This window comes from Streptomyces sp. JLYT201, from assembly GCF_059448825.1.
Map to the genome: position 1 here is coordinate 9,325,168 of NZ_CM182551.1, position 111,556 is coordinate 9,436,723.

At 73.4% G+C, this 111,556-nt stretch carries 105 protein-coding genes (2 of these 105 running past the window's edge); 50 read left to right on the plus strand and 55 right to left on the minus strand.

Translation table 11 applies throughout. The features are described 5' to 3' along the window. The 6 genes from AC5WAM_RS39050 to fabD all read left to right on the plus strand — a co-directional run. Positions 1-287 carry the end of an amino acid adenylation domain-containing protein gene (locus AC5WAM_RS39050; protein WP_495520537.1) on the plus strand. It extends 8,986 nt beyond the left edge of the window, so only the last 287 of its 9,273 coding nucleotides appear in the window; its start codon lies beyond the left edge, outside the window; the stop codon is at positions 285-287. A gap of 79 nt (positions 288-366) precedes the next feature. Then, positions 367-621, plus strand: coding sequence for an acyl carrier protein (locus AC5WAM_RS39055; RefSeq protein ID WP_366793912.1), 255 nt, complete (start codon positions 367-369; stop codon positions 619-621). A gap of 1 nt (position 622) precedes the next feature. Then, positions 623-1,846, plus strand: a complete 1,224-nt coding sequence (locus tag AC5WAM_RS39060) for a beta-ketoacyl synthase N-terminal-like domain-containing protein (protein WP_495520538.1) — start codon at positions 623-625, stop codon at positions 1,844-1,846. Between the two features lie 20 nt (positions 1,847-1,866). Further along, complete coding sequence (locus AC5WAM_RS39065; RefSeq protein WP_366793915.1) at positions 1,867-3,132, plus strand: hydroxymethylglutaryl-CoA synthase family protein; 1,266 nt, start codon at positions 1,867-1,869, stop codon at positions 3,130-3,132. Continuing rightward, the gene (locus AC5WAM_RS39070) at positions 3,120-5,489 is read left to right on the plus strand and encodes an enoyl-CoA hydratase/isomerase (protein ID WP_495520539.1); all 2,370 of its coding nucleotides are present in this window, start codon (positions 3,120-3,122) and stop codon (positions 5,487-5,489) included. The genes AC5WAM_RS39065 and AC5WAM_RS39070 overlap by 13 nt, the downstream gene beginning before the upstream one ends. Before the next feature lie 4 nt (positions 5,490-5,493). Beyond that, a complete protein-coding gene (gene fabD, locus AC5WAM_RS39075; protein WP_495520540.1) occupies positions 5,494-7,404 on the plus strand; it encodes an ACP S-malonyltransferase in 1,911 nt (636 codons plus the stop codon). Between the two features lie 82 nt (positions 7,405-7,486). Here fabD and AC5WAM_RS39080 read toward each other — a convergent pair whose 3' ends face one another. The 3 genes from AC5WAM_RS39080 to AC5WAM_RS39090 all read right to left on the minus strand — a co-directional run bounded on the left by AC5WAM_RS39080 (position 7,487) and on the right by AC5WAM_RS39090 (position 10,294). After that, positions 7,487-8,719 (minus strand): cytochrome P450, encoded by a 1,233-nt coding sequence (locus AC5WAM_RS39080; protein WP_366793918.1) that lies wholly within the window; start codon positions 8,717-8,719, stop codon positions 7,487-7,489. 183 nt (positions 8,720-8,902) lie between these two features. Beyond that, the gene (locus AC5WAM_RS39085; RefSeq protein ID WP_366793919.1) at positions 8,903-9,730 is read right to left on the minus strand and encodes a pentapeptide repeat-containing protein; all 828 of its coding nucleotides are present in this window, start codon (positions 9,728-9,730) and stop codon (positions 8,903-8,905) included. Between the two features lie 165 nt (positions 9,731-9,895). Continuing rightward, positions 9,896-10,294: a DUF5997 family protein gene (locus AC5WAM_RS39090; protein WP_366793921.1), complete on the minus strand. Its 399-nt coding sequence runs from the start codon at positions 10,292-10,294 to the stop codon at positions 9,896-9,898. Positions 10,295-10,399: 105 nt separating this feature from the next. Here AC5WAM_RS39090 and AC5WAM_RS39095 point away from each other — a divergent pair, with 105 nt between their 5' ends. After that, positions 10,400-11,212, plus strand: coding sequence for a LysR family transcriptional regulator substrate-binding protein (locus AC5WAM_RS39095; RefSeq protein ID WP_495520541.1), 813 nt, complete (start codon positions 10,400-10,402; stop codon positions 11,210-11,212). A 21-nt stretch (positions 11,213-11,233) separates the two neighbouring features. Here AC5WAM_RS39095 and AC5WAM_RS39100 read toward each other — a convergent pair whose 3' ends face one another. The 9 genes from AC5WAM_RS39100 to AC5WAM_RS39140 form a co-directional block, all read right to left on the minus strand. Then, a complete protein-coding gene (locus tag AC5WAM_RS39100) occupies positions 11,234-13,084 on the minus strand; it encodes a serine/threonine-protein kinase (protein ID WP_495520542.1) in 1,851 nt (616 codons plus the stop codon). A gap of 178 nt (positions 13,085-13,262) precedes the next feature. Next, positions 13,263-14,108: an aminoglycoside 6-adenylyltransferase gene (locus AC5WAM_RS39105; RefSeq protein WP_495520543.1), complete on the minus strand. Its 846-nt coding sequence runs from the start codon at positions 14,106-14,108 to the stop codon at positions 13,263-13,265. A 4-nt stretch (positions 14,109-14,112) separates the two neighbouring features. Further along, positions 14,113-14,379: a hypothetical protein gene (locus tag AC5WAM_RS39110; RefSeq protein WP_495520544.1), complete on the minus strand. Its 267-nt coding sequence runs from the start codon at positions 14,377-14,379 to the stop codon at positions 14,113-14,115. A gap of 28 nt (positions 14,380-14,407) precedes the next feature. Then, positions 14,408-15,757: a TRAP transporter large permease subunit gene (locus AC5WAM_RS39115; RefSeq protein WP_495520545.1), complete on the minus strand. Its 1,350-nt coding sequence runs from the start codon at positions 15,755-15,757 to the stop codon at positions 14,408-14,410. Next, the gene (locus AC5WAM_RS39120) at positions 15,754-17,103 is read right to left on the minus strand and encodes a class II aldolase/adducin family protein (RefSeq protein ID WP_495520546.1); all 1,350 of its coding nucleotides are present in this window, start codon (positions 17,101-17,103) and stop codon (positions 15,754-15,756) included. Before AC5WAM_RS39120 ends, AC5WAM_RS39115 begins: the two co-directional genes overlap by 4 nt. Further along, complete coding sequence (gene otnK, locus AC5WAM_RS39125; protein ID WP_495520547.1) at positions 17,100-18,419, minus strand: 3-oxo-tetronate kinase; 1,320 nt, start codon at positions 18,417-18,419, stop codon at positions 17,100-17,102. Before otnK ends, AC5WAM_RS39120 begins: the two co-directional genes overlap by 4 nt. Further along, positions 18,407-19,144 (minus strand): hypothetical protein, encoded by a 738-nt coding sequence (locus AC5WAM_RS39130; protein ID WP_495520548.1) that lies wholly within the window; start codon positions 19,142-19,144, stop codon positions 18,407-18,409. The genes otnK and AC5WAM_RS39130 overlap by 13 nt, the downstream gene beginning before the upstream one ends. After that, entirely contained in the window at positions 19,141-20,178 is a 1,038-nt protein-coding gene (locus tag AC5WAM_RS39135) for a hydroxypyruvate isomerase family protein (RefSeq protein WP_495520549.1), read from the minus strand. The genes AC5WAM_RS39130 and AC5WAM_RS39135 overlap by 4 nt, the downstream gene beginning before the upstream one ends. Then, on the minus strand, positions 20,178-21,182 hold the full coding sequence (locus AC5WAM_RS39140; protein WP_495520550.1) for a phosphoglycerate dehydrogenase: 1,005 nt from the start codon (positions 21,180-21,182) through the stop codon (positions 20,178-20,180). Before AC5WAM_RS39140 ends, AC5WAM_RS39135 begins: the two co-directional genes overlap by 1 nt. A 115-nt stretch (positions 21,183-21,297) precedes the next feature. Here AC5WAM_RS39140 and AC5WAM_RS39145 point away from each other — a divergent pair, with 115 nt between their 5' ends. Beyond that, complete coding sequence (locus tag AC5WAM_RS39145; protein ID WP_366793931.1) at positions 21,298-21,981, plus strand: GntR family transcriptional regulator; 684 nt, start codon at positions 21,298-21,300, stop codon at positions 21,979-21,981. Between the two features lie 37 nt (positions 21,982-22,018). On the opposite strand, the gene AC5WAM_RS39150 is transcribed toward AC5WAM_RS39145, so the two are convergent. Continuing rightward, on the minus strand, positions 22,019-22,645 hold the full coding sequence (locus tag AC5WAM_RS39150; protein ID WP_495520551.1) for a hypothetical protein: 627 nt from the start codon (positions 22,643-22,645) through the stop codon (positions 22,019-22,021). A gap of 191 nt (positions 22,646-22,836) precedes the next feature. Here AC5WAM_RS39150 and AC5WAM_RS39155 point away from each other — a divergent pair, with 191 nt between their 5' ends. The 4 genes from AC5WAM_RS39155 to AC5WAM_RS39170 all read left to right on the plus strand — a co-directional run bounded on the left by AC5WAM_RS39155 (position 22,837) and on the right by AC5WAM_RS39170 (position 27,499). Next, entirely contained in the window at positions 22,837-23,052 is a 216-nt protein-coding gene (locus AC5WAM_RS39155; protein WP_495520552.1) for a hypothetical protein, read from the plus strand. Positions 23,053-23,264: 212 nt separating this feature from the next. After that, on the plus strand, positions 23,265-23,936 hold the full coding sequence (locus AC5WAM_RS39160) for a molybdopterin-dependent oxidoreductase (RefSeq protein ID WP_495520553.1): 672 nt from the start codon (positions 23,265-23,267) through the stop codon (positions 23,934-23,936). A 99-nt stretch (positions 23,937-24,035) separates the two neighbouring features. Beyond that, positions 24,036-24,581 (plus strand): YceI family protein, encoded by a 546-nt coding sequence (locus AC5WAM_RS39165; protein WP_495520554.1) that lies wholly within the window; start codon positions 24,036-24,038, stop codon positions 24,579-24,581. A gap of 161 nt (positions 24,582-24,742) precedes the next feature. Continuing rightward, positions 24,743-27,499, plus strand: coding sequence for an ABC transporter substrate-binding protein (locus AC5WAM_RS39170; RefSeq protein WP_495520555.1), 2,757 nt, complete (start codon positions 24,743-24,745; stop codon positions 27,497-27,499). A 276-nt stretch (positions 27,500-27,775) separates the two neighbouring features. Here the strand turns inward: AC5WAM_RS39170 and AC5WAM_RS39175 are convergent, their stop codons facing one another. Further along, complete coding sequence (locus AC5WAM_RS39175) at positions 27,776-28,342, minus strand: universal stress protein (RefSeq protein ID WP_495520556.1); 567 nt, start codon at positions 28,340-28,342, stop codon at positions 27,776-27,778. Positions 28,343-28,692: 350 nt separating this feature from the next. On the opposite strand from AC5WAM_RS39175, the gene AC5WAM_RS39180 reads away from it, so the two are divergent. The 3 genes from AC5WAM_RS39180 (at position 28,693) to AC5WAM_RS39190 (ending at position 31,576) form a co-directional block, all read left to right on the plus strand. Then, on the plus strand, positions 28,693-29,109 hold the full coding sequence (locus AC5WAM_RS39180; protein ID WP_495520557.1) for an SAV_915 family protein: 417 nt from the start codon (positions 28,693-28,695) through the stop codon (positions 29,107-29,109). Positions 29,110-29,122: 13 nt separating this feature from the next. Further along, on the plus strand, positions 29,123-30,457 hold the full coding sequence (lysA, locus tag AC5WAM_RS39185; RefSeq protein ID WP_495520558.1) for a diaminopimelate decarboxylase: 1,335 nt from the start codon (positions 29,123-29,125) through the stop codon (positions 30,455-30,457). 366 nt (positions 30,458-30,823) lie between these two features. After that, entirely contained in the window at positions 30,824-31,576 is a 753-nt protein-coding gene (locus tag AC5WAM_RS39190) for a GNAT family N-acetyltransferase (RefSeq protein ID WP_495520559.1), read from the plus strand. Positions 31,577-31,865: 289 nt separating this feature from the next. Here AC5WAM_RS39190 and AC5WAM_RS39195 read toward each other — a convergent pair whose 3' ends face one another. The 3 genes from AC5WAM_RS39195 to AC5WAM_RS39205 form a co-directional block, all read right to left on the minus strand. Beyond that, positions 31,866-32,099: a helix-turn-helix domain-containing protein gene (locus AC5WAM_RS39195; protein WP_366793941.1), complete on the minus strand. Its 234-nt coding sequence runs from the start codon at positions 32,097-32,099 to the stop codon at positions 31,866-31,868. Next, positions 32,099-32,686 carry a DUF2975 domain-containing protein gene (locus tag AC5WAM_RS39200; protein ID WP_366793942.1) on the minus strand — a complete coding sequence of 196 codons (588 nt, stop codon included), beginning with the start codon at positions 32,684-32,686 and terminating at the stop codon, positions 32,099-32,101. Before AC5WAM_RS39200 ends, AC5WAM_RS39195 begins: the two co-directional genes overlap by 1 nt. A 100-nt stretch (positions 32,687-32,786) precedes the next feature. After that, a complete protein-coding gene (locus AC5WAM_RS39205) occupies positions 32,787-33,335 on the minus strand; it encodes an HD domain-containing protein (RefSeq protein ID WP_495520560.1) in 549 nt (182 codons plus the stop codon). A gap of 422 nt (positions 33,336-33,757) precedes the next feature. Between AC5WAM_RS39205 and AC5WAM_RS39210 the strand changes: the two genes are divergently transcribed. From AC5WAM_RS39210 to AC5WAM_RS39225, 4 genes are all read left to right on the plus strand, one after another. Further along, on the plus strand, positions 33,758-34,594 hold the full coding sequence (locus AC5WAM_RS39210; protein ID WP_495520561.1) for a cytochrome P450: 837 nt from the start codon (positions 33,758-33,760) through the stop codon (positions 34,592-34,594). A 107-nt stretch (positions 34,595-34,701) separates the two neighbouring features. Next, positions 34,702-35,799, plus strand: a complete 1,098-nt coding sequence (locus AC5WAM_RS39215; RefSeq protein WP_495520562.1) for an acyl-CoA dehydrogenase family protein — start codon at positions 34,702-34,704, stop codon at positions 35,797-35,799. A 100-nt stretch (positions 35,800-35,899) separates the two neighbouring features. Further along, positions 35,900-36,367: an NUDIX hydrolase gene (locus AC5WAM_RS39220; protein WP_495520563.1), complete on the plus strand. Its 468-nt coding sequence runs from the start codon at positions 35,900-35,902 to the stop codon at positions 36,365-36,367. 256 nt (positions 36,368-36,623) lie between these two features. Then, positions 36,624-36,905: a hypothetical protein gene (locus tag AC5WAM_RS39225; RefSeq protein ID WP_495520564.1), complete on the plus strand. Its 282-nt coding sequence runs from the start codon at positions 36,624-36,626 to the stop codon at positions 36,903-36,905. A gap of 86 nt (positions 36,906-36,991) precedes the next feature. Here AC5WAM_RS39225 and AC5WAM_RS39230 read toward each other — a convergent pair whose 3' ends face one another. Beyond that, complete coding sequence (locus tag AC5WAM_RS39230; protein ID WP_495520565.1) at positions 36,992-37,390, minus strand: hypothetical protein; 399 nt, start codon at positions 37,388-37,390, stop codon at positions 36,992-36,994. 133 nt (positions 37,391-37,523) lie between these two features. Here AC5WAM_RS39230 and rsgA point away from each other — a divergent pair, with 133 nt between their 5' ends. Beyond that, positions 37,524-38,393, plus strand: coding sequence for a ribosome small subunit-dependent GTPase A (rsgA, locus tag AC5WAM_RS39235; protein ID WP_495520566.1), 870 nt, complete (start codon positions 37,524-37,526; stop codon positions 38,391-38,393). A gap of 143 nt (positions 38,394-38,536) precedes the next feature. After that, on the plus strand, positions 38,537-39,052 hold the full coding sequence (locus tag AC5WAM_RS39240; RefSeq protein ID WP_495520567.1) for a GNAT family N-acetyltransferase: 516 nt from the start codon (positions 38,537-38,539) through the stop codon (positions 39,050-39,052). 186 nt (positions 39,053-39,238) lie between these two features. Here the strand turns inward: AC5WAM_RS39240 and AC5WAM_RS39245 are convergent, their stop codons facing one another. The 4 genes from AC5WAM_RS39245 to AC5WAM_RS39260 all read right to left on the minus strand — a co-directional run bounded on the left by AC5WAM_RS39245 (position 39,239) and on the right by AC5WAM_RS39260 (position 41,758). After that, entirely contained in the window at positions 39,239-39,541 is a 303-nt protein-coding gene (locus AC5WAM_RS39245) for a hypothetical protein (RefSeq protein WP_495520568.1), read from the minus strand. 143 nt (positions 39,542-39,684) lie between these two features. Next, positions 39,685-39,906 carry a hypothetical protein gene (locus AC5WAM_RS39250; protein ID WP_495520569.1) on the minus strand — a complete coding sequence of 74 codons (222 nt, stop codon included), beginning with the start codon at positions 39,904-39,906 and terminating at the stop codon, positions 39,685-39,687. Next, positions 39,903-40,397: a hypothetical protein gene (locus tag AC5WAM_RS39255; protein ID WP_495520570.1), complete on the minus strand. Its 495-nt coding sequence runs from the start codon at positions 40,395-40,397 to the stop codon at positions 39,903-39,905. Before AC5WAM_RS39255 ends, AC5WAM_RS39250 begins: the two co-directional genes overlap by 4 nt. A 146-nt stretch (positions 40,398-40,543) precedes the next feature. Continuing rightward, the gene (locus tag AC5WAM_RS39260) at positions 40,544-41,758 is read right to left on the minus strand and encodes a helix-turn-helix domain-containing protein (RefSeq protein ID WP_495520571.1); all 1,215 of its coding nucleotides are present in this window, start codon (positions 41,756-41,758) and stop codon (positions 40,544-40,546) included. A 90-nt stretch (positions 41,759-41,848) separates the two neighbouring features. Here AC5WAM_RS39260 and AC5WAM_RS39265 point away from each other — a divergent pair, with 90 nt between their 5' ends. Together AC5WAM_RS39265 and AC5WAM_RS39270 are read left to right on the plus strand one after the other, a co-directional pair. Then, a complete protein-coding gene (locus AC5WAM_RS39265; RefSeq protein WP_495520572.1) occupies positions 41,849-41,983 on the plus strand; it encodes a hypothetical protein in 135 nt (44 codons plus the stop codon). Positions 41,984-42,240: 257 nt separating this feature from the next. Continuing rightward, positions 42,241-43,263, plus strand: coding sequence for a YncE family protein (locus tag AC5WAM_RS39270; protein WP_366792846.1), 1,023 nt, complete (start codon positions 42,241-42,243; stop codon positions 43,261-43,263). Positions 43,264-43,365: 102 nt separating this feature from the next. Here AC5WAM_RS39270 and AC5WAM_RS39275 read toward each other — a convergent pair whose 3' ends face one another. Continuing rightward, positions 43,366-44,730 (minus strand): FAD-dependent oxidoreductase, encoded by a 1,365-nt coding sequence (locus AC5WAM_RS39275; RefSeq protein WP_495520573.1) that lies wholly within the window; start codon positions 44,728-44,730, stop codon positions 43,366-43,368. A 221-nt stretch (positions 44,731-44,951) separates the two neighbouring features. Next, on the minus strand, positions 44,952-45,752 hold the full coding sequence (locus AC5WAM_RS39280; RefSeq protein WP_495520574.1) for a helix-turn-helix domain-containing protein: 801 nt from the start codon (positions 45,750-45,752) through the stop codon (positions 44,952-44,954). A 348-nt stretch (positions 45,753-46,100) separates the two neighbouring features. Here AC5WAM_RS39280 and AC5WAM_RS39285 point away from each other — a divergent pair, with 348 nt between their 5' ends. The 3 genes from AC5WAM_RS39285 to AC5WAM_RS39295 all read left to right on the plus strand — a co-directional run bounded on the left by AC5WAM_RS39285 (position 46,101) and on the right by AC5WAM_RS39295 (position 49,776). Beyond that, positions 46,101-47,837: a dihydroxyacetone kinase family protein gene (locus tag AC5WAM_RS39285; protein WP_495520575.1), complete on the plus strand. Its 1,737-nt coding sequence runs from the start codon at positions 46,101-46,103 to the stop codon at positions 47,835-47,837. Positions 47,838-47,999: 162 nt separating this feature from the next. Then, the gene (locus tag AC5WAM_RS39290) at positions 48,000-49,472 is read left to right on the plus strand and encodes an alpha/beta hydrolase (protein ID WP_495520576.1); all 1,473 of its coding nucleotides are present in this window, start codon (positions 48,000-48,002) and stop codon (positions 49,470-49,472) included. A gap of 79 nt (positions 49,473-49,551) precedes the next feature. Continuing rightward, positions 49,552-49,776 (plus strand): hypothetical protein, encoded by a 225-nt coding sequence (locus AC5WAM_RS39295; protein WP_495520577.1) that lies wholly within the window; start codon positions 49,552-49,554, stop codon positions 49,774-49,776. A 610-nt stretch (positions 49,777-50,386) separates the two neighbouring features. Here AC5WAM_RS39295 and AC5WAM_RS39300 read toward each other — a convergent pair. The 5 genes from AC5WAM_RS39300 to AC5WAM_RS39320 form a co-directional block, all read right to left on the minus strand. Continuing rightward, positions 50,387-50,899, minus strand: a complete 513-nt coding sequence (locus AC5WAM_RS39300) for a cupin domain-containing protein (protein WP_495520578.1) — start codon at positions 50,897-50,899, stop codon at positions 50,387-50,389. 122 nt (positions 50,900-51,021) lie between these two features. After that, on the minus strand, positions 51,022-52,344 hold the full coding sequence (locus AC5WAM_RS39305) for an alpha-glucosidase/alpha-galactosidase (protein ID WP_495520579.1): 1,323 nt from the start codon (positions 52,342-52,344) through the stop codon (positions 51,022-51,024). Positions 52,345-52,390: 46 nt separating this feature from the next. Continuing rightward, positions 52,391-53,278: a carbohydrate ABC transporter permease gene (locus AC5WAM_RS39310; protein WP_366792853.1), complete on the minus strand. Its 888-nt coding sequence runs from the start codon at positions 53,276-53,278 to the stop codon at positions 52,391-52,393. Beyond that, the gene (locus tag AC5WAM_RS39315) at positions 53,275-54,237 is read right to left on the minus strand and encodes a carbohydrate ABC transporter permease (RefSeq protein ID WP_366792854.1); all 963 of its coding nucleotides are present in this window, start codon (positions 54,235-54,237) and stop codon (positions 53,275-53,277) included. The genes AC5WAM_RS39310 and AC5WAM_RS39315 overlap by 4 nt, the downstream gene beginning before the upstream one ends. Positions 54,238-54,246: 9 nt before the next feature. After that, positions 54,247-55,575, minus strand: coding sequence for an ABC transporter substrate-binding protein (locus AC5WAM_RS39320; protein WP_495523750.1), 1,329 nt, complete (start codon positions 55,573-55,575; stop codon positions 54,247-54,249). Between the two features lie 488 nt (positions 55,576-56,063). Between AC5WAM_RS39320 and AC5WAM_RS39325 the strand changes: the two genes are divergently transcribed. Then, on the plus strand, positions 56,064-57,275 hold the full coding sequence (locus AC5WAM_RS39325) for a S8 family peptidase (RefSeq protein WP_495520580.1): 1,212 nt from the start codon (positions 56,064-56,066) through the stop codon (positions 57,273-57,275). 60 nt (positions 57,276-57,335) lie between these two features. Here AC5WAM_RS39325 and AC5WAM_RS39330 read toward each other — a convergent pair whose 3' ends face one another. The 6 genes from AC5WAM_RS39330 to AC5WAM_RS39355 form a co-directional block, all read right to left on the minus strand. After that, positions 57,336-58,511 carry an ATP-binding protein gene (locus AC5WAM_RS39330; RefSeq protein ID WP_495520581.1) on the minus strand — a complete coding sequence of 392 codons (1,176 nt, stop codon included), beginning with the start codon at positions 58,509-58,511 and terminating at the stop codon, positions 57,336-57,338. Next, positions 58,498-58,794 (minus strand): hypothetical protein, encoded by a 297-nt coding sequence (locus AC5WAM_RS39335; protein ID WP_495520582.1) that lies wholly within the window; start codon positions 58,792-58,794, stop codon positions 58,498-58,500. The genes AC5WAM_RS39330 and AC5WAM_RS39335 overlap by 14 nt, the downstream gene beginning before the upstream one ends. A 9-nt stretch (positions 58,795-58,803) precedes the next feature. Further along, positions 58,804-59,163 (minus strand): hypothetical protein, encoded by a 360-nt coding sequence (locus AC5WAM_RS39340; RefSeq protein WP_366792858.1) that lies wholly within the window; start codon positions 59,161-59,163, stop codon positions 58,804-58,806. 271 nt (positions 59,164-59,434) lie between these two features. After that, the gene (locus AC5WAM_RS39345) at positions 59,435-59,713 is read right to left on the minus strand and encodes a hypothetical protein (protein WP_366792859.1); all 279 of its coding nucleotides are present in this window, start codon (positions 59,711-59,713) and stop codon (positions 59,435-59,437) included. A gap of 326 nt (positions 59,714-60,039) precedes the next feature. Further along, the gene (locus AC5WAM_RS39350; protein WP_495520583.1) at positions 60,040-60,546 is read right to left on the minus strand and encodes an STAS domain-containing protein; all 507 of its coding nucleotides are present in this window, start codon (positions 60,544-60,546) and stop codon (positions 60,040-60,042) included. A gap of 201 nt (positions 60,547-60,747) precedes the next feature. Then, the gene (locus tag AC5WAM_RS39355) at positions 60,748-62,853 is read right to left on the minus strand and encodes an ATP-binding protein (protein ID WP_495520584.1); all 2,106 of its coding nucleotides are present in this window, start codon (positions 62,851-62,853) and stop codon (positions 60,748-60,750) included. Positions 62,854-62,978: 125 nt separating this feature from the next. On the opposite strand from AC5WAM_RS39355, the gene AC5WAM_RS39360 reads away from it, so the two are divergent. Both AC5WAM_RS39360 and AC5WAM_RS39365 read left to right on the plus strand, forming a co-directional pair. Further along, on the plus strand, positions 62,979-63,866 hold the full coding sequence (locus AC5WAM_RS39360; RefSeq protein WP_495520585.1) for an MEDS domain-containing protein: 888 nt from the start codon (positions 62,979-62,981) through the stop codon (positions 63,864-63,866). Then, positions 63,863-64,819, plus strand: coding sequence for an anti-sigma factor RsbA family regulatory protein (locus tag AC5WAM_RS39365; protein WP_495520586.1), 957 nt, complete (start codon positions 63,863-63,865; stop codon positions 64,817-64,819). The genes AC5WAM_RS39360 and AC5WAM_RS39365 overlap by 4 nt, the downstream gene beginning before the upstream one ends. A 51-nt stretch (positions 64,820-64,870) precedes the next feature. On the opposite strand, the gene AC5WAM_RS39370 is transcribed toward AC5WAM_RS39365, so the two are convergent. Further along, a complete protein-coding gene (locus AC5WAM_RS39370; protein ID WP_495520587.1) occupies positions 64,871-65,608 on the minus strand; it encodes a S1 family peptidase in 738 nt (245 codons plus the stop codon). Between the two features lie 368 nt (positions 65,609-65,976). On the opposite strand from AC5WAM_RS39370, the gene AC5WAM_RS39375 reads away from it, so the two are divergent. Beyond that, positions 65,977-66,819, plus strand: a complete 843-nt coding sequence (locus AC5WAM_RS39375) for a DUF1206 domain-containing protein (protein ID WP_495520588.1) — start codon at positions 65,977-65,979, stop codon at positions 66,817-66,819. Positions 66,820-66,916: 97 nt separating this feature from the next. Here AC5WAM_RS39375 and AC5WAM_RS39380 read toward each other — a convergent pair whose 3' ends face one another. Further along, positions 66,917-67,324 carry a DUF3224 domain-containing protein gene (locus AC5WAM_RS39380; protein ID WP_366792866.1) on the minus strand — a complete coding sequence of 136 codons (408 nt, stop codon included), beginning with the start codon at positions 67,322-67,324 and terminating at the stop codon, positions 66,917-66,919. Between the two features lie 141 nt (positions 67,325-67,465). Between AC5WAM_RS39380 and AC5WAM_RS39385 the strand changes: the two genes are divergently transcribed. Further along, positions 67,466-68,782: a cytochrome P450 gene (locus AC5WAM_RS39385; RefSeq protein WP_495520589.1), complete on the plus strand. Its 1,317-nt coding sequence runs from the start codon at positions 67,466-67,468 to the stop codon at positions 68,780-68,782. Between the two features lie 175 nt (positions 68,783-68,957). Then, entirely contained in the window at positions 68,958-71,147 is a 2,190-nt protein-coding gene (locus tag AC5WAM_RS39390; protein WP_495520590.1) for an MGH1-like glycoside hydrolase domain-containing protein, read from the plus strand. An 18-nt stretch (positions 71,148-71,165) separates the two neighbouring features. Here AC5WAM_RS39390 and AC5WAM_RS39395 read toward each other — a convergent pair whose 3' ends face one another. Continuing rightward, positions 71,166-71,582: a hypothetical protein gene (locus AC5WAM_RS39395; RefSeq protein ID WP_495520591.1), complete on the minus strand. Its 417-nt coding sequence runs from the start codon at positions 71,580-71,582 to the stop codon at positions 71,166-71,168. Positions 71,583-72,060: 478 nt separating this feature from the next. Between AC5WAM_RS39395 and AC5WAM_RS39400 the strand changes: the two genes are divergently transcribed. Continuing rightward, complete coding sequence (locus AC5WAM_RS39400) at positions 72,061-72,840, plus strand: alpha/beta fold hydrolase (protein WP_495520592.1); 780 nt, start codon at positions 72,061-72,063, stop codon at positions 72,838-72,840. Between the two features lie 145 nt (positions 72,841-72,985). Next, positions 72,986-74,626, plus strand: coding sequence for an alpha/beta hydrolase (locus AC5WAM_RS39405; RefSeq protein WP_495520593.1), 1,641 nt, complete (start codon positions 72,986-72,988; stop codon positions 74,624-74,626). 13 nt (positions 74,627-74,639) lie between these two features. Here AC5WAM_RS39405 and AC5WAM_RS39410 read toward each other — a convergent pair whose 3' ends face one another. The 4 genes from AC5WAM_RS39410 to AC5WAM_RS39425 all read right to left on the minus strand — a co-directional run bounded on the left by AC5WAM_RS39410 (position 74,640) and on the right by AC5WAM_RS39425 (position 78,254). Next, positions 74,640-75,521, minus strand: a complete 882-nt coding sequence (locus AC5WAM_RS39410) for a universal stress protein (RefSeq protein WP_495520594.1) — start codon at positions 75,519-75,521, stop codon at positions 74,640-74,642. A gap of 216 nt (positions 75,522-75,737) precedes the next feature. Next, the gene (locus tag AC5WAM_RS39415; RefSeq protein ID WP_495520595.1) at positions 75,738-76,580 is read right to left on the minus strand and encodes an acyl carrier protein; all 843 of its coding nucleotides are present in this window, start codon (positions 76,578-76,580) and stop codon (positions 75,738-75,740) included. A 279-nt stretch (positions 76,581-76,859) separates the two neighbouring features. Further along, positions 76,860-77,321, minus strand: a complete 462-nt coding sequence (locus tag AC5WAM_RS39420) for a hypothetical protein (RefSeq protein ID WP_138957763.1) — start codon at positions 77,319-77,321, stop codon at positions 76,860-76,862. Positions 77,322-77,549: 228 nt separating this feature from the next. Beyond that, positions 77,550-78,254, minus strand: coding sequence for a FadR/GntR family transcriptional regulator (locus AC5WAM_RS39425; protein WP_495520596.1), 705 nt, complete (start codon positions 78,252-78,254; stop codon positions 77,550-77,552). Between the two features lie 154 nt (positions 78,255-78,408). On the opposite strand from AC5WAM_RS39425, the gene AC5WAM_RS39430 reads away from it, so the two are divergent. The 10 genes from AC5WAM_RS39430 to AC5WAM_RS39475 all read left to right on the plus strand — a co-directional run bounded on the left by AC5WAM_RS39430 (position 78,409) and on the right by AC5WAM_RS39475 (position 88,908). Then, a complete protein-coding gene (locus tag AC5WAM_RS39430; RefSeq protein WP_495520597.1) occupies positions 78,409-78,891 on the plus strand; it encodes a flavin reductase family protein in 483 nt (160 codons plus the stop codon). A 41-nt stretch (positions 78,892-78,932) separates the two neighbouring features. Beyond that, positions 78,933-80,129, plus strand: coding sequence for an acyl-CoA dehydrogenase family protein (locus AC5WAM_RS39435; RefSeq protein ID WP_495520598.1), 1,197 nt, complete (start codon positions 78,933-78,935; stop codon positions 80,127-80,129). A gap of 206 nt (positions 80,130-80,335) precedes the next feature. Further along, entirely contained in the window at positions 80,336-81,184 is an 849-nt protein-coding gene (locus tag AC5WAM_RS39440; protein WP_495520599.1) for a class I SAM-dependent methyltransferase, read from the plus strand. Positions 81,185-81,524: 340 nt separating this feature from the next. Continuing rightward, positions 81,525-81,677, plus strand: coding sequence for a hypothetical protein (locus tag AC5WAM_RS39445; protein ID WP_171075619.1), 153 nt, complete (start codon positions 81,525-81,527; stop codon positions 81,675-81,677). Between the two features lie 106 nt (positions 81,678-81,783). Then, on the plus strand, positions 81,784-83,031 hold the full coding sequence (locus AC5WAM_RS39450; protein ID WP_495520600.1) for a hypothetical protein: 1,248 nt from the start codon (positions 81,784-81,786) through the stop codon (positions 83,029-83,031). Positions 83,032-83,070: 39 nt separating this feature from the next. After that, complete coding sequence (locus AC5WAM_RS39455; RefSeq protein ID WP_366792881.1) at positions 83,071-83,634, plus strand: glycine-rich domain-containing protein; 564 nt, start codon at positions 83,071-83,073, stop codon at positions 83,632-83,634. An 84-nt stretch (positions 83,635-83,718) separates the two neighbouring features. Beyond that, positions 83,719-84,189, plus strand: a complete 471-nt coding sequence (locus AC5WAM_RS39460) for a hypothetical protein (RefSeq protein ID WP_495520601.1) — start codon at positions 83,719-83,721, stop codon at positions 84,187-84,189. Positions 84,190-84,256: 67 nt separating this feature from the next. After that, positions 84,257-84,859 carry a carbonic anhydrase gene (locus AC5WAM_RS39465; protein WP_366792883.1) on the plus strand — a complete coding sequence of 201 codons (603 nt, stop codon included), beginning with the start codon at positions 84,257-84,259 and terminating at the stop codon, positions 84,857-84,859. Positions 84,860-84,904: 45 nt separating this feature from the next. Next, positions 84,905-86,503, plus strand: coding sequence for a SulP family inorganic anion transporter (locus AC5WAM_RS39470; RefSeq protein ID WP_495520602.1), 1,599 nt, complete (start codon positions 84,905-84,907; stop codon positions 86,501-86,503). A gap of 236 nt (positions 86,504-86,739) precedes the next feature. Beyond that, positions 86,740-88,908 carry an alkyl/aryl-sulfatase gene (locus tag AC5WAM_RS39475; protein WP_495520603.1) on the plus strand — a complete coding sequence of 723 codons (2,169 nt, stop codon included), beginning with the start codon at positions 86,740-86,742 and terminating at the stop codon, positions 88,906-88,908. An 88-nt stretch (positions 88,909-88,996) separates the two neighbouring features. Here the strand turns inward: AC5WAM_RS39475 and AC5WAM_RS39480 are convergent, their stop codons facing one another. Continuing rightward, positions 88,997-89,563, minus strand: a complete 567-nt coding sequence (locus AC5WAM_RS39480; protein WP_495520604.1) for a MarR family winged helix-turn-helix transcriptional regulator — start codon at positions 89,561-89,563, stop codon at positions 88,997-88,999. A 68-nt stretch (positions 89,564-89,631) separates the two neighbouring features. Here AC5WAM_RS39480 and AC5WAM_RS39485 point away from each other — a divergent pair, with 68 nt between their 5' ends. Next, positions 89,632-90,351: an SDR family NAD(P)-dependent oxidoreductase gene (locus AC5WAM_RS39485; protein WP_495520605.1), complete on the plus strand. Its 720-nt coding sequence runs from the start codon at positions 89,632-89,634 to the stop codon at positions 90,349-90,351. A 14-nt stretch (positions 90,352-90,365) separates the two neighbouring features. Here the strand turns inward: AC5WAM_RS39485 and nadE are convergent, their stop codons facing one another. The 4 genes from nadE to AC5WAM_RS39505 all read right to left on the minus strand — a co-directional run bounded on the left by nadE (position 90,366) and on the right by AC5WAM_RS39505 (position 94,782). After that, positions 90,366-91,187 (minus strand): NAD(+) synthase, encoded by an 822-nt coding sequence (nadE, locus tag AC5WAM_RS39490; protein WP_495523751.1) that lies wholly within the window; start codon positions 91,185-91,187, stop codon positions 90,366-90,368. Positions 91,188-91,303: 116 nt separating this feature from the next. Then, a complete protein-coding gene (dctA, locus tag AC5WAM_RS39495) occupies positions 91,304-92,668 on the minus strand; it encodes a C4-dicarboxylate transporter DctA (RefSeq protein ID WP_495520606.1) in 1,365 nt (454 codons plus the stop codon). A gap of 85 nt (positions 92,669-92,753) precedes the next feature. Beyond that, the gene (locus AC5WAM_RS39500) at positions 92,754-93,812 is read right to left on the minus strand and encodes a tartrate dehydrogenase (RefSeq protein ID WP_495520607.1); all 1,059 of its coding nucleotides are present in this window, start codon (positions 93,810-93,812) and stop codon (positions 92,754-92,756) included. 73 nt (positions 93,813-93,885) lie between these two features. Further along, positions 93,886-94,782, minus strand: a complete 897-nt coding sequence (locus tag AC5WAM_RS39505) for a LysR family transcriptional regulator (RefSeq protein WP_495520608.1) — start codon at positions 94,780-94,782, stop codon at positions 93,886-93,888. 216 nt (positions 94,783-94,998) lie between these two features. Here AC5WAM_RS39505 and AC5WAM_RS39510 point away from each other — a divergent pair, with 216 nt between their 5' ends. Then, positions 94,999-96,264 carry a serine hydrolase domain-containing protein gene (locus tag AC5WAM_RS39510; RefSeq protein ID WP_366792893.1) on the plus strand — a complete coding sequence of 422 codons (1,266 nt, stop codon included), beginning with the start codon at positions 94,999-95,001 and terminating at the stop codon, positions 96,262-96,264. Positions 96,265-96,337: 73 nt separating this feature from the next. On the opposite strand, the gene AC5WAM_RS39515 is transcribed toward AC5WAM_RS39510, so the two are convergent. The 3 genes from AC5WAM_RS39515 to AC5WAM_RS39525 all read right to left on the minus strand — a co-directional run bounded on the left by AC5WAM_RS39515 (position 96,338) and on the right by AC5WAM_RS39525 (position 100,717). Beyond that, a complete protein-coding gene (locus tag AC5WAM_RS39515) occupies positions 96,338-96,799 on the minus strand; it encodes a pyridoxamine 5'-phosphate oxidase family protein (protein ID WP_495520609.1) in 462 nt (153 codons plus the stop codon). An 82-nt stretch (positions 96,800-96,881) separates the two neighbouring features. Further along, entirely contained in the window at positions 96,882-99,683 is a 2,802-nt protein-coding gene (locus AC5WAM_RS39520; protein WP_495520610.1) for an ABC transporter substrate-binding protein, read from the minus strand. Positions 99,684-99,871: 188 nt separating this feature from the next. Next, the gene (locus AC5WAM_RS39525) at positions 99,872-100,717 is read right to left on the minus strand and encodes an MBL fold metallo-hydrolase (RefSeq protein ID WP_495520611.1); all 846 of its coding nucleotides are present in this window, start codon (positions 100,715-100,717) and stop codon (positions 99,872-99,874) included. A gap of 92 nt (positions 100,718-100,809) precedes the next feature. On the opposite strand from AC5WAM_RS39525, the gene AC5WAM_RS39530 reads away from it, so the two are divergent. Continuing rightward, positions 100,810-101,409, plus strand: coding sequence for a CGNR zinc finger domain-containing protein (locus tag AC5WAM_RS39530; RefSeq protein WP_495520612.1), 600 nt, complete (start codon positions 100,810-100,812; stop codon positions 101,407-101,409). A 7-nt stretch (positions 101,410-101,416) separates the two neighbouring features. Here the strand turns inward: AC5WAM_RS39530 and AC5WAM_RS39535 are convergent, their stop codons facing one another. Together AC5WAM_RS39535 and AC5WAM_RS39540 are read right to left on the minus strand one after the other, a co-directional pair. After that, complete coding sequence (locus AC5WAM_RS39535) at positions 101,417-101,896, minus strand: DinB family protein (protein ID WP_495520613.1); 480 nt, start codon at positions 101,894-101,896, stop codon at positions 101,417-101,419. Next, positions 101,893-102,555: a class I SAM-dependent methyltransferase gene (locus tag AC5WAM_RS39540; RefSeq protein WP_495520614.1), complete on the minus strand. Its 663-nt coding sequence runs from the start codon at positions 102,553-102,555 to the stop codon at positions 101,893-101,895. Before AC5WAM_RS39540 ends, AC5WAM_RS39535 begins: the two co-directional genes overlap by 4 nt. Before the next feature lie 323 nt (positions 102,556-102,878). Here AC5WAM_RS39540 and AC5WAM_RS39545 point away from each other — a divergent pair, with 323 nt between their 5' ends. Next, positions 102,879-103,457, plus strand: a complete 579-nt coding sequence (locus AC5WAM_RS39545) for a helix-turn-helix domain-containing protein (RefSeq protein WP_495520615.1) — start codon at positions 102,879-102,881, stop codon at positions 103,455-103,457. Positions 103,458-103,529: 72 nt separating this feature from the next. Here the strand turns inward: AC5WAM_RS39545 and AC5WAM_RS39550 are convergent, their stop codons facing one another. Then, positions 103,530-103,982, minus strand: a complete 453-nt coding sequence (locus tag AC5WAM_RS39550) for a nucleoside deaminase (protein ID WP_495520616.1) — start codon at positions 103,980-103,982, stop codon at positions 103,530-103,532. A 191-nt stretch (positions 103,983-104,173) separates the two neighbouring features. Between AC5WAM_RS39550 and AC5WAM_RS39555 the strand changes: the two genes are divergently transcribed. Together AC5WAM_RS39555 and AC5WAM_RS39560 are read left to right on the plus strand one after the other, a co-directional pair. After that, positions 104,174-106,309 (plus strand): hypothetical protein, encoded by a 2,136-nt coding sequence (locus AC5WAM_RS39555; RefSeq protein ID WP_495520617.1) that lies wholly within the window; start codon positions 104,174-104,176, stop codon positions 106,307-106,309. A 9-nt stretch (positions 106,310-106,318) separates the two neighbouring features. Beyond that, on the plus strand, positions 106,319-107,872 hold the full coding sequence (locus AC5WAM_RS39560) for a hypothetical protein (protein WP_495520618.1): 1,554 nt from the start codon (positions 106,319-106,321) through the stop codon (positions 107,870-107,872). Positions 107,873-107,876: 4 nt separating this feature from the next. Here the strand turns inward: AC5WAM_RS39560 and AC5WAM_RS39565 are convergent, their stop codons facing one another. After that, a complete protein-coding gene (locus AC5WAM_RS39565; protein WP_495520619.1) occupies positions 107,877-109,160 on the minus strand; it encodes an MFS transporter in 1,284 nt (427 codons plus the stop codon). Continuing rightward, positions 109,157-111,556 carry the 3' portion of a class III lanthionine synthetase LanKC gene (gene lanKC, locus AC5WAM_RS39570; protein WP_495520620.1) on the minus strand. Its footprint extends 213 nt past the window's final position, so the window shows 2,400 of its 2,613 coding nt (coding positions 214-2,613); its start codon lies off the right edge, out of view; its stop codon occupies positions 109,157-109,159. Before lanKC ends, AC5WAM_RS39565 begins: the two co-directional genes overlap by 4 nt.

The following is a 111,556-nucleotide window of genomic DNA, read 5'->3' on the forward strand; positions in this document are numbered from 1 at the left end:
TGCCCGCCGCCGAGGCCGCGCCCCGGGACGCGGCCGACCCCGGCGCGCTCGGCTTCGTGCCGCTGCCCACCGACAGCGGCACGGCGAAGTTCGACCTCAACCTCGTCGTCCGCGAGACCCCCGAGGGCCTGCGCGGCTACCTGGAGTACAGCACCGACCTGTACGCCAGGAGCACGGCCCGGGCCCTGGCGGCCACCTACGAGAGGTTGCTGCTCAAGATCGTCACGCAGCCGGGCGCGAGCCTCGCGCAGCTGCGCGAGGCGGCGGCGGACGGCGGGCTCGGATGAGCACCGACCCCGCCCCGGCCACCGACCCGACCCCTTTCCGCACGTCCCTCCGCAAGCCCCTCCGAGCGAAAGCGCGCACATGACCAAGGACAAGACCTTCACCCTGATCGTCGACGCCGTCCGCGAGATCCTCCCGGAACTCGCCGACCACGACTTCGCCGAGACCGACACCCTGGACGCGCTCGGCGCCAACTCCATGGACCGCGCGGAGATCGTGATGACCGTCCTGGAGGAGATGGACCTGGACATACCCCTGGTCGACACCCACGGGCCGCAGAACCTGGGCGAGCTCGCGCAGCACCTCAGCGACACGGCAGCGGTCAAGGCCGGGTGACGTGAGCGACTCCGCAGGGCTCGTCGTCACCGGCATCGGCGTCACCACCGCCGTGGGCCGGGGCAAGGCCGCCTTCACCCGGGCGCTGTTCGCGGGAGAGCACCGGTTCGCCGTCATGGACCGGCCCGGGCGGCAGTCCGGCACCCGGTTCGTGGGCGCCGAACTGCCCGCCCAGGCGCCGCCCACCCGGCTCGGCGCCCGGGAGCTGCGCACCGCGTCCCTCACCGGACAGGTCGCCCTCGCCACCCTCGAAGAGGCGTGGACCGAGGCGGGCCTCGACGGGTACGACCCGGACCGGGTCGGGCTCGTCATCGGCGGGAGCAACCTCCAGCAGCGCGAACTCGTCCTGGCCCACGACCGGCACCGGGCCAAGCCGCACTTCCTGCGGCCCAGCTACGGCCTGTCGTACCTGGACACCGACCTGTGCGGCCTGTGCACGAGCGCCTTCGGGATCCGCGGCTTCGCCCACACCGTGGGCGGGGCCTCGGCCAGCGGGCAGCTCGCGGTCATCGAGGCGGCCGAGGCCGTCGCCGCCGGCCGCGTCGACGTGTGCGTCGCCCTGGGCGCGCTCGCCGACCTGTCGTACTGGGAGCTGCACGGCCTGCACGCCATGGGCGCCATGGCGGGCGAGGAGCACGCCGAGGCGCCCGCCGCGGCCTGCCGTCCCTTCGACACGGCACGGTCCGGCTTCGTCTACGGCGAGGCCTGCGCCGCCCTCGTGATCGAGCGCCGGGGCACCCGCCCGGACGCCCCCGCCCCGTACGCGCGGATCGGCGGCTGGTCCGTGCGCCTGGACGGCAACCGCAACCCCAACCCGTCCCTCGCGGGCGAGACCGCCGCGATCCGCCAGGCCCTGGACCGCGCCGGGCTCACCGCCCGGGACATCGACTACGTCAACCCGCACGGCACCGCGTCCCCGACGGGCGACGAGACCGAGGTGGCGGCGCTCAAGGCCTGCGGCCTCACGCACGCCGCCGTCAACGCCACGAAGTCGATCACCGGCCACGGCCTGACGGCCGCCGGAGCCGTCGAGGCGGCCGCGTCCCTGCTGCAGCTGCGGCACGGGCGCCTGCACCCCACGCGCAACCTCGCCGAACCCGTCGACGACGCCCTCCGCTGGGTGCGCGAGACGGCCGTCGAGGCCGACATCCAGCACTGCCTGAGCCTGAGCATGGGCTTCGGCGGCATCAACACCGCACTGTGCCTGAGCGCGTGCGCCGCATAGAGAGCAGAACAGCGAACCCCATGTCCCGCGTCGGTATCGAAGCGATGAACGTGTTCGGCGGCTCGGCCGTGCTCGACGTCATGCAGTTGGCGCGGCACCGCGAGCTCGACCTCGCGCGCCTGAACAACCTCCTGATGAAGGAGAAGACGGTCGCGCTGCCCTTCGAGGACCCGGTCACCTTCGGGGCCAACGCGGCCCGGCCGCTCCTCGACCGGATGAGCGAGGAGGACAAGAGCCGCATCGAACTCCTCATCACCTGCACCGAGTCGGGCTTCGACTTCTCCAAGTCGGCGAGCACCTATCTGCACGACCAGCTCGGCCTGAGCCGCAACTGCCGCATGTTCGAGCTCAAGCAGGCCTGCTACGCGGGCACCGCCGGGCTCCAGATGGCCTGCAACTTCATCCTCTCGGGCACATCGCCGGGCGCCAAGGCCCTGGTCATCGCCACGGACATCTCGCGCTACATCCTGGAGGACGGCGACGACGTGGCCGCGCAGGACTGGGCCTATGCCGAGCCCAGCGGCGGCGCGGGCGCGGTGGCCCTGCTGGTCAGCGCCGAGCCGCACGTCTTCCAGCTCGACGTCGGCGCCAGCGGCACCTACGGCTACGAGGTGATGGACACCTGCCGCCCCGCCCCCGACAGCGAGGCGGGCGACGTCGACCTCTCCCTGATGTCGTACCTCGACTGCTGCGAGCAGGCCTACCGCGCCTACGAGGCCAAGGTGGAGGGCGCGAACTACCGCGACACCTTCCAGTACCTCGCCTTCCACACCCCCTTCGGCGGCATGGTCAAGGGCGCCCACCGCACCATGATGCGCAAGGTCGCGGGGGCCAAGGGCGCCGAGGTCGCCGAGGACTTCGAGCGCCGCGTCGCCCCGGGCCTCAGCTACTGCGGCCGCGTCGGCAACATCATGGGCGCGACGGTCTTCCTCTCCCTCGCCGGCACCATCTGCACCGGCAGCTACCCCGACCCTCGGCGCGTCGGACTCTTCTCCTACGGATCCGGCTGCTGCTCGGAGTTCTACAGCGGCGTCGTCACCCCCGACGGCGCCGAGCGGCTGCGGGCCATGGGCATCGAGGACCACCTCGACGGGCGCTACCAGCTCTCCCTCGACGAGTACGACCAACTCCTCCGCGAGAGCGCCTTCGTCCGCGTCGGCACCCGCGACACCGTCGTGAACCAGGACCTCGTCGCCAGGACCGCACCGCGCGGCGCCGCCTCCTCACCGCGCCTCGTCCTGCGCGCGATCAAGGAGTTCCACCGGGAGTACGCATGGATCGACTGACCTACTCCACCCTGCGCGTCCGCGAACAGGGCAGCGTCCTCTTCGCGCAGATCCACCGGCCCGAGGCGGGCAACGCCATCAACGCCACGCTCGTCCACGAACTCGACGACGTCTTCACGCGCGCCGCCCGCGCGGAGCACACCACCGTGGTCGTCCTCGAAGGGCTGCCCGAGGTGTTCTGCTTCGGCGCCGACTTCGGCGTCATCAGCGACGCGGCGCGCTCGGGCCGGGACACGTCCTTCGACCCCGAGCCGATGTACGAGCTGTTCCGGCGCATGGCCTACGCCGACGTGCTCACCGTCGCGCACGTGCGCGGCAAGGCCAACGCGGGCGGCGTCGGCCTCGTCGCCGCGTGCGACGTGGTGATCGCCGACGAGAGCGCGACCTTCAGCCTCTCCGAGCTGCTCTTCGGCCTGGTCCCGGCCGTCGTGCTGCCCTATCTGATCCGCAGGACCGGCTTCCAGCGCGCCCACTACCTCGCCGCCACCACCCAGACCGTCGACGCCCGCCAGGCCCACGAGTGGGGGCTCGTCGACGCCCTCGGCACGCCCAGCGACGCGCTCCTGCGGCGCCACCTCCAGCGCCTGGGACGCCTGTCGAAGAAGGGCGTCACGCGCTACAAGGCGTATCTGCGCGAGCTGTCCCCGCTGACCGAGCACACCAAGGACGTCGCGCTCGCCACCAACCGCCAGGTCTTCGGCGACCCCGACAACGTGCGGGCCATCCGGCGCTACGCCGAGGAGGGCGTCTTCCCCTGGGAGCGCACGCCCCCGGAGCCGGGCACGGCCCCCGGCCCGGCCACGGCCACGGCCCCGGCGGCCCGGCCCGCGCCCCCGACCCGCCCCCAGCCGTCCCCGAGCGAGACCACCGTGGAACCACAGCCCCCGCACTCCGCCACGCCGCCGCCCGCCCTCTCTCCCCGGGCCCTGGGCAGCCCGCACTTCCGCGCGGCGCACGGCGTCGACTACGCCTACGCGGCCGGAGCGATGTACAAGGGCATCGCCTCCGTCGACCTCGTCACCGCGCTCGGCAACGCGGGCATGCTCGGCTTCTTCGGCACCGGAGGCCTCCCCCTGGACGAGGTCGAGGACGCGATCACCCGCATCAGGAAGGGCCTGGACCCCGGCCGCGCCTTCGGCATGAACCTCCTCAACAACCCGGACGACCCGGAACTGGAGGCCCGCACCGTCGAGCTGTACCTGCGCCACGGCGTGCGCTCCGTCGAGGCGTCCGCCTATCTGCGGCCCACGCTGCCCCTGGTCCACTACCGCCTCGCGGGCCTCGGCACCGACGCCGGGGGGCGCCTGCGGCAGGACCACCACATCATCGCCAAGGTCTCGCGCACCGAGGTCGCCGAGCACTTCCTGCGCCCGGCCCCGGAACCCCTGGTGCGCCGCCTGCTCGACGACGGGCTCATCACCCCCGAGCAGGCCGCGCTCGGGGCCCGTCTGCCGCTGGCCCAGGACCTGTGCGTCGAGGCGGACTCCGCGGGCCACACCGACGGCGGCAACGCCTACGTCCTGATGCCCGCGATGCGCGCCCTGCGCGACCGCGTGTCGCGTGAGCAGGGCTACTCGGCAGAGGGCGAGGAGGCCGCCGTGCGCGTCGGCGCGGCGGGCGGCATCGGCACCCCCGACGCGGCCCTCGCGGCCCTGACCCTGGGCGCCGAGTTCCTCGTGACCGGCTCCATCAACCAGTGCACCGTGGAGGCCGGGACCAGCGACGCGGTCAAGGACCTGCTCCAGGGCCTCGGCGTGCACGACACCGAGTACGCGCCCGCGGGCGACATGTTCGAGGTCGGCGCCCGCGTCCAGGCCGTCAGGAAGAGCACGTTCTTCCCCGCCCGCGCCCAGAAGCTGTACGAGCTCTACGTACGCCACGACTCCCTCGACGACCTCGACCCGCGCACCCGGGCCACCCTGGAGACCAAGTACTTCAAGCGCTCCCTCGACGAGGTGTGGGAGGAGACCCGGGCGTACCTCGCCCGGCGCTTCCCCGCCCGGCTCGCGGACGTCGAGCGCAGCCCCAAGCAGAAGATGGCACACGTCTTCCGCTGGTACTTCGTCCACTCCACGCGCCTGGCGCTGCGCGGCGCCGACCAGCGCGTCGACTACCAGATCCACTGCGGCCCCGCCCTCGGCGCCTTCAATGCCTGGGTGCGCGGCACCGACCTCGAACCGTGGCGCGGCCGCAGGGTCGACGTCATCGCCGAGCGGCTGCTGCGGGAGACCGCGGCCCTGCTCGAGAAGCGCCTGGCCGCCTACGGCGCCCTCGCCGCGGGCGGCACCCCGCCCTCCTCCGACACCTCCTCCGACACCGCCCCCGGCGGACCGGCACCTCTCGCGACGGCTGAGTGATCACATGACTTCCGTGTACGTGTTCCCCGGACAGGGCTCCCAGCGCAAGGGCATGGGCAAGGAGCTGTTCGAGAAGTACCCCGACCTCGTGGCCCGGGCGGACCGGCTGCTCGGCTACTCGCTGCGCGACCTGTGCGTCGACGACCCCGACCGGGTCCTCAACCGCACCGAGTACACCCAGCCCGCCCTCTACGCGGTCAGCGCCCTGCAGTACCTCGACCACGTCGACTCCGGCGGCGCCCCGCCCGCCGTCGTCGCCGGGCACAGCCTGGGCGAGTACAGCGCCCTGTTCGCCGCGGGCGCCTTCGACTTCACGACCGGCCTCGACCTGGTGCGCAGGCGCGGCGAGCTGATGAGCCGGGCCCCCAAGGGCGCGATGGCCGCCGTCGTCAACCTCGACCAGGAGCGCGTCGCACAGATCCTGGCGGCCCTGCCGTACTCCGGCATCGACATCGCCAACATCAACTCCCGGCAGCAGTGCATCCTCTCGGGCGCCTACGACGAGGTCCACGCCCCGGCCGTCCGCGAGGCCTACACCGCGGCGGGGGCGCGGTTCATCCCCCTCAACGTGAGCGCGGCCTTCCACTCGCGCTGCATGGCCGACGTCCAGGAGGAGTTCGCCCGCCATCTGGCGGGGGTCGACTTCCGCCCGCTGCGCATCCCCGTGATCGCCAACTGCACGGCGCGGCCGTACCCCACGACCGGCTACTCCGACCTCCTCGTGCGGCAGATATCGAGCCCCGTGCGGTGGTACGAGTCCCTCTCCTGGCTGATGGCGCGCGGCCACGACGACTTCCGGGAGATCGGCCCCGGCACCGTCCTGACCAAGCTCACCGGCAAGATCCGTGAGGAGCCGCTGTCCTTCGAGGAGCCCGCGGCCCCGGCGCCCGAGGCGGCCCCCGCCCCCCGTCGGCCCCTGCGGCGGCCCGAGGTCGTCTTCATGTACGGCGGCCAGGGCACGCAGTACTACCGCATGGGGCAGGAGCTGTACGACACCCACCCGGCGTTCCGGGACGCCATGGACCGGTGCGGCGCGCTCTACGCGGCCGCGCAGGGCACGTCCCTGGTGACGGCCCTGTACGACAACGCCCGGCGCGGCCAGGACTTCGACGACGTCCTGCACACGCACGCGGCGCTCTACAGCATCGGCTGGAGCCTCACCGAGACCCTGCGCGCGGAGGGCTTCCGCCCCGACGCGGTCCTCGGCCACAGCCTCGGCGAGTACGTCGCGGCCACCGTCGCCGGGGCGATGTCCTTCGAAGACGGCTTCGACCTCGTGATGAAGCAGGCCCACCTCCTTCAGGCGCGCTGCCGCCCCGGCGGCATGCTGAGCGTCCTCGCCCCGCCCTCCCTCTACCAGCGGCGCCGCGACCTGTTCGCCGGACTGGCCCTGGCGGGCGTCAACTTCACCGGCGAGACCACCGGCAACTTCGTCGTCAGCGGCGAGGCCGAGCGCGTCACCGAGGCCCGTGCCGCGCTCGACGCGGAAGGGGTGATCGCCGTCCGCCTTCCCGTGCGCCACGGCTTCCACTCCGGCCTCGTCGACGACATCCGGCACGAGTGCCGGAGCCTGGGCCGCGCGGTCACGGTCAACTCGCCCAACCTGCCGGTCTATTCGTGCGCGTACGCCGGGGAGCTGGACGGCGCGGCGCTGACCGGCTGGGACGACTACGCGTGGGACGTGATCCGGGGGCGCGTGCGCTTCGACGAGCTGATGGCCACCGCGTTCCGCGACCCGGCGCGCCACTACTTCGTCGACCTGAGCGCCAGCGGCTCCTTCGTCAACTTCCTCAAGCACGGCTACGGCCCCGACTACCGGGGCGCGTTCGCCATCAACCAGTTCGGCAACAACGCGGCGTCGATGCGGCGCCTTCGCGAGGGCCTGGAGCAGGCCACCCAGCCCGCCCTGGTCTGACCCCGGGAACGGCACAGGGGGCTCACCGCCGCGGCGGTGAGCCCCCTGGCGCCTTCTCAGGCGCGCGCCGGGGGCAGCCGTGTCAGCCGGCCGACACGGGCAGCGAGGCCACGCCGCGCACGTTGATGCGGCCATTCCAGGTCACGTCACCGGCCAGGGACAGGTCCGGGAACCGCTTCAGCATCCGCTCGAAGGTGATGCTCGCCTCCAGGCGCGCCAGGGCCGCGCCGAGGCAGTGGTGCGAGCCGGAGCCGAACGCCAGGTGGGCGCGGGCGCCCTCGCGGTCCAGGCGCAGTGTGTCCGCGTCCTCGCCCCAGCGCGCCGCGTCGCGGTTGGCGGAGGCGAGCCCGGCGACCACCATCGCGCCCGCGGGGATCTCGACGCCGCTGAGCACGGTCGGCTCCAGCGTGATGCGCCGGCTGGACTGCAACGGGCTGTCGTAGCGCAGCAGTTCGTCGACGGCGTTGGGCATCAGGTCGGCGTCCGCGCGCAGGGCGGCGAGCTGCTCGGGGTGGCGGAGCAGCGCGAGGGTGCCGTTGGCGAGCAGGTTCACGGTCGTCTCGTGGCCCGCGATGTACAGCAGCTGGATCTGCGCGACCAGTTCGTCGTCGCTGAGCTTGTCGCCGTCCTCCTCGGCCTCGATGAGGGCCGTCATGAGGTCGTCGGCGGGGTTGCGCCGCTTCCAGGCGATCATCTCGGCGGTGAGGACGGCCAGTTCCGCGTCCGCGTTCTCGATCTCCTGCATCACGGCCGGGTCGGCGACGGGCTCCAGGGAGCGCACGATCGTGCCGCTCAGCTCCCGGATCCGCTCGTGGTCGGTGGGCGGGGCGCCCAGCATGTCCGCGATCACCGTGAACGGCAGCGGCGACGCGAGCGCGGGCACCAGGTCGGCGCCGCCCTCGTCGGCGATCCGGTCGAGCATGCCGTCGACGAGCTCGCCGATGCGGGGCGCGAGCGCCTGGATCGACCTCGGCGTGAAGGCCTTCTGCACCAGGCGCCGCAGCCGGGTGTGGTCCGGGGCGTCCCGGTCGATCATCGAGAAGCCGTCGATGAGCGGGGTCTTGCGCGACTCGTCCTTCTGCCGCAGGTTCTCCAGCGCGCCGGAGTTCACGTTACGCAGTTCGACCGACGCGCCCGAGCGCAGCAGGCCGAACACGTCCTCGTACCGGGTGACCACCCAGAACCCCAAAGGGTGCGGATAGACAGGGGCGACTTCGCGGAGCGTCGCGTACTGCGGGTAGGGATTGTCGGTGAACCCTTCGGCGAAGGGGTTGAACAGCGGTATCTGCTCCTGAGGGAGAACGCCCCCGGTCATCTCGTGCTCCTTGTGGTGGCACCGGCGTGAGGGACCCCCCGACGGGGATCCGCAGGGACCCACCGTCTTGGCCCTCGGCCCCGGTTGGATGAGAGTTCGCAGGTCACAGTAGTGCCGCCGGGAGGACCGGCGGCACGTGACAAGGAAGAGAGCAGGAGAGTACCCGGCGGGGCCGGGCCGGGACTAGGCCGCCCAGTGGGCGGGGCGCTCCAAGGGCTGGGAGATCTTCGTCCGGGCGTCGCCCCGCGCGGCGTTCAGCTGGGGCTGGGTGAGGAACAGGGCGCCGCGCAGATCGGCCCCGCACAGGTTCGTGTCGCGCATGTCCGCGCCGATCAGGTCGGCCTCGCGCAGATCGGCGTCGGACAGGTCGGCCGCGATGAGGAGGGCGCCGCGCAGGCTGGCGCCGCGCAGCTTCGCACCCCGCTGCCGCGAGCCCATGAGGTTGGCGCCCCGGTGGTTCTTCTTGCGCCCGGGGACCGCCGCCCTGGCCAGCTCGCTGGCGCGCAGGAGCAGCGGGTTCACCTCACCCCGCAGGGCGTCCACGTCGACGGCCATCAGGGTCTCGACGGTGTCCCGGGTGAGCGCGTCGATCCGCTCGTACGCGCGCCGCAGATCGCGGTGGACGGGCCGGGCCGCGGGCAGGTCGAGGGCCTGCGCGGTGTACTTGAGGAGCTCCTGGAGCTGCCGGACGACGGGGAAGACCTCGTACATCGCGCGGGCCGAGTCCGGCTCCTCGCGCCAGCTGACGCCCTTGAAGGTGACCTGGGAGACCTTCTGGCCCGCGCCGAAGCAGTCGAAGACGGTGCAGCCGTTGTAGCCCTTGTCGCGCAGCCGTTCGTGGATGCCGCAGCGGAAGTCCTCCTGGAGGTTCCCGCAGGGGGTCCCGGCGGACTTGTTCACCGGGAAGTCCGACGAGCGCGAGAAGGGCAGCGCCACGCAGCACAGACCGAAGCAGTTCCCGCAGTCGGCCTGCAGGTCGGTCTTGGCGGCGTGCGAGGTGCGCTCGGACAAGGCGGTGGCTCCTGATGCGGCGTGCGGTGGGCGGCGGCGTACGGCGGTCGTACGCCTCCATTGTCCCTCGTGCGCGGACGGTGACGGTACGCGGCCCCGGGGCGCGCGGAGGGGACGGAGGTGCCGGGCGGGGCGCGGAGGCGCCCCGGGCCCCGGGCCCCGAGGTCAGTCCTGGCCGGCCTTCTCGGCCTGCTCCGCCTTCTTCGCCTTCAGGCGCGCCGTCTCCTTGCGGACCTCGGCCTGCGTGGCGCGCTCGCGCTCCAGCCACTCGGGGCGCTCTTCCTTCAGCGCGTCGATCTGCTCCGTGGTGAGGGCCTCCGTGACGCCGCCGCGGGCGAGGCCCGACACGGAGACGCCCAGCTTCGCCGCGACGACGGGGCGGGGGTGCGGGCCGTTGGCGCGCAGGTCGCGCAGCCACTGGGGCGGGTCGGCCTGCAGCGCGTTGAGCTCGGTCCGCGAGACCACACCCTCGCGGAACTCGGCGGGGGTGGCTTCGAGGTACACACCCAGCTTCTTCGCCGCGGTGGCGGGCTTCATGGTCTGGGTGGAGTGGTGCGACGTCATAGGACAAGGGTATCGAGCGAATGCGCGACCGCTGACCACGGCGGGCCCGCGGCGGCGGCGCCCGCCGGTGCGTCGGCCGCTGACTACGCCCGGTAGTCTGGCGAGGTGACAGGCTCGGAAGACTCTCCCGCGTTCCGGCTCGCCTACGTCCCCGGGGTGACGCCCTCGAAGTGGGTGCGCATCTGGAACGAGCGGCTGCCCGACATCCCCCTGACCCTCCTCCAGGTGACCGCGCCGGAGGCCTGCGGGGTCCTGCGCAGGGGCGAGGCCGACGCGGGGTTCGTACGGCTCCCGGTCGACGGCGATGACCTCAGCGCGATTCCCCTCTACGAGGAGACGACGGTCGTCGTGGTCCCCAAGGACCACCTCTTCGCGGCGGCCGACGAGGTGGCCGTGGCCGACCTCGACGACGAACTGGTGCTGCACCCGCTGGACGACACCCTGGACTGGGAGCACCCGCCGGGGCGCCCCGCCCTCGAGCGCCCCGCCACGACCGCCGACGCGATCGAGCTCGTGGCGGCGGGCGTCGGCCTGCTGATCGTCCCCCAGTCCCTCGCACGGCTGCACCACCGCAAGGACCTCACGTACCGCACGGTCACGGACGTCCCCACCTCCCGCGTGGCGCTGTCGTGGCCGCAGGAGGCCACGACGGACAGGGTGGACGACTTCATCGGCATCGTCCGCGGCCGCACCGTCAACAGCACCCGGGGCCGCCGCGCCGAAGTCGAGCCCAAGGAGAAGCGCCCGGAGAAGGGCGGCGCGCGACGGCAGCAGCCCGGCGGCAAGGGGAGCGGCAGGGGCACCGGCAAGGCGGCGGGCAAGCCGTCCGCCAAGAACGCGCGCCGCGGCTCCGGAGGCCCGAAGGGCGCCAAGGGCGCCAAGGGCGCCAAGGGCGGCAAGCCCCGCCGCAGGCCGTAGCGGCGGGGGCGGAGCCGCCCGTCACCAGGGCTGGTTCCGCAGGAACGCCGCGGCGTGGGCCGCCTCCGCCTCCCGCGCCTGGTGGGAGCGGACCAGGGCCCAGCAGCCCACCGCCGCCACCGCCGTGGCGAGGACGACCAGGCGCCAGGTGGCGACGGGTGCGGAGGTCGCGGCCGGATCCGGGTGCGTGGCGAGGGTGATCCCGAGGACCAGCGGAACGGCCAGCGCCAGCGCCCAGCCGCCGAGCACCGACGAGGCGAGGCGGTGCGGCAGGAAGAGGCCCGCCCAGAGCAGCACGGCGAGGGTGCCCACCACGGCCGCCGCACCGCTCATCAGCCCCGGCACGGCGATGCCCGCGGCGACGGCGCCCGTGACGGCACCGGCCGCCACCGGAAGCAGGTGGCGGAGGTCGAGGGAGAGGGACCGCCTCCCGCCGTGCCGCGCCAGGTGCGCGGCGGCGAGCAGGCCGACGGCTCCCGCCAGGAGGTAGGGCCCGCTGTTGAGCCAGACGTCATGGCCGGGGGCGTCGAAGTGCCTGTGGACGCCGTTGATGACGAAGCCGCTGGTCAGGGCGAGGACGCTACTGCCTGCCAGAAGCCCGGCCCAGACGCGCCGCCGCGTCGAGACGAGGCTCGCCCAGGAGCCGACGAGCAGCGCAAGGAAGGGGAGGTGGGTGAGGACCAACAGGGCGTTGAGCACCCCGTCGTCCCCGAAGGGGTAGCCCGCCGCGACGGTGGCCCAGGGGGCTTCGAGGCCGGAGGCGTCGGGGGTGTGGCCCGCGTCGATCCACCACGTCTCGAAGGGGCGCGTGCGGAACACCAGGAGGCCCGGCCCGGTGAGCACGGCGTGCCCGTCGAGCTGGAACCAGGACAGGACCCACAGGCCGACCGTGCCGAGGCCGAGGAGCCCCGGCAGGACGGGGTGCACGAGGGAGGCGGGCCGCCCGGACCGCCGCGGCGGCGTCCGCGGCGGTGCCGGCAGGGGCGCGGGCATGGGCGAGGCGCTCGCCACGGGGGCCGGACGCCGGGGCGCCGCCGGGGCGGCCATCAGGGTGGTGGCGCGGCCCTCCGCGATCTGCCGGAGCTCCGCGGCGGCCCGCGCGACGTGCGGCCGGTCCTCCGGGTTCTTGGCCAGCAGGGAGTCCAGGACGGCCGTCAGGGCGGGCCCGGCGCGGCGGGGCCGGGGCGGCGGGTCGGAGAGCACCGCCGCGATGGACTCCACCGCGGCGGGGCGGGCGAAGGGCGACACGCCCTCCGCCGCGTGGAAGAGGGTGACGCCGAGGGCCCACAGGTCCGTGGCGGGCACGGGCGCCCCGCGGATCTGCTCGGGCGCCATGTAGGCCGGGGTGCCGAAGACGCTCGTCGTGGTGGTGACCTCGCTGGAGAGCCGGGCGATCCCGAAGTCGGCCAGCTTGACCCGGCCGCCCGCGAGGAGCATCACGTTCTCGGGCTTGACGTCGCGGTGGATCACGCCCAGGGCGTGGGCGGCGCCGAGGACCTCGGCCAGCTGCGCCCCGATCGACGCCACCCGGGCGGGCGGCAGGGGGCCCTCCCTGGCCACGAGCGCCGCCAGGGTGGTTCCTCGCACGAGTTCCATGACGATGACGACCTCGGCGCCGGAGCGCACCACGTCGTACACGGTGACGGCGCCCGGGTGGTTGAGCTTCGCTGCCGCGCGGGCCTCGCGCAGCAGCCGCGCGGTGGCCTTGGTGTCCAGGGGCGCGGCCCCCTGCCCGGGCCCGCGCACGTGCTTCACGGCGACCTCACGCCCGAGGAGCGTGTCGACGGCCCGCCACACCACCCCCATGCCACCCCGCCCCAGCTCCTCGATCAGCTGGAACCTGTCACCGAATGGCTGCCCGCCCTCAACCATCGCGACCCCCCGGAACGCGCCCCCTGATACTCGCTGGGTCATCATCCAGCCACTGGCGACCTTCCGCAGCCCCTGACCGAAGTTGCACCGTAGAGACCGTTCCTGACCGCCTCCCTCGCGTCCCGTGGGCCCGCCGCGCCGCGGGAGCAGGCAGGGAACGCAGGGGCACCGGCCGTGCCTAGGCGCGGGGGAGCGCGTCCAAGGTCGGGCGGATGGTCTGTTCGGCCTTGTGGGGGTAGGGGAAGCCGTGGGCCTCGGCCACCTCCTTGGCCAGGTGGGCGAAGAGGTCGGCGGTCGCGCGGGCGGCGCGCAGGGCGTCGGCCGCGGCGAAGCCGCCGAAGGTGTCGGGCAGGCGCGCCCACACTTCCGGCGCGGCCCACTGCCGCATGCGGGTGCCGCCGTACCAGACGTCGTGGCCGGCGCCCTCGCGGGTCAGGGCGTGCCACTCGACGACGCTCTGCAGGAGTTCCTTCGTGGTCCAGTCACGGGACTTGGCCACCCACAGCTCGCCCCGGGCGAGACAGCGCGGCAGATGCGCGATCTCGAACCAGAACTCCGCGCACAGCTCCTCGAACTCCTCGGCGTCGGGGAGCTCGGCCGCCACCCGTCCCGTGGCGGCGGGCAGGCGGGCGGCGGCACCGTCGGGGTCCCACAGCACCTCGTAGCCTCGCTCGTGCAGGTCGTCGAGGCCGTCCGCGGCCATCGTCGCGAGCAGGCCCACCGGCACCACCTGGAAGTCGACCTTGACGTCTCCTTCGAAGAGCACGAGCCTGGCCGGGTTGTCCCACGGCCCTTCGAGGCCGACCTGCACCACGACCGGGCCCAACTCCTCGACCCACGCGCCGTCTTCGTAGCGGTCGGGGTCGGTGGTGTACAGCTCGATGTCGTGGTCGGAGAAGGCGTCCGCCGTCCCGTCGCGCCGCGCCCGCGAGCCCGTCCGCAGCACGGCCCGTACGTCCTCACGGCCTCGCGCCCACTCCCGTACACGCTCGGCGATCCCGTCGTCCCCGGATTCAACGATCATGCGGTCACGTTACTGCGTCGCCGTCCGGGGCCGGACCTCCCTCCCGCGCGGACGAGTGGACGTAGGAGTGGAGGAAGGAGCAGATGCCCGCGGCTCCCGCGACGACGCACACCACCTCGGTGACGTCCGTGCCGAAGAGCTCCATGAGGCGGCGGTCGCCGAGGGCGAGGGCGACGGTCTGGCCCGCCACCACGGTGAGGCCGCCGAGGAGGAAGGCGATCAGCAGGACGCTGGTCGCGCCGAGGAGGAAGGGGCGGAGGAAGGTGCGCACGGCGGTGCTCCGTTCGGCGAAGGGGCGCTCAGCCCGGGATCCACAGGGCGCCCGTCGCGATGAGGACGCCGAACACATAGGTCGGCACGAGGTAGTAGAGGGCCACGGGCAGGAAGATCCGGGCGGGGTCGACGTCGGCGATGCCCGCGGCCACGTACAGCGGCGCGGCGCCCGGTGGCGAGCAGCCCTCCGACGACGCCCACACGATGACCGCGGCGAAGGCCACGTGCGCGGGGATCCCGGAGGCGGTGAGCGCGGCGAAGGCGACGGGGCCGACGGCCGCGAGCGTGGAGGTGGTGTTGAGGGGGCCCGCCACGATCACCAGGATCAGGCCCACGACCAGGGCGGCCACCAGCGGAGGCACGTCCCGCAGATCCTCCAGGTACGGGGTGAGCTCCGCGCCGAGGCCGAGCCGGTCGAGGACCTCGGAGGCGGCGAACGCGGACACCATGGTCACGCCCACCAGACCGAGCTGCGGGCTGACCTCGCCGAGCAGCCGCCACCAGGCCGCGCCGCCGTGCGGCAGCGTCCCGCGTTCGACGAGGAGTCCGGCGATCAGCATCACGACCGGCAGCCACACGAGCAGCGGTACGGCGTCCGAGGTGTCGAGCCCGCCGAGCCGCTCCGTCGCCCGGTCACTGACGGGGCCCGACGTCAGGAGCACGGGCACGGCCACGGCGGCCAGGACGAGCAGCGAGGTCCAGCCCGCCCCGAACGAGGCGCGCAGCGGCCGGATGTCCCGCGCGGCCATGGTGCCCACGCCGCGCCACCGCACGATCGCGTACGCGACGACCAGGCGCATCGCCACCATCCACGCCCCGGTGACGAACAGCGTGCCGACGACGTCGGACGAGGACAGCACGGGCAGCACCGTCGGCGCGGCGAGCAGCACGAAGAACGCGCCGCTGAAGGGGAAGGTCGCGCCGACACCGGCGTTCCCGGAGAGGACGAGCGCGGCCGTCTCCCCGCTGGCCCGCGAGCGCTTCATCCACGGGATGGCGAGCGAGCCGACGGTGGCGACGATCGCCGCGCCGTTGTGTGCCACGGCGCCGAACAGGCCGGAGGCGACGGTCGCCGCGTACGCGGAGCCGCCCCGGCGGCGGCCGAGCAGCGAGCTGAGGATGTCGATCATCCGCTGCACGAGGCCGGTGCGGGTGAGCAGTTCGCTGACGAACACGAACGCGAGCGCCGCGAACGTGATCTCCGACTTCAGGCCCGCGACCAGGCTGTCCCAGGCCACGCGCGGCGCGTCCGCGCCCCCGAACGCGGCGCTCGCGAGGAACCCGAGGACCATGGCCTCGCCGATGTTCCGTTGGAACGCCACGTTCCACACGATGATGACCCCGATGAACGCCACCAGGGCGAGGATCGCGTTCACCGGCGTGGGTCTTCCAGACCGGCCGCCCGGTACGCGTCGCGCGCCGCGGCGGAGGTGAGATGGCGCAGCAGCGCGGCGGCCCCGGCGCGGCCCGCGGCGTGCGCGCCGAGGCCCACCGACAGATCGGTGTAGTGCTGGACCTCCTCGGGGAACGGCCCGACCACGCGCGCCCCCGGCACGAAGCGCAGCTCGCTCAGCTGCTGCACCGCCAGATCCGCGCGGCCGTCCGTCACCGCGAGCGCCGTGAAGCCCTTCTCGACCACGGTGGCGCGGGAGTTGACCTCCTCCGCGATGCCGAGCCGGTCGAGCAGGGCGGCGAACGCGACGCCGCTGGCACCGGTGCGGGAGTACGCCACCGAGCGCGCGGACGTCAGGGCCCGGACGAGCGCACCGGTGCTGGCGATGTCCACGGCGGGCGCGCCCGGCGGCACGGCCACGCCGATGCCGACCCGGGCCAGGGGCCGCAGCGAGGGGGCGCTGAGCACCCCGGCGGCGGCCAGTTCCGCCAGGGCCCCGGTCACGCCGACCAGCACGTCGGGGCGCGCGCCCGCCTCGATCTTCCGGAGCAGGACGTTCGTCGGCTCGTACACGCCGTCGACGTCGACGCCGGTCGCATGGGTGAAGGACTCCAGGACGGAGTCGTCGAGGGCCTTCTTGATGGCGAGCGCGCTGAACAGGGCGACCGGGCGCGGCGGTCGCGGCCGCAGCGCGGTGCGCTGCTCCTCGGTGAGCCGGGCGTGGTCGGTGCCGCGGAGCAGCAGGAAGATCCGCGCGGTCTGCTCCAGCTCCTCCACCGCCTCAAGGGCGGCGTCGAGCCCTGGAGCCGCCACGACGGGTCCGTGGTGGCGCAGCAGCAGCGCCGCGTGCGTGCGGGCGCGTTCCTCGGCCGCGGCCGCGAGCTGACGGTCGCCGGGCGCGAAGTACGGCACGAGCGCGAGGCGTCCGACGCGCAGCGCGTGGTAGGCGGTGAGCGGCGGCAGCGCGTCGTCGGCGTCGAGGCCGTTGAGGCAGGACACGGCGGCGGCGTGCGGGGAGTGCGTGTGGACGACGGCACGCGCGTCGGGCCGGGCGCGCAACACGGCGGCGTGCAGGAAGGCCTCCTTCGACGGCGGCGGCCCGTCCAGGTGGCGTCCTTCGGCGTCGACGAGGGACAGGTCGTCGGGTTCCAGGGCCGCCAGGTCGGCGCCGGTCGCGGTGACGAGGATCCGGCCGTCGCCGGTGCGCAGCGACACATTGCCGGTACGGCCGTGCGCGAGGCCGCGCGCGGCCAGCGCGCGGGCGGTGGCGACGACGGCCGCGCGCCCGGCCGCGCGGGAGGGGAGGGAGGGGGCGGAGGCGGTGGTCACGGGCGGGCTCCTTGACGTCGTCCGGGCGGGGGAGGGGGCGGCAGGGGCTGATCCGGAGGCGGCCCCGACGCGGCGGCGAGGAAGCCGGGGCCGCCGAAGTTGCCGGACTTGAGCAGCAGCGCGATCGGGGGCCCCGACGTGGGGTGGATCCAGGGCACGCCCGGCGCTGCGGCCCTGCCGATCAGGGCGCCGGTCACGCCGAGCGCGGCCACCACGGCGCCCGAGGTCTCCCCGCCCGCCGCGACCACGCGCCGCACCCCGCGCGCCACGAGCCCGGCGGCGACGCGCCCGGTGGCCTCCTCCAGGACGGCGGCGGCCCGGTCGGCCCCCAACTGCCGCTGAATGACGTGCAGTTCACCGGGCGGAACGGAGGAGTGGAAGACGGGCGCGCCCCGCGACGAGCCGGTCGGCAGCGCGTCGTACCAGGTCAGGGCCCGCTCAGACAGGGCCACCGGATCCGGCTCGGCGACGGGGTCGAGCCGGTGCGTCGGCCGGTCCGCGGCACGCAGCGCCTCCAGCTGCTCCAGGGTGCGGGCCGAGCAGCTTCCGCAGAGCACGGCCGCGGGCCGGACGGACAGCGGGTCCGCCTCCTCGTACGGGGCCGCGCCGCCGCCCGGGACGGCTGCGGCGAGCCCTTCGGCGAGGCCGGCCGCACCGGCCGTCAGCGGTGCGTCGGCGGCCCCGCGGCCGAGCGTGCGCAGGTCCTCGTCGTCGAGCGCGTCCGCCAGCAGATAGCGCGTCCCGCGCGTGGCCGCGTCGTCGAGGGCCGTGCGGACGGCCGCCGCGCCCGCGCGCACCGCGCCCCACCGCAGGAGCCCGACGGGCCGCTGTGTCTGGGCGCGCAGCAGCCGGGGCAGGGACGAGTCGGTCATCGGCGTCACCGGGTGGTGGCGCATCGGGGACTCGGCCAACGGCACGCCGTGCACGAAGAGATGACCCTCGTACTGCGTGCGGCCGTGCTGCGGCGAGCTGGGCGTGAGCAGCACGACGGGCACGTCCAGGGCGTCGGCGAGCGCGTCGAGGACCGGCCCGATGTTCCCGTCCGCGGTGGAGTCGAAGGTCGAGCAGAACTTGAAGTAGATCCGCCGGGCCCCGTGCGCGCGCAGCCGGCGCAGCGCCGCGAGGGACCGCGCGACGGCCTGCGCGGGCGGAGCCATGCGGCTCTTGAGCGCGATGACCACGGCTCCGCAGCCGACGGGCGGCGGCACGTCCGGGCCCGGCACACCGAAGTACAGGACGGTGCGCAGCCCGCTCTCGCGCAGGGCCAGGGCGACGTCGCCGGCCCCGGTCACATCGTCCGCGATCACTCCGAGCACGGCGTGTCTCCTTCCACGGGGCTTTCCTCGGCGCCTTCCGCGGCGGCGTTCGGCACGGCGGCGTTCTTGGCAGGGGCGTTCTCGGCGGTGGCGTTCCTGACGGCCGCGCGCAGTGCGCGGGCCGCCGCGTGCGGCCCCGCGTGGACGGGCAGCCCGAGGGCCTCGGAAAGGGCGTCGGCGTGCGGAGCCAGGGAGTACTGGGCCAGCAGCACGGCATCGGCGGCACCGGGGTCCGGCACGGTTCCCGGCGCGACGACCCGGCCCACGATCCGCGTGGGGGAGCGGGCGGCGCGCGCGGCCGCGCGCAGGCGGCCGAGGGAGTCGTCGAGGGCCGCCGCGAACGTGGCGAGGACGAGCACCTCGCGGTGACCGCCGCCGAGGGCCGCGGCGAAGGCGGCGGCATCGGCGGCGAGCACCGGAACCTCCACGTCCGCGCGGGCCGCGACCGGCCCGTACAGCGAGCAGGTCAGCAACACGCCCTGGGCGCCGCCCTCGACGGCGTACGCGATGAGGCGCCGCATCCGGTCGGCGAGCGCCGGGGTGAGCCCACTGGCCGCCTCGGCGTCGGTGAGCAGCGCGTCGTCGAGGAGGTTCCACGGCCGGGCCTCCGGGAACGCGGCGCCGAGCCCGGCGACGGCGGGCCCGACGGCCGCCGCGGTGGCACTCACCAGGGCGATGCGCACGCCGGGTGCGCCGGGGCCACGCGTGCGGCCGCTCCCGTTCACGGGGTCACCTCCGCCGACGCCGCGACCTGCGCGACCCACCCGAGCCCCGCCGCGGTCTCGCCCACCGGCGCGTACTCGCATCCGACCCAGCCCTCGTATCCGGCCGCGCGCAGGGCGGCGACGACGCGTGGCCACCGGATGTCGCCGGTGCCCGGCTCGGTGCGGTCGGGCGGGTCGGCGAGCTGGAGGTGCAGGGCGTACGGCAGATACGTGTGGAGCGCGCGGACCGGATCGCCCTCGGTGATCCGCGCGTGGTACAGGTCGAGCAGCAGCCCCACCCGGTCGTGCCCCACCGCCTGCGCGACGGCCGCGGCCCGGGCCTGGGTGCGCAGGAAGTAGCCGGGCGCGTCGCGGCCGTTCTGCGCCTCGATGACGAGCCGCACCCCGGTGCCGTGCGCGCGTTCGGCGGCCCAGCCGAGGTTGGTGACGTACGTGGCGAAGGCGTGCTCCGCGCTCACGTCCGGCGGCACGATCCCGGCCAGCACGTGCAGGAGTCCGGCGCCCAGTTCGGTGGCGTACTCCAGGCCGCGCTCGACCCCGGCGCGGAAGTCCGCCGCGCGCCCCGGATGACAGGCGACCCCGGACCGCTCGGGTGAACCGGGTTCACCAGCGGGGGAGTTGATGAGCACTTGGCGCAGCCCCGCGTCACGCAGTAACGCGCGCAGCCGCGCCGGTGGGTACGGATAGGGCGCCGCGTACTCGACTCCGGCGAAGCCCGCGTCGGCCGCCGCCGCGAAGCGCCGCTCGAAGGGCAGCTCGGTGAAGAGCCACTTGAGATTGGCCGCGAGGAGGGGAGCCCCCGGCCCGGGACCGAGCCGGAGCGCCCCAGGGCCCGGCCGCGCCGACCCCGGCCCTGCCGGGCCGAGCCGCGGCGATCCTGCACCTCCCGGGCCGAGCCGCGGCGACCCCGGCCCTCCCGGATCTGCCGGGCCGAGCCGCCGTGGCCCGTCCGGCGTCTCACCCGGTGACCCAACCGATGGCTGACCTGATGGCTGACCCGATGGCCCACCCGACGGCCGCCCAGGAACCCCCATCACCGCACCCCCGCCCGCACCGCGGCCCACCCCGGGTTCACCACGTGCTCGGGTGCGCGCCCGGACAGCACCGCGACCACCTGCTCCGCCGCCGAGCGGCCCGAGCGGGCCCGTGCCTGGACGGTCGCGCCCGCGATGTGCCCGGTGACGAGCACGTTGTCGAACGCTCGCAGCCGGGAGCCCGGCGGCAGCGGCTCATGCTCCGTCACATCCAGGGCAGCGCCCGCGAGATGGCCCGATGCGATCGCGTCGGCCAGGGCCTCCTCGTCGACGACGCCGCCCCGCGCGGTGTTGATGAGGTACGCGCCGGGCCGCATCAGGCGCAGCGCAGCGCCGTCGATCAGATGCCGGGTCGAGGCGTCGAGGGCGAGGTGCAGCGTGACGAAGTCCGCCGTGGCGAGCACGTCCTCCAACGGCAGGGCCTCGACCTCCGTCCCGGCGAGGAAACCGGCGTCCGGGCGCGGGTCGTGGCCCACCACCCGCATCCCGAGCGCCAGGCCGAGCCGCGCGACGGTCCTGCCGATCGAGCCGAGCCCGACGACGCCGAGCGTGGCGCCCGCGAGCTCGCGCCCGCTGGGCTGGGACCAGCCGCCCGCCCGTACGTCGGCGACGCTGCGCGGAATGCCCCGAGCGCAGCCGACCAGGAGGCCGAGCACGTACTCCGCGACCGACTGCCGGTTCACGCCGGGGGTGTGGGTCACGGCGATGCCGCACCGGGTGGCCGCGGCCACGTCCACGTTGTCGTATCCGGCGCCGCAGCGGCCGACGACCCGCAGGCCGGGGGAGGCCCCGAGCACCTCGGCGGTGAACGCGTCGGTCCCCGCCACGATCCCCGCGGCGGCCGCGTCCGCCACGGCCGCCCGCAGCGAGCGGCCCGTCGCGCGCCGGTCGTCGGGCCGCGCGAAGACGGTGCGGAGACCCGCCCTCCGCAGCAACTGGTCGACTTCGTCGCCGGGTTGGAGATACGCCGTGGTCACGAGCACGTACGAGCCGTCGTCAGGCATCGGGATCCTCCACGATCACTGGCTATACTATAGCGATGAGCAAAATAGTATAGGATTCAGCGGTGATCAAGAGGGGTGAGGAGCTGCGCTAAGGTCGGGCAGCGAAGGAGGCACGATGGCTACGACGCGCCCGTCCGCCCGGCAACCCCTGGCCGACAAGATGTACGAGGTGCTGCTCGGGCAGTTCATGGACGGCCTGTGGTCGCCGGGGCAGCCCCTCAACATCGGGGCGCTCTCCCGCGAGCTGGACGTCAGTCAGACGCCGCTGCGCGAGGCCCTCGCCCGCCTGGAGCACACGGGGCTCGTGCGGCGCGAGGCGCTCAAGGGCTACCGCGTCGCTCCGCTCTTCACCGAGCGCGAGCTGGTCAAGCTGATGGACGCGCGGCTCGTCCTGGAGCCCGCGATGGTGCACGAGGCCGCGCGCCGCACCACGCCGGAGTTCCTGGCGGAGCTGGCGGAGAGCATCGACGAGCTCAAGCGCTGTGCGGACGCGCCCCGTTCGGCCTCGGTGCGCTCCTACTGGGCCGCCGACGAGCGCTTCCACCTGCGCATCGCCGCCCAGTGCGACAACCCGTTCCTGGAAGCCGCGTACCGCTCCCTGGGCGGGCACGTCCAGCGCTTCCGGCTCTTCACGGAACTGGGCTCCTCCGAGGCCGAGTCACCGGCGCGCGAGCACCGGGCCGTCCACGAGGCGATGGCGGCGGGGGACGCGGAGGGGGCGGCGAAGCGGATGCGCCGGCACATCGAGAACGCGAAGGCCCGCGCCCTGACCGACCGCCAGGCGGTGGAGACGGCCTGACGGCCGGTCAGGATCTCGCGGCACGGGCGGTTCCGCCTCAGCTCCGGGGGGCCTCTCCGCTTCGGATCCGGGGGACTTCGGCGATCTGGTCGCCGTCGGGTACGTCCGTGACCGTCACCAGGTCCGTGGGTACGCCGAGCCCCCGCGCCACGGCGGCCGCGATCCCGGCGGCGTCCTGGCCGGTGGGCACGGGCACCTCCTCGCCCTCGCCGTAGCTCTCGATGGCCTTGGTGAAGTAGCCCGGGTGCCAGGCGCCGACCGCGCCCCGCACGTCCACGGAGGCCACCGCGCGCCCGCCCGCCACCGCCTTGATCCGGTCCAGGATCTGATCCGAGCGCAGTTCGCCCGGCACCTGGAAGAGGCTCGCGTGCGCGCCCACCGCACCGCCCGAGCGCAGCTGGACCGTGAGGGTCAGACAGCTCGTGACGCTCGGGTACAGCAGGCTGCCGCCGGGCCCCGCCTCCTTCACCTGCCCCTCCGTGACCACGATCCGCGCGGGAGTGGACACCGGGGACGCGAGCGGGGCGGCGGCCCGCGCTCCGCCGCCGTCCCCCGCGTGGGCCGGAGCCCCGGCCAGCAGCGAGGCCGCGACGGCGAGACCGGCCACCACGAGGGACGGCCTGACGGAGGGGGCGTACGACGGCATGCCTGTACGTGGGGACAAGAAGAACTCCTGGCTGAGATATCCGGACAACTGCCCGCGGCCCACTGGGCCACGGCCGACCGGCCACTTTATGGTGCGGGCCGAACCACGGGGTGGGGCGGGGCTCGCTTACGGAGGCCCGCCCCCTCCAGGAGTCACCCCCTTGACCGGTGACGGGTGGCGTGGGACAGTCACTCCACACACTGCTGGACGTGACCGAACGGAATTCGACCATGGAAGGCCAGAACGCCATCGACAGTGCCGCCGCCGCCCGGCAGGAGCGCTTCGGCAAGCTGCCCGAGCGCATCCGCTTCGAGGACATGGTCGAGGAGGAGACCGCGACACCGGACGACCCGGCCCGGCACGACTACAACCCCGAAAGCTCCTGGAAGACCTTCAACTGCCTCGCCGCGGACCTGGGCCTCTGAGTCCCACGGCACCGGAAGCGCCCCGTCCCCTCCCGCGCCGGCCTCGACACCTCACCTCCTCCGCCACCCGCGCCCGGAAAAGCCGCACGGCGAGTTGGCGCCCGCACCATCGACGCGCTCGACCGCGAAGGGAAGACTGTGGCCAGCGATCCGTACGCGCAGCCGCACCTCTCAGGCGACATCACGCGACACGCGCTCAGTGGAGGACCGACATGACGCTTCCCCCAGGCCAACGTGCCGTCGACGGATTCCCGCGCTTCGGTACGCACCTCCATCACCCGCCACCGCCCGTGCCCGCGGAACCGGCGATCGCGATCGGGGGAGCCCTGGCCAAGGGCGTCACCCTGACCATGGACGACCTCGCCGAACTGCCGCGGCGCGAGCTGGGAGCCGACTTCCACTGCGTCGCCGGGTGGTCGGCGACCGGCCTGCTGTGGGAGGGGGTCGCCTTCGAGGCCGTCTACCGCACCCACGTCGTCCCGCTGCTCGCGCCGGACACCGCGATCAGCCACGTCGTCTTCGAAGGCCTTGACGGCTACCGCTCGGTCGCCTGGCTTGAGGACGCACGGGCCGAGGACGTGCTCATCGCCGACCGGCTCGACGGACGGCCGCTCGACGGCGACCACGGTGCTCCGCTGCGCCTCGTCAGCCCCAGCCAGTACGGCTTCGTCAGCACCAAGCACCTCTGTCGCATGGAGTTCCACACCACCGCGCCGCCGGACCCCGACCGGTGGTCACCCATCGCTGCGCACCAGAGGGGGAGGGTCTGGCAGGAGGAACGCCACCGCTACCTTCCAGGCCGGGTGGTACGGCCGGTCTACCGCGGACTGATCGGGCCGATCCGCGCGCTGAGCGCCCGGGGCAGCCGCACCCGGCCGTGCTGAGGACGCCGCCCGGCGCGAGGCCGCGACCTCACATTCCGCCCGGCCGTCTCGTCGTACTCCTGGGACCAACCACCTCTCGCCTGCCCAGGAGTGACCACCATGCCCACCATCACGGAGCTCAGCGAGCTGACCGGCGACTACGTCTTCGACACCGCGCACACCCGGATCCGGTTCGTCGCCCGGCACACGATGTCCACCCGGGTGCGCGGGGAGTTCGGCGAGTTCGAGGGCGGCGCCCTCCTGGACGGGGACCGCCCGGAGCGGTCGAGCGCCCGGCTCACGATCGGCGCGGCCAGCATCCGGACCCGCAACCAGCAACGCGACGACCTGCTCCGCGACAAGTTCCTGGACGCGGACCACCACCCGGCCCTCACCTTCGCCTCGGTCCACGTACGACAGGTCGACAGCGCCCGCTACAAGATGGCCGGGGAGCTGACCATCCGGGACGTGACCGCCCCGGTCACCCTGGACATCGCCCTGACCGACGCCGCCACCGCCCCCGACGGCGGCGTCCGGCTCGGCTTCACGGGCAGCGCCACCATCGACCGCCGTACCTGGGGCGTGAACTGGAACAGCATGACCACCCTCATGGTCGGCCCGAAGGTGACCCTGGAGTTCGACGTGACGGCGGTCCGCAGGTCCTGACGCGCACACGAGGAACGAGCGGATCTCCCCTCCACCACCACGCCGCCCAAGCAGCGCCCGTCATCACCAACTACCCCTCTGGATCAGGGTGTTGACCTATCATTGACACGTGCTGGCTACACGGGGGCCGCAGCAGCAGGCGGCGTGTCAGTGGGGGATCGATGGACCGCATTCCACCGTACGCGGGCATGGACCGCTTCGTCGGCGCGTTCGACAAGCTGGTGGTGCAGCCGCGGCGCAGCCGCAGCCGCCTTCCCGCCGTGCTGCTCACCGAGCCCGGCGGCGGCTTCGCGGGGCGACGGATCGTGGCGGGACTGCGGGCGCGGCTGCGCGGCGACAACGTCATGCTGGCGCCGCACGCCTGCGTCCCCCCGGCCCCGGACGGCCACGACGCGCCGCACCTGGAGCTGTTCGAGCAGATCACCCAGCAGCTGACGGACTCCATGCCGCCCGGCGCGGGACGCCTGAAGCTGCCCGGGTACCGGCTCCTGCACGCCGTCCTGAGCGCCCCCCGCTTCGAAGGCCCCGTGGAGCGGCGCCACCACGCCCTGCGCGACCACTGCTACGCCGACCACCGCCAGTGGTCACCCCTGTCCGCCGCGCTGTGGCGCCTCGGCGGCGGTGACCAGACGAGCGGCGCCGGCTTCATCGAGCTGCTGTGGAACTTCTTCTCGGGCCCCCTCTTCCAGCAGCTGCCCTGCGCCCTGTTCGGCCTGCGCGCCACCCGCCGGATCCTCGGCCACGGCCGCAACCGCCGCTGGTACGCCCAGTGGTACCGGCAGCAGCACGGCTCCCCGCCCACGGACTTCTTCCGCTCCGCACTCGACCTCGTACCGCACGACCACGACGACCCGGACGCCCCCGACCCCGAGCAGGTCGACCGCGTCCTGATGCACGCGCTGCTCGCCGACCTGGACGCGGCCGCGCGAGCGCGCCGGTTCAACCCCTGGCGGCGGCGCCGCACGACGCGGTTCGTGGTGCTCTTCGAGGAGCTGGGTCCGGCGGACTCGCGCACCCAGCGCTTCGTGCGGGAGCTGCGGACGGCGTCGGCGGACCTCGGCACCACGTCGGTGTTCGTGGTGGCGGCCGGTGTCCGCTCGCTCGCCGCGCGCGTCCCGGACATCGAGCCGTCCGACCTGGCCCACGCGGGCGCCGAGCTCGACCTGATCGTGGAGAGCGGGATGCGGCCGGGGCGGCCGAGCGGGATGACCGTGCCCGCACCCGCGGAAGACGAGCCGCCGGACGAGCGGGCCGCGTACTGGCTGCGGCACCAGCCCCGGCTCGTGCCGCCCGCCCAGCGCTTCTCGCCGGGCGCCGAGGTGGTGGGCACGGTGGGGAGCCTGGCACTCGTCCTCGTCGTCCTGGCCGGGCTCTTCGCGTGGCGGCCCCTCGACCGGGCGGAGCGGGACGACTGCGCGGGAAAGACCTTCCTGGGCACCGACGGCACCTGCGTGGGCGTGGCGGAGGGCGCCAAGGGCTTCGGCACGAGCAAGGACGACCAGGGTGTGCGCGACGCCCTGCGGATGATCGAGGCACAGAACAGCCAGGTCGACGCGGCCGCCCGGGACAGGGAGGCCGCGGGCGGCGGCGCCCGGCCCCGCACGGTCGTCTACATCGGCCCGCTCAGCGGCGGCCGGGGAGCCCAGGACCCGGTGCGCGGCGGCACCCTGCCCGAGCTGCGCGGCCTCGCCCTCGCCCAGGCCCGGATCAACCAGCTCGCCCGGGCCAGTCACGACCGCGTACCCCTGCGCGTCCTGACCGCCAACGCGGGAGACCGCTTCCAGGACGCCGAGAAGGTGGCCCAGCAGATCGCGCAGCTCGCCCGGCGCGACCCGGCCGTCGTGGGCGTCGTCGGCTTCGGGCAGAGCAGGCCCGGCACCCTGGACGCCATCAAGGTGCTCAACAAGGCGGGCCTGCCCATGGTGGGCACCTCCGGCACCGCAGCGGATCTGCTGCGCACCGGCCGCCCCTACTACTTCCAGCTGGCCCCCACCAACGCCCGTCTCGCCCAGGTCATGGCCGCCTTCACCCGGCAGGCGAGGACGGTGGCCGACGGGTCGCGCACGGCCGAGCGGATCGAGCTGGTCGCCGACCCCACCGACGTGTACAGCAACGACCTGGCCAGGGAGTTCCTCAAGTCCGTCGGCCGGACCCCGACGACCGTGTGGGAGCACACCCCGCAGGACGACACCGGCGGTCCGCGCGTGCCGAACGCCGTCCGCGGCTCGCTCGCCACCAGCGCCCCCGACCTCGCCCGGCAGGTGTGCCGGGCCGTCGTGAAGGAGCCGCGCACGGCGCTGGTGTGGACGGCGCGGGCGAACGAGTTCACGGCGTTCCTCGACGAGATGAACCGCCTGAGCGGCGAGTGCCCGCGCCTGACCGTCCTCGGCGGCGACGACGTCACCAACTCCCTGCTCCAGGGCGAGCCCCCGCAGCGCCGCTTCCCCGGCCTCACCCTGTACTACATCGCGCACGGCAGCGCCCCCGAACTCCGGCGCGCCGCGGGCCGCTCCGCCATCGAGGCCCAGGAGTTCCTGGAGGCCTACGACCGGGTGGACCGGCGCCACCGGTGGGGCAGGGCCATGCGCGCGGACGGCCACCCCGTGCTCGCCTGGGACGCCCTGCGCTATCTGTCCGAGGCCGTGGACGAGGCCCGCGCCACCCTCGGCGGCAACGAGGACCGGCTCGGCGCCGACCAGGTGCAGTCCGTGCTCTACCAAGGCCTGGGCGGCGGCGGCTTCAACGGCGCCACCGGCCGCATCGACGCCTCCGGCGCGGCGGGCGGCGGCCGCTTCACCCCCGACAAGCTGGTGTTCGTGATGAGCGGCGACGGCCGGGCGCGGGCGGTCTGCGGCGCGATGACGAAGACGCTCAACCCCAGGACGTGGGGCGATCGCTTCGACTGCCCCGCGGCCTGAACACCCGGCGCTGCCCGCGGACACGCCCCGGCCCACGGCGGCGCCACCTACACCCCCGAGACACGCCGCTCACTGCTGCTTGCGCTTGCTCGACCGCATGGACCAGAGCGTGATCGCGATGCCGACGAGCGCCAAGAGAAAGAGGATCTTCATGTCGTTAGAGTGCCCACGGCGGAGCGATTCAGTGCGCCGACTTCTGTGCGTGTTCGCCGGTTTTCCGTACGTGTTCACCTGCCCCGGCCCGGTGGGCCGGCGCGGCGCCCCGTCGCACAGCTCCTAGGTGACGGGCGGCGTCGGTGTCATCTCCCTGCTGAAGTGCCGTGCGTCCAGGCGCAGTCGCCACAGATTGCGGCGGTGGACCGCGGCGAGCTCGGCCTCCAGCGGGGACGGTGGCACCGCGAGGACGAGGCAGGTGGCGTGGGCCAGGCAGTAGCGACTGACCGAGGGGTGCAGCGCCCGGTGGAGCTGCCCGCGGTGCCCGGCGCCGATGACGAGGACGTCGTCCTCCCGGTCCGCGGTCTCCACCAGCGCCCGGCCCGGAGTGCCCCGGGCCAGCAGGGCGCGCATCGGGACGCCGGGGCCTTCGGGGAACACCTCGCGGAGCGTCGCGACGAGCGTACGCCGGGCGAGACGTTCCCAGGAGTCGGGCGTGAGGGGCGCGTCCGTGGCCCGTCGGGCGCCCAGGTCCCCGCCGGGCTGCTGCCAGGCCAGGACGGGCCAGAGCTCGGCTCCCCGCTGCCGGGCCTCGGTGGCGGCCCGGCACAGGGCGGTGAGGCTGCCGGGGGTGCCGCTCACCCCGACGACCACACGGGCGGCCGTCGGGGCCGCTTCGGGTCCGGGCATGGCTTTTCTCTCCTCGTGTCCATCGTGCGCACCCGGCGGAGTCCTGCCGCAGGCTCCGGCCGAGGCTGTCCCCCTATCTGACGTCGGCGCCAGGAATTGCGCCCAGGGTCCGCGGCGCTTCTTGGCACACTTCTGACGGTGGACCTCCCGCCGGTCAGGAGGCCCGTCACCGTCCCGTCAGGGTCACCGCCTTCCGCGTCAACGTCCCGTCAGGGGCGGGCCGACGGCAGGGGCGGGCGGGCATAGCGTCCTCGGCAGGTCCCGGCCACCGTGTCCGGGACCGCGCCAGGACCGGTCCGCGGACCGCGGCGACCACCTCGCACCAGCTCCGATCCTCCAGGAGGCACCCCATGACAGAACTTCTGTGCGGCGACGACCCCGAACCGTCCGATCGGTTCCCGGCCGGGCCGCTGTACGTCCCCGTCCGGCCGGGGCCCTTCGGGTGCGCGACCCGGCTGTTCCGCACCCCTCTCGGTGACCGCACGGCCGTCGGGTTCACGTCCGTGCGGCAGCTGGCCGCCACGCTCGGCAGCGGCCAGCCGTGGATCAGGCTCGACGAGGCCGCGCTGCGTGCCGTGACCGAGCCGCTCGGCGCCGCCACCGTCACGGTGGACCCCCAGCTCACCGCGCCCGCGCCGACCCGCGAGGAGCGGCCAGCACCCGTCCCCACGCCGCGCGGGAGCGGCAGGGAGCCGGAGGACGACGAGGATCCCTGGCCGAACGGGGGCGGCCACTGCCGCGCGTCGCTGTCGTTCCGGCTCGGCTGAGCGGGGCGCCACGATGACCATCGTTCACGAACCAGCCGTCACCACCCCGGCCGATGAGCTGTCGGTGTGGCCCGCCTCCACCGCCGAACCCCACCCGGGCGACCTGAGCGTCGGCGGCGTACCGCTCGCGGAGGTCGCCGACCGCTTCGGGACACCGGTGTACGTCCTCGACGAGGGCGAGGTCCGCCGACGCTGCCGCAGCTACCGTGATGCCTTCCCCGAGGCCGAGGTCCACTACGCGGCCAAGGCCTTCCTGTGCCGGGCCATGGCCGGTTGGGTACAGGAGGAGGGCCTCGGGCTCGACGTCTGCTCCGCGGGCGAGCTGGAACTCGCGGTCGCCGCCGGGTTCCCGCCGGAGCGGATCCTCCTGCACGGCAACGCCAAGACACCGCACGACCTGAAGAAGGCCCTGTGGTTCGGCGTCGGCCGGATCGTCATCGACAGCCCGTCGGAGATCGCCCGGCTCGCCGCGGCGGTCGGCACCGGCGGACACCAGAAGGTGATGGTCCGCGTGGTGCCCGGCGTCAGCGCCGGAGCCCACGAGAAGATCCGCACGGGCACGGACGACCAGAAGTTCGGCCTGTCCGTCTCCGACGGCTGCGCCCAGCACGCCATCGCCCGCATCCTCGACCAGCCGCAGCTGGAACTGACCGGCCTGCACTGCCACTTGGGCTCGCAGATCACCGATGTGGAGCCGTACCTGGCGGCGGTGCGGCGCATGGTGGGCCTGATGGCCCTTCTGTACGAGCAGCACGGCGTGGTCCTGCCGGAGCTCGACCTCGGCGGCGGCCACGGCATCGCCTACCGCCCCGGCGAAGAGTCTCTCGACGTCGCCGTACTGGCCCGCGAGGTCCGCGCCGAACTGGCCGATTCCTGCGCGCGGGCCGGACTCGCCGTGCCCCGTCTGCTCGTCGAGCCGGGCAGGGCCGTCGCGGGCCCGGCGGGCATCGCCCTCTACCGCGTCGTGACGGTCAAGCACACCGGCGGCCGTACGTTCGTCGCCGTCGACGGCGGCATGAGCGACAACCCCAGGCCCGCGCTGTACGGAGTGCGGTACGCGCCCCGCCTGGTCGGCCGTCGCGGCAGCGCGACCCGGACCCGGGTCACGGTCGTGGGCCGGCACTGCGAAGCGGGTGACGTGGTGGCCGACGACGTCGAGCTCCCCGACGACGTGGGCGCGGGCGACCTGCTCGCCGTGCCCGTCGCCGGGGCGTACCACCTGTCGATGGCCTCCGGCTACAACCTGGTGGGACGACCGCCGCTGATCGCCGTACGCGACGACCGCGCCCGCGTCCTCATCCGCCGCGAGTCCCTGGAGGACATCCGCAGCCGCGACGTGGGCCTCTAGCCGCGCCGTCTCCCGCCACCTCCGGGCGGTACGCCCCCGCGCCGGCACCGCCCGGAGGTGACCAACTCCGGTGTGCGCGGCAGGCATCCCGGAGTCGCGGCTCCGTGATGTACGGTGTGACCGCACTTGTCTGCCCCTCACCACAAAGGACTGAAGCCTTTGATCACGGCGTCCCCCAGCGGCCGCCGACGGCACTGAGCCCGCTGCCCCAGGGCGGCAGGATTCCCGGTGTCGCATCCGCGATCCTCACGGCGGCCCGACGACGCGGTGCCCACGCACCGCGACCACGTCCCCGCGCGACTCCATGATCCGCCTCGGCGGTGCGAGCGCGCTTCGCCATGCCTTTTGCGTGAGGTCATCATCGTCATGGACATCGACGTCCAGAATTTCACCGTCATCAACCTGCGCCGCCGACCCCAGGCCATCGAGACCGGCGGCTTCGTCGTGGGCATCGACCCCACGACCACCAGCGCGTACGTGAACTACGCGACCCCCTTGCCCGGCGCCCGGCCCACCGAGCACGACATCGCGGCCCTGATCGGAGTGTTCCGCGAGCGCGGTCTCAAGCCGCGTCTGGAATTCGCGCCGCACGCGGCGCCCGAGGTGGCGCCTGCACTGCGCCGGGCGGGCTTCACCACGGAGGCCGTGCACACGTACCTGGTGTGTACCCCGGACACCCGCGAGGGCCTCCCCGACGGGCACCTCGTCGTCGAAGCCCCCGTCACGGACGCCGACTTCACCGCCATCGACATCGCGCTGTCCGAGGCGTACGGCGGGGAGTTCCCGCCGAGTCCGCAGGGCGCGGCCCTGTTGCGGCGCACGCAGGAGGGCGGCGGCGAGGTCCGCTTCGTACGGTCCGCCGACCACGGGTGCGCGGGGGCCGCCTCCTGCTCGGCACTCGCGGTGGGCACCGCCGAGCTGGCCGGTGTGGGGACCCGCCCCGCCCATCGGGGCCGGGGCGTGGCCGCGGCCGTCACCGCGTCCCTGGCCGATGCCGTGTTCGCCAAGGGCGCGGACTCGGTGTGGCTGGAGTACGGGGGAGAGGGCTCCCGCAGGGTCTACGAACGCGTCGGCTTCCGCCCTCGGGGCACCCGCCTCTACATGGCGCTGGAGGGCTGATCGCAGGCCGATTCGGACCGGCACCCGGAAACGGCGATGGCCCCCTCCGCGGAGGGGGCCATCGTGGGGAGCGCCCGGCAGGCCTTGCACCTGCATTTCCCATCGGATGATGGACGTCTTTCCTTGGACCACAGACGCGTGACTCCCGTGCTGTGCACCGGAGTTACGTGAAGATCGTACACCGGGATCCAGCAGGTGGATTCCAAGGGGAATCCAGGGGGAGGCCGCGCCTTCCGGTGGGTGCGCGCTCGACCCGGCGCCTTCGCGCCGAGCCCGCCGCACAGCGAGGTCAGGCGGGGCCGGCGGGATGATGGGTGATCAGGTCCCCTGGCTGGCAGTGCAGGACGTCGCAGATCTTCGACAGGGTGGAGAAGCGGATCGCTTTGGCGCGGCCGTTCTTGAGGATGGACAGGTTCACCACGGTGATGCCCACCTGCGCCGACAGTTCGGTGAGGGTCATGCCGCGCTCGGCCAGCAGACGGTCCAGGTGGATGTGGATGGAGTGGAGTTCCTCCTCGGCCATCACACCGTCCCTTCGAGGTCCTCCCGCATGGCCACGCCCTGACGCATGATCTTACCGAGGATCAGGGCGGCCAGACCCGCCACGACGAGCTCCAGCGGTCCGTCCGCGTGCACGTCGATTCCCACCGTGGGCGCCATGCTGTCCACCAGCCATGCGTGGGACCATCCGGTGACCAGTGACGCCAGCGGCGCGCCCAGGGTCACCACCCAGCCCAGCCGCGTCAGATGCTGGGCCGCGGCGTTCGTGAACGGCCCGTTCTTGACGATCGCCTTCAGCAGCAGGGCGAACATCACCAGCGCCACCGCCGCGAACAGGCCCCACGTCAGCTCGTCCCCCACTCCGGCCGCTCGCTGGGCGAACGAGGGATCCTGCTGGCACAGGTTCGCCTGGCTGCTGGACGCCTCGACGCCCGCCCCGACCGGCAGGCCGCCCTCCAGTTTCGCGTTGACCCAGAACCCGGTCTTCGCGCACACGGTCCCGTCGTCGAACAGGCGCAACGTGCTCCGGGCGGCGAAGGCCAGCCCGAACACCACGGCCAGCAGCATGGATCCCGAGCCCACGGTCCGGGTCAGACGTGTGTCCACCATCCACCTTCTCTATCGTTTTTCGATATGTTCCAGCCTAGGTGAACATATCGAAAAACGACAAGTCCCGGAGTGTGGGTCCCTACCGCCCGAGACCCTCGGCTCAGGGCCCGGCTCGCCTGAAGGGTGGCGGTCCAGCGTCGCGGCGTGCTCGCTCGACCAGCTCCGCGAGCAGCGCCGGGTTGACGATGCGGACGATCGTCTCGATGTCCTCCGGGCGCGCGGCCCGCCACAGCTGTGCCCGGGCGGAGCGGTACTTCGCGGCGAGGCGCTCCCGCTTGTCCGACGGCAGCTGGGCGGCGCGGTCCGGGCGTGAGTTGTGCGCGTTGTCAGCGATCTTCACCAGGGCCGCCTGAGGGTCGGCGGCGATGCGTGCGATCTTCTCCTCGTACGGCATGCCGGGCACGTTCGTCACCGCCTCGACGATCTCGACCACCCGGGCCGGAACCCCGGCCTCGCGCAGCCTCTGAGCGGTCCAGTCGGTGTCCTCGAGGACGTCGTGGAGCAAGCCCGCCATGACCAGCTGCTCGCCCCACGGGCCGAGTCCCGCGGCCACGGCGCGGACGTGTTCGACGTACGGCACGCCGATCTTGTCGACCTGCCCGGCATGGGCTCGGGCGGCCAGGCGACCGACCTCGCTGACAGACGTCATGCGCGCTCCCTCTCGGCGGCCTCGGCCGCCCGTCTAGATCCCACCGCTTCCGCCGGGGCCCCCGCTGCTTCCCGGCCGGGACCGCTGGGCGCCGCCGGGCTGCTCGGCGGCCTCACCAGTCTGATGGTGACGTCGGCGCAGTGGTCGGACGCAAGCGCCTCCGCTCGCGCGCCCGTGCGCCCGTGGAGAGGAATGCATGTGGCGTGCAGGGGGTGGGAAGCACCGCGCTTGCCGGTTGGGGTCGGCAGGCCGCGCGGGGGCGGCTGAGGGCTCAAGGGCCGGTGCACCGGCTCCGGTCGGCCGACGGCGTGCCCGTCTGGCTCGTTGTAGGGGAGGCCGAGGTCCGGGCGGGGCTGGTGGACCGGAGGCTGGGTGCCGACCGGGCCCACGCCGCCTGTCCCACGGGTTTCGCCCTGCCTGCCGTGCTGGAGGGCCACCCGCTCAACCGGGACGGAGCCGACCACGCGCGGCTGCAGCGGTTCGCCGCGCCGGAGTTCACCGTCCGGTGGGCCGACACCCGGCGCGCCCGGGTGGAGTACGTCGCCGCGCGGCTGGCCGCCGACCTCGTAGCGCACCGGCGCACGGACCTGATGGCCCGCTTCGGGATCCCACTGCCGCTGACGGTGACCGCCGACCTGCTGGGCGTCCCCCACCGGCGGCGGGCCGAGCCTGCCCGCCACACGCACACGATGCTCACCCACGCCCACCCTGAGCAGCTCCACAACGCCGTCTGTCACGTGCACCGGCTCCTGGCCGACCTCATCCCCGTCCGCCGCCGACACCCCGGGGACGACGTGCTGTCGGCCTGGACCACCCGCCGGGACCGCCACCGGACCATCGGCGAGGACGAGCTCCTCGCCCTGGCCTTCCAACTGTGGTGGGCCGGGATCGAGAACACCGCGCACGTCATCACGCGCGGCACCCTTCTGCTCCTGGACCACCCCGACCAGGCCCGCGCCCTGCGCGCCGCTCCAGCCCTGCTGCCCGCGGCGATCGAGGAGATCCTGCGCCACCGCGCACCCACCTCCATGGCCACCCGTCACGCTCGCGAGGACCTCCCCATCGCCGGTACACCGGTCCCCGCGGGCGGAACGGTCGTCCTGGCCCTCGCCTCCGCCCACCACGACCCGGCCCGCCGCACCCACCTCGCCCTCGCCGTCCCGCCGCACCGGCTGCGCCGACGGACCTCCCTGCGCCTGGACGGCATGTACAGCCTCCCTGTCACCCTCACCGCCCCCTCCAGCGGCGGGCCGTGGTGAGGGCCGAAGCGTGCCCCGCACGCGCTGCGCAGCCCAAGTACCCTGCTTCACAAGGGTGGTGGGGGCCGACGGCCCGGGTGGTCGTCGTGGGGGAGTGAGGGAGGGCCATGCGCTTTCTGGAGCGGGAACGCGCCACTGTGGCGAAGCTGCTGCCGGAGTTGGACGAGAGCCTGCGGAAGCTGTCTCTTCTGGAGTTGGAGGGCCCGGGCGATGTCGGCCTCCGGCTCTTCCGTGACAGCGGCGCCCCCGGGCTGCTGGTGCCTGCCGACTCCCGGGGGCGAGGGGCCACCGCGGTGGACGCGCTGCGGGTGCAGCGCGCGCTGGGCAGCAGGGCGCCGTCGCTGGCCGTGGCCACCGCCATGCACCACTTCTCGATGGCCGCCCTGGCCGCTCTGAGCACCGAGGGCAGCATGGTGTCGATGCTCGTCGAGGGCGTGGCGTCGACGAACGACCTCGCGGCCTTCGGCTTCGCTGAGGAGTGCTCCGGTGCCGGTGTCCTCTCGCCCTCGATGACCGCCACGGAGGTGCCCGACGGGGTGCGGGTCAGAGGGGTGACGCGCCCGCGGAGTCTGGCCCACGCGATGGACCTGCTCATCGCCTGTGTCACCGTCCCCCGCCCGGACGGGGCGGGGGAGGAGACGGCGGTGGCCCTGGTGCCCGCGGAAAGCGAGGGCGTGAGTGTCGGCCCGGAGGGCGAGCAGGTCACCCTCGACGACGTCGTGGTGCCGCCGGAGCTGCTGCTCCGCACCTCGGACCTCGGCGGGCACCTGGACGCACTGCTGACCGGGGGTTTCGCCTGGTACCAGCTGCTGATGACCGGCAGCCACCTCGGGGCGGCCAGCGCGCTGGTCGAACGGGTGCTGCGCGACGACCGGGTGCCCGAGTCCGAGCGGGTCCGGCTGCTCACGGAGGCCGAGGGCGCGATGGCGGCCGCGGAGGGCGTCGCCCACCGGATCGACGCCGACGGCCCGGACGAGTCGACGCTCGCCGATTCGCTGTACGTCCGGTACTGCGTGCAGGACACCCTCGCCCGGGTGGTCCCCCGCGCGGTCGAACTGCTCGGCCAACTCGACTCCCAGGCCTCCGACGAGGTCAGCCGCCTCGTCACCTGCGCCGACGGGCTGGCCTCGCAGCCACTGGCGCAACCGGGAACGACGGGCACGCTGGCGGCCTACCAGGCCGACGGGACGCTCACCATCACCTGACCCCGGGGTCCTGTGTCCGGTGGCTGCGCATCCGGCACCGCCGCCCGTACTCGCGAAGGCCGCGGTGAGGGCGGGGCAAAGTCCGCCGGGAGGTGGGGGATTGAGTTTCCGGTTGGCGGCGTACGCCGTGTGCGTCAAGGGCGGGCGGGTGCTGCTCGCCCGTCACGTTTCCGCGGAGGGTGACTCCACCTGGACGCTTCCGGGCGGGAGGGTGGAGCACGCGGAGGATCCGTTCGACGCGGTGGTGCGGGAGTTCGCCGAGGAGACCGGCTGCGAAGCAGTGGTCGAACGGCTGCTGGGCGTGGACTCCAGGGTGATCCCCGCGGCCGAAGCCCGTGCCGGTGTCGAGCACCAGAACGTCGGCGTCTTCTACCGAGTCCATATCACCGGCGGCAGGCTCCGGCCCGAGCCGCACGGTGACATCGCCGAGTCGGTCTGGACTCCCCTCCTCGACGTCGCTGGACTGCGCCGGTCGTCGCTGGTCGACGTAGGGCTGGACCTGGCGCGGACCGCTCCGGCGACCGGCCACGTCCCTGCCGTGCCGATCGGCGGCCTCATCCAGCACTGACTGCTGACCGCTGCCCCCGCCTCCGCTCTTCTCCTTCGTCGTGCAGATGAGCGACGGTGGGCGAGGCGGCCCCGGCCCATGGGTACGTGCGGTGCTGATGCGGACGGACGGCGGGCGGTCGGCGCGCGTGGCCCACGAGGTGTGCGCCAACGCGCCGGACACGTACCGCTGTAAATCCGGTACTTTCCGTGATGATCGCGGGTCGCCTCATGAGCGCGATCCGCACCACGGAGAGGATCTCAACATGATGCGACGCATGGCCGTGACCCTGGGCGCGCTGGCGGCCGCGGCGACCTTGGCCGTCGCGACGTCCGGCTCGGCCTACGCCGCGGAAGGTCTCCTCGTCGTCAACGGTGTCGCGTACGAAGACCCCAGCGGCTGCTACGCCGTTGACTCCTTCCCCACGTCGGTGGGCAACTACACGGACGCCATCGCCGAGGTCCATTCCGGGCCGGACTGTGCGGGGCCGGTGGAGTGGCTGGTCTACCCGGGCGAGACGTACCACACGGAGACGGCTCAGAGCGTCTTCGTGCTCTGATCCCGGCGGCGGTGTCGGCGCCTGGCGCACGTGGCGTCGGGCGCGGAGCCGGTCTACGACTGCCTACCCCGGCCTACGGCAGTGTGTTAATGTTCTTTTCGTTCGCGTTTGACCCGGTTTTTGAGTGAGAGGGAGGTGAGGTTGATGACTGCGGTGAAGACCGCTGCCGTGCGCAGCGCCCGCCGGACCATCCTCACGTCCCGGGCCCGGTCTGACCGTCGTATCCCTTCCACCCGTGCTGTGAGCGCTCCCGCTCGCCCGGTGGTTGTTCCCGCGTTCTGATGGGGCCCCTTCTCGCAAGGGTTCCACGTGTCTTCCCTGAGTTCATCTTCTTTTTCGTCGCCGTCGCCGTCGCCGTCGCCGTCGCCGTCGCCGTCGCCGTTCCAGTTCCGGTTCCCGTTCCCGTCGGCGTCCCCCTCTTCTGTGTCCTCGCCGTCAGTGCTGTCCGCGCTGGGCTGGGACGCCTCGTTCGACGCGTTGTTCACCGAGCACGCCGCGGCCGGTCTGGTACCGGCACGGGTGGTGCGTGTGGACCGCGGCCGTTGTGACGTCCTGACCGCTGTCGGCCTTGTTCGGGCCGCGAGCCGCGATTCGGGTCACAGCGATCCGGCGCAGGCCGTGTGCACCGGAGACTGGGCGGCCCTGCGCCCGGGGCCGGAGCCCGAGCTGGTGGCGCTGTTGCCCCGGCGCAGTGCCATCACCCGGGCGGGCGCCGACCGCACGTCCCGCGGGCAGGTGCTGGCCGCGAACGTCGACACCGTCGTGGTCGCCGTCTCCCTGGCCGACGCGCTCAAGGCCGGGCGGATCGAGCGCCTGCTCGCGCTCGCCTGGGACAGCGGCGCGCGCCCCGTCATCGCCCTGACCAAGCTGGACCTGGCTGATGACCGCGCGGCCGCGCACGCCGAGGTCACCGGCCTAGCGCCGGGCGTCGACATCGTCGCCACCAGTTCCACGACGGGCGAAGGCCTGGACGTCCTGGCCGCCACCGTCACCGGTACGACGGTCCTGCTGGGCCCCTCCGGCGCGGGCAAGTCCACGCTGGCCAACGCCCTGTTGGGCCAGGACCACATGATCACCGGTTCGGTGCGCGCGGCGGACGGCAAGGGGCGGCACACCACCGTCCACCGCGAGCTGCTGGTCCTGCCCGGCGGAGGCGTCCTGATCGACACCCCCGGTCTGCGCGGCATCGGCCTCCAGGACGCCGCCGAGGCCGTGGAGCAGGTGTTCGCTGAGATCCAGGAGTACGCGCGGGGCTGCGCCTTCCGCGACTGCGCCCATGGCTCCGAGCCCGGGTGCGCCGTACAGGAAGCCATCGCCAGTGGGCAGTTGAGCGAGCGCCGCCTGGCCGGATACCGCAAGTTGCAGCGCGAGAGCGTCTGGGTCGCCGCCCGCGCGTCCGCGCGGCCCACCGGCAAGCGGTCGGAACTCCACAAGTCGATCACCCGTCACCAACGGGCCACCCGGCGCTTCTTCGACCAGCAGCAGTAGCCGTGCCACCGGCGCCCCGAGGCAGGGGCCCGCCCGTCACCCACCCCACCCCCCTCTCCAACCCGCTTGCCGTACGTCATCGCCGTACGGGAAGCCCCTGATCAACAGCAAGAACTCACCGTGAAACGGAACGTGATCCCATCATGAGCACCCGTCGTCAGTGGCTCACCCGAGCCGAGACCAACGCCGACATCCCCGCCATCCGTGCCATCAACCTCGCCGCCTTCGACACCCCGTTGGAGGCCGACCTCGTCGACGCCCTGCGCGCCGACTCCTCCTGGATCGAGGGCCTGTCCATCGTCACCACCGACGACGAGGGCAAGCTCATCGGGCACGCGCTGCTGACCCGCTGTCACATCGACGACACCCCGGCTCTGTGCCTGGCTCCCGTGGCCGTCCGGCCCGAGTACCAGAACACCGGCGCCGGCTCGGCAAGCATCCGCGCCGCGCTCAAGGCCGCCAAGGACATGGGCGAGCACTTCGTCGTCGTCCTCGGACACCCGCCCTACTACCCGCGGTTCGGCTTCACCCGCGCGTCCGCGCACGGCATCGGGCTGAGCATCGAGGTACCGGACGAGGCCCTGATGGCCCTCACCCTCGACGCCGGCCACCCGCTGCCGAGCGGCACGGTCCGCTACGCCGCGCCCTTCGGCATCTGACGTCCCATCTGACGCACACCACTGGCGGGCTGCCCGGGAGCCACCCGGGCAGACCGCCTCACGGCGGCAGAGGTCCGCCGTGACCAGGTCCGCGCTCCCTTATGAGGGTCGACCACATGGGTCCTCCTCGGCTTCGGGCCGAGCGCAGAGCGAGCGCGGTGGACGGACATTACTCCGCCCCCGCGGCTACGGCGCCATCGGGCGGCTCGCGGAGGCCAGGCACCGGCGGGCGTGGAGGTAGCTGTACACGGGCCCGCTCAGGCCCTGCCAGAGGTGGGGGCGGATCACCTCGCCGGGGGCGATGGGGGTGCGGCAGCCCACGCACGACAGCTCGGGTTTCCCGGCCCGCTCGCGCGCGGCCTGGTGCTGGACGGCCAGGGCCTGGCCGCGCCGGCAGGGGCCGAGGGGGCAGTGCAGGCAGGTGATGCCGTGGTCGTACCAGTCGAGGTAGGTCGCCCGGGCCCGGGCCTGGACGGTGTGGCAGGGCACGCAGACGGCCAGCAGGGCTGAGGTCGATGCCTTCGCCGGGTGGCAGCGCGCGCGGGCACCATACGCACACGGCGCCGGAGCGCTGCTCCGGGCAGAGGGTGCTCAGGGCGGGCACTACGGCCAGGAGCAGGCCGTGGGTTGCGTCAGGCACGAGTCCGCTCCGCCCAGTAGAAGCGTGGGGTGGTTCCGGCGGCTCCGTAGCCGGGCCAGTCCTCCTCCAGCCAGGCGGCGGCCAGGCGGGCGCCTTCGACGCAGTTGGTGAGGAGGCCGGTGTGGATGAGGGGGCAGGTGTCGAGGTGGGCGCGGTAGGCGCCGTACAGGTCGGGGTAGTCGTAGTCGTCACGGTCGGCGGTCCCGGTCGTCATCGGACCGTCCTGAGGGAGGCCGCGAGCAGGGTGCGTACGTGCTGGGTGTCGCACAGGGCGCCGGGGTACGGCGGCAGGACCACCCAGCGGGAGAGCATGGTCGCGTGGCCGGGACGCGGGACGCCGAGGTAGGTGCCGGTGGTGAGCCGCTCGGCGGGGCCGTCTCCGTCGGTGCCGGGTGCGATGAGCATGTAGTAGGGGCCGAGGCTGCTGCGGAAGTCGCGGATCACCGGGCCGTCCAGCCGGGCGCGCAGCACGGTGGCCACCGTGTCCGCCTCGTCGCTGCCCACCACGTCGCGGATCTGCTCGGCCGGGACGCGGACCGCGTCGAAACGACGGCCGAGCGGCAGCAGCGCGACGCCGTACCTCTCCCAGGCCTCCCACACCGTGCCCGGGTTGGGGCCGGCTTCTGCCAGACAGCAGGCGGCTGCCAGGAGTTCCTGCCCGGTCAGCGGGGGCTGCGCTTGGGGGTTGCTTCTCGGTGCTGGCACGGGGGCCGTAATCTCGCCCATGTCGACTCCTCGGTAGTCGGCCATACCCCGGGGCCGGCCACACGGCCGCCGGGGCACTGTCATCTCGACATGCAACCGACCCGCTACGCACAGTCCCAGGGGCGTAGCGTCCTACTTTTGCGAGGCTAATCGGCGACGCCCAGAAATTCCGCCAACGAGCGCAGTCCCTGCGGGTGGTTGGGCAGAGCCCACAGGTCCCGGACGATGGCCACCGCCAGCGTGTGATGGCGCATCCACGTCGGCGCGGCCCGGTGCAAGGACTCCAAGGTCTTCACCGCCCCGGCGGCATCCCCAACATCGGTATGGGCCCGCGCCACATCGAGCAGCAGCCACGTTCGCCAGGACGGCGGTGTGTCCTTCGACAGCCGCATCCCTTTGGCCAGCTTCAACGCGTCTTCAGGGTGGGCGTACTGGACGGCCAGGCGGACGCGTTCGATACGGACCGACGACGGGCTGAAGACGCTGACCATGCGGTTATCGCCGCTGTCAGGAAGCTTGGATACCCGGGCGGCTTCCTTCTCCGCCGTCTCCATCATCGCGGCCGCGCGCTCGTAGTCGCCGCTTCGCGCGGCTGACGTGGCGGCGCTCATCGTCAGTGCACCCCAGACCTTCAAGCCATCAGCTGTGCCGGTGTGACCTGCGTCTGCCATGTCGGCGGCGGCATGGAGCGCGATACCGAGAGCGTCCTCCAGGCGTCCTTGCCGCTGGTAGGTCCACGCAGTGGAGTTGACGATCATTGGCAGGAGCAGCTGGTCGGAGGACTGTCGAGCAGCGTCTGTCGCCCGCTCCAGGCTGATGAGGGCGAGGTCGGTCTTGCCCATCCGCACGGCGACGTGCCCGGCTAGCTGGAGCGCTTTGCCCAGCGCCGCGAAACCGGCTCCGCGGTTTGCGGCGTCGTTCGATGCCGCAGCTGAGCGCGCGTCCCAGATCAGATCCGGCAGGGCCTTCATCACCGTGTCGAACTCCGCGGCGTGGTATTGCGTCCAGCCGTCTGCGATCTGCTCACGCAGTCGTGCCATCGAGAAGCCAGGCAGGGGCGGCTCCAACTCCGGTCCCCAGAGCGCGGGCATGATGGCGCGGCGCATTGCCACGAAGCGCGGTCCGTCGTTCTCACCCGAGGATGAAACCGCGGGTGGGTCTCCCAGAAGCGTGGTCAGCTCCACACCGAGGCCGTTCGCCAGGGCATGCAGCGTGGGCAGGCGCGCCGAATGCTTCCGCCTCTGCTCGAGCTGGCGGATCACGTCGACGGATACGGACGATCGCTCGGCCAACTCCTCTTGACTCAGCGAAGCCAAGCGACGCAGACGGCGCAGGGTGCGCCCCAGATCTTCGGTAGCCACGCTGCCCACGGTACGCCGACCGAATGTCGGGGAGGGGCTGTGCAGTGGATGTCGGTGGCGATGGTGTTCGGTGGCGTTGAGGAGTCCTCAATGCCGGTGCCGCCACTGCCGGAGCAGGTGCCGCGCATGTCGTTGCCGAAGCGGTGGATGCCGCTGCCCGAGTTGAGGGAGAGCCCGCGGACGGCCTTGGCCGTCGAGGAGCAGGGGCGGGGCGACACCGGATGATGTAGATGGATGGAGAGGCTGGCGGCGCATGATTCGCTGACCTGTGCATACGTCGTGAGCTGCGTTGTCCCCGCGGATCCCCGTCCCCGAGTGAGGAACCCGCGGTGCCCCCCCGCGTGTGCCCCCTGGGACTGTCGTGGCACTGGACGCCTCGGCACTCGTCCACCAGGCTCGTGCGCTACGGGCGAGGGCCGTGGCCTCGTGTCCGTAGCGCACGACGGCGGTCGAGGGATCGAGGCGAGGGGTGAGGGGCTGTGGTGACGCGTCGTACGGTGATCAAGGCGGCGGGCGCGGGGGTGCTGGCGAGTGGGGCGGCCACGCCGGCCCGGGGTGCCTCCCGGGCTGCGGAGGGTGACACGCTCGTGGTGGTGGAGAAGAGCAGCCACGCGGTCGGCTTCTACGACGCCGCGTCGGGGCGGCGGCTGGGGGCGGTCCAGCTGCCCGACTACCCGCACGAGATGGTCGTCGACTCGCGCGGACGGTTCGCCTACGTCGGGCACTACGGCGTCCGCATGGCCTCCACGGTGGGCGAGGGCGGCGCCGCGGTCTTCGTCATCGATCTCGTCGAGCGGGCGCTGGCGCGGACCATCGACACCCGGCCGTTCCGCCGCATCCACGGCATGGGGATCGACCGTGACGACCGGCTGTACGCCCTGAGCGAGGAGAAGGCGGTCCTGCTGGGCTTCGACGACCCGGCCACCGACGAGGCGCCGTCCCGGGCGGTGCCCACGCACGGGGTGAAGACGCATCTGTTCACGCTCAGCCGCGACGGCGAACGGGCCTATGTCACCGGCCTGTTGTCTCACACGGTGAGCCTCGTGCGCCCGCACGACGCCGCCGTGCCGCCGCTCCTGGTGACGCCCGGCCAACTGCCCGAGAGCAGCTGTCTGAGCCGGGACGAGAAGACGCTGTTCGTCGGAGCCCGCAAGAGCTCCGCCCTGGTCGCGGTCGACGCGCGCACCATGGAGGTGCGGCACAGCAGGAAGACGGGCGGAGACCCGCTGCGGGTCTACACCCTCGACGACGAACGGCTGTTGGCGACGGACATCACCGCCAAGACCCTGACCGTCTGGAGCACCGGCCTGCGGCCGATCCGCTCCCTCCGGCTCGACGGCACACCTTCGGCCGTGTCGCTCCACCCCACCGAGCCGCTGGCGTACGTGTCCCTGCTGGACACCGACCGCATCGCGGTCGTCGACCTGGACCGGCTCGCCGTCGTCGGCGGCTTCGGCACCCAACGGGAGCCGGACTCCTCCGTACTGCTGCCCGCCCGCCCCTGACGTGCGCGACCGGCCGTCGCGGGGGAGCGACGGCCGGTCGGGGTGGTGCGACGGCCGGTCGGGGTGGTGTGCGAAGGCCGGTCGAGGCGGTGCGGCTCGGCGTCAGGCCCCGCTCTCCCGGAGCATGTCCTCACGCTCGACGATCTTCACGCGCTCGCGGCCCTGCGGCTCGCCGAGCGCCTTCTCGGCGGCGTCGAGGCGGTACCAGCCGTCCCACGTGGTGAAGCGGACGTTCCGCTCGGTGAGGAAGGCGTCCACGGCCTCCGGAGCGGGCGAGGCGGGCTCCGGAAGGCGGCCGTGCGCGTGGTCGTCCAGGAGGTTGGCGACCGTCTCGTTGGCGTCGCCCTTGGTGTGACCGATGAGGCCGACGGGGCCGCGGCGGATCCAGCCCGTGACGTACGTGGACGTCAGGTGCGCCCCGGACTCCTCGATCACCCGGCCGCCCTCGTCCGGCACCGTGCCGGACTCGACGTCCCAGGGGAGCTTGGGCAGCGCGTCGGACAGATAGCCCACGGCGCGGTACACCGCGGTGACGTCCCAGTCCTTGAAGGTGCCGGTGCCCTTGACGTTGCCGGTGCCGTCCAGCTCGGTGCGCTCGGTGCGCAGGCCGACGACCTTGCCGTCCTCGCCGAGGATCTCGGACGGCGACTCGAAGAAGTGCAGGAAGAGCTTGTGCGGACGGTCGCCGACGTCGCGGATCGCCCAGTTCTCCAGGGTCTTGGCGACCATGTCGGCCTGCTTGTTGCCGCGGCGGGTCGCGATGGAGCCGTCGTCGTAGTCGATGTCCTCGGGGTCCACGATGACCTCGATGGTGGGGGAGTGGTCCAGCTCCCGCAGCTCCATCGGGCTGAACTTGGCCTGCGCGGGACCGCGACGGCCGAACACGTGGATCTCCCGGGCCCTGTTGGCCTTGAGGCCCTCGTGGACGTTCGGCGGGATCTCCGTGGGCAGGAGTTCCGCCGCGGTCTTGGCCAGCACGCGCGCCACGTCGAGGGCGACGTTGCCGACGCCGAGGACGGCGACCTTCTCCGCGTACAGCGGCCAGGTCCGCGGGACGTCCGGGTGACCGTCGTACCAGGAGACGAAGTCCGCCGCGCCGTACGAGCCGTCGAGCTGGATGCCCGGGATGTCGAGGGCGCGGTCGGCCGTGGCGCCGGTGGAGAAGATGACCGCGTCGTAGAAGGCGCGCAGGTCGTCCAGGCTGATGTCGCGCGGGTAGTCGACGTTGCCGAAGAGGCGGATCTGCGGCTTGTCGAGCACCTGGTGCAGGGCCGTGATGATGCCCTTGATCCGCGGGTGGTCGGGGGCCACGCCGTAACGGATCAGGCCGAACGGGGCGGGCATCCGCTCGAAGAGGTCGATGGACACGCCGGGCTCGGCGGCCACGTCGGACTTCAGCAGGGCGTCGGCGGCGTAGATCCCAGCGGGTCCGGCTCCGACGATGGCTACCCGCAGGGGGCGGTGCATGCTCAGGTTCCCTTCGAGCGGTGACGACTGACTCGACGGCAACCGTAAACTAAGGTGACCCTAACCTATCAGGCGGGGTGGGGTTTCGGCCGCACGGGACTGTGTGGATGTGCCGATATGCGCGCTGGTGGGTCTATTGATCAGCCGCCGTGCCGCAGTGCTCGCTGCCGTGCCGCAGTGCTCGCCGCCGTGCTCCCGTGCTCGCCGCCGCGCCCCTGTGCTCAGGGAAACACGAGCCTCGGGTCCACCGGCATCACCAGGTGCCAGCGGACCGTCGCGTCGTCGTACGGGCCACAGGCCAGGATCCGCACGTCGACGGGGTCGGGAGCGACCAGCGGGAAGAACATCGGGCGTACGTCGTCGCCCGGCAGCGGGTCCGGGGCGGCGGACGCGGGGGAGTCCCAGAGGGCCGCGACGCCCGGCTGCGCCCGCACCTCGCGGACGACCTCGTCGAGACGCGCGTCATCCGGTCGGCGCTGCCAGGCCAGGCGGAGCCGGGTGAGCAAGGAGAGGGCCCAGCGGTCCTCCCAGTCGCGGAGCTGATAGCGGGCCTCGGGGGAGAACGCCCAGGTCATGACGTTGGCGCCGGGGCGGGCGAGCCAGGGGCAGTGGCGGGCGGCGACCACGTTGGCCTCGATCACGTCCCAGGCCTGGTCGCAGAGGTAGCTGACGTACCGCTGCTGGCGCATGAGCTGGACGAGCGCCGGGTCGGGGGCGCGGCCGCGGCCGGGCTCGGGGGGCTCGTGTCCGGTGCCCCGGTGGAGGGCGGCGGCCTGCTGCGGGGCGAGGTCGAGGATCCGGCAGACCCCGGCGATCATCTCGCGGCTGTACCGGCGGTCCTCGCCCTTCTCCAGCGCCCGGTACCAGCGCTCGGAGACGCCGAGCTGCAACGCCATGTCGAGCTGCGTGAGGTAGGTGCGGTGCCCGCGCGCGGGCAGGGAACCGAGCGCCGGTGCGGGACCCCGCGCCCTGCGCCAGGTGCGGAGCATGCGGCCGAGGTCCTCGCGGCGGGCGTTCGTCATGGTAAAGATCTCGCAAAGAAGGTGGGGCTGATCAGGGGTTTTCCGGCACGGCGTGCGCCTCGGAGCCCCTTCGGTGCTGGTGGCAGGATCGCACGGCGTGGACCGGACCGGAACGTGCAGGTTCCGGCACTATGAAGTTCCGGCCTTGGACGCCGTCCGGCGGCCAGGGTGGGCGCACGTCCGGAGCGGGGCGTGGGTCGGCGCACGGGGCTGTGCGGTGGCCGCACCGGCTCCGGCCGTGCGAAGCCGAGCCCTCGCCGATGCCGACCCAGCTGCCGACACCTTGCCGACGCCCGAGCCGACGCCGACGTCGGGGCCGACCCGAGCCGACCTACGGAGAACCGACCGATGAGCTACTTCCTGCCGGAATCCGCCCCCGTGCTGACCGCCGCGCGCGGTCTCGCCCTGGCCCACCCCGGCATCGTCGAGGTCAACAGCGCCCCGCTGTACCTGCGGGCCCGCGCCGCGGACCCCGGCCGTCGCGTCGCCCTGGTGTCCGGCGGCGGCTCCGGGCACGAGCCGCTGCACACCGGCCTCCTCGGACGCGGCGGCCTGGACGCGGTCTGCCCCGGCGAGGTGTTCGCCTCGCCGCACAACCGGCAGATCTACGAGGCGAGCGCGGCCGTCGCCAAGAGCGCGGGCGTGCTGCTGATCGTCAAGAACTACACGGGCGACGTGATCAACTTCCAGATCGCGGCGGAGCGCCTGCGGCACGACGGCATCCCGGTCGCGACCGTCCTGGTCGACGACGACCTCGCCACCGACAGCGCCGACAGCGCGACGGGCCGCCGGGGCACGGCGGCGACGGTGGTCGTGGAGAAGCTGCTCGGCGCCGCCGCCGACCGGGGCGCGTCCCTCCAGGAGCTCCAGGAGCTCGGCACCCGCGTCGTGGCGCAGTCGCGCAGCGTCGCCGTGGCCGCCCGCGCCCAGACCTCGCCCACGACGACCGCTCCCGCCTTCACGCTGGAGCCCGGCGTGCTCGACTACGGCGTCGGCATCCACGGCGAGCGCGGCATCCGCACCATCGCCCGGCCCCCCGTCGACGACCTGGTGCGGCGGATGACCGACGACCTGATCGACGCACTGCCCGAAGGCTCCGACGAGGTCCTCGCGCTCGTGAACGGCCTCGGCGCCACCACCGAGCTCGAACTGCACGCCGTCAGCTCGCTGCTGCACGACCGGCTCACCGAGCGCGGCCTGCGCCCGGCCGTCACCATCGCCGGTACGTACACCGCCGCCCTCGACATGGCCGGGTTCTCGCTCACCCTCACCCGCCTCGACGAGGGCTGGGTCGACCTGTGGACGGCACCGACCGAGACCCCGCTCACGCTGCCCCGGACCGTACGCCCCGCGGGCACCTCGGCCGCCCCGGCGACGGCCCCTGCGGCGCAGGCCCCCGCGCCCGCCGCGACACCGGGTACGGCGGGTGGCCGGATCGTGCTCGACCGGTACGCCGAGGTCGTGGCGCAGGTCCGCGACAACCTCACCAAGCTCGACCAGCTCGTCGGCGACGGCGACTTCGGGGACAACCTCTCCGGGGGCGTGCGGCGCGCGGTGCGGCTGGCCGACGAGACGGGCATCGAGGGCACGGCCGCGCTCGCCGAGGCGTTCCTCAACGACGTCGGCGGTACGAGCGGACCGCTCTTCGGGCTGTTCTTCAAGGACCTGGCCTCCGCCGAGCCCGGCGACGGGCAGGCGCCCTCCGTCGCGGCACTGGCCGAGGCCACGGCCGCCGCGAGCGCGGCCATCAACCGCGTGGGCGGCGCGCGCGTCGGCGACTGCACGCTCGTCGACGCGCTGGTCCCCGCCGCCGAGTCCCTCGCCGCCGCGTCGGCCGGGGAGCCCACGGGTGAGCTCGCGGAGGCCCCGCTGACCACCGCGGCACAGGCCGCGATCCGCGGCGCCCTCTCGACCGCGTCGCTGCGGCCCCGGCGCGGCCGCGCCAGCTACGTCGGCGACCACGCCCTCGGCGTCCCGGACCCGGGCGCGCTCGCCGTCGCCCTGGTCTTCACGACCCTGGCCGAGGTGCACGAACCGATGTGGGCCACCCGCCTGCCCGCCCCGGGTCACCTGACCACGATCTGACCCGGCCTCACCCGACACCGGCCCGGCGCGGGTTCGGGAACCGTCCCCTCGGTCCCGGACCCACCCGGGCCGGTACGCGTCTCATGGGCCCCCTGGGAAACCTGGTCTGCGTTTCCGCCGTCCTCCCTGCCGAGAGCCATCGAAGTGACGGGAAGACAGCACATGAGACCGAAGCGCATCGTCGGCGGCACCGCCGCCGTCGCCGGGGCCCTGAGCCTGCTCGCCGTGGGGATGCCCGCGACGGCACAGGCCGCGGCCCCGGCGGCCGGACCGCGCTGGGGCACCTGCCCCGCCGGGACCGAAGCGCCGCGCGGCACCTACTGCTCCACGCTCAAGGTGCCGCTGGACTACAAGAAGCCGAACGGCCGCCAGATCAAGCTGACGCTGTCCATCGCGGGCGCGGGCAACGCCCCGCGCACCCTCGTGGTCAACCCGGGCGGCCCCGGCGAGTCCGGCATCGGCGTCGCCAAGCTGGTGTGGAGCTCGCTGCCCCAGAGGGTCGCGGAGAAGTACAACGTCGTCAGCTTCGACCCGCGCGGCGTCGGCGCCAGCACCCCCGTCTCCTGCGGCGACACGAGCAAGCTCACCAAGCACCCGGCGCTCCCGTACACGCCCCGCGACGCGGGCGAGGAGAAGAAGCGCCTGACCGTCGCCCGCAAGGTCGCCGAGCAGTGCCAGAAGCACTCCGGCGACCTGCTGCCGCACATGACCACCGAGAACGCCGTCCGGGACATGGACCGCATCCGGGCCGCGCTCGGCAAGTCGAAGCTCGACTACCTCGGTTACTCGTACGGGACCCGCCTCGGCGCCACGTACGCGACGCTCTTTCCGCAGCGCACCGGCCGGATGGTCCTGGACAGCGTGATGGACCCGACGGCGAGCTCCTACGCGTCCCAGTTCCAGCAGAACACGGCGTTGCAGCACCGGGCCGAGCAGTTCTTCGCCTGGACCGCCGAGCACGACCGCACCTACCACCTGGGCACCACCCGCGCGAAGGTGGCCGCGGCCTGGGAAGCGGCTCGCAAGAAGCTGACCGCCCGCCCGGCCGGGGGCCGGGCCGGGAGCGCCGAGCTCGACGACCTGCTGGCCTCCGGCATGTACACCGACCTGATGTGGGGCGAACTGGCACGGGCCGTGTCCGACTACCGGCGCGGCGACACGGGCGCGCTGCTCGCGGCCACCGACCAGCTCGCCGTCGGCGGCGTCGACCCGGCCATGCTCGCCTACTCCTGCGTGGACGACCCCTGGCCCCGGGACTGGAAGACCTGGCGCACGGACACCCGCGCCTCGGCCCGCAAGGCGCCGCTGTTCGGCTGGTTGAACACCTGGTACAGCGCCCCGTGCGCCTTCTGGAAGGCCAAGCCCGTCACCCCGGTGAAGATCGGGTCCGTGCGGGTGCCGCCCCCGCTGCTCCTCCAGGCCAAGGACGACGCGGCGACGCCGCTGGCCGGGGCGCGCCGGATGCACGCGGCCCTGAAGGGCTCGCGCCTGGTCGTCGCGGGCGGCGGCAACCACGGCCAGTTCCTGTTCGACGCCAACTCCTGCGTGGACAAGCACGGCAGCCGCTATCTGCTCACGGGCAAGCTGCCGACGCGCGACACCACCTGCCCGGCCGGCCCCGCTCCGACCCCCTGACCCCAGGGGCCGCGCGACCACGCCCGGAGACGGTCCCCCACAGGGCCGTCTCCAGGCCGTCCTGACCGGCGGCCGAGAGGTGCAGATTTACGACCCGAACGGCAACAGGACCGGCACCCGCGTCCTCGCCCTGCCCGACACCGACCACGACGTCGCTGCGCGACGTCCGGCTCCAGTGGTGGGACACGCGCGCTGGGCCGACGGCCCGATGCTGCTGTCCGACAGGGCGGTGCACACGCACCTGTTCACCGAGCCGCTGATGGCCTCCTGGTTCCGGTCCGTCGCCACCGGCGGCGGAGCCTGACCCGCCGGCAACCTCCGCATGGGCGAACTGGCCTTCCACGGCGAGGCCTTGGGCAACTCGCACCGGGACGTCATCGACCGGCAGAACCGGGCGACCCTCTTCGACGACCGGGAGAGCGACCTGCGCACGCTCGTCCACGGCGGGCTCACCTTCCAGCGGGGCGACGCCCGCCCCGAAGGAGGCACCTGCGTACGCCTGGACGTCAACGACGGCGTCTCGGCGGCCGACGCGCACCCGCAGTACTTCGCGCCGTTCGGCCATGTGCTCCCCGAGTGGGACTTCGAGATCGCGGAGCACCCCGAGCCGGGCCAGTACCGGTACTTCCAGTTCGCCTGGAAGGCGACGGGCCCCGCCACGACCGCCATGGGCCTGCGGCTCGGCCTCGCCTGGAACGCCCCCGCGGTGCTGGTTCTCGCCGGTTCCCCCACCTGGCCGGACGCCGCGGTCCTGGCCCAGGTCACCTTCCCCGCGCCCCCGCGCACCTGGTCGACCGTGCGCCTGGACCTGTGGGAACTCACCCGTACGCAGGCCGCGTACCGCGTACGGAGCCTCAGTCTGCGGACCGTCGGCGGCGGAGCCCTGTTCGACCAGCGATCGGCCAGGGCGGAGGTCAGCCGTCGTTCGCGTCAGCCACCCGCTCGCCGCACCACGCGCAGAAGGGCGCCCCGGTCTCGGCGCGCATCCTGCCGCACTCCGGGCAGACCCGGTCCAGGGAGCACGGCGCCTCGCCGCCCTCCCGCGCGGCGACGGCCCCGGGCGCGGTGCCGGCGACGCTCAGGCCGGGGCGGCGCGCGTGCACGGTCAGATACACCAGGCCGTGGGCCCCGGCGCTGAGCCCGCGCCGGGACGAGCGCGGCAGCCAGGCCACGGACCCGGCGGCGAGCGCGAGCTGCTCGGTGTCGCCGTCGAGGCGGCCGTCGCCCGCGACCACGACGAGCAGGACGTCCAGGGAGTGCTCCACGTGGGCCGCCACGCCGCCCGACGGAGGCAGTCTGATCAGGTTGGCGTCGAGCTGCCGTTGTCCCTCCGCCAGTTTCCACAGTGCTCCGGTCTGCTCGGAGGACACGTACGGCAGGTACTGGTCGAAGGAGACCAGCAGGCGGGGCTTCTCCGGTGCGGACATCGGCACCTCCTGGCTGTGCGGCGGAACGGTGGAATCCTAAAGGGCCGGGATCCGGGAAGGGCGGGATCCCGCAGCGATGCACCCTGAGGAAACCGAGCGGCACGGAGGCGCGGGCGGGGCGGTCAGCCGTCGGCCGGGTCGGGGAGGAGTGCGCGCAGGGACGGCTGGAGCAGGTCCCCGTGGGCCCGGACCATGTCGTCGCACAGGCGCCAGATCTCGCGCACGGTCAAGGTGGCGGCCGTGGCCGGGTCGGTCATCGCCGCGTGCCGGATGTGGCGGGGCTCGTCGTCCAGGGCGGCGCGGACGACCAGCTCGTTCATGCTGAGGTAGGTGCGGTTGAGGGCGGCGAGCTGCGGGGGGAGGGATCCGGCGCGGGTGGGCTGGACGCCGGACGCGTCGACGAGGCAGGGCACCTCGACGACGCCGTGAGCCGGGAGGTTGTCGATCAGGCCGTGGTTGGGCACGTTGCCGTAGATGGTGCGCGGGGTGCCGGTGACCACGCTGTGGATGACCTGCGGCGCGTACTCCATGGTGCCCTCGACGGTGAGCGGCGTCCCCTCGGCGAGGGCGTCCCGGGTCCGGTGGTACGTGGCGACGTTCTCGTCGACCATGTCGAGGTAGACGCCGACCGGGAGCCGCAGCCGCTCGACCTCGCTGTCGTGGCGCAGATACCAGGGGACGTACTCGGACGAGTGCTCGCTGGTCTCGGTCGGGTAGTAGCCGAGGCGCCGGTACATGTCCATGCGGACCCGGCGCCGCAACTGCGGGTCCCGGGCGATCAGTTCGTCGAGGCGGGGATAGAGGTCGCGGCCCTCGTGCTCGAAGCGCAGCACCCACGCCTGGTGGTTGACGCCCGCGGCCCGGTACATGATCTCGTCGTACGGGACGTCGAGGAGCTCGGCCAGGTCCCGCAGGGTCCAGTACACGGAGTGGCACAGGCCGACGACCCGGGTCAGGCCGGTGGCCCGGGTGACGTACTGGACGTTCATCGCCATGGGGTTGGTGTAGTTGAGCAGCCAGGCGTCGGGGCACAGCGCGGCGATGTCCTCGCCGAGGCCCTTGAGGAACGGGAAGGTCCGCAGGGCGCGGAAGACGCCGCCGATGCCGAGCGTGTCGCCGATGGTCTGGCGCAGGCCGTAGCGGGCGGGGACGGCGAAGTCGGTGCGGGTCGCCTCGGCCATGCCGATCTGCACGGTGTTGATGACGAAGTCGGCGCCGTCCAGGGACGCGCGGCGGTCGGGGTGGGCCGTGACGCGGGCGTCGGCGCCGCGCACCCCGGCGATGTGGCGGGCGGCGGCCTCGGCGGTGGCGAGCCGCTCGGCGTCGATGTCGTGCAGGGCGACATGGGCGCTCTTCAGCTCGGGGAAGGCGAAGAGGTCGGCGAGCAGGCCCTGGGTGAATTCCACGCTGCCCGCCCCGATGAAGGCGATCCTGGGATGAGTCATGGGGTGGTCACTCCGATGCTGGTGGCGTTGGGTCGGGGCCGGGAGGTCAGCCCTTGATGCCGCTGGAGGTGATCGAGCGGATGAACGTCTTCTGGGCGAGGAGGAAGGCGAGCAGCACCGGCAGGACCGTGATCACGTTGCCCGCCATCACCGCGGACCACTGCGTGTGGTGCTGCCCCTGGAAGGTGGTCAGGCCGAGCTGGAGCGTGTACTGGGTGTCGTGGTTGATGGCGACCAGCGGCCAGGTCAGGTCGTTCCACGTGGTCAGGAAGGTCAGTACGGCGACGGTGGCGAAGGCGGGCCGGGCCAGGGGCAGCACGATGGACCACAGCACCCGCAGGCGTGAGCAGCCGTCGATCCAGGCGGCCTCCTCCAGCTCCCGCGGCAGGGACAGGAAGAACTGCCGGAACAGGAACACCGCGAACGGCGTGACCAGCGACGGCACGATCAGCGCGCCGAGGGTGTCGATCAGGCCGAGCCACTTCATCACCAGGAAGGTGGGGATCATCGTCAGCTGGAACGGGACCGCCATCGTCGCCAGCATCAGCACGAGGAGCAGCCGCGAACCGGCGAACCGCATCCGGGCGAAGGCGTAACCGCCGAGCGCGCCGCAGACGAGGTTCGAGGCCACCGCGGCGGCCGAGACGATCGCCGAGTTCAGCAGCCACCGCGGGAACAGGGCGTTGCCGAGGACGTAGCGGTATCCGCCCAGGTCGATCCCGGACGGCCACAGGGCGGGCGGGAAGCGGTTGATCTCGGCGTTGCTCATCACCGAGCTGAGCACCAGCCACACCAGAGGCACCGCGAACAGCGCGGCCAGCGGCGCGAGCACCAGGTGCCAGGGGCTGAACGGGAGCCGTGGACCGCGCCGCCGGGCGGGCGCCGGGGCCGGACGGGGCCGGGCGCGGGACGGGCGGCCCGTGGTCACGGTCATGAGGCGGCCGCCTTCGTGCGCCGCGGCCGCGGGAGCCGCGCGCGGCCGCGTACCGCCCGCAGCGCGACCGCGACGACGAGCAGCGCCACGGCGAGGACGTAGGCGGCAGCGGCGCCGTACCCCGCGGTGAACTCCTTGAAGGCCTGCTCCCAGACGAAGTAGACGATGACGGTGGTGGAGCCGAGCGGGCCGCCCTTGGTGGTCACGTACACCAGGTCGAAGACCTGGAGGGCCTGGATGGTCTGCCACAGCAGCAGGAACAGGCTCACCGGCGCGAGCGCGGGCAGCGTCACGTGCCGCAGCAGGTGCAGCGGCCCCGCCCCGTCGAGCCGGGCGGCCTCGATCAGCGACTGCGGTACGTCCTGGAGCGCGGCCAGATAGATGACGGTGCACAGGCCCGTGCCGCTCCACAGGGTGATGGCGACCAGGACGAACAGCGCCTGCGAGGGGTCGGTGAGGAACCCCTGCGAGGAGACGCCCAGGCGGTGCAGCACGGAGTTGGCCGCGCCGAACTCCGGGTCGAGGATGAAGGAGAACAGCACGCCCTGTGCCGTGGCGGAGATGACGAACGGCACGAAGAACAGGGTGCGGTACAGGCCCGCGCAGCGGATGCGCCGGTTGAGGACGAGGGCGAGCGCGAGCCCGAGGGCGATGCTCAGCGGCACGTAGAGGACGGTGTACACCACGGTGTTCCGCACGGCCTCGTGGAAGTTCGGATCCCGGCGCAGGGCGCGGTAGTTGTCCAGGCCCACCCAGCGGCTCGGCGTGACGAGGTCGTCGGCCTGGAAGGACAGCAGCAGCGACCAGACGACGGGCACGACGCTCAGACCGAGGACGACGAGCACGGCGGGGGAGACGAACACCCAGGCGGTGGCGGACTCGCGGCGGCGCCGACGGCGCCGGGCACGCGCCCCCGACCGGTCCGGAGGGAGCGTCAGCGGTGGGGGATGCGGGGGCATGTCACGTCCTCAACGCGGTATCAGCAGGGCTGCGTTGGACTCGTCGGCGCAGGAGCGCACCGCGTCGGCGGGACTGGCGCGGCCGAGCAGCACGGACACGATGGCCTGCCCCAGGGCGCGCGAGACGCGGGGGTAGGCGGGATGCACGGGGCGTACGCGCGCGGCGGTGAGCGCCTCGGTGAACACGGCGAGGCCGGGCGTGTCGGCGGCGTGCTCGCGCCAGGCCGGGCGCGCCTCGCTGCGGCGGCTCAGCGGCAGGCTGCCCGCCCGCACGTCCCACCGGCTGTCCTGGGCGGGCTGGACCAGCCAGGTGACGAAGGTCCGCGCGGCCCGTGCGCGGGCCTCGCCGTTGTCGAAGAGCACCCAGGTGTCGGGGCCCGAGATGGTCACGGGCCTGCGGCTGAAGGTGGGCAGCGGGACCACGTGGTAGTCGAGGCCGGCCTGCCGGAGGTCCGGCAGCTGCCAGGGCCCGGTGATCACCATGCCCATCCGCCCGGACAGGAAGACCTGGTACATCTGCTCGCTGCCCGGCTTGGGGTCGAGGTAGACGCTCCGGTCGCGCGCCAGGTCCCGTACGACCTCCAGGGCGCGCACGCCCGCCGTGGCGAAGCCGATGCTCCGCCCGTCGTCGGCGATCACGTCGCCGCCCAGGTCCCACACCAGCGGCCACAGCCGCCACACGGTGTCCTCGTCTCCCGTGCCGGGCCAGCTGGTGCCGAACCGTCCCTCGCCCGCGTCGGTGAGGCGGCGCGCGGTGTCGACGAACTCCTGCCAGGTCCAGCCCGCCTCGGGCAGGCCGAGCCCGGCCGCGGCGAACACCTTCTTGTTGCAGATCACGCCCAGGCAGTCCAGGAGCGCGGGCACCGCCCGGACCCGGCCGTTGACGGTGACGGCGTCGCGGGCCGCCGCCCAGTAGTCGCGCCACGGCGTCGGGGCCCGCCGGACGTGGCCGGTCAGGTCGACGACCTTCGGGCTGCGGGCCACGCTGGCCAGGTCGGAGCCGAAGACGTAGGCGATGTCGGGGTAAGAACCGGCGGCCAGGGCCGCGGTGACCTTCTGGAGCATCGCGTCGGAGATGACGCCGCCGCCCATGTCCACGCGGATGTCCGGATGGCCGCGCTCGAAGTCGGCGACCAGGCCCTTGATGACCTTCGCGGCGATCTCGGTCTGCCCGTGCCACAGCTGGATGGTGACGCGCCCGTCGGGGCCGACCCCGCCGCCGGCCCCCGCCGCGCAGCCCGACACCGCCCCACCCGCCGTCACGAGCGCCCCGGCACCACCGGCGCGCAGCAGCCCGCGCCGCGACAGCGGACCTGACGCACCGGGCACCGCGGGCATCGCCACCTCCGGAGGGTCGGGCCGTCCGTCGAGTCGAGGGGAACGTACGAGGGGATGTCCGTGGCGAGAAGGGGGCTGGGGGCGGGGGAGCCGGGTTCCGGCCGCGCGGAACGGGGCGGTCCGGCTGCGGGGGCCGACGCGTGCGCCGCCCCGGGCGGCGGCGCGGTCGCGATCGTCGGCCGTACGGGCGCCGGGGACGCCCGCCGCCCCCGCGCCGGCGCGCGCGACCGCACCGCCGACGACTCGCGTCAGCAAGGCCGGATCCCGCTCCTGGCCGTACGGACTCCCACCGCGGGCCGGGGTCGGCGGACCGAGGGGGGCGTGCAGACCGTACGGGCTCCTACCGCGGGCCGGGGCCCGGCGGACCGAGGGGGCGTGCGCCATCGGGGGGACGGACGGGTACACGCGAGCGCGGCGCGGTGAGAGATACAGAGCGGCCTGCCGGCCGCGCGGTACGCACCAGCCCCCACCCTCACCTGGAGCACCCCATGCCCCGACCACCTCGGCGCGCCGTCACCGTCGCCGCCACCGCCGCCCTCACGGCCGGTCTCGTCGCCGCCCCCGGCGCGACGGCCGGGGAGCGGGCGCCCGCACCCGTCCACGAGGCGGCCCACGCCCTGCCGGGCCGGTACATCGTCACCCTGGCCAAGAGCGTGCCGTCCGACCGCGCGGCGGAGCAGTGGCGCCTGCCGGTGCGCCAGACCTTCCGCGCGGTGCTCAACGGCTTCTCCGCCGATCTGACCCCGCGACAGCTGAGCACCGTACGGCGGCTTCCGGGCGTGGTGGCGGTGGAAGAGGTCGGGGTCATCTCCGGCCCGCGCAGCACGACCTGGCGCCGCCACCGGGAGACCACGGAGTCATGGGGCCTGGACCGCATCGACCAGCGTCAGCTGCCGCTCGACGGCACCTTCACACCCGGCGAGGACGGCGAGGGCACGACCGCGTACATCCTCGACAGCGGCATCGACTTCGACCACGCCGCGTTCGAGGGCCGGGCGACGCTCGGCTTCGACGCCTTCGGCGGCGACGGCGAGGACTGCTACGGCCACGGCACCAGCGTCGCCTCCCTCGCGGGCGGGGCCGCCTTCGGGGTCGCGCGCAAGGCCAAGCTGGTGTCGGTGCGGGTCCTCAACTGCGAGAACAGGGGCACCAGCGAGGGACTGCTCTCCGGGTACGAGTGGATCGCGAAGAACGCGGTCCCGGCGGCCGTGGTGAACTCCTCACTGAGCTCGCCGCTGTTCCCCACCATCGATAAGGCCGTCGACAACCTCGCGAAGGACCACGGCATCCTGACCGTCGCCGCCGCGGGCAACCAGGGCCGCAGCGCCTGCACCCGCTCGCCCGCGCGCGCGTCGAGCGTCCTGGCCGTCGGCAACAGCACGCGCAGCGACATCCAGTCGTCCACCAGCAACTACGGCCGCTGCGTGAGCCTCTACGCCCCCGGGCACCAGGTGCTCGCCGCGAAGATGGGCGGCGGATCCGCCACGGTCAGCGGCACGTCCTTCGCCGCGCCCCACGCCACCGGGGCCGTCCTGCTCGCCCTGGACGACGACGCGGACAGCACCCCGGCGGTCCTCAAGCAGCGGATCATCGACGCGGCCACGCCGGACGTCCTCACGGTCAGCCCGGGCTCGCCCAACCGTCTGCTGTACCTGGCTCCCTCCCTCAGCCCGGACGACCCCGAGGAGGACAACGGCTGAGCCCGCGGGCCCGGCCTGGCCCGCGGACCGCCGTCCGCACGGGGCGCTGCACGGCACGGCTCAGGCCGGGGCGTCCGTGTCGCTGTCGCTGTCGCCCTTGGCGTCGGCGAGGCGTCGGCGCAGCTGGGCGGCCACCGACTCCTTGCCCTCGTCGGAGAGTTCGGAGAGTTCGGCCCCCGACTCGTCCGGGACCGCGGACGAGGGCGGAGGAGTGCGCTGTTCCTTGAGGGCGGTGAGCAGTGTCTCCCGCGTGACGGCGGCTTCACGGCGGCGGGCCGTGCCGACCGCCGCGAGGATGACCGCCAGCTTGATGTCCCTGCCGGAGACGTCGCCGACGTCGGCCAGGTCGTCCGGCGACACGTCCTCGTGCACCGGCAGTTCGGCGGGCAGATGGGTCTGCCAGATCCGGCGCCGGGCCGCGTGGTCGGGCAGGGCGAAGTCGACGTGCAGCAGCCGGGACTCGACGGCCGCGTCATAGCTGTGCGGCAGGTTGCTCGCGAAGATCACCAGGCCCTGGAAGGTGTCGAGGGCCATGAGGAGTTCGGTCCGCATGGAGTTGATGGCGCTCTCGGCGGCCTGCTGGGGCTGGGCGAACCGGCGCGAGAGCAGCGACTCGGCCTCGTCGACGAAGAGCACCGCGTTCTGCTCCTTGGCCGTGGCGAACAGCGCGGCGAGGTTCTTGGGCCCCTCGCCGTGGTACTTGCTCTCCAGGTCCGAGAGGCGGCAGGACAGGATGCGCCGGCCGAGCCGGTGCGCGACGGCGTGCGCGGCCATGGTCTTGCCGGTGCCGGGCGGGCCCCGGAAGTTGACCGCCGTGGACGGGTGGGGCTCGATCGACCGCAGGTTCCAGGTGTCGAAGACGAGCGGGGCCACCTCCACGAGCGACACGCAGTCGAGCAGCCTGCTGACGGTCTCCTCGGGCAGGACCAGCTGGTCGAAGGTGTACAGCGGCTCGACCGTCGAGAAGGACGGGGGCTGCGGCTCCTCCTGCGCGGGCCACGGCGTGGGTTCGTGGCCGGGCCGCGGAGGCAGTGTGCCGTATCCGGCGCTCAGGACGAAGGGGCCGGGCCGGTAGTGGTCGATGATCTCGCCGAGCATGGCGAAGAGCCGCACCCGGAACTTCACCAGTTCCCGGTCCGGCAGGTCCGCGGGGAAACCGCTCAGGAAGAGGCGGGGCGCGGACCAGGAGCCGTTGTCCGTGCCGTGCCCGTCGAGGCCGCGCTCATGTCTGGACACGGATCACACCCCTCGACGTGCGGAGCCTGCGGGCGAGTTCGGGGTCGATGGCGTGGGCGTCCCAGACCTGGGTCGGCGTCCGGACGCCGTACGGGCTGAAGATGCCGCCGACGACGTGGTAGTCGCCGGTGGTGAGGCGCTCGGACAGGATCTCCGCGTAGCCGCCCCGCACGGCCCGCGCGGAGATCCAGCTGTTCACCATGTCCCAGGTCACCAGGGCGAGGACGGCCCCGGCGGCGAAGCCTCCCGCCATCAGGAGCAGGAGGAGGCTGATGGGTTCCACCGCTGCCCCTCAGGTGTAGACGACGAGGCCGCGGCCCGCCGCGTGGTGGCGCACCACGGCGGCGTCGGGCTGGCGGGCGCTGGCGAGCGCCCGTGCCTGGAGCACCCGGCCGGTCCGCTCGTCGAAGAAGCCCTGCACGATGCGCGTGGACGCGGTCGTCGGGGTCTTGTCGAACACCCCGCCGACCTTCGCGTAGTCCTTGTTGGCGATGCGCTCGGCGAGCGAGAAGGCGATCGCGTTGGCGTTGTCCGCCTTGATCTTGCCGCGCGCCCGGAACCATTCCGTGATGATTTCCACGGTGATGGAGACGATCACCACCGCGATATAGCCGAAGAAGGCGATCGCGGCGATGAGGGAGAGTGGATCCATTGGTGTCTTTCCCCCCGATAGTGTTCGTTTTTCTTCCACTGTTGCTCGGATGTGGTTGCGGACTCGTCGTGCGTGGCCGCCGCGGTATCAGCGATGGCGCCGGAACCACCGGTTCAGTTCTGCTTGATCGACCTTTGTGTCCAGCCGGTTCCTCTTCCTGCGCGCGCGGAACGTCGCGACGGCCAACGGCACCGCGACGGCCAATCCGGCGGCCACGGCCGCCCATTTCCCCATCGATTCCTCCCGCACTGCCCCACTCCCGGCCGTGGCGCTACTCGAAGATGATGAGTTCCCGCCCGCCGAACATCCCCAGGAGTTCACCGTCCAGCTCCCTCGCCACCATGAACCTGCCGTACGGCTCCCCGGAGGGGCGCAGGCAAGGGTGGTTGTCCCGGTCGACGAACAACTGGAGACAGGGGAATCCGTAGGAAAGTCCCTGCCGGGTGAGGAGGGCGCCGTGGTGCACCTGGGGCACGTCCGGACGCTCCTCCACGAAATAGCGGACGACCTCGTCGAAGGTGAGCTTCTTCAGCTGCAACGGGCGCGGCACTTGCGCGATTTTGATCGCGACATCGCCGAGGAGCTGCAGAACTCCGACGATGGCTTCCGCGGCCTCCGGCTGGACTTCCCGGTGCCATGGGCGACGGCGTCCGTGCCGTGCGGCTGAATCTTGTGAATGTGGATCATCGGCCATGCGTGATCGCCCCCCGAAATCCCCCGAAGCCGGATATCCCGATGAGCGAGTGTAGCGGCGAAAGCCTTTTCTTGTACCGTCTTATTCCCGGGAATCACGGCGGCTCCTTGTGCGATTTCAGGAGTGACGGAGGTGACGCCCGGGTGATGTGGTGCGGGCGGTTCGGCCCGCACCGCGCGGGCTCACGCGAGCGGGCCCCGAGACGTGCCGCCGTGCCCCTGGGGCACCACGGACGGGTCGCCGTCCGCGGCGAGGGCCAGGACGTCCTCGACGGCGGGCGGTGGCGCGTCGCCCGCGGCCAGCGCGTGGCCGAGGGTGGGGTGGGCCGGCAGCGGCCGGTCGAGACCGGTGGCGCGCAGGATCCGCAGCAGCAGCGGGTCGGAGCCGACCAGCAGGAGCCTGCCCTCGCGCTCCCGCGCCCGACGGTGGGCCCGGACGAGCAGGGAGAGGCCGACGCAGTCGATGAACGTCACCGGGCGCAGGTCGACGACGACCCGGGCGAACGGGCGGCAGGTCACCCCGTCCAGATAGAGCCGGAGGTCGGTGTCGGCGTCCAGGTCGATCTCACCGCGGAGTTCGACGACGGTGTGGCCGGCCAGGACGCGGCTGTGCGCGGACCACCCCGCGTGGCGCGCCGTGGCGAGCGCCGGTCGGCGGCGCCGGATGTCCCGTTGCCATGGCTCACTCATGGCGGTTGCTCACCTCGGCAGTCGTGTGCGGTCGTGGTTGCGTGGACCGTGCCGAGTCCGGCGGTGGCACGGTGGGGCGGTACAGCCCGGTCAACCGGCCCGTCAGGGGAACGGCCGTCGCTCGATCGGGTGAGCGGGAGAGTGCGCGCGAGCCGGGGCGTACGCGGGCCCGCACCAGGGGTGCCGCACGCCGGGCCCCGCTCAGGACGGGCCCTCCGGCACCTCGGCGAGGGCGAACTCCACGGTCTGGCGGGTGTCCAGGGCCAGGCCCTCGGCGAGGAGGCGGCCGAGCCGGGCGTCGCCCAGCTCCCCGCGGAGCATGCGCCGCTGCTCCCGCTGGACGACGGTGGCCTCGGCGTCCCCGAACCGCGCGAGCCCCACCCGGCGCCAGAGCCCGGCGGCCGCCCCGAGCAGCCGCGCGGCACGCTCGGGCCGCCCCCGGGCCGCCTCCACGCACACCAGGAGATCGACGGCCGCGGCGGTCCCGAGGCGGTCGCGGATGCGCCACTTGGCGGCCAGGGCGGCCCGCGCGCAGTCGGCCGCGGACTCGGTGTCCCCGAGGCCGAGCCGGGCCAGGCCCAGGTAGTAGTCGCCCCACGCGCGCATCCACAGCTCGCCGTGCTTGTCGCACTCGGCGCTGAGCCGCTCGGCGGCCCTGACGGCACGGGCCGGAGCGCCCTGCCCGGCGAGGAGGTACGCCTGCACGGCGTGGCTGGTCAGCTTGAAGAAGGCGGCACCGCCGCCGCCCGCGGGCCCCGGACCCGGCAGGCCGTGCAGGACGGCCGAGCGGGCGGACTCGCCGCGCGCGGCCAGGGAGGCCCCGTTCAGCGGCAGGATCCGCGCCGCCGGGGGCAGGCCGCGCGCCGCGGCGAGACGCGCGTACCCGGCGGCGACCTCCTCGGCGGCGTCGAGGTCGTCCGGGGTCAGGGTGATGAGGCGGTGCGCCCAGGTGGCGAGGGTGCGCTCGGCGCTCGTGCCGCTGCCCCGGGCGAGGGCGCGCTCCAGGTAGGCGCGGCCCTCCTCGGCGTGACCGGCGGCGAACCAGAAGAACCAGAGCGTGCCCGCAAGTTCGAGGGCGAGCGTGGGGTCGGGGTCGCGCAGACAGGTGTCGAGGGCGAGGCGGAGGTTGGCGTGCTCGGTGCTCATGTGGTCGGACCAGGCGCGCTGGCCGGGGCCGAGCCATTCGGCCTCGGCGCGCCGGACGAGCCAGCGGTAGTAGTCGCGGTGGCGGCGGCGGACGTCGTCGGCCTCGCCGAGTTCGGCCAGCCACCGGGCGCCGAACTCGCGGAGGGTGTCGAGCATCCGGAAGCCCGGCCCGGTCCCGTCCGGCTCCTGCGTCACGATCGACTTCTCGGTGAGCCCCGCCAGGTGCTCCAGGACGTGTTCGGCGCCCAACGGGCCGCCGTGGCAGACGAATTCGGCGGCCTCCAGGTCCCAGCCCCCGGCGAACACCGAGAGCCTGGCCCACAGCAGCCGCTCCAGCGGGGTGCACAGCTCGTGGCTCCAGCCGACGGCCGTCCGCAGGGCCTGATGGCGTGCGGGGCGCGCCGGACCCGCCGCGGTGAGCAGCTCGAAGCGGGCGTCGAGGCCCGCGAGCAGCCGGTCGAGGGGCAGGTCGCGCAGGCGCGCCGCGGCCAGTTCCAGGGCGAGCGGAATGCCGTCCAGGCGCTCGCAGACCGCGGTGACCTGGGGGCGGTTGGCGGCGGTGAGGGCGAAGGAGGGCGCCGCGGCGGCGGCCCGGGCCGCGAAGAGCGCCACCGCGTCCCCGCCCACCGTGCCCCCGTCCGCCGCGGAGGTGCAGACTGGCAGGGGCTCGACCGCGAGGACGTGTTCGCCGCCCGCGGCGAGCGGCTGTCTGCTGGTCGCGAGGACACGCAGCCGCGGCGCGCGGGCGAGCAGGGTGGTGGCCAGGCGCCCGCAGGCGGGGAGCAGGTGTTCGCACGTGTCCAGGACCAACAGCACCGGCTTGTCGCCCAGGTGCCCGGCGACGGCCGCGAGCGCGGGGCGGGCCGGCTCGTCGGCGAGGCCCAGGGCCTGCGCGATCGCGACGGCGACGAGTGCGGGATCGGTGAGCGCGGACAGTTCGACCAGCCACACGCCGCCGGGGAAGCGGCCCCGGGACGCGGCGGCGGCACGCACCGCCAGCCGGGACTTGCCCACGCCGCCGGGGCCCGTCAGGGTCACCAGGCGCTCGCGTCCCAACAGCTGGTCGATGCGGGTCAGTTCGTCCTTCCGGCCGACGAACGCGTTGGGTTCCACGGGCAGATTGCCGAGGCGGACGTTGCCGTTGCGCACTGAGGCGGACATACCTTCCCCTTGTGAGGTGTGGATCACCATATCGGCTACGGCGGCCCCGTTTCCGGCGTAGCGTGTAACCGTCCCGACACGCCGCGTAGTTGCGGTGAGGGTGAGGTGCAAGGGGGGTGGGTCGGATGGACAGGGAACCGATGCTCAGAGCCGTCGGGCAGATGAGGTGCGGTGACCACCTCCTCCTCGGCTACGACACGGAGGAGGAGCGCGAGGTGACGCTCGCCGCCTTCCTCCTGGACGGCCTGGCCAGCGGACATCGGGGCCTCGTCCTCACCTCCGGGCCCGCTTCGCCCGAGGCGGCGCTCGGGTTCCTGCGCGGCCACGGGGCCGACGTGGAGCGTGCGTTGGGCGCGGGAGGGCTGCGGTTCGACCCCAGGTTCGGCACCCCGGAGTCGCTGTGGGACCTCGACGAGCGGGTGCGCCGCGAGGCGGAGGACGCCGTGGCCGACGGCTTCCTCGGGCTGCGCGTCGCCCTCGAAGTCGTACGGGGCCCCGGTGACGACGCGTTCAAGGAGCTCCAGGACGCCGAGCGCCTGCTCGACCCGGTCTTCCAGGCCCTGCCCGTGCTCGCGGTCTGTCAGTACGACCGTCGCGTCTTCGAGGCCCACGAGTGGGCGCCCGTGGAGGGGCTGCACCACGGCCGGGCCGTGGCCGACCACGTCTGGAAGGACGAACTGCTCAGCATCACCCGTACGTTCGCCCCGCCCGGCCTCGCGCTGTCCGGGGAGGTCGACGACACCAACGTCACCGCCGTGGCGCGGGCCCTGCACGGCGAGGCCGCGCGCACCGCGGGCAGGGCCGACGGCCGCGCCCGGCTCAGCCTGCGCGACGTGTCGTTCATCGACGTGGGAGCCCTGCGGCTGCTGGTCCACACGGGCCTGCGGCTGCGCGCGGGGGGCGGCGGCCTCCTCCTCACCGGGGTCGCCCCGCACGTGCACCGGGTCATGCGGGTCACGGGCTGGGACACGGTCCCCGGCCTGGAGGTCGACAGGGGGGATGAGGAGCGATGACGCGAACCGGCTTCGTCCATCAGGCGCTGTGCTACGGCGCGGACGAGGAATTCCTGGAGGGCACCCTCGGATACGTGCGGGAGGGTCTGGAGGCGGGTGACGCGCTCCTCGCCGTCGTCACGGGCGGCAACATCGACCTGCTGCGGGACGCGCTGGGCGGCGCGGCGCGCGAGGTGGAGTTCGTCGACTGCCTCGACTGGTACCACTACCCCTCGCGCACCCTCGGCCAGTACCACGCGTACTGCACCGCCCGTGAGCAGGGCGGCGCCCGCCGCGTCCGCGTGATCGGCGAACCCGTCTGGACGGGGCGCACTGCCCTGGAGGTCCAGGAGTGGATGCGCTACGAGTCGCTCCTGAACGTCGCGTTCGCCGAATCCGGCCACTGGATCCTGTGTCCGTACGACACCCGGGCCCTGCCGGAAGAGGTCATCACGACCGCCCGCCGCACGCACCCCGAGTTCGCCGTCGGCGACGACGCGCTGCTGCGCAACGACCGCTACGCCGCTCCGGCCGACTTCTGCGCCGAGTGCGACGAGGCCGAACGCGCGCTGGCCGCCCCGGCCTTCCGCGAGGCCGCCGAGATTCCCTTCGAGCGGGGCCGGACGGCCGTGGCCCGCGCGGCCGCTGCCGAGTTCGCGCGCGGCCGGGCGCTCGCGGAGGGCCGCGTCCAGGACCTGGTCGTCGCCGTGCACGAGACCGTGGTCAACGCCATCCGCTTCGGCGGCGGGCGCGGGGTGCTGCGGCTGTGGAGCGAGCCGGAGTACCTGGTCTGCGAGATCGCCGACGGCGGCTGCGGCCACCTGCCGAGCGTGTCCGCGTTCCCCGGCCATCTGCCACCGGCCCCGCGCGCGGCGAGCGGGCACGGCCTGTGGGTCGTACGGCAGTTGAGCGATCTGATGACCGATCGGCTCGGCCCGGACGGCTCGCTCGTGCGCCTGTACTTCCGTCGTTGAACCGGGGTCCGTGCCCCCTCCGCGCGGCGCCGCGCGGAGGGGAGGGGTGGCTCAGACTCCGGCCACGCTCTGGATCCAGGCGCGGTACGCCGTCACGTTCGTGTACGCGGTGGTGGTCTGCCGGTCACTCGTGGAGGCCACGCCGACCTGGAGGCCGTTGGCCATCATGGGGCCGCCCGAGTCGCCGCCCGCGGTGATGCCGTTGCCCCGGCGGGCACAGATGGCCTGGCCCTGGTAGGCGTCGCGGCAGCCACCGGTGACGGTGACGTTCGCGACCTTCAGGAGCCGGGACTGACAGTTGATCTCCTGGCCGCACTGGGAGGTCGCGCCCCAGCCGTAGACCTGCACGGACTGGCCCACGGTCACCGAACCGGGCTGGCCGAGCGGCGAGTACGTTCCCGCCACGGAGCGGTCGAGCTTGACCAGGGAGAGGTCGGCCGACGGGTTGCTCGTCACGCTGACGCCGTTGGCCTGGGTGCCGCCCGTGGTCTGGTCGAGGCTGCCGATGCGGAAGGAGAGGCCGCCGCCGCTGACGCAGTGCTTGGCGGTGAGGATCCAGGTCGGGGCGATGATCGTGGCGGTGCACGTCTGCCGCCCGTTGGAGAAGAGCCGGGCCGCCCAGGGGGCGTTGCTGGCGTAGCCGCCGCCGATGATCGGCTGGGCCGCGGTGGTGGAGGGGGCGGCGGGCGCACGCTCGGCCGCCGAGGCCTGCGCGGCGGCGGTGGGGGCGAGCCCCAGGACGGTCAGGGCGACGGCCGCGACGGCGGGGAGGAGTCTGGATATTCGCACGTTCATCTCCATTGTGTGGGGGTGGAGCGTCCTTCGCGAGGACGAAGCCGCATAGGTATGCGGCCAGGGGTACACGCGAAAGGCGGGTAATCCTGTCGCGTGCATGCCAGTAAAGGCCGTTGAAAATCTGACAGATGGGCCAGCGTCATCGCAAGGGGCGGGGCATGGCTACTCGCGTAGACTTGCGTGCGCATGCATAGTCAAGCGAAAACATATGGTCTGGACTATTGCGTGGCGAAAGGTCGCCCCTGCGGGGCGAGGGGAGCGCTCCTGCGGGACGGCAAGAGTGAGTGCTCCGGCCCTCCGGTGTGGCCTCTCTCGCATGCCCGAGGGGGCATGAGCCGGAGGTCCCGGGGGATTCGGCCACCATGGGCTTGGATGGGGCAGTGCGAAACGGGACAGGCCGGGCGCGGCGGCTCGCCCACGGCCGTGTGGTGGAGGTCGCGGCGCGGGCCGGCTTCGTGGCGCGCGGCGCGATCTACGTACTGGTCGGCGTGGTGGCGTTGCGCATCGCGCTCTCGGGCGAGGACGGGAAGCAGGCCGACCGTGGCGGCGCGCTGACCGAGCTCGCCCAGAAGCCCTTCGGGGAAGCCCTGCTGTGGCTCCTCGGCCTCGGCCTCGTGGGAATGGCGCTGTGGCGGCTGTCCGAGGCGCTGTTCGGGCAGGCCGGCCCCGAGGGGCGCAAGCCGGGCAAACGCCTCCTGTCAGCGGCCCGGTTCGTCTTCTACGGCGTGGTCAGCTATCTGGTCCTGGCCTACGTCACGGGAGACCGGGGCAGTGGCAGCGGCTCGTCCGACCGTCAGGCCGACGACTTCACGGCGACCGTCCTGGACTGGCGGGGCGGGCAGTGGATCGTGGGCGCGGTGGGGCTCGGTGTCGTGGCGGCCGGGCTGTGGATGATCGGCAGGGCCGCCCTGCGCAAGCACCGCCGACGGTTGCGGATGCGGGAGATGTCCGCCCCCGTGCGCCGGGGCGTGGACGTGCTCGGGGTGGTCGGCGGCTGCGGCCGCGGGTGCGCCTTCGCGGCGGCCGGTGTGTTCCTCGTCGTGGCCGCCGTGCGGCACGAGCCGGGCGAGGCCAAGGGGATGGACGACACCCTGCGCTCCTTCAGCCACACCGCGGGCGGGCCGTGGCTGCTGGTCGCCTTGGCCGTGGCGCTGATGGCGTTCGGTGCCTTCTCGTGGGCCAGTGCGCGCTGGCGGAAGGTGTGAGCGGGGCGCTTCCCGGGGCCCGGCCGGTGGCCGTGCGGCGTGGTTGCGGGGGAGGGACGCGTCCCCCGGCCGCCGCGTGCACGGACGGGCCGCCGCGCTACTGTCCGAGTTCGTAGTCGAACCAGAGCCGGTGCGTGCCCTCCTCGTCCACCGCGATGCCTCCGGTCCCGCTGATCCCCGCGAGGTCGCCCGTTCCGCTGCCCGGGACGATCACGAAGAACTCGCCCTGTTTGCGGCTGTCCACGGTGGTTCCCGAGTGCGCGAAGTTGAAGGTGCCGCTCCGCGTGTGGAGCGCCCCTTCGAAGGACTCCATCGCGACATAGGTGCCCGTGCCGGTGGACTGGTCGGCGGCGGCGGTGAACAGGGTCGTGGAGTGCCCGACGACCTCGCCCTCGTACTGCTTGGCCATCGTGGCCACCGCCACGGGCACCGCGGTCTCGATCCCCGGGCTCGGCGCGGCGACCGGGGTGAAGTCGGCAACTTTGAACGTTCCAGAAGCTCGCATACCGGATCGTAGTCCCCGCCGCCCGTTCGGCCACCAGGTGACAAATCCCGACCTACCGGACGGACGGCCCGGCACCGCCGCCCCGGAGAATCTCCGGATGCGTACGTGTGCTCGACCCGCGGGCAGGGAAGGAACGCGGCCATGGAGATCCCGGGCCCCGAGGCCCGCCCGGACGGCGGCGTGGGCGCTGTCACGGCGGCGGGCGGACTGCACACCTACCAACTGCGGCTGCACGCCGCATACGGACCCGTCGTGCGGTTCCAGCTCCCGGGCGCGGAAGAGGCCGTGTCGGTCGCCGACCCCGTGCTCCTGGAAGCCACGGCCCACCTCGACCAACGGCCCGAGCGGCTCTTCGAGTTCCTGGCCCCGCTCTGCGAGTCGGACAACCTCCAGGTCCTCGCGGCCGACCAGCACACCCCGTGGCGGCGGCTGCTCCTCTCCGTCTTCGCCGGACGCCCGTCCCACGAGCGGCACTTCGCGCGGTTCACCGAGCTCGCGACGGACCTCGCGGACCGCTGGGCCGCGCGTGCCGGGGACGAGCCCGTGGAGCTGCAGAAGGACCTCACCGCGCTGACGCTCCGGATGATCTGCGCGTACTCCCTGGGCGGCGACACCGAGGACCCCGAGCAGGTGACCGAGGCGTTCGAGACGGTACTCACCGAGTACCTGGGACGGCTCTACCAGGCGCCGGTCCCGGGCACGCAGGACGAGCGCGCCCGGCGCGCGGACGAGGCCCTCGCGTATCTGCGGGCCACGGTCGACCAGGTCGTCGCGGCACACCACCGCTCCGGCGGCCGCGCGGACCGCAGCGATCTGATCGCCGCGCTCGTCGAGGCGGGCCAGAGCCCCGCACGGATCCGCGACACCGTCATGGTGACGCTGCTCGCCGCCCACCACACCACCGGCGTGGCCGTCTCCTGGGCCCTGCACCTGCTGGGCCGGCACCCCGAGGTGGCGGCCCGCGTCACCGAAGAGGTGGACCGCGTGCTCGGGGACCGCCCCGCGCCCGCGTACGCGGAGCTGCGGCAGCTGACGTATCTGGACATGACCCTGAAGGAAGCGATGCGGCTCTACCCGCCCGGCCCCTACGGCGCGCGGGAGACGACCGAGCCCCTCACGTTGGGGGAGTACGAGATCCCGGCGGGGACGACCATCTTCTACCCCTTCTGGGCCGTCCATCTGAACCCCGACCACTGGCCCGAGCCCGAGCGGTTCATCCCGGAGCGGTTCACTCCCGAAGAGACGGCCAAGCGGCCGAGGTTCGCCTACATCCCCTTCGGCCTCGGCCCCCGCAGCTGCGAGGGCGCGGGCCTGGCCACCGTCGAGGCGCAGCTCGTCCTCGCCGTCCTCCTCAAGCGCCTCACCTTCCGGCCGGTGCCGGGGCACCAGGTCACGCCGATCGAACGGTTCGTGCTGTGGGCGGCCGACGGCATCCCGATGCGGGTGAGTGAGCGGTGACGCGGTTGAACAGCGGGTAAGGCGCGCGGCGTTCGGCCCCCGCACGGCTGCGGCGCCCGCGCGCCTGAAGCCCCACGCAGCCGAAGCCCCCCTCGCCGCGCCCCAAGCTCTCGCGCGCCCGAAGCCCCCGCAGTCCTCATACGGCCGGAGTCCTCTCACACGCCCGGAGTCCACGATGCGCTCTCCCTCCCGTGTCCTGCCCGTGCTCGCCCTCGCTCTCGGCCTCGCCGCGGGCACGACGTCTCCGGCGGGGGCGAGTGACGCCGCGCCGCGGCACCCCACCGCGTCCGCCGCCCGGTCCCCGGTCGCGTACGAGAACGTCCTCGACCTCGAAGGCGTCCCCAAGGCCGCGTCGCCGGGGGAGTTCAACCCCGTCAACGTGTTCGCCGACCGGGGAGCCTGGCACGCGTACGCCCTGCCCGAGGCCGACGACCCGACGACGTACGGCGGCTTCACCGGGCCCCTCTACCTGGCCCAGGAATACCCGTGGTGGCTGAGCAGATCCTTCAGCAGGCTCCGGCTGAAGGAAGCGGAGAGAACGCTCGACCTGGCCGGTGGAGGCGCTCCGCGCTTCACGTCGCTGCCGGGGCTGCTGCGCCAGCGCTACCGCCTCGACGGCCTCGACCTCACCCTGGAGCTGCGGTTCGCCACCGACCGCACCGCACTCGTCCGCGCCCGTGTCCACAACAGCGGCCGTACGACGCGCACGCTCGCCGCCGACTGGTCCGGCGGCCTGCTGCGCCCCGACAGGGGGCCGCAGCGTGACGCGCCCGCGCTGACCGCAACGGCGCGCGGCGTCGCCGTCGACTTCGCGCGCGTACGCGAGAAGTGGGACTACCTCACCGACGGCACCGAGCGCTTCCAGATCACCCACCGCGAGCCCGTCCGCACTACGCTCGACCACGACACCTACCGCACCGAGCTGGCCGCGCCGCTGCGCCTGGCGCCCGGCGCGGCCCGCACCCTGGACTGGGCGGAGAGCTACACCTTCACCAGGCCCGAGCAGGCCCGGGAGAGCGCCGCCGTGCGCCGCGCCCTGTCCCGTCCGGCCGCCGTCGCGGCGGCCGGGGACGCGCGCTGGCGCCGCTACGTCGCCGCCGTCACCGGCTCCGTCCCGCCCGCGCGCCGCCGCCTCGCCGTGAAGGCGCTCCAGACCCTGGTCACCAACTGGCGTTCGGCGGCCGGGCGGATCCGGCACGACGCCATCAGCCCCTCCCTGTCGTACAAGTGGTTCGCGGGCGGAATCTGGGCCTGGGACACCTGGAAGCAGGCCGTGGGCACCGCCCGGTTCGACCCCCGGCTCGCCGCGTCGCAGCTCCGCGCCATGTTCGACCACCAGATACGCCCCGGCTCGGCGAGCAGGCCGCAGGACGCCGGGATGATCCCGGACGCGGTCTTCTACAACGACCCCTCCGACGGCGGCGGCAACTGGAACGAGCGCAACAGCAAGCCCCCGCTGGCCGCGTGGGCGGTGCGGGAGGTCTACGAGCGCGGCGGTGACCGGGGCTTCCTGCGCGAGATGTACCCGAAGCTGGCCGCGTACCAGGCGTGGTGGTACCGCAACCGCGACCACGACGGCGACGGGCTCGCCGAGTACGGGGCGACCGTCGACCCCGCCAACGACAGCGCGGAGCAGCGCAGGCTCGCCGCCGCCTGGGAGAGCGGCATGGACAACGCGCCGCGCTTCGACGCCGACCTCGGCACCTCCGTCGTCGCCAACCAGGACGCCTCGGGCCGCGTGACCGGCTACTCCCTCGCTCAGGAGTCCGTCGACCTCAACGCCTACCTCGCCGCCGACCAGACCCATCTTGCCGTCATCGCAAGGGAGTTGGGGGACAAGGCGGGGGAGCGGCACTGGCGGGCCCGCGCGCGGGCCACGCACCGGGCGGTGCGCGAGCGGATGTACGACCCGAAGAGCGGCTGGTTCTACGACACGGACCTGACCGACGGCTCCCGGCTCACCGCGCGCGGGCGGGGCATCGAGGGGGCGATCCCGCTGTGGACCGGTACGGCGACACCCGCGCAGGCGGCGGCCATACGCGACAAGCTGACGGACCCGGGCGAGTTCGCCACGCCCGTGCCCTTCCCGACGGTGGCCCGCAGCTCCCCCTACTTCGCCCCGCAGCGCTACTGGCGCGGCCCCGTCTGGCTGGACCAGGCGTACTTCGCCGAGGCCGGGCTGCGCCGGTACGGCCACACCGCCGAGGCCCGGGCGCTGACCGACCGGCTGCTCACCCACGCGACGGGCCTCACCGGCCGGGGCCCGGTGATGGAGAACTACGACCCGCTCACCGGAGCGCCGCTCAACTCTCCCAACTTCAGCTGGTCCGCGGCGGTACTGCTGCCGATGCTGAGCGGGAGGTGAGAGTCACCCCTGACGCGGTCAGGCGGCGTCGAGGGCGTCGGTGATCTTGTGGGCCATGGCGGTCAGGGTGGGGCCGGGCTGGGTGTGGTGGGCGTGGGCGGCGGCCTGGACGGCGGTGGTCACGGTGGCGTGGAAGTTGGCGGCTTCGGCGGGGGAGTGGCGGTGGAGGAGCTGCATCGCCGCGGTGAGGGCGGGCAGGACGTGTTCGGCGAGTGCGGCCGTGGTGGTGCCCTTGAGGTTCTTGAGGGGGGTCTTGGCGGCGAGGACGTGTCCGATCTGGCCGGTGGCGGAGGTCAGGGCGATGGTGCCCTGGGTGGCGGTCTTGTGGGGCTTTCCGGCGGCGTCGGCGGCGGCCATGAGGGAGACGGCGCCGTAGGCGGCGGTGCGCAGGGTGTTCTTGTCCTGGTCGGTGAGGGTGGTGAGGGTGAGGGACATGGTGTGCTCCTTGAGCGTTTCGTGCCGGTGGTGGGGGCCACCGGGTCGGTGCTTGATGTCTCTACGATCTCCGCCGCTGCTGTCAGCGCCCTGACACCCCGCTGACACCGCCCCTGACACCGACACCCACCACCAGCACGGCCACGCAGAGGGGTGCGTTCCGCCACCGGTGCCGACCGCCCACACGCTGCGCCCCGGCCCCGCCCGGGCACAGCGAAGGCCCCCTCCGCGCGGAGGGGGCCTTCGTGTGGAGCGCCCGGCAGGCCTTGCACCTGCATTTCCCATCGGATGATGGACGTCTTTCCTTGGACCACAGACGCGTGACTCCCGTGCCCTGCACCGGAGTTACGTGAAGATCATACACTGGTCGCGGGGCGGCGCGGCACGCCCCACCGCGGGCCGAGCCGTGATCGTGGCGATGAGTTCCGGCCGGGCGGCCGGTCTGTCATCCGAAACGTGTACGAGGGACGGAGCAGGCATGGCAACGTACGTTCAGCTCGGTGACGTGAGGACCTGGTACGACGAGCACGGTGAGGGCGCGCCGCTGGTCCTGATGCACGGGGGCCTGGTCGACAGCCGGTTCTACGAGCCGAACCTCGGCCCCCTGGCCGAGCACTTCCACGTCTACACCCCCGAGCGCCGGGGCCACGGGCACACCCCGGACGTGCCCGGGCCGATCACCTACGAGCTGATGGCCGACGACACGATCGCCTTCCTGGAAGCCGTCGTAGGCGAACCCGCGGACCTGGTCGGGCACAGCGACGGGGCGTTCGTGGCCATGCTGGTGGCGATGCGGCGGCCCGAGCTGGTCAAGCGCCTGGTGCTGATCAGCGGCGGCTTCAGCAAGGAAGGCGAGGCGGCGCCCGAAGCGGAGTGGGACGTCGACCAGATCTCCGCGTTCCTCGGCCCCGCCTACGGCGAGGTCTCCCCGGACGGCGTCGAGCACTTCAGGGTCGTGGTCACGAAGATCGGCGAGATGGCCGCGCGGGAGCCGAACCTGAAGGCGGCGGACCTGGCCGCGGTCACCCAGCGCACCCTCGTGATGTTCTCCGACGACGACCTGGTGACGATGCGGCACGCGGTGGAGATGTACGAGGCGCTGCCCCGCGCCGAACTCGCCGTCGTGCCCGGCACCTCGCACTTCCTCACCCAGGAGAAGCCCGCCCTGGTCAACGCGCTCGTGCTGGACTTCCTCATGAAGGAACCGGTCCGGACGGTGGCGGCCATCCGGCGGGCACAGGACCCTCAGGCCGGTTGACGGGCGAGGCCGACGGCTCGGCCTCTGTCGGGAAGGTCGAGTACGCCGAGCACACGGGCCTCGCCCGGTGTCAGCGCCCCCCTTGCGTCCATCCGTGGCCGTGATCAGGGACCCTGTGGTGAACCAGAAACACAGGAGCACCCACGTGAAGTCCCCGAAGCACACCCTGCGCGTCCGCGTTCTCGCCCCGTCCCTCGCAGCGGTCCTCGCCGCCCTGCCGCTCGCGGGCTGCTCCGCTCAGGGCGGTCACGGGTCCGCACGGGAGAAGGCGGACGCCGCCACCCGGCCCGAGTTCCGGCGTTTCTACGGGCAGCGGCTGAAGTGGAGGGACTGCGGTGACGTCGAGTGCGCCCGGCTCACCGTGCCCAGGGACTACGCGCACCCGGGCGACGGGAAGACCTTCGTCCTGCCCGTGGCCCGGGCCGCGACCGCCGACGAGGGGCGGCGCATCGGCACCCTCGTCTACAACCCGGGCGGCCCCGGCGAGTCGGGGGTGGCCGACCTCAGGGAGGGTGGGGCCGAGTCCTTCGGAGCCAAGGCGCGGGCCCGCTTCGACATCGTCTCCTTCGACCCGCGCGGCGTCGCGGGCAGCCGCCCCGCGCTCGACTGCCCGGAGGACGAGGAGGACACCGCTGAGGACGACGGCGCCGAGGAACAGCCTCCGGTTCCCCGCACCGCCGCCGCGCGCGCCCGGGCGCTGGCCGACGCCCGCGCCGAGGCCACCGCGTGCCGCAGGGGCAGCCGCGGCCTCCTCCCGCACGTCGGCACCCGGGACGCGGCCCGCGACCTGGACGTCCTGCGCGCGGCCCTCGGCGAGCGGAAGCTGACCTACGTCGGCTGGTCGTACGGCACGCACCTGGGCACCCGGTACGCCGAGCAGTTCCCCCGCCGGGTGCGCGCCATGGTCCTGGACGGCGCGGTGGACCCCTCCCTCGGCTGGGCGCAGCGCGCCCTGAGCGAGGGGACCGGCTTCCGCAGGGCCGTCGACGACTACGCGACGCAGTGCCCGGACGTCGTCGGCACGGGCTGTCCCGGTGCGAACCCGGAGGAGATCCGCCGCCTGATCCACGATCTGTACGCGCGTGCCGAGCACGATCCGCTGCCCGTCGACGGCGAGGAGGAAGGCCTCGGCGCGACAGAGGTCGTCGACGCCGTCTCGGTGGCGATGTACACGCCCGAGGAACAGTGGAAGCCGCTCTCCGCGGCCCTGCGCGCCGCGGCCCGCGGCGACGGAACGAAGCTCGCGGCGCTCTCGGAGGACGAGGAGGCAGAGGAGACGGAGGAGGCCGAGGAAGCCGATGGGCCCGGCGCGCCGGAGCCCGCGCCCCGCTCCCGGGCGGCAGGCACAGCCGTAGACGACTCCGGCGGCTCCCTGGACAACAGCGACGCCGCCATCCTCGCCGTCTCCTGCGCCGACACCGCCTACCCCCGCACCGCCGAGCCGTACTGGAACGCCCTGGAGCGCGCCGAGAAGAAGGCGGGCCTGTACGGCGTGTCCAGCGTGCTGAGCGCACTGGCGTGCAAGGACCTGCCCGCGGGCACACCGCGGCCGCGCCGGGTGGCGGCCGAGGGGGTGGCGCCGGTCCTCGTGGTCGGCACCACCGGTGACCCGGCCACCCCGTACGAGGAGGCCGAGAGCCTGGCGGAGCAGTTCCCCGGCGGCATGCTCCTGACGTACGAGGCGCCGGGGCACACCGCCTACGGCCGGGGTGACGCGTGCGTCACCCGGCGCGTGGACGACTACCTGGTGGGGCTGCGCGCGGTTCCTGACGGCACCACCTGCTGAGGGCGCGCCCCGCTCAGGCCGGGGGAACGACCGCGACCGGGCAGCCCGCGTGGTGCAGCGCGGCATGGGCCACGGAGCCGATGCGCGTGCCGATGGGGGAGCGGCGCGTCTTGCGGCCGACCACGAGGAGGCTCGCGTCGGGGGTGGCCGCGAGGAGGACCTGACCCGCGCTGCCGATCTCGACGTGCTCGACCACGGGCACGTCGGGGAACCGCTCGCGCCACGGGGCGAGCGCACGCGTCAGCGCCTGCTGTTCGAGCGGTTCGAGGCCGCCGGCCTCGTCCGCGACCTGCAGCACGCCGGTGTTGTAGGAGTACAGCGGCGGCAGGGTCCACGCGCGCACCGCGCGGACGGCCGCGCCGCGGGCGGCCGCGGCCTCGAAGGCGAACCGGAGCACGGCCTCGCTGTCCTCCGGCTCCCCGTGCTGTCCCACCACGACGTCGCCCGTCGCGTGGGCCCGCGCCGACGCGTCCGTCCCCGTACCGGCTCGTACGGACACCACAGGGCCGGGGGCGTCGGCGATGACCTGTTGCCCGTGGGACCCGAGCAGGAAGCCGACGAGGGCTCCGTGTCCGCGCGAGCCGAGCACCAGCATCTCGGAGCGCTCGGCCTCCTTGAGCAGGGTGTCGACGGGGGTGGCCTGGACGATCTCGGAGGCGATCGTGAGGTCCGGGTGGCGGCCGGACACGCGCGCCACGGCCTCCCGCACGAAGGCGTCGGCGGCCGCGACCTGCTCGTCCCCGTTGCCGGCGAGCGTCACGTCGGTCGACGGCGGGAGCCAGGCGTGCACGATCCGCAGCGGCGCGCCGCGCAGCGCGGCTTCGACGGCCGCCCAGTCGGCTGCGGCCAGGCTCTCGGCGGATCCGTCCACTCCGACGGTGATGGCGCGGGTCATGGGGCCTCCGTACGTTCTCGGGGCGGGGGCGCGGCAGTGGGGCCGCTCCTGCCCCTCGTGGGTCTCGTTCTCGTGGTGGTCTCTCGTCCTTTCTCCTTCTCCCTGCCGCCGTCGGCAATCGGAATCCGCCCGTACGGATCTGTGTGAGATGGGTCAAACCGTGACAGGGGAGCGGGGGCCGCCACCGGGTGCCCGGCAGCGGGCCCCGCTCGGGTCTCAGGCCGCGGGCCTCGGGCGCGGCGTGACGTTCGTGACCGGCAGGCTCTCGCTCGCGCCCGTGATGTAGTAGTCCTTGGGCGTGGAGAAGACCACGAAGTCGCGGTCGTAGCCCCGGATCTTGGCGCGGACGGTGAAGTTGCCCCGCGCGTCGGTGGTGGTCTTCGCGTTGTACGAGGACTCGTAGTAGGTCCGCAGCAGGACGCGGGTGCCCGCGACCGGGCCGTGCCCGGCGGGCCAGGTGACCTTGCCGGTGACGACGAGGGTGTCACCGGCGCGCACCTTGGTCTTGTTCACCTTGTAGGTGAGGGAACTGTCGACCGATCGGATGCCGACCGTGGTCTCGGCGAAGAAGAAGTGGCCGTCCGAGGGGTCACCCGGGTCGTACGAGGCCTGGAACTCGACCTCGTGGCGGGGGAACAGATGGACGCTGTCCCGGTCCAGCCAGCGGTCCGCAGGGACGCCGGAGAGCGTGAACTTCCCCTCGGCGTCGGTGTGGAGGGTGCCCAGCGGCAGGGTCTCCCGCTCGATGGGGTCGATGGGGTCGCCCCACGGGTTCCACGTGTTGTACAGGACGGTCTTGTGGAGCTTGACCGGCGCGCCCGCGACCGGGGTGCCGTCGGCGCGGGTCACGGTGCCGCTGAGCTTGACCTTCCGGTGGGTGAAGTCGGTTCTGGAGACGTCGGAGGAAAGGGTGACGACGAAGGGGTCGTCCGGCGCGCGGCGCGGCGCCCGGTCGGTGTCCGCCGCCTGGGCGGACGGCACGCCGAGGGCGAGGGTGGCCAGCGCGAGCGCGGCGGTGGCGGCGAGGCGTGCCACCGGGAAGCGTGAACGCGAGTGCACGTGAACTCCGTTGGGTTCGGTGGGTGCGGGATCGGCGGCGCCGGGGGACCGGCGCACCGGTACGGAGTTCGACACGGGGGACGGCGGCTGTGGTTGTAGGCCGCGCGGAGAGTGCATGAGCCGTATGCGGTGTGTTCGACGGGAGGTCGCCCGCCCGTCTCTTTGGCGGGCCGGACGCGCCAGGGCGCCGCGAAGAGGGCCCTCTCATGGGACCGGCCGGGCCCGCGGGGACCCGGCCGGTGACGCGCCACGACGAATCAGCGGCGTACTACGGGGCCGCTAGTGGTTGGTGCCGGAGGCCCAGATGGCCTGGCTGCCGTCGTAGATGACGACGTTGCCGTCGTCCTGGATGACGAGGCGGGAGCCGGGGTGACCCGCGGTGTGGGACGCCCAGACGGCGCGGCCGCTGCGGGTGTAGACGACGAGGTTGCCGTCCTCCTGGAAGCGCGTGGTCCAGCCCTGGCCGACGGTCCGGCTCGCCCATCTGGGCCGGTTGAACTCGTCGTAGATGACGAGGTTGCCGTCGGACTGCTGGATGAGGCGGGCCGTGTTGGAGCTCACGGACTCGTTGTGGTTGAGGGTGAACGGCGCGTACCGCACCTGGTCCGCGAGGGGGCCGGGCTGCGTCGATGTGGAGGAGGGGGCGGGGGCGTGGTGTGCGGGGGCGGCGTTCGCCTGGCCGACGAGGGTGAGGGAGGCGAGAGCGGCGGTTGCGAGCAGCGTCGCGGTTTTCTTCCCCACGAAAAGAACTCCTTGGAGTCAGGTAGTTCAGCCACCGGCGCCCTGTTGGGCGCCGCACCGGGACTCTGGCACCGACCCCGTGGCGGAAGGGGCGGCTCCGCACAGGGATGGCGGTTTGACGCCCTTCAATGACCGGAAAATGTGAACGACCTGTGCCCAAGATGGGTGGGCCTCGTGAGCCCGCCTCGGGTGGAGCGCACCAGGCCGAGTCGGCTGGACCGTGCCAGGTCAGCCGGACCGTGCCAGGTCGAGCGCCCGGTCGCGGTCGCGGGCCTCGAGGGCGTCGATCAGGGCCGCGTGGTGGTCGTAGCGCTCCTGGAGGTGCTTGACCGCGTCGGGCTCGGCGACCGGCAGCAGCGTCGCGTACAGCGAGCGCAGCAGCGAGTTGGGGCTGACGGCGGCGAGCCGCGTGCGCAGCCGGTGGTCGACGTCGGCGAAGGCGACCGGGTCGGCCTGTCGCGCGGCCTCGGCCAGCTCCGTCAACTCCTGCCGGAGCGCGGCCACATCGGCCGGTGAGCCGTGCCACAGGGCGTCCTCGACCAGGAGCGGGACCAGGGCGTCCCGGATCCGCCGGGCCTCGTCGGCGCGCGTACCGTCCGGCTCCTTGGCGTCCAGGGCCAGCACGGAGTTGCCCAGGCGCCGCATGGCGGACTGCTCGGCGGCGAAGAGGCCGCCGCCCGGGCCGGGGCGGACGGTGACGAGGCCGCGCGACTGGAGCAGGCGCAGGGTCTCGTTGAACGTACCGACCGACACCCCGCAGGTGGCGCGCAGCTCCTCCTTGGTGCCCAGGCGCTCGCCCGGGTCCGCGTCCGCGACCATGGCCGCGATGCGCCGGGCGGCGACCTCGGCGCGGGAGGCCGCGGGGCGCTCCCACTCGCCGCGCCGCAGGGCGGGCGGCTCCATGCCCCCTCGGGTGTCGTCCGTGGCTCCCACAGGTCCTCCCCATCCTCGCGACGATCCGCGTAGTGACCCTCGGAATGATCCGAATGAATTGATTATGACCAATAGCATCGCACCCCTTGACGCACTTTCCAAGCCTCCTCCATGATCACCGTAATCATCATGATGGATTGGAGGGGATGCCGTGATGACCGAACAGGACTTCCGGGACCTGATGGCCGGGGTCTGTGCCCCGGTGACCGTCGTGACCGCCGCCGAGGGCGTCGAGCCACACGGGTCGACCGTCAGCGCCTTCGCTTCGCTGTCGCTGCGCCCGCCGATGGTGTCGGTGGCGCTCGACCACGGGTCGGGGCTGCTCGCCCGCATCCTGACGACCGGGCGGTTCGGGGTGAACGTGCTCGGCGCGGAGCAGGAGGAGCTCGCCCTGCGCTTCGCCGGCCGGTCCGCCGACCGCTTCGACCGGATCCGGTGGGAGTACGACCACGGACTGCCCCGGCTTCCGGACGCGCCGGGCTGGCTCGTGTGCGAGCTGACGTCGGCCGTCGAGGGCGGTGACCACCGGCTGTTGCTCGGCACGGTCGTCCATGCCCGCACGGCCGCGGCGGCGCCCCCGCTGGTCTACGGCCACCGGACCTTCGGCACGCACTCCGCCTTCACCTCGGTCGCGTGACTCCCGCCCTTCCCTTACGTGTTCAAGCCATGGAGACAGACATGACCACCACCGGCACCACCGCTTCGACCAACGCCGAGTTCGTCAGCCGGGCCACCGCGCTGCAACCCCTGCTGCGCGAGCACGCCCCCAGGATCGACGCGGACCGCAGGCTGACCGACGAGGTGATCGACGCGCTGGCGGACGCCGGGCTCTTCAAACTGACCGTGCCCCGGCGCTTCGGCGGACACGAGGCCGACATGCGCACCCTGGTGGACGTGTCGGCCGAACTCGCGGAGGGGGACGGCTCCACGTCCTGGGTGGTGGCCGTGGTCAACACCTGCAACTGGCTCGCCGCCGCGCTCTTCCCCCTCCAGGCCCAGGAGGAGGTCTTCGGCGCCGACCCCGACGCGCGGGTCACCGGCGTCTTCGGCCCCACCGCCACCACCCGCAAGGTCGAGGGCGGCTGGCGGACGACCGGCCGCTGGTACTACAACTCCGGCGCCTGGCACTCCAGCTGGGCCGTCCTCGGCATCCCGCTGACGGACGAGGGCGGCGAGGTGGTCGACCAGGCGATGGCCCTGGTGCCGCGCACCGACCTGGAGATGCAGGACGTCTGGCACGTCGCCGGGATGCGCGGCACCGGCAGCAACTGCCTGATAGCCGAGGACGTCTTCGTGCCCGAGCACCGCGTCGTCTCCGTGCCGCGGGCCCTCGGCGGCGAGGTGCCGGCGACGCACGGGGAGACGGGCCTGTTCCGCTCCCCGCTGTCGCCGCTGCTCGCCCTCGGCCTCGCCGGGCCCCAAGTGGGCCTGGGGCGCGCCGCGTTGAAGCTGGTCTCCGAGAAGGCCGCGAGCAAGCCCATCTCGTACACATACTACGAGTCGCAGGTCGATTCGGTGGCCGTGCAGCTCCAGATCGCCGAGGCCGCCATGAAGATCGACACCGCCCAGCTGCACGTGCACCGCGCCGCCGCGGACATCGACGAGGCCGCGGCCCGCGGCGGCGAGCTCGACGTGCTGACGCGGGCCCGCGTCCGCGCGGACAGCGGACACGCCATCAAGAACGTCCTGGAGTCCATCAACACCCTGCTCAACGTGCACGGCGGCGGCGCCTTCGCCGACTCCAACCCGCTCCAGCGGATCTGGCGGGACGCGAGCACCGCCGGACGGCACGCGGTCTCCACGCCCGCGGTGGGCATGGAGATCTACGGCAAGCTGCTCCTCGGCGTCGAGGAGCGGATCACGCCCTTCGTATGATCACGCCCTTCGCGTGACGCGCCCTTCACATGATCCGGCGTGGGCCCGGGGCGGCGACCTCCGCCCCGGGCCCGGTGCCGTCCCGTCGGAGCGCGGCGCGTCACCCGCCCGGGTCCGCCCCGCGGAAACGGCATCGCCGCCCGGCCCCGGCTGTGGAATCATCGGCGACTTCGCGCTCGGATCCCTGTGAACGGTGGTGCGCTGAGATGTCTGCTGACTGGCAGTGGGACGACACCCTGTTCTCCGGGACGGCCGCGTACTACGCGCGCGGACGGCTCCCGTACGCCCCCGGACTCACGGACGCGCTCACCAAGGCGCTGGACCTCGACGGCCGGGGGCGTCTGCTCGACGTGGGCTGCGGCCCGGGCAGCGTCGCACTGCGGCTCGCGGACGCGTTCGCCGAGGTCGTCGGGCTCGACCCCGACGCCGGGATGATCGCCGAAGCCCGGCGTGAGGCGGCCGGGCGAGGAGTGGCTGAAAAGACCTCCTGGGTGCGGGCCCGGGCCGAAGAGCTGCCCGCCGGACTCGGCACCTTCACCGTGGTGACCTTCGCCCAGTCCTTCCACTGGATGGACCGCGACCTGGTGGCGCGGACGGTACGGGGCATGCTCCGCCCGGGCGGAGCCCTCGCGCACCTCTCGGACCTGAAGACGGAGGACCGGTCCGTCGCGGGCCTGCCGCACCCGCCGGTGCCGTACGCCGCGATGGACGAGCTGGTCAGGCGCTATCTGGGACCGGTCAGGCGGGCGGGCCGCGGCGTGCTGCCGCAGGGGACGCCGGGAGGCGAGGCCGCGGTGTTCGCCCGGGCGGGTTTCGCCGGGCCCGAGCGCCTCGTCGTCCCCGGCGGGCAGCCCCTCGAGCGCACGGCCGACGACGTCGTCGCCGGAGTGTTCTCGATGTCGTTCTCGGCCCCGCACCTGTTCGGGTCGCGTCAGGGCGACTTCGAGTCGGACCTGCGCGAGCTGCTGCGGAAGGCCGCCCCGGCGGGCCGCTTCGCCGAGCGCCGGCCGAGCACGGAAATCTTCCTCTGGCACACCGCCCCCACCGGGCGATAGCGCCCCTCTCGCCCCTCTGCGGCGGCACACCCCTCTCTCCCGGCACGGCCTTTCCGGCCGATCAGCCCTTTATCAAGCCGTTCGGCTCTCTCCAGTGGATTGGCCCCTTTTGGCCCACCGTCCCCACTCGTGCGCATTCCCTGTCGTCTTGGTGAAGGGAAGGTGAATAGCGTCCCGCGCGCCCCAAAGGATCAAGCCAAAGTGTCCGCTCCCGACGGCTTTTGAGCCAGTGGCGCATTGCTCGCCTTTGACTTCGACTTGGTCTTGCTTTTACTTTCGATTGCGGCGGTGAACGGGCAGCAGCCCCGCCGCACATCCCCCCTTCCCCTGGAGGTACGACGTGGAAAAGCTCATCGCGAAGATGGCCAAGGACGATGTCTGGAACCAGTGGACCGCCCTGAACTCGCCGAAGGCGTCCGGAAAGGAAGGCTGCATCAGCGCGGACAAGTCCGGCTGCATCAGCGTCTCGGCGAAGTCCGGCTGTATTTCCTGAACACCCGTTAGTTGCCCCTGCTACTCCAGGCGCTATGACAGGCCCGGCACGCCCCACGGCGTGTCGGGCCGCCCCCCACGTACCCGAGCAGCCCCGAAGGGTGGTCATGAACGGTCAGCCCAGTGCCGACGTCATCGCCCAGATCCAGGACATACCGATCTACCGGCCGTACGTCGAGCGTGGCCACTTCCCCATTCTGGAGAAGCCGGAGATAGCCCGTGGCTTTCCCGACAACTGGATGACCCCCACCTTGGCGGCCGCCCTCGCGGCGGGTGAAGCGGAGTTCGTGCTCTCCACGGGCACCAACCACGCGCGGATGCAGATCATCCGGCCCCCGTACTTCCTGCTCGACTCCTACTACCGGCTGTGGAGCGAGCACCCCGACATCGCCGACACCTGGCACGAGGGGTGCCGACGGGTCTCCCTCACCACCGTCCTCGCCACCGAGCACGTCGCGCGCGTCAACGCCCGCAAGCGGGGCGGCCCGCGGGCCGAGCCCGACCCGCTGCCGGACCTCGACCAACGGCGCCTGGACGAGCGGACGTTCTACGTCAACCTGCGCCGCGACCCGGCCCTGTGGGACCGCGCGGACGTCGAGCGCATGATCGAGGAGATCCGTACCGCGCAGACCGCCCACCCCCGCGGCCGGTACCACCTGGACTGCTCGGGGCCGCACCTCGCGCACCTGGTGCGCAAGGCCGTCGACTGGGGCCTGTGGGCCTCCTTCCCCCGGCCCGCGAGCATCGTGCACGCCTACGAGTACGCGCCGCTCAACGTGCGGCGCTACCTCCAGCACCACTTCTCCTGCCCGGTCGTCGACCTGTTCGGCAGCACCGAACTCGGCTACCTCTTCTACAGCGACCGCACCGGCCGCTACCACCCGTACCTGGACCGGATGAGCGTCGAGCTGATCCCCGTGGAGCCGGGCAGCCGCATCCACAGCCTCATCGTCACCAGCGTGCGCAACCCGCACATGCCCCTGGTGCGCTACCGCTCGGGCGACTGCGTGCGCACCGCCGACGGCTCGCCGGACCCGGACCGCATCACGCGGTTCTGCGGCCGCGAGAAGGAACTCCTGAAGACCCCGCACGGACCCGTGGCGCAGGGTGACCTCGACGACGTGGTCGCAGGCGCCTCGCCCCGCGTCTTCGTCCACCAGCTCGACGTCCGCGACGCCTCCCGCGCGCTGCTGCGCTACACGACCTTCGACGGCGCCCCGCTCGCGCCCGTCGAGGCCGACGCGCTGCGCCAGGGGGTCGCCGCGCTCACCGGACGGAACAGCGACCTGCGCCACCAGGAGCACGTCCCCATCGGCGGCTCGGGCAAGTACGCCTGGCTCGCCCAGGACACCTGAGCCCCCTCCGCACCCCACGCCACACCTCCCGGGAGCACCATGACCACGCAGCCGATCGCGTCCGCCGACACCCGCGCGCCCGCCGTCGACCACGTGACCCCCGCCGACCTCGCGTCCCTGCTCGGCGACGCCCTGCACGCCGAGGTGGTGGCCCACTTCGCCGCGACGGCCGACGCACCGCGGGAGTACGTCGAGCGCCAGGTCACCGAGTGTCTGCGCTACCTCTACCTCGTCTCCCGCCACCCGGACCGGCTCAGCGGGCTCTTCCTCCCCGTCGAGCAGGAGATCGACGAGATCTGGCACTACCTGATCCTCCAGACCCGCGAGTACCGCGCCCTGTGCGAGCGGCGGCTGCCCGGCGGCTTCTTCATCGAGCACCGCAGCATCGCGTACGAGGACTACCAGCGCGAGCCGGGCAGAGAGCAGGCCATCGAGGAGGCCCTGCGGTGGATCCCGCTGTACGCGCGGGAGTTCGGCCCCTTCGACGAGGGGGCGCTGCCGCACTGGACGATCGTGCGCTTCCTGCACGAGCAGCTCGGCATGGAGCTGTCCGAGATCAGCGAGCTGACCCCGCCGGAGCCCAAGGGAACGGGCGGCAGTTGAACGCGCACCCGCGAGCCGACACGGCCGCCCCGCCCGGGCTCCCCGTGACCGGCCGGCCCGTGCGCCCGAAGCCTCCTGACGACGATGAAGCCCCTCAGCACCGACCGCCCCGACGGCAGGCCCTGCCCCGTGCGCGCCCGGCGGCGCATCCGGCCGGGCCCGGCGGCGCGAGCGCGCCACTGGGCCGTGACCACCGTGATCGTCCTCCTGACCCTCCTCTGCGGCGGGGCCGCCCCGGCTGTCGCCGGCACGGCCCCCGACGCGGCGGCCCCGTCCGGGCTCGCCGCGTCGCAACCGCCCCCGGCCACCATGGACACGCGGGAACGCACCCTCAGGGACAGCGAAGTGCCCCACCCGCCGTCGCACTTCGTCCGCGGCCGCGCGCACCCCACCCCCGCGCACGCGCGAGCCGCCGCCCCGCAGGCCCGGCCGGACGCGGCCGACCCCGCCGACGCCCGCACGGCCCGCAACCCCACCGGTCCCCGGCCGGGCGCGCCCGTGCCCGCCAGACCGGGTGCCCAACTGCTCGTCCTGCACTGCGTATCGCGCTCCTGAGCGGAACACCGGGCCCCGCCCGCCGACCGCACACCCCACACCGACACCCCCAGGAGACGTCTTCGCCATGGAGACCTTCATCACGCATGCCCGCGGCATGACCGCCCGCATCGCCGAACGACGCGAGGAACAGGAGACGTTCGAGCGGCTCGCCGCCGGGCAGTCCCCGCTCGCCCTCTTCATCACCTGCTCCGACTCCCGGGTCGTGCCCTCCCTGATCACCGGGGCCCGCCCCGGCGACCTCTTCGAGCTGCGCACCGCGGGCAACGCGGTGCCCCCTTACGCGGCCGACCGGCCCGCCAGCTCGGAAGGCGCCACCATCGAGTACGCGATGCGCGTCCTGCGCGTCGCCGACATCGTGGTCTGCGGCCACTCGCACTGCGGCGCCGTCGGCGCCAAGGCCCGCGGCGAGGACCTCGCCGAACTGCCCGCCGTGCGGGACTGGCTGGACCGTCAGCTGTCCAGCGGACTGCCCGCCGACGACGGGCCCGCGGTCGCCGCCGCCGTCCAGCGTCACGTGCGGGAACAGCTGGTACGCCTGCGCGCCTACCCGTGCGTCAGCGAGCGCCTGGAGAGTGGCGACGTGCGCCTGCACGGCTGGTACTACGAGGTTCACACTGGCCTGGTGGCGGCTCATCACGCCGAGACCGACCTCTTCCTCCCGCTGTGAGAACGGGGAGATCCGGTGAAACCCACGAAAGCTGACGTACCGACCATGAAAAGGCCCTCAGTGCGTGACTTCGCCACACTGCGCGCGGACTTCACCGCGTCGATCGTGGTCTTCCTCGTCGCCGTCCCCCTGTGCGTCGGCGTGGCCGTCGCCTCCGGCGTACCGGCCGAACTCGGTCTGGTCACCGGCATCGTCGGCGGCCTCCTGACCGGTCTGCTGCCCGGCAGCAGCCTCCAGGTCAGCGGCCCGGCCGCCGGTCTGACCGTCCTCGTCTACGAGGCCGTGCAGGAGTACGGCATCGCGGCGCTCGGCGCCCTGGTGCTGATCGCCGGGCTCCTCCAGCTGGCCATGGGAGCCCTCCGGCTCGGCCGCTGGTTCCGGGCGATATCCGTGGCGGTGGTGCAGGGGATGCTCGCGGGCATCGGCCTCGTCCTCATCGCCGGGCAGCTGTACGCGCTCGTCGACGCCGAGGCTCCCGCGTCCGGCCTGGACAAGCTGGCCGAACTGCCCCGGCTCGCCGCCGACACGGCTGGTTCGGGCGACGCCCTGGCCGCGTTCGCCGTCGGCGCCGGCACCATCGCCGTCCTGGTGCTGTGGCCGCGGTGGCGCAGGGCCGCCCGGGTCCTTCCCGCCCCGCTCGCCGGGGTCGCCCTCGCCACGCTCGCCGTGTTCGCGCTCGACCTGTCGGTGGCGAAGGTCGAGGTGCAGGGCCTGGTGGACGCGGTGCAGCCGCCCGGCGGCGAGGCGTTCTCCGCCCTGGTGGAGGGCGGCGCCCTCGCGGGCGCCCTCGGCACCGTCCTCGCCTTCACCCTGATCGCGTCCGCCGAGTCGCTGTTCAGCGCGGCCGCCGTGGACCGCATGCACAACGGCCCGCGCACCGACTACGACAAGGAGCTGATGGCCCAGGGCGCGGGCAACGCGGTGTGCGGGGCGCTCGGCGCGCTGCCGATGACCGCGGTGATCGTGCGCAGCGCCGCCAACGTGCAGGCCGGTGCCAGGACCAAGGCGTCCCGGGTGCTGCACGGCGTGTGGCTGCTCGCCTTCGCCGCTGCGTTCCCCGCGGCCCTCGGCGTCATACCGGTGGCGACGCTCGCCGGGGTCCTGATCCACGCGGGCTGGAAGCTGATCCCCGTCAAGGCGTTCGGGCCGCTGTGGCGCGAGCACCGCGGCGAGGCCCTGGTACTCGCGGTCACCGCCCTCGCGATCGTGGCGACCAACATGTTCGAGGGCGTCCTCATCGGCCTGGCCCTCGCCATCGTCAAGACGGCCTGGGACACCTCCCACGTCCACCTGGAGGTGGAAGGACTCGAAGGCACCGGCACGATCCTCGTCCGCGTGGTCGGCAACGCCACGTTCCTGCGGCTGCCCAAGATCCTCGACCAGCTGGAGGCGCTGCCCGACGACCGCAGGTCCGAACTGGACCTGTCGGGCCTGCGTCACCTGGACCACGCCTGCTCGACGGCCCTCACCGTCTGGGCCGAACGGCACGGCACGGTGACGGCGTCCGACGGCGACGCGCCGCCCGCGGGGAGCGCGAAGGGCCGCCAGGAGGACGACGACCGCGAGGAGCACCAGGCACACGAGAAGCACCAGGAACACAAGGGGCACCAAGAGCACAAGGAGACCGCGGGCACGCGGCGCTGACCGAACGCGCCCGCCTCCCGCGGAGGCGGGCGCCCCGCCGGAGGGGCACGGCCCGGGCGTGGGACGACCACGCCCGGGCCGCGCCCTCCTGTGTGTCTCGACAGGACCATGTACCGCGTCAACCACCCCTCGCACCACCTGGCTCGATCACCTCTCTTGTGAGTGACGGCATGCACACCTAGCGTCACGATCGTTTGCGGAATGGTTTCCGCACACCGACGTGAGGGGATGTCGTCATGCCCGAAAACTCCCAGTTCACCCAGCCGGTCGAGCCCTCGGCCGCGGTGGCCGAGGCGAACCTCAGGGCCGCCGCCATCATCAGGGACTCGGACGCGAGGGACGGCAAGGACTTCGCCGATGCCGGCAGGTTCCGGATCGCCCCGCCCGACGTCCCCGTCATCACCTCCCGCAAGGACAGTGAGAAGGTGGTCTGGGACTTCACCTCGTACGAGTTCCTCGAGTCGGGTTCGGACGGCGACATGCCGACCGTCAACGGCAGCCTGCGGCGCCAGGGCCAGTTGACGGCCGTCGCCGGGCTGTTCCGGGTCGCGACCTGTAGCGCGTACCGCGTCTACCAGGTGCGCGGCTACGACCTGTCCAACATGACGATCATCGAGTACGACCAGGGCCTGATCGTCATCGATCCGCTGGCCTGTTACGAGACCGCGCAGGCCGCCCTGAAGCTGTTCCGCGACACGACGGAGCTCACCAAGGAGCAGCGGCCGGTCAAGGGCCTCATCTACACCCACTGCCACGTCGACCACTTCGGCGGCGCGCGCGGCATCTTCCACGAGGTGGGCGACCCCCTGGAGCCGGACGTGCCCGTCGTGGCGCCCGAGGGCTTCCTGGAGCACGCGGTCAGCGAGAACGTCTACGCGGGCCCGGCGATGGCCCGCCGCGCGCAGTACATGTACGCGGCGCAGCTGGACAAGGGCCCCACGGGGCAGGTCGGTTCGGGCCTGGGCCTCACCATCTCCACCGGCGAGGTGACGCTGATCCCGCCGACCGTCTACCTCGGCGGGCCGGAGCACCAGCCGGTGGCGAAGGAGGACTGGAAGAGCTCGTACGTCATCCCGTGGCGGCCGGGGCTGTACGCGTACACGTTCAAGGACTCCGGCTTCCCGCTGGTCTTCCAGCTCACCCCGGGCACCGAGGCCCCGGCGGAGATGAACATCTACCTTCCGGACGCCAGGACCTTGTGCATCGCGGAGAACGCCACGCACACCATGCACAACATCCTGAGCCTGCGCGGCGCGCAGGTCCGGGACGCGCACGCCTGGTCGAAGTACCTCACCGAGGCGATCCAGACCTTCGGCAAGGACACCGACGTCCTCTTCGCCTCGCACCACTGGCCGGTGTGGGCCGAGGTCGAGAACGAGGAGCCGGGCGGGAAGCCCTCCAACCGGCGCATCCTCGAATTCCTCAACAAGCAGCGCGACATGTACGGCTACCTCAACGACCAGTCGCTGCGGCTGATCAACTCCGGCTACACGGGCACCGAGATCGCCGAACAGCTCAAGGAGCTCCCCTCGGGCCTCGGCGACCACTGGTACGACCGGGGCTACTACGGCTCGATGAGCCACAACCTCAAGGCGGTCTACCAGCGCTACATGGGCTGGTACGACGGCAACCCGGCGCACCTGTGGGAGCTTCCGCCGACCCAGTCGGGCGCGGCCTACGTGGAGGCCATGGGCGGCGCCGAGGCCGTCGTCGACAAGGCCCAGCAGGCCTACGACAGCGGCACCGCGCAGGGCTACCGCTGGGCCGCCGAGCTGCTCAACCACGTCATCTTCGCGACGGCCGCGGAGAACGGCAGCCCGCTCCCCGAGGCGCAGGTCGCGCGCGCCAAGGAACTCCAGGCCAAGGTCTTCACCCAGCTCGGCTACGGCAGTGAGAACGCGACCTGGCGCAACGTCTATCTGACCGGCGCCCAGGAGGTCGTGAGCGGCCCGCAGCCGCTGATCACCAGCCAGTCCTCCGTGGACCTGATCCGCAGCACGACCCTGGAGCAGTACTTCTCCGCGCTCGCGCGCAGCGTGGACGGGCCGACGGCGGCCGAGCGGCACCGCGTCCCGATCGTGCTCGACTGGGTCTTCGTCGACGCCGAGACCGGGGCCGAGACGGGGGAGAGGTGCACCACGACGCTCCGCAACGGCGTGCTGGTCTTCGTGGAGGGCGGTGACCGCTTCGTCGTGACGCCGGACGCCACCATCAGGCTGAGCCGCGAGGCGCTCAACGAACTGGCCGAGAAGCCCGGTTACCGCAAGAACTTCAACCAGGCGGTCGAGGACAAGAAGATCGCGCTGGAGGGCGCGGACGCCCAGGCGGCGACGGACGCCGTCTTCGGCACGCTGACGCTGCCCGACCCGAGGTTCCCGATCGTCACCCCGCGCACGCGGGGCTGACGGGAGGTCGCCGCCGCACGGCGGTGAGGGGGGCGGGTGCGGCCCGGACGTGGATGCCCGCGTTCGGGCCGCACCGTTCCGCGTGGCCTCAGAGGTGCCCCACCTGAGTGATCCCGTGGTCGCCGACGCGGTCCTGGACGTCGTCGAGCAGGACGCGGAGCAGCTCCGCGAGCTGCGTCTGCTGCTCGGGCGTGAGCGAGGCGATCAACTCCGCGTCGCGCAGCAGGACGTGGTCCACCGTCGCCTCGACGAGCTCGTGCCCGGCCGGAGTGAGGGCGACCAGGACGGCACGGGAGCGGTCCGGCGCCGGGGCGCGGGTGACGAGCCCCTCGCGCTCGGCGCGGGCGACGCGCTGGGACACCGCGCCCGCCGTCACCAGGCAGCGGCGGCCGATCTCCCGGGTGGTGAGCGTGTACGGCGGGCCGCTGCGGCGCAACACGCTGAGCAGGTCGAGCGTGGCGGTGTCGACCCCGGCGCGGGCGAGCACGGCGCGCCGGTCGTCGCCGAAGAGCTTGGCCAGCTGCCAGATCGGGGTGACGATCCCGATCGAGTCGACCGGGGTGCCGGGGCGCTCGCGCTGCCAGGCCTCGGCGATGGTCCGGGCCGTGGGGAGGGCGTCGGCCGCCTCCTGCGCGCCGTGTGGATCTCTTGTCACGGGGAGCCCCCTCGGGCTACGTTTAGATCTAAATTTAGGCCTACATGAACGTGATCGGAGCTCAGCATATGGCACGCACCATCCTGGTCACCGGCGGCGGCACGGGCATCGGCAGGGCCGTCGCGCGGCACTTCGCCGCCCAGGGCGACGAGGTGTTCGTCACGGGCCGCAGGCCCGGGCCGATCGAGGAGCTGGCCGCCGAGACCGGAGCCCACGCCGTGGTCTGCGACCACACGTGCCCCGACCACCTGCTGCGCCTGCTCGACGCGCTGCCCGAGCGCCTCGACGTCCTGGTCAACAACGCGGGCGGGAACGTGCTCTTCGACGCCGACGGCAAGGCGGACCTGGCCTCCTACGCCCGGGACTTCCGCGCCAACCTGGAGGCCAACCTCATCAGCGCGGCCCTCACCACCCGGGCGGTGGCGGACCGCCTGGCCGAGGGCGGCGCCGTCGTCCACATCGGCTCCATCGCCGCCGACCAGGGAGCGGGATCCTACGGCGCCGCCAAGGCGGGCCTCGCCACCTGGAACATCAGCCTCGCGGGCGAACTCGGCGCCCGGTCCGTCACGGCGAACGTGGTCGCGCCCGGCTACATCGCCGACACCGAGTTCTTCCGCGACAAGCTCACCGGGGAGCGCCGCGGGCAGCTGGTGGCGGCCACCGCCACGGGCCGCCACGGCACCCCCGACGACGTCGTGGGCGCCGTGGCCTTCCTCGCCTCACTGGCGGCCCGGCACATCACCGGGCAGGTCCTGCACGTCAACGGCGGCGCGCACACCACCCGCTGACCGGCGGAGCGGGCTCAGGGCGCGATCGGCAGCCGGCGCTTGTGCTCGGTGAGGCGGTAGCGGCGGACGATGGCCTCGAAGGCGGGCCCGCCGACCGGCTTGCCCTCCAGGAAGTCGTCGATGTCGTCGTAGGTGACGCCGAGCGCGTCCTCGTCGGGCTTGCCCGGGCTCAGCGTCTCCAGGTCCGCGGTCGGCGTCTTCCACACCAGGGCGGCGGGCGCGCCCAGGGCCTCGGCCAGGGCGCGGACGCGCCGCTTGGTGAGGCCGGTGAGCGGCACCACGTCGGCCGCGCCGTCGCCGAACTTGGTGAAGAAGCCGGAGATCGCCTCCGCGGCGTGGTCGGTGCCCACGACCAGGCCCTCGTGCGCGCCCGCGACCGCGTACTGGGCCACCATGCGCTGCCGGGCCTTGATGTTGCCGTGGACGAAGTCCTGGTGGTGCGCGTCACGGAAGGCCGTGCCCCCGGCGAGGACCGCGTCGCGGGCTGCGTCGCTCGCGGGCCGCACGTCGACGGTCAGGGTCTCGTCGGGCCGGATGAAGTCGAGCGCCAGCTGCGCGTCGTGCTCGTCGGCCTGCGTGCCGTACGGCAGCCGCATCGCGAAGAAGGTGGCGTCGCGCCCGGTGGCGCGGACCCGCTCGACGGCCAGCTGGCACAGCCGGCCCGCGGTCGTGGAGTCCACGCCGCCGCTGATGCCGAGGACCAGCGAGCGCAGGCCCGTGGAGGTCAGCTGGTCGGCGAGGAACGCCACCCGGCGCTCGATCTCCTGCTCCGCCTCGAAGGTCGGGCTCACCTGGAGATCCCGGGCGATCTCCTGCTGGAGGGATATGGGCGCCATGTCGGTCACGGGTCGTTCCTCGGTCGGGGTCGGCACGCGCCGTCGGCCGGGGCCGCGCGCGTCCAGGGACGGAAGAACTCTAGAGGAAGGCCGCGCGGCGCCTGCCGCCAGGCGGCTCAGGCCTTCGTCGGCAGTTCCACGGGGGCCTCGGCCCGGCCGTCGGCGTCCTCGGCGGGGGCGGGATCCGGGGCACGGGCCTTCAGCACCTTGTTGACGCGCTCCGCATCGAGGTCGTTCTCCCAGCGGGCGACGACGAGCGTGGCCACGCTGTTGCCCGCGAGGTTGGTCAGGGCACGGCACTCCGACATGAACTTGTCGATGCCGAAGATGAGCATGATGCCCGCCGCCGGGACGGTGCCCACCGTGGACAGCGTCGCGGCGAGCGCGATGAAACCGGCGCCGGTGATGCCGCCGGACCCCTTCGAGGTCAGGATCATGACGGCGAGCAGACCGAGCTGCTGGCCGATGCTCAAGGGGGTGTCGGTCGCCTGGGCGATGTAGACGGTGGCCAGGGACAGGTAGAGGGAGCTGCCGTCCAGGTTGAAGGAGTAGCCCGTGGGCACCGTCAGGCCGACGATGTCACGTCTGACGCCGAGGCCCTCCAGCTTCTGCATCAGGCGCGGCAGGGCGCTCTCGGACGACGAGGTCCCCAGGACCAGGACGAACTCCTCGCGCAGATAGCGGAGCAGCCGGAAGATGTTGATCCTGAGCGCGGCGGTGACCGCGCCGAGCACCACGACCACGAAGAACGCGGACGTCCCGTAGAAGAGTCCGATGAGCTGCCCGAGGCTGGTGAGCGTGGAGATCCCGTACGCGCCGATCGTGTAGGCCATCGCGCCGAAGGCGCCCACGGGAGCGGCCAGCATCACATAGTGGAGGATCTTGAAGGCGACGGCGCTCAGGCGGTGGACGCCCTCGACGATCGGTTCACCGACGGGGCCGACGGCCTTGAGGGCGACGCCGAAGAGCACCGAGAGGAAGATGACCTGGAGGACGTTGCCCTCGGCGAAGGCCCCCACGGCGCTGTGGGGGACGATGTCGGTGAGGAAGTGCCACCAGTCCTGGTCCTGCCCGTCCTTCACGTACTGCCGCGCGTCCCCCTCCAGGCGGAGTTCGCCCGGGTCGGCGTGGACGCCCGCGCCGGGCTGGAAGACGTTGACGGCGACCAGGCCCACGAGCAGGGCGGCGAGCGTCCCGGCCTGGAAGTAGAGCAGGGACTTCAGGCCCACCCGGCCGACGCGGCCGAGGCTGTCGACGCCGCCGATGCCCGCCACGACGGTCAGGAAGACGATCGGGGCGATGAGCATCTTGATGGCGGCGACGAACGTGGTGCCCACCGGCTCCAGGGCGGTGCCGACCGAGGGCCACAGCCAGCCGGTGAGCACCCCGGTGACGATGGCGGTCAGAACCCAGAAGTAGAGCTGCCGGTACCAGGGCCGCTTGGGCGCGGGCGCCGCTGCGGGGGACGCGGGTGCTGCCATGGCGTTTCTCCTCGTCGAGGAACGGGCGCAACCGGCCTTCGGGCTGCTCGCGGCGGCCGCCGGCGGCTCAGGGGGGGGGCAGAGGTCAGAGGAGTTCGAGGACCTTGTCGGTGAAGGCGGCGGTGGTGGCGGTGCCGCCCAGGTCGGCGGTGCGCACGTCGGTCTTCGCGAGGACGCCCGCGACGGCGTCGGTGACGTCCTTGGCCGCCGCGGGATGGCCCAGGTGGTCGAGCATCAGGGCCGCCGACCAGATCGCGCCCAGCGGGTTGGCGACGCCCCGGCCCGCGATGTCGGGCGCCGAACCGTGCACCGGCTCGAACATCGAGGGGAACTCCCGCTCGGGATTGAGGTTGGCGGCCGGGGCGATCCCGATGGACCCGGCGATCGCGGCCGCGAGGTCGCTGAGGATGTCACCGAAGAGGTTGGAGGCGACCACGACGTCGAACCGGCCCGGGGCGAGGACGAACTTCGCCGCGAGGGCGTCGATGTGCTCCTGCTCCCAGGCGACGCGGGGGAAGCGGGGCGCGTGCTCGGCGACGAGCTCGTCCCAGAAGGGCATGGTGTGCACGATGCCGTTCGACTTCGTGGCCGAGGTCAGCCGGCCGCCCCGGCGCGCCGCGAGGCCGAAGGCGTAGTCGAGGACCCGGCTGACACCGGCCCGTGTGAACACGGCCTCCTGTACGGCGAGTTCGTCGGGGAATCCGCTGTTGAAGCGGCCGCCGACCTGGCTGTACTCGCCCTCCACGTTCTCGCGGACGACCACGAAGTCGACATCACCGGCGCGCGCGTTCCGCACGGGGCTCTCGACGCCCTCGAAGACGCGGATGGGCCGGAGGTTGACGTACTGGCGAAAGCCCCGCCGGATCGGGATCAGGAGCCCCCACAGCGAGACGTGGTCGGGCACCTCGGGGTGGCCCACCGCGCCCAGCAGGATGGCGTCCTTGTCGCGCAGCTGGTCCAGGCCGTCGTCCGGCATCATCGCGCCCTCGCGCAGATACCGCTCGCAGGACCAGTCGTCGTACGAGGTGTAGGTGAGGCCGAAGCCGTGACGGCGGCCGAGGACGTCGAGGACCTGCTGCGCGGCGGGCAGCACCTCGGTGCCGATGCCGTCGCCGGGGATCAGCGCGATGCGGTGGTTCGTCATGCCGCCGATTCCAGCAACGGGCCCGTACCGGCGTCCAAGACGCATACCGGATCTGCCTTATAGGCAGGCCTTATCAGGAGGCCTCGTCCGGGGCGCGGGACGCGACGGCGGCCGCGGCGAACGCGGCGGCGGCCGGGGACAGCACGCCGCGCCTGCTGACCAGGGCGATGTCCAGGGTGGTCGCGGGCTCGATGTCCAGGACGCGGGCGCCCGCCCGCCGGGCGAACTCCCGCCAGGAGTCCGTGACGACGGCGAGCCCGACGCCGGCCAGGACCAGCGGCAGCAGGGCCACCCGGTGCTCGGTCTCCGCGGCCACGGTGAAGTCGACGCTCCGCTCGCGCAGCGCGTCTACGTAGGCACGCATGCCGGTGCCCGGCTGCCCGACGATCAGCCGCTGCCCGGCCAGCTCCGCGCAGCCGAGCGCGTCCCGCCCGGCGAAGGGGCCGTCGGGCGGCACCACGAGCACGAACCGCTGCCGCCCGAGCACGTGCGCGGCGACCTCCTTCTCCGGGACCGCTCCCGCGGTGGCGAGCAGTCCCAGCTCGACCGCGCCCGTACGCACCATGTCGATGACGTCCCGAGCGGTGAAGGCCGCCTTCACGGCCACCGAGACGCCCGGGTGGTCGACGCTGAACGCGCGGATCAGCGTGGTGAGCGGCTCCACCGCCTGCGACGGCATGGAGGCGACGTCGAGGCGGCCCTCACGCAGCTCGCGCACGGCATCGACGCTCGCCCGCGCGGTGTGCAGGCTCCGCACGGCCGCGCGCGCCGGTTCGATGAGGGCCCGGCCCGCCTCGGTGAGGACCGCCCGGCGTCCGATGCGGTGGAAGAGCTCCGTGCCGATGTCGCGCTCCAGGGCCCGGACGGCCTGCGAGAGCGAGGGCTGCGACACGTACAGTGCCGCGGCGGCGCGGTTGAACCCACCGCGGTCGACGATCGCGAGGAAGTACTCCAGCTGCCGGACATCCATAGGCGCACCCTCTCAGAACCGCTGCCCGTGGCCCGCTTCCCCGGGGCCGGGGGTATCGCGGGCGTATCGAAAAGCGGATACGCCGCCGCAACGGCCCGCCGTCTTGAGTAGGGGCGCGGGTCACCGTCGGCGAAGGCCCGGACCCCGCGGAGCAACGGCCGGTCAGCCGATCAGGAGCTGACCCGTAGCCGACCGGAAGCCAAGGAGACAGGGGACATGACCATGGACGCGGATTCCGTACGCGGCATCGACCGGCGGCGGCTGCTCGGATGGAGCGGCCTTGCCGCCGCGGGCGCGGCGGCCTCCGGCGCGCAGCTGGTGACCGCGCGCCCCGGCCACGCGGCCCCCGCCCCGGCCGGTTCCGACGCGATCCCGCCGGACGCCCGGCCCGGCGGGGCCTACGACCGGTACGTGGCGAAGCTGGCCGCGGAGGACAAGTTCTCCGGCGTGATCCTGCTGTCGCACCGGGGCCGGACGGTGCTGTCGCGCAGCTACGGCATGGCCGACAAGGAGAAGGGGGTCCGCAACCACGAGGGCGTCGCCTTCTCCCTCAGCTCGGCGGGCAAGCCGTTCGGCGCGGTGGCCGTCCTGCAACTGGTGCAGCAGGGCGAGGTGAAGCTGTGGGACACGGTGGGCACCCATCTGACGGGCTTCGCCAAGGACATCGCCGAGAAGGTGACGATCCATCATCTGCTCTCCGGCACCTCCGGGCTGAGCAACCCGGACGTCGACGTGCGACGCGTCTTCCAGAGCCGGGAGGAGGTGCGCGAGTACAACGAGCGGTGGGCCCGGCAGGCCGAGCTGGTGGCCGCCCCCGGCACCCCCACCGACCACGTCGGCGCCGAGGTCGCCATCCCCGCGCAGATCGTGGAGGCCGTGACCGGCATGACGTACTGGGACTACGTCGAGGAGCACATCTTCCGGCGCTGCGGCATGACCGGAACGGCGTTCTGCACCAGACCGCGGTGGCTCACCGACGAGCGCGTCGCGCACCCGTACATGGAGCTGGCCGACGGCAGCCGGGTGGACGCCGTCCGCAACCTGGACAAGAGCAGCCCGAGCCCGCAGCAGCCGGGCAAGAACCCGGGCCGCAACTTCATCGACGCCCCCGGGGACGGCGGCTTCGCCACCGCGCCCGACCTGGTCCGGTTCGCGCACGCGCTGGCCGACGGCACGGTCCTCGACCGGCCCTACGCCGAGGTGCTGACCGCGGCCAAGATGCCCCTTCCCCCACAGCGGGGCGGCCTGCGCAACGGCCGGGCGCCCTCCGCCGACGCGGGGTTCGGGGCCTACTCGATGCCGGTCCACATCACCAACGGCCAGTGGTTGTGGGGGCGGGCCGGCGGCGACCCCGGTGTCGGCGCCAGCTGGAACATCTACCCGGACACCGGCTGGGTCGGCGTCATCCTCAGCAACTGCGACGGCGTGCCCCTGTGGGAGATCATCGACCGGGAGATCCAGGCCGTCACGGGCAGCCGCTGACCACCGGCCCCGCGCCGTGATCACCCTGCCGCTCGGGCACGGGTGACGCGGGTGTGCGGCCCCGCGGGGGCGGTTACCCGAGCCACACCCCCGCGCGCATGAGCACCCGGCCGGAGAGTTCGCCCTCGCCGCGCCAGGCCAGCACGCTGTCCGGGGTGACCCGCAGATAGACGTACGGCCCCTCGGCCGTGCGCGGGTCCCAGCCGAACTTGGCCGCGAATCCGGCCGCGCCCTCCTCCGGCACCTCCGGTGCCGGGAAGCAGTCCGCCGTCCCGCGCAGCTGCACCACGTCGAACGTGTCCGGCAGGGCCAGGTGTACGCGGGGGTCCGCGCGGAGGTTGCGCGCGGTCGCGGTGGTCCCGCCGGTGCACAGCCACAGCGCGCGCCCGTCCCACCAGAACCACAGCGGCACTTGGTGCGGGCCCCGCTCCGGGTGGGCGGTGGACACCCAGACGTCCCGTTCGCGGTCCAGGCGTGCCCGTGTGTCGCGGGTGCGTTCCCGCACGTCGCGGCGCGTGTTGTCGGTGCTCTGCATGAGGAGCGACCGTAGCCGGTGGTGCGGGGGACGCGCATGGGGCACCGGACCTACGTCCGAGGTCCGAGACCGCCCGGGAGGGTCAGGGGCGCACGTACGCGTTGAGCGGTGACACCCCGTCCAGATCCACCTGGAGCCCGCGCACCGCATCGGAGTGCAGGAACGTGCGCGTCGGCACGTACAGCGGCACGGCCGCCGCCTCCTCCATCACGCGGCGGTCGACCCGCGCCCACAGCTCGCCCGCGGCGGACACGGAGCCCGCGCCGCCGGCCGCCTCGATCGCGTCGTCGACTTCGGAATTCTTGAGGCGGGAGTAGTTCGACGAGGCGGGGGCGGTGGTTTCGCTGTCGAAGTAGTCCGGCAGGAACGAGGAGGCCACGGGCAGCCCGCCGCCGATGGCGAGGCGGAACAGGTCGTACTTGCCGTCGCCCGCGTTCTTGAAGTAGTCGGTCGGCTTGTCCTGCTTCAGGTCGACCCGGAAACCGGCCTGCTTCAGCGCCGCCTCGATCACGTCGGCACGCTTGGCGTCCGCCTCCGACCCGTAGCCGAGGGTGATCCGGTAGCCGCTCTTGCCCGCGTCCTTGAGGAGCTCGCGCGCCTTGGCGGGGGACCCGCGCTCCCCGGCGTCGTACAGGTCGAAGGGGCGGGCCCCGCGCACGCCCGGGGGCAGCAGGTTGTGCTGGACCGTGCCGTTCTCGTCGCTCGCCGCGAGGACGTCGGCCGCGGGCAGCGCGGTGGCGATGGCCTTGCGGACCGCACGGTTCTTCACCCGCTGCGTATTGATCATGTACGTCTGCACATACGGGGAAGGCGCCGTCAGACGGGCCGCGCCGGAGACCTTGTCGAGGTCGCCCTTGGCGAGGGCGCCGGTGAAGGACATGACCGCCTCGCCCGGCCGCGCCGCCAGCGTGCGGGACTTGATCTGGTCGACGGCGACGTTTCCCTCCACCCGGTACGTGTCCGGGTAGGCGGTGCGCAGCGGGTCGGTGGCCGCCCGCCACGCGGGGTTGCGGGTGAGGACGAGGTCCTTGCCGCTCTGGTAGGCGTTGATCTGGTACGGGCCGGTCGACGGGAGCGTCCCGGAGTTCACCGGGCTGTTCTTGACCTTCTCGGGGAGGGGCGCGCCGGTGGGGCCCGCGAGCGCGACGTTGAAGTCCGGGCGCGCGGCTTCGAGATGGAAGACGATCGTCCGGTCGTTGGGGGTCTCGATGGCGCCCGGCGGCAGCGAGCGGGCGGCGGTTCCCGTGGTGGCGTCCTTGCCGAGGAGCCAGCTGCGTACGGTCTTGTCCCCGAGGGAGAACTGCGGGCCGAGCGTGCGCTCGACGGCGTGGGCGAAGTCCTTGGCCCGCACGGGAAGTCCGTCGTTGTAGGTCAGCCCCTCCTTGAGGGTGAAGGTCCAGGTCCGGCCGCCGGCGGAGGGCCGCCCTGCGTCGGTGGCCAGATCGCCGACGAGCTTGACCGAGCCGTCGGGCAGCGTCTTGAGGCCCGTCAGGCTGCGGTAGACGAGGCGCGAGACGAGGCGTTCGTTGCCCGACCACATCGTGCCCGGGTCGATGGTGGTGAGCTCGTAGGGGTCGAGGACGGTGACGGAGCCGCCCTTGCGGGCACCGCCGACGGCGGGCGAGGGGCCCTTGGAGTCCGCCGCCGTGCCGATGGTCAGCGTCTCGGTCCTGGCCTGCTCGGCCACCGCGGGGCCCTTGGCGCCGATGCTGCCGCCCTTCCCGCCACCGTCCGAGCTGCCCGAGCCGCCGTCCTTCGCCCTGTTGTCGGTGTCGCCCCCGCTGTCCTTGTCGAAGGGGTTGATGATCGTGAGCACGGCGACGAGCGCGGCGACGGCCACGGCCGCCCCGGCCGGAAGCCACCATCTGCGCCACCACGGACGGGAGCCGCTCCCGGCCGCGACCAGCGGTTGCGGCACGGGCCACGGCGTCGGCGGCCCCTGGGGCATGGGCGGGGCGAGCGGATACTCGGCCGCTCCCACGGGTTCCAGGGGCGCGGCCACGGGTGCGGGCGGAGGCAGCGGCACGGGCCGGAGCCCCGCCGTGCGCGCGAGGGCCTCAAGGGCCTGACGGGCCTCGTCGGCGCTGGGCCTGCCGGCCGGGTCCTTCGTCAGCGTCCGGCCGACGAACGCGTCCCACTCCGGGGTGAGTTCCGGTCGCCGTGCGGAGGGCGGGTCCGGGGCCTCGTACACATGACAGTGCATCAGGGCGGCTTCCGACGGCGCGTCGAAGGGCGGTGACCCGGTGAGCATCTCGTGGACCATGCAGCCCAGCGAGTACACGTCGGTGCGTCCGTCGGCGGGCCCGCGCGTGAACCGCTCGGGGGCCATGTAGTGCAGCGTGCCGATGGGGGAGTCGGAGGTGCGGGTGAGGTAGCCGCCGGTCGCCCCGGTCGCGTCGAGGAACTTGGCGATGCCGAAGTCGAGGACCTTCACCGTGCCCTCGTCGGTGACGATCACGTTGGCCGGCTTGATGTCCCGGTGCACGATGCCCGCCCGGTGGGCCACGGCGAGCGCCCGGCACACCTGCCCCGCGATGTCCGCCACCCGCTCCGGCGCGAGGCCGTCGCCCTCGCGGAGCAGCGCGTTCACCGTACGGCCCGTGAGCAGCGGCATCACGAGGTACGGGACGTCGCCGTCCGCGCCGTGGTCGAAGACCGGCACGATGTACGAGCTGTCGAGCGCCGCCGCGGCCCGCGCCTCGCGCACGAAGAGCGCCAGCATCCGCTCCCGCTCGGGCCCCGACGTGTGCCGGGGCAGTCCGAGCAGCTTGACGGCCACGTCCCGGTCGAGGCGTGCGTCGCGGGCCCGCCAGACGGCGCCCATGCCTCCCGCGCCTATCCGCTCCGTGAGCGTGTACCGCCCGTCCAGGACCGTGCCGCGCATTTCCTACCCCAACCCCCGAAAGGCACGCCCGCCGTGGGCGGCAAGGTCAATTTACCCGCGCCGTGGCGGAGTTGGAGAGATTTGGTGAGGCGGGCACGGGCGACTGAGCCTCATCGGCGTTCGACCGGGGCCCCGCCGGCGTCCCGCCGGTGTCCCATCGGCCGGAACGGCCCCGGGCCCGGCGGCCCTCAGGTGAGCCGGAGCCGGCCGTCGAGCCCCGCGGCCTTGAAGGCGGCCACGACGTCGTCGCGGCCCTCGGTGAAGTGGGCCCAGCTGTCGCAGTGCACCGGCACGACCCTGCGCGCCCCGAGGATCGCGGCGGCCTCGGCGGCCTGAGCGCTGTCGAGGACCAGCAGGGCGCCGTCGAAGACGGGGACGCGGGGTGCCCCGGCGAAGAGGATCGCGGTGTCGACGGGGCCGAAGCGCGCGGCGATCTCGCGGACCCGGCCGAGCGAGGCGTTGTCCCCGCTCACGTACACCGTGGGCAGGTCGGCCGAGGTCAGGACGAAGCCGACGACCTCGCCGACGGTGGCCTCGACCTCCTCGACGCCGAGCTCCTCCGGGCCGTGCAGCGCGGGCACGCCCGTCACGGTCACCGTCCTGCCGTCGGGGCGGTCGAGGTCGACCGACGCCCACGGGGCCAGGCCCTGCGCGGCGCCGCCGAGGCGACGGGCGCCGCTGGGGGTGGTGAGGGTGAGGGGTATCTCCGCGAGGAGGGCCCGGCCGGACTCGTCGAGGTTGTCGGGGTGTTCGTCGTGCGAGAGCAGGACGACGTCGACGCGGCCGAGGTCGGCGGGCGAGGCCGCGGCGGGCGCGGTCTTGACCAGCTCGCCGCCCGGCACCGGGTAGCTGCGGGGCGCGTCGAAGGTGGGGTCGGTCAGGAACGTCAGACCGCCGTACTCGAAGAGCGCGGTGGGGCCGCCGAAGACGCGTACGGGAATCTGCTCGCCGTGTGCATCGGCGGCGGCCGCGGGCGGGTCGGCGGGCGCCGCCGACGGGTCGGAGACAGCCGGGGAGGAGTCGGAAGAAGCCATGGGAGAGCACACCTCACGGATGAGTAGTGGTGTATCCGTGAGGTGAAGCTAGTTGTTTCTCATGGATGAGCGCAAGCCATACCATGAGAGTCATGAAGGACAGCGTGACCGCCGAGCCGGATCTGCCGCCCGCCCCGGGCGCCGAGCAGTACCCGGCCCTCGACTTCGCCGACAGCGCGATCGCGCTGCCCGGCGGCCAGTTCCTCGATCGGCTCGGCAGCCCCGCCGCGGCGAACCGATGGCTCGTCGAGCACGGCCTCGCGCCCGAGGACGCCGGACTCCAGGAGGTGTGCGCCGCGCAGCTGCGGACGCTGCGCGAACAGATCCGGTCCCTGCTCGCCTCCCGCGTCGACGGCCACCCCGCACCCGCGAGCGCGCTCGCGGCGGTCAACGAGGCCCTGACCCGGGCGCCCGCGGCCTCCTTGCTGCACTGGGACGCCACCCGCGGTCTGTACCGGGCCGCCTCGCACCCCACCGCCCAGATCGTCGAACACGCCCTGGCCGCCCTGGCCGCCGACGCCGCCGACCTCCTGACCGGGCCCGACGCCGACCGCCTCACCGCCTGCGGCTCCACGCCCTGCAACCGCTACCTGCTGCGCCACGGCCGCCGCCACTGGTGCTCCACCCGCTGCGGCGACCGCGCCCGGGCGGCCCGCGCCTATGCGCGGCGCACCCGGGCCGAGGTGTGCTGAGGCGCCGTCAGCGGCCCGTGGAGCCGTCGATCTGCTCGCGGAGGATGTCGGCGTGGCCCGCGTGCCGCCCGGTCTCCTCGATCATGTGCACCAGGACCCAGCGCATCGAGGGCCCCGGCCCCCGGCGCGGCGGTCGCGGGGCGGGCAGCGTCAGATCGGGGCAGGCGTCGATGACCCGGTTCGCCCGCTCGACGGTCCTTCGGTAGTCGGCCAGCACGCTCTCGACGGTGTCCTCGGCGGACGGCCGCATGGTCGCGTGCCAGGGGCCGACCTCCTCGCCGAGGAAGTAGAACCGCTCGACGATCGCCAGATGCCTGATCAGGCCGAGGAGGTTGGTGCCCGACGGCACCCCGCCCGAGCGGACCTGTGGTTCCGGCACGCCCGTGACCTTGTCGGCGACCGCGGCGCGCAACTGGTCGAGGAAGCCGAGGAGGACGGCCTTCTCGTCGGGACCGGCCGACGGCGGGCGGGTGTCCTCGGCGCTCACGCGGCGGTCCGCCGGACGAGCAGGACGTTGTCGACGACGGTGGCGGTCTCCCCGGCGGGTCCGACGGCCCGGCGGCGCGGCATGTCGGCGCGCAGGACGGACCACTGCGCCGGATCGAGGGCGAGCGCGGCGGCCGTCTCGTCGGGCGTGGGGTAGTGCACGTCGGGGCCCTGGTTCCACGACCAGGGCGCGGCGGAGCCGTGGTCGACGACCAGGAGGAGGCCGCCGGGCCGCAGCGCCCGCGCGGCGGTGCGCAGGATGCGCTCGCGGGGCAGCTCGAACGGGGTCTGGAAGTACTGGGCGGAGACGAGGTCGAACCGGCCGCCGGGAAAGCTGTCGGCCAGGTCGTGCCGTTCGGCGGTGACCAGCTCGGCGACGCCGAGTTCGCGGGCGCGGGTCCGCACCTGTTCCACGGCGGTGGCGGAGATGTCCACGGCGGTCACGTGCCACCCCTGCCGGGCCAGCCAGAGGGTGTCGCCGCCGGGGCCGCAGGCCAGGTCCAGGGCGGCACCGGGGCGCAGCGGCGCGGCGACCTCGGCGAGCAGCGGGTTGACGCGCGCGGCCCAGGTGCTCCGGGCGCGGTGGATCCGCTCCCAGAACTGGGCGGCGTCCTCTTCCGCCGCGCTGTCGGTGGGCCGGGGGTGGTGGGTGGAGTCCATCAGGGGTGCCCTTTCGTCTGAGCTGTCCGAGCCGTCTGTGCGTCTGTGCGTCGGCGCCGTCCGAGGCGCCCGGGCGGGGCTGCCGGAGCCACCCGAGCCGTCTGCAGGCCGGAGGCGTCTGAGGCACCCGAGCCGACTGAACGGCCTGAGTCGTACGACCGGTTGACCTGCCGGAGCCGTCCGAGCAGCTGACCGGCCGGAGTCGTACGAGCCGTCCCCCGCGTCCGCGCCTCGGTGCCGTCGGTTCCCGCGCTGTGCCGCCAGCATCGCCAGGGCCTTTCCGCCCTTGCAAGAAAAGTTGCGGATCCGCATCATCGGGCAGCATGGACACCCCCACGGAAGACGTGCTGGCCGGAGTCGGGCCGCGGCTGCGCGCCCTGCGCCGGGCGCGCGGCACCACGCTCGCGGCGCTGGCGGTCGAGACCGGCCTGACGGCGAGCACCCTGTCCCGCCTGGAGAACGGCAGGCTCCGCCCCACGCTGGAGCAGCTCCTGCCCCTGGCCCGGGCGCACGGCGTCCCGCTCGACGACCTCGTCGCCGCGCCGCCCACCGGCGACCCGCGCGTGCACCTGCGGCCGGTGCGGCGATCCGGGCTCGTGCTCGTGCCCCTGACCAGACGCGCGGGCGGCATCCAGGCCTACAAGGTGATCCATCCGCCCGCGGGCCGAGCACCGGCCGTGACGTTGCAGTCCCACGAGGGGTACGAGTGGTTCTACGTCCTCAACGGGCACGTCAGGTTCGTGCTCGGCGACCACGAACACCGCTTCGGCCCGGGCGAGGCCGCCGAGTTCGACACCCGCGTACCGCACTGGATCGGCAGCGCCGACGGCAGCCCCGCCGAACTGCTCGCCCTGTTCGGCCCGCAGGGGGAACGGGCCCACGTGACACCGGCCGGGCACTGAGGGCGCGAACCGACGGGCCCGGGAGAGGCGGGGGCAGGGCTCCGCGCGCGAGCACGGGCCCCGCGTCGTGCCCTACGCCCCGATGTCCTCCCGCCACAGCTCCGGGTGGGCCTCCGCGAAGCCGGCCATCAGGGCGACGCACTCGGGGTCGTCCAGGATCACGACCTCCACCCCGTGCTCGGCCAGCCACTCGTGCCCGCCGTGGAACGTCCGCGCCTCGCCGACCACGACCCGCGAGATCCCGAACTGCCGGACCAGACCGCTGCAGTACCAGCAGGGCGAGAGCGTCGTCGCCATCGTCGTACCGCGGTACGTCCGCTGCCGCCCGGCCGACCGGAAGGCGGCGGTCTCCGCGTGCGTCGACGGATCGCCGTCCTGCACGCGGCGGTTGTGACCACGGCCGAGCAGGGTGGACCCGTCCGGCGCGTACAAGGCCGCGCCGATCGGGATCCCGCCCTCGGCCAGACCCGAGCGAGCCTCCTCCAGCGCGGTGCGCAGCATCCGCCGGTCCGATTCCCTCGCCATGGGCCTGTCCTCCTGAGCTGCGGGCGATACGGTCCGCCCAGCGTGGCACGGACCGGGAGCAAGACCGTGCCGGGCAGTTGTTGTCGCGCCGTGCAAGCTGCCCTATCGTCTCTCTCCACACAGCCACGGCCGGTCCGGCAGCGGGTGCGGGCACATCGGGGCCGACGGGGAAGAGAGCGCCGGGGGGCGGGATGGGGCGCCATCTGTACCACCTCAGTGCCGTGGTCGACGAACTCGCCCCGGCGATGGTGGGGATGCCGCCCGGCGGGGGACCCTGGACCAAGCGAAGGTTCCCGCACGGCCAGCCCGTCGTGGAGATCGTCGGCGACCGGGCGACGGGCAAGACAGCCGTACTCGACGCGCTGTACGCCGGATACCACGCCCATGTGCCCACGGCCTGCGTGGACCTCGCCGGGCCGCCCTACTCGGCAGCCGGTCAGACGGACCGCGAGCGCCTGGACTCGGCCAACGCCTCGCCGGTCACCAACCTCCTCTTCCAGGTGTGTTACGAGCTGTCCACCGCCCCCAAGGGGAACAGCCGCCCCCTGTCCTTCCCCCGGCTCTCTCCCGCGCTGCTGCTGGTGACCGCGTGGCGGCGGGAGGCCGCCACCGCGGGCCCCGTGCCACCGGCCGAGCTGACGGCCGCGGAAGCGGAACTCAGGGAGCTGCTGGCCGCGCGGCACCCGGATCCCAGGGTCCGGGACGCTCTGCTGAGACGCTGGTTCACCGCGCTGGGCAGCGTCGTGGCGGGGCTGCTTCCGGGCGTGCCGGGGCTGGAAGGCGTGCTCCAGGCCGCCTCCGAGACGCTCTTCGACCGCAAGGGTCAGGCGCCCCGCCTGGCGTGGTGGCGCTCCCAACTGGCCGAGGCCAACGGCGACGCGGTGCAGCGGCTGTTCCTGCTCGTTCAGAAGTTCCGCCGCCGGGGACCGGACCGGGCGGCGGTGGAGGCCCAGCTGCTGGACGCGCTCCTCGCGGACATCGACGGCGCCTACGGGCCCTGGGGGCGCAAGACCCGCCACCCCGCGCTCATCCTCCTCGACAACGTGGACGACGCTCTGCGCACACGCCTTCTCGACCCCTTCGTCGAACGGTACGCGCGCCTCGCCCAGCGGCGCCCGGGGCACAGCCGGGCCATGCTCCCCGTCGTCTTCGTGTCCTCCCTCGGCCGCGGCCCCGGTCCGGGCCTGACACCCACCACCGTCGAAGCGCCGTGGCACCGCCCCGAGCTCTGCCCGCCCCGCACATGGCTGCTGCGCCTCGGGATCCCCCACGTGGGCGACCCGGACATCCGCGCGATGTTCAGCGGCACCGACTATCCCGCCGCCCTTCCTGCGGTCGTCGAAAGACTCAGCGGGGGCCGCACGGGCAGTGCCCTGCTCCTGACCGCGACAGCGGTCGAGCGGATCGAGGGCCCCGACCCGCTCGACCTGGACGAACTCCTTTCGCTGCCCTCCCGGGACGCCGGGCACCCGCTCGCCGTGCGGCTGCTGGACCAACTGCTTCCGGACCCCGTCCTGCGGGACCAGGCCCTGGCGGTCGCGCCCGCGCTGGAGGTGGGCGCCGCGGCCGACCTGCTGCGGCTGCCCCAGCCCGACTTCCCCGCTCCCACGCCCGCCCTCCAGGTCAGACGGCTCCTCGACGGCGCCCTGGAGCGGCCCCACTGGAACCACCGCCCCTGGCCGTCGGCGTACGGCAGAGCCCCCTTGATCACCGACCGGGCGCTGCGCGCGATCCTGCTGCACCGCCTGCGCACCGAGAGCGGCCCGGAGCGCTGGTCGCACATCCACTCCCGCCTCGCGGGCCACTACAACCCCGGTGACGTGCTGGCCGCCGACTCGGTCCGCCACGACCCGCGGTATCTGCACCACGCCCTGGCACTGGGCCTGTTCGACTCCCTGGTCGTCCGGGCGCTGCACCACCGCTATCTGCGCAGTGCGCCCTCCGACTGGCTGCGCGACCTCAACCTCGTCGCGGCCGCACCCCAGGCGTTCGACGGCTTCGCGCCCGAGCACGCACCGGCCGACGACGAACTGCCGCCGTGCCCGGCGTGTGCCGAACAGGAGGGCGGGGCCGAGGCGCACGCCGCGATCCGGCTGCTGCTCGCGTCCGTGTGGCGGCTGTCCGCGCCGTCGTCCGCTCCTCCGTCGGGGCACGCCGATCGGCGTGCGGTGCTCGTCCGGGCCGCGCTGGAGGCGCTGTGCACGGACTACGGCCGCCGCCCGCGACCCGACCGGGCGTACAACGCGTACATCGACGCCGTCGCGGCCGACGGCTGGATCGACGCCCTGGTGAACGGCGTACAGGCCCCCGATCTCCCCGTCGTGTGAGGTGGTGTGATGGACATGCCCTTCCGCCGGTGGTGGCAGTGGCACACCGCGAAACCGCCCGTCGTGCGGTTCGTCCACTGGCTGCTGGTGGCCGCGCTCGTCGTCCCGCTGGGCGTGTGGACCGGCCTGGAGCTGAGCGACACCTCCTGCGCGGCCGGGGTCGACAAGCGGGGGGACGACGACGAGTGCACGGGCGTCACCGACGGCGCGTACGCCTTCAACGACGAGCTCCGCCCCGTCTCGGCCCGCATCAAGGCGGAGAACGACCGCGTCACCCGCGGCGACAAGCCCTACGCGACCATCGCCCTCATGATCCCGATGACTCCGGGAGCGGACCAGCGGGCCGAGCGCACCGAGGTCCTCCGGGAGGTCCAGGGCGCCTACCTCGCCCAGTACCGGGCCAACCACGAGAGCAAGGAAGAGCCGCCGATCCGCCTCGTCCTGGCCAACCCCGGCCGCGAGATGGCCCGGTGGAGAGAGGTCACCGACCAGCTCGCCGCGATGTCGGCGTCCCGCGAGCACCGGCTGCGGGCGGTCTTCGGCTTCAACGTCAGCGTCGGACGGACCGAGCGGACCATCGACCGTCTGACCAACGACAAGGGCATCGCGGTCGTCGGGGGACCGATCACCGCCGACGGCCTCGCCAACGACGCACGCCACCCCCGGCGCTACCCGGGCCTGGCCAAGGTCGTCCCTTCCAACCGGGAGCAGGCACGGGCACTCACCCACTCCCTCCACGTCAGACCGGCACAGACCTTCCTCGTCGAGGACACCTCCGAGAGCGACCTCTACGCCCGCTCGCTGCGCGCCGCCTTCCGGGCCGAGACCAAGGGCACGCCGTACGCTCCCGAGCAGTACGACGCGGACAAGGTCACGGCCAACGACTTCGTCCAGATGGTCAACAACCTCTGCGACTCCAAGGCGACCACGGTCTACTTCTCGGGCCGTCCGCGCGCGCTCAGCCTGCTGGTCGCCGCCCTGGGCAAACGCGGTTGCGCGTCGCGGCCCTTCAGGGTGGTCACCGTGTCGGGAGCCTCCACCCTCGCCCTCGACCCGACCATGGACTGGGGCGCCTTCTCCTACGGCGCCGGGCTGACCGTCGAGTACACCACGATCACCCACGAGGACGCCTGGACCGCCGGACGCCCGCCCGCGACCGGGGGTTCGGCCGACGACTTCAACGCGCTCGGCCGACTCGTCAAGAGCGCGCGACGCGACTCCTCCGTCGGCGACATCGGCCCCACCGGCCTCGCGGACGGGCGCACCATCACGGCCCACGACTCCGCCCTGACCGCGATCGCCGGCATCCGCAACCGGGTGGTCGCCAAGGACCAGGTGCCCGCGCAGGACAGCATCGCGGCGGCATGGCCACGGCTCCACGGCCGACAGCGGGTCAACGGCGCCAGCGGCTGGATCTGTCTCAACGGCCGCGGCACCCCCTACGACAAGGCCGTCGCCATCGTGCGGCTTTCGCCAAACCCCCGGCGGCACATCCAGTTCGAGAAGCTCGCCTGGCCGGAGGGGAAGCCGCCCAGTGCCCAGTGCAGGGCCGAGCCCGAGTGACCGGTCAGTCCGCGGCCGCCCCGGCCCGCGAGCGATCCGCCACGGCCTCTCCAAGGCCGGGCTGCCGGAACACCCGCCGCCCCGGCGACGCCGCCGCGAGGGCCGCGAGGACAGTGGCGAAGGCCAGGAAGACCACGGCAGCGGGGAGCCGGTCGAGGAGGGCGCCGGAGAGCGCGGCCCCCAGGGGTGGCGTGGCCATGAAGAGCAGGCCCATCGCGCCGTTCACACGGCCCTGCAACCGCTCCGGGGTGTGGAGCAGGCGCGCCAGCGTCAGCACCGAGCCCGACACGGCCACCGCGAGGGAGCACCCCGCCAGCAGGGCCGCGAGCGCCGTGGCCTCCGGCGCCAGGGCCATCGCGCCGACCAGGGCCGCACACAGCACGCCGGTGGACAGCACGATCGTCGAGGGCCCCAGGTGCCGGCCCGCCGACGGTGCCAGGACGACGCCTGCCATCGCGCCCGCCGCCGACGCCGCCGTGACCATCCCGACCGACAGGCCGGACGCCCCCTCGCGCGCGGTGGTCACCACGACCGCCAGGTACACCCCGTCGAAGGCGAAGTTCTGTGCCGACGCCACCAGGGTCAGACGGCGCAACAGCCGGTCCCGCCACAGGAAGCGGAGCCCGGTGGTGAAGGACGGCCACCAGTCCTCGCGCGGCCCGGCCGGAGCGCCGGTGCGCACGCCGAGGGCGAGCAGACAGCAGGACGAGACCGCGTAGGACGCGCTGTCGAGCCAGAAGGGGAGGCTCGCCCCCGCGCCGAAGAGGGCGCCCCCGATCACCGGCCCCAGGAGGTAAGCGGCCTGCCCGCGCACCTGGTTGACGGCGAGCGCCGTGGCCAGCCTGCCCTCCGGCACGACCTCGCGCACGAGAGGCAGGACAGCGGCGTTGAACGGCGCCGTGAGGAAGCCGAGCACCGCGCCCGCCACCAGGAGCAGCGGCAGCGACGCGAGACCGGCGAGGACCGCCGCCGCGAGGGCCGCGCTCGCCACCGCGCGGCCCGCGTCGCACACGAGGAGCACCGTGCGGCGGTCGAACCGGTCGGCCACCGGGCCCGACGGCAGACAGGCGAGGGCCAGCGAGCCCGTCCACACCGCCTCCACCAGGCCGACGCGCAGCGGCGACCCGGTGACCTGGAGGACGAGCAGCGGAAGGGCCACCGCACAGGCGCCGGAGCCGAGCATGGACAGGCCCTGCCCGGCGCACAGGAGGTGGAAGTCCCGGTTGCGGCGGAGCGAGTCCGCGGCCGGAGCCCTCCGCCGCGCGCCCGTGGTCCCCCGTGCCTTCACGCCGGTGACCCCGCGGTCCGCTGCGCCGCCGGTCTCGCGGTCCCCTGCGCCGCCGGTTTCACGGGCGTCGCCTCAAGCAGGGGCAGCGGCGCGTACGCCTGGCCAGTCAGCGCGCCGTGCACGGCGAGCAGCACCCCGGCCGTGCCGGTGGCCAGGTCCATCGAGAGCTTCAGGAGGCCGTCGAGCGCGAAGGCCCGCCGCCCCCGGAAGCGCACGCAGTGGAGGCCCAGGCTCCGCAGGTGTACCGACGCTGCGGAGCCCGGGCCGGCCAGGCGGGAGGCGGCGTGGAGCAAGCCCGCCTGACCGTCGAAGAGGCCGGGGGAGAGGAGGAGTTCCGTCCCCAGGCCGGACCGCACGCGCTCCCGTACGCGCGCGTAGTGCGGGTCGTCGTGGTGCGTGAGGTACGCGTCGAGGACCAGGGCGATCCCGGCGCTGCCCCGGTCGAGCGTCGGCAGCCACCGCCGGCCGTCCCTGACCTGGAGCAGGCCCGCGCGCGGCGCCCCGCACCGGCCGAGGTCGCGGGCCAGCGCGAGCCGGGCGAGCCGCAGCCACCGGTCGTCGCCGGTCACCTCGCGCAGCCGGGTGAACAGCAGGGCCGGGCCCGACCAGCCGTGCATGAGGCCCACGGCGTCCGCGGGGCCCGGCAGTCGGCCGCCGCCCTCGATGACGCGCGCGAGCCGCTCGCCCAGGGCCTCGGCCGCGCTCGCGTCCCCGAAGTGCAGCCGGGCCAGACCGATGCCCGCGAGCCCGCCGAACAGGCCCGCGCCGCAGCCGCCGAGGTCGACGCCGTCGAGCCGGGCGAGCGTCTCGCGCGCCGCGTCGCCGCGCCCGAGGCGGTCCAGGGCGTACGCGACCCCGGCGAGGCCGTCGTACAGGCCGGGACGCGGCCAGCGGGTCCGCCCGGCCGCCCGCACCAGCCAGTCGACGTGCTCGGCGAGAGCGGGGAGCCCGCAGCGGCCGGTGACGTGCAGCGCGTACAGGACGCCCGCCGCGCCGTGGGCGAGGGACGCGCCCTGGTTGTCGAACTGCCGCACATCGCCGGGGAAGAGCCGGTCGTCGCGCCCCGGTGTCGCGCTGAGCAGGATCGCCTCGGTCATCGAGGCGAGTGCGGCGAGGCCGTCGGCGCCGGGTCCATCGGGCCAGCGGGATCCGTCCGCCGCGTCGGCCTCCTCGGCCCGCGGCGCGTGGCCGGGCGGCGGGGACAGCCGTCGGCGCAGCCGCGCGCCGAACCCCCGCGGCACCGGGAAGCGCAGCTCGCACCAGGCGGTGAGCTGGGCGAGCTTGTCCGGGTCGAAGCGCAGCAGCGGCGTCAGCGGGCAGAACAGGGCGAGCGTCAGGGCCGCGAGTCCGTACGTGTCCACGGACCGCCCGGACCGGGCCCACCGCGCGGTGAACCCGGGCGTGCCGAGCGCGGGCGCGCCGTCGTCGCCGTCCGCGTGCGCCGTCTCGAAGTCGACGAGGCACACGCTGCCGTCCGGGCGGACCATGACGTTGCCGGGCTGGAGGTCCCCGAAGACGACGCCGCGCCCGTGCAGGTGTGCCAGGGCCCGCTCGATCCGGTCGGCGACGCCGCACGCCCAGCGGGTGTACGCGGCGAGAACCGACCCGTGCGGAGCGAGATCCGCCGCGCCGTCGCGGAACAGCGGATGGCGGCGGCCGATCGCCTCCTGGAGGGTCTCTCCCGGAATCAACTCCTGGACGAGGAAGTGGTGTTCCCAGTGACGGGTGCGGCCGTACAGGCGCGGCACGCAGTCGAGCCCGGCGAGCCGCTCCAGCATCGCCTCCTCGTTGTCCAGGCGGGCCACGGCGTCCGTCCCCCGGTCGTCGAGGCCCGCGTGGGGCCGTGCCTCGCGCAGGACCACGCGGCGGCCGGAGTCCTTCTCGACGGCCCGGTAGACCCCGCCGCCGTTCGAGAAGTGCAGCGCCTTCTCCACCCGGTAGGGGAAGCCGCCCGGCGCGGCCGTGCGGAACGCGGCGATGTGCGGGGCCAGGAACGCGGGCGGCTCCACCCACGGCGGCACCCGGAAGGACGTGCCCCGCACGTCGGGCACCAGGACGCCGCCCGGGCCCTCGACCGCCGGGACGTACTCGCCGTCCGGCGCGAAGCAGTACGCCAGGTCGAACCCGCCGTAGCGCACGTACAGCGGACCTTCGCCCCAGCGCAGGTCGCTGAGCACGTACGGCCCCTCGACGCCGTGCAGGAGCGCCGCCAGGCCGGTCAGGATCCGCTCCAGGTCCGGCTCGTCGACGGGGTAGACGGTCACGAGCTTGCCGCCCGCGGGGCGCGGCGCCTGCTTGCTGTTGACCTGGTGGTGCAGGACCGCGCTGCGCAGGAACTTGAAGGCGACGCCGTGCCTGACGCAGTAGTCCCAGGCGGTGTCGACGACGTGTGCGGC

What these genes read in the sequence shown, in the direction of transcription:
- AC5WAM_RS39055 (WP_366793912.1), top strand. Translation starts at nt 367, where the DNA reads ATGACCAAGGACAAGACCTTCACCCTGATCGTCGACGCCGTCCGCGAG.
- AC5WAM_RS39065 (WP_366793915.1), top strand. Translation starts at nt 1,867, where the DNA reads ATGTCCCGCGTCGGTATCGAAGCGATGAACGTGTTCGGCGGCTCGGCC.
- AC5WAM_RS39070 (WP_495520539.1), top strand. Translation starts at nt 3,120, where the DNA reads ATGGATCGACTGACCTACTCCACCCTGCGCGTCCGCGAACAGGGCAGC.
- fabD (WP_495520540.1), top strand. Translation starts at nt 5,494, where the DNA reads ATGACTTCCGTGTACGTGTTCCCCGGACAGGGCTCCCAGCGCAAGGGC.
- AC5WAM_RS39080 (WP_366793918.1), bottom strand. Translation starts at nt 8,719, where the DNA reads ATGACCGGGGGCGTTCTCCCTCAGGAGCAGATACCGCTGTTCAACCCC.
- AC5WAM_RS39090 (WP_366793921.1), bottom strand. Translation starts at nt 10,294, where the DNA reads ATGACGTCGCACCACTCCACCCAGACCATGAAGCCCGCCACCGCGGCG.
- AC5WAM_RS39100 (WP_495520542.1), bottom strand. Translation starts at nt 13,084, where the DNA reads ATGGTTGAGGGCGGGCAGCCATTCGGTGACAGGTTCCAGCTGATCGAG.
- AC5WAM_RS39105 (WP_495520543.1), bottom strand. Translation starts at nt 14,108, where the DNA reads ATGATCGTTGAATCCGGGGACGACGGGATCGCCGAGCGTGTACGGGAG.
- AC5WAM_RS39135 (WP_495520549.1), bottom strand. Translation starts at nt 20,178, where the DNA reads ATGGGGGTTCCTGGGCGGCCGTCGGGTGGGCCATCGGGTCAGCCATCA.
- AC5WAM_RS39140 (WP_495520550.1), bottom strand. Translation starts at nt 21,182, where the DNA reads ATGCCTGACGACGGCTCGTACGTGCTCGTGACCACGGCGTATCTCCAA.
- AC5WAM_RS39145 (WP_366793931.1), top strand. Translation starts at nt 21,298, where the DNA reads ATGGCTACGACGCGCCCGTCCGCCCGGCAACCCCTGGCCGACAAGATG.
- AC5WAM_RS39160 (WP_495520553.1), top strand. Translation starts at nt 23,265, where the DNA reads ATGACGCTTCCCCCAGGCCAACGTGCCGTCGACGGATTCCCGCGCTTC.
- AC5WAM_RS39165 (WP_495520554.1), top strand. Translation starts at nt 24,036, where the DNA reads ATGCCCACCATCACGGAGCTCAGCGAGCTGACCGGCGACTACGTCTTC.
- AC5WAM_RS39170 (WP_495520555.1), top strand. Translation starts at nt 24,743, where the DNA reads ATGGACCGCATTCCACCGTACGCGGGCATGGACCGCTTCGTCGGCGCG.
- AC5WAM_RS39175 (WP_495520556.1), bottom strand. Translation starts at nt 28,342, where the DNA reads ATGCCCGGACCCGAAGCGGCCCCGACGGCCGCCCGTGTGGTCGTCGGG.
- AC5WAM_RS39180 (WP_495520557.1), top strand. Translation starts at nt 28,693, where the DNA reads ATGACAGAACTTCTGTGCGGCGACGACCCCGAACCGTCCGATCGGTTC.
- lysA (WP_495520558.1), top strand. Translation starts at nt 29,123, where the DNA reads ATGACCATCGTTCACGAACCAGCCGTCACCACCCCGGCCGATGAGCTG.
- AC5WAM_RS39190 (WP_495520559.1), top strand. Translation starts at nt 30,824, where the DNA reads ATGGACATCGACGTCCAGAATTTCACCGTCATCAACCTGCGCCGCCGA.
- AC5WAM_RS39195 (WP_366793941.1), bottom strand. Translation starts at nt 32,099, where the DNA reads ATGGCCGAGGAGGAACTCCACTCCATCCACATCCACCTGGACCGTCTG.
- AC5WAM_RS39200 (WP_366793942.1), bottom strand. Translation starts at nt 32,686, where the DNA reads ATGGTGGACACACGTCTGACCCGGACCGTGGGCTCGGGATCCATGCTG.
- AC5WAM_RS39205 (WP_495520560.1), bottom strand. Translation starts at nt 33,335, where the DNA reads ATGACGTCTGTCAGCGAGGTCGGTCGCCTGGCCGCCCGAGCCCATGCC.
- AC5WAM_RS39215 (WP_495520562.1), top strand. Translation starts at nt 34,702, where the DNA reads ATGCGCTTTCTGGAGCGGGAACGCGCCACTGTGGCGAAGCTGCTGCCG.
- AC5WAM_RS39225 (WP_495520564.1), top strand. Translation starts at nt 36,624, where the DNA reads ATGGCCGTGACCCTGGGCGCGCTGGCGGCCGCGGCGACCTTGGCCGTC.
- AC5WAM_RS39240 (WP_495520567.1), top strand. Translation starts at nt 38,537, where the DNA reads ATGAGCACCCGTCGTCAGTGGCTCACCCGAGCCGAGACCAACGCCGAC.
- AC5WAM_RS39250 (WP_495520569.1), bottom strand. Translation starts at nt 39,906, where the DNA reads ATGACGACCGGGACCGCCGACCGTGACGACTACGACTACCCCGACCTG.
- AC5WAM_RS39265 (WP_495520572.1), top strand. Translation starts at nt 41,849, where the DNA reads ATGCCGGTGCCGCCACTGCCGGAGCAGGTGCCGCGCATGTCGTTGCCG.
- AC5WAM_RS39275 (WP_495520573.1), bottom strand. Translation starts at nt 44,730, where the DNA reads ATGCACCGCCCCCTGCGGGTAGCCATCGTCGGAGCCGGACCCGCTGGG.
- AC5WAM_RS39280 (WP_495520574.1), bottom strand. Translation starts at nt 45,752, where the DNA reads ATGACGAACGCCCGCCGCGAGGACCTCGGCCGCATGCTCCGCACCTGG.
- AC5WAM_RS39285 (WP_495520575.1), top strand. Translation starts at nt 46,101, where the DNA reads ATGAGCTACTTCCTGCCGGAATCCGCCCCCGTGCTGACCGCCGCGCGC.
- AC5WAM_RS39290 (WP_495520576.1), top strand. Translation starts at nt 48,000, where the DNA reads ATGAGACCGAAGCGCATCGTCGGCGGCACCGCCGCCGTCGCCGGGGCC.
- AC5WAM_RS39300 (WP_495520578.1), bottom strand. Translation starts at nt 50,899, where the DNA reads ATGTCCGCACCGGAGAAGCCCCGCCTGCTGGTCTCCTTCGACCAGTAC.
- AC5WAM_RS39305 (WP_495520579.1), bottom strand. Translation starts at nt 52,344, where the DNA reads ATGACTCATCCCAGGATCGCCTTCATCGGGGCGGGCAGCGTGGAATTC.
- AC5WAM_RS39310 (WP_366792853.1), bottom strand. Translation starts at nt 53,278, where the DNA reads ATGACCGTGACCACGGGCCGCCCGTCCCGCGCCCGGCCCCGTCCGGCC.
- AC5WAM_RS39315 (WP_366792854.1), bottom strand. Translation starts at nt 54,237, where the DNA reads ATGCCCCCGCATCCCCCACCGCTGACGCTCCCTCCGGACCGGTCGGGG.
- AC5WAM_RS39320 (WP_495523750.1), bottom strand. Translation starts at nt 55,575, where the DNA reads ATGCCCGCGGTGCCCGGTGCGTCAGGTCCGCTGTCGCGGCGCGGGCTG.
- AC5WAM_RS39325 (WP_495520580.1), top strand. Translation starts at nt 56,064, where the DNA reads ATGCCCCGACCACCTCGGCGCGCCGTCACCGTCGCCGCCACCGCCGCC.
- AC5WAM_RS39340 (WP_366792858.1), bottom strand. Translation starts at nt 59,163, where the DNA reads ATGGATCCACTCTCCCTCATCGCCGCGATCGCCTTCTTCGGCTATATC.
- AC5WAM_RS39350 (WP_495520583.1), bottom strand. Translation starts at nt 60,546, where the DNA reads ATGAGTGAGCCATGGCAACGGGACATCCGGCGCCGCCGACCGGCGCTC.
- AC5WAM_RS39355 (WP_495520584.1), bottom strand. Translation starts at nt 62,853, where the DNA reads ATGTCCGCCTCAGTGCGCAACGGCAACGTCCGCCTCGGCAATCTGCCC.
- AC5WAM_RS39360 (WP_495520585.1), top strand. Translation starts at nt 62,979, where the DNA reads ATGGACAGGGAACCGATGCTCAGAGCCGTCGGGCAGATGAGGTGCGGT.
- AC5WAM_RS39365 (WP_495520586.1), top strand. Translation starts at nt 63,863, where the DNA reads ATGACGCGAACCGGCTTCGTCCATCAGGCGCTGTGCTACGGCGCGGAC.
- AC5WAM_RS39375 (WP_495520588.1), top strand. Translation starts at nt 65,977, where the DNA reads ATGGGCTTGGATGGGGCAGTGCGAAACGGGACAGGCCGGGCGCGGCGG.
- AC5WAM_RS39380 (WP_366792866.1), bottom strand. Translation starts at nt 67,324, where the DNA reads ATGCGAGCTTCTGGAACGTTCAAAGTTGCCGACTTCACCCCGGTCGCC.
- AC5WAM_RS39385 (WP_495520589.1), top strand. Translation starts at nt 67,466, where the DNA reads ATGGAGATCCCGGGCCCCGAGGCCCGCCCGGACGGCGGCGTGGGCGCT.
- AC5WAM_RS39390 (WP_495520590.1), top strand. Translation starts at nt 68,958, where the DNA reads ATGCGCTCTCCCTCCCGTGTCCTGCCCGTGCTCGCCCTCGCTCTCGGC.
- AC5WAM_RS39395 (WP_495520591.1), bottom strand. Translation starts at nt 71,582, where the DNA reads ATGTCCCTCACCCTCACCACCCTCACCGACCAGGACAAGAACACCCTG.
- AC5WAM_RS39400 (WP_495520592.1), top strand. Translation starts at nt 72,061, where the DNA reads ATGGCAACGTACGTTCAGCTCGGTGACGTGAGGACCTGGTACGACGAG.
- AC5WAM_RS39410 (WP_495520594.1), bottom strand. Translation starts at nt 75,521, where the DNA reads ATGACCCGCGCCATCACCGTCGGAGTGGACGGATCCGCCGAGAGCCTG.
- AC5WAM_RS39430 (WP_495520597.1), top strand. Translation starts at nt 78,409, where the DNA reads ATGACCGAACAGGACTTCCGGGACCTGATGGCCGGGGTCTGTGCCCCG.
- AC5WAM_RS39435 (WP_495520598.1), top strand. Translation starts at nt 78,933, where the DNA reads ATGACCACCACCGGCACCACCGCTTCGACCAACGCCGAGTTCGTCAGC.
- AC5WAM_RS39440 (WP_495520599.1), top strand. Translation starts at nt 80,336, where the DNA reads ATGTCTGCTGACTGGCAGTGGGACGACACCCTGTTCTCCGGGACGGCC.
- AC5WAM_RS39450 (WP_495520600.1), top strand. Translation starts at nt 81,784, where the DNA reads ATGAACGGTCAGCCCAGTGCCGACGTCATCGCCCAGATCCAGGACATA.
- AC5WAM_RS39455 (WP_366792881.1), top strand. Translation starts at nt 83,071, where the DNA reads ATGACCACGCAGCCGATCGCGTCCGCCGACACCCGCGCGCCCGCCGTC.
- AC5WAM_RS39460 (WP_495520601.1), top strand. Translation starts at nt 83,719, where the DNA reads ATGAAGCCCCTCAGCACCGACCGCCCCGACGGCAGGCCCTGCCCCGTG.
- AC5WAM_RS39465 (WP_366792883.1), top strand. Translation starts at nt 84,257, where the DNA reads ATGGAGACCTTCATCACGCATGCCCGCGGCATGACCGCCCGCATCGCC.
- AC5WAM_RS39470 (WP_495520602.1), top strand. Translation starts at nt 84,905, where the DNA reads ATGAAAAGGCCCTCAGTGCGTGACTTCGCCACACTGCGCGCGGACTTC.
- AC5WAM_RS39475 (WP_495520603.1), top strand. Translation starts at nt 86,740, where the DNA reads ATGCCCGAAAACTCCCAGTTCACCCAGCCGGTCGAGCCCTCGGCCGCG.
- AC5WAM_RS39485 (WP_495520605.1), top strand. Translation starts at nt 89,632, where the DNA reads ATGGCACGCACCATCCTGGTCACCGGCGGCGGCACGGGCATCGGCAGG.
- nadE (WP_495523751.1), bottom strand. Translation starts at nt 91,187, where the DNA reads ATGGCGCCCATATCCCTCCAGCAGGAGATCGCCCGGGATCTCCAGGTG.
- dctA (WP_495520606.1), bottom strand. Translation starts at nt 92,668, where the DNA reads ATGGCAGCACCCGCGTCCCCCGCAGCGGCGCCCGCGCCCAAGCGGCCC.
- AC5WAM_RS39500 (WP_495520607.1), bottom strand. Translation starts at nt 93,812, where the DNA reads ATGACGAACCACCGCATCGCGCTGATCCCCGGCGACGGCATCGGCACC.
- AC5WAM_RS39505 (WP_495520608.1), bottom strand. Translation starts at nt 94,782, where the DNA reads ATGGATGTCCGGCAGCTGGAGTACTTCCTCGCGATCGTCGACCGCGGT.
- AC5WAM_RS39510 (WP_366792893.1), top strand. Translation starts at nt 94,999, where the DNA reads ATGACCATGGACGCGGATTCCGTACGCGGCATCGACCGGCGGCGGCTG.
- AC5WAM_RS39515 (WP_495520609.1), bottom strand. Translation starts at nt 96,799, where the DNA reads ATGCAGAGCACCGACAACACGCGCCGCGACGTGCGGGAACGCACCCGC.
- AC5WAM_RS39520 (WP_495520610.1), bottom strand. Translation starts at nt 99,683, where the DNA reads ATGCGCGGCACGGTCCTGGACGGGCGGTACACGCTCACGGAGCGGATA.
- AC5WAM_RS39525 (WP_495520611.1), bottom strand. Translation starts at nt 100,717, where the DNA reads ATGGCTTCTTCCGACTCCTCCCCGGCTGTCTCCGACCCGTCGGCGGCG.
- AC5WAM_RS39530 (WP_495520612.1), top strand. Translation starts at nt 100,810, where the DNA reads ATGAAGGACAGCGTGACCGCCGAGCCGGATCTGCCGCCCGCCCCGGGC.
- AC5WAM_RS39540 (WP_495520614.1), bottom strand. Translation starts at nt 102,555, where the DNA reads ATGGACTCCACCCACCACCCCCGGCCCACCGACAGCGCGGCGGAAGAG.
- AC5WAM_RS39545 (WP_495520615.1), top strand. Translation starts at nt 102,879, where the DNA reads ATGGACACCCCCACGGAAGACGTGCTGGCCGGAGTCGGGCCGCGGCTG.
- AC5WAM_RS39550 (WP_495520616.1), bottom strand. Translation starts at nt 103,982, where the DNA reads ATGGCGAGGGAATCGGACCGGCGGATGCTGCGCACCGCGCTGGAGGAG.
- AC5WAM_RS39555 (WP_495520617.1), top strand. Translation starts at nt 104,174, where the DNA reads ATGGGGCGCCATCTGTACCACCTCAGTGCCGTGGTCGACGAACTCGCC.
- AC5WAM_RS39560 (WP_495520618.1), top strand. Translation starts at nt 106,319, where the DNA reads ATGGACATGCCCTTCCGCCGGTGGTGGCAGTGGCACACCGCGAAACCG.